Annotated in this window: 105 protein-coding genes and 1 pseudogene (1 of these 106 running past the window's edge); 53 read left to right on the plus strand and 53 right to left on the minus strand. The window is 41.5% G+C overall.

All coding sequences use genetic code 11. From position 1 onward, the window contains the following. Positions 1-598: 598 nt before the first annotated feature. Positions 599-787 carry a hypothetical protein gene (locus M2R47_RS02185; protein WP_249098296.1) on the minus strand — a complete coding sequence of 63 codons (189 nt, stop codon included), beginning with the start codon at positions 785-787 and terminating at the stop codon, positions 599-601. 374 nt (positions 788-1,161) lie between these two features. Between M2R47_RS02185 and M2R47_RS02190 the strand changes: the two genes are divergently transcribed. Next, positions 1,162-1,935, plus strand: a complete 774-nt coding sequence (locus M2R47_RS02190; RefSeq protein ID WP_249098671.1) for a lysophospholipid acyltransferase family protein — start codon at positions 1,162-1,164, stop codon at positions 1,933-1,935. Between the two features lie 41 nt (positions 1,936-1,976). Here the strand turns inward: M2R47_RS02190 and M2R47_RS02195 are convergent, their stop codons facing one another. The 8 genes from M2R47_RS02195 to M2R47_RS02230 form a co-directional block, all read right to left on the minus strand. Next, positions 1,977-2,495, minus strand: a complete 519-nt coding sequence (locus tag M2R47_RS02195; protein ID WP_418001176.1) for an FKBP-type peptidyl-prolyl cis-trans isomerase — start codon at positions 2,493-2,495, stop codon at positions 1,977-1,979. A 165-nt stretch (positions 2,496-2,660) separates the two neighbouring features. Next, the gene (locus M2R47_RS02200) at positions 2,661-4,028 is read right to left on the minus strand and encodes a surface lipoprotein assembly modifier (RefSeq protein ID WP_249098298.1); all 1,368 of its coding nucleotides are present in this window, start codon (positions 4,026-4,028) and stop codon (positions 2,661-2,663) included. Between the two features lie 11 nt (positions 4,029-4,039). Then, on the minus strand, positions 4,040-4,756 hold the full coding sequence (locus M2R47_RS02205; RefSeq protein ID WP_249098301.1) for a transferrin-binding protein-like solute binding protein: 717 nt from the start codon (positions 4,754-4,756) through the stop codon (positions 4,040-4,042). A 359-nt stretch (positions 4,757-5,115) separates the two neighbouring features. Continuing rightward, positions 5,116-5,625, minus strand: coding sequence for a signal peptidase II (gene lspA / locus M2R47_RS02210; RefSeq protein ID WP_249098304.1), 510 nt, complete (start codon positions 5,623-5,625; stop codon positions 5,116-5,118). Then, positions 5,618-8,395 (minus strand): isoleucine--tRNA ligase, encoded by a 2,778-nt coding sequence (ileS, locus tag M2R47_RS02215; RefSeq protein ID WP_249098307.1) that lies wholly within the window; start codon positions 8,393-8,395, stop codon positions 5,618-5,620. The genes lspA and ileS overlap by 8 nt, the downstream gene beginning before the upstream one ends. 109 nt (positions 8,396-8,504) lie before the next feature. Beyond that, the gene (locus tag M2R47_RS02220) at positions 8,505-9,734 is read right to left on the minus strand and encodes an MFS transporter (protein WP_249098310.1); all 1,230 of its coding nucleotides are present in this window, start codon (positions 9,732-9,734) and stop codon (positions 8,505-8,507) included. Continuing rightward, positions 9,724-10,125 (minus strand): carboxymuconolactone decarboxylase family protein, encoded by a 402-nt coding sequence (locus M2R47_RS02225; protein ID WP_249098312.1) that lies wholly within the window; start codon positions 10,123-10,125, stop codon positions 9,724-9,726. The genes M2R47_RS02220 and M2R47_RS02225 overlap by 11 nt, the downstream gene beginning before the upstream one ends. Positions 10,126-10,254: 129 nt before the next feature. Beyond that, positions 10,255-11,049: an aKG-HExxH-type peptide beta-hydroxylase gene (locus M2R47_RS02230; RefSeq protein ID WP_249098315.1), complete on the minus strand. Its 795-nt coding sequence runs from the start codon at positions 11,047-11,049 to the stop codon at positions 10,255-10,257. A 745-nt stretch (positions 11,050-11,794) separates the two neighbouring features. Between M2R47_RS02230 and M2R47_RS02235 the strand changes: the two genes are divergently transcribed. Then, positions 11,795-13,117 carry a solute carrier family 23 protein gene (locus M2R47_RS02235; RefSeq protein ID WP_249098677.1) on the plus strand — a complete coding sequence of 441 codons (1,323 nt, stop codon included), beginning with the start codon at positions 11,795-11,797 and terminating at the stop codon, positions 13,115-13,117. Between the two features lie 239 nt (positions 13,118-13,356). Further along, positions 13,357-14,832: an alanine/glycine:cation symporter family protein gene (locus M2R47_RS02240; RefSeq protein ID WP_249098681.1), complete on the plus strand. Its 1,476-nt coding sequence runs from the start codon at positions 13,357-13,359 to the stop codon at positions 14,830-14,832. 88 nt (positions 14,833-14,920) lie between these two features. On the opposite strand, the gene fdxA is transcribed toward M2R47_RS02240, so the two are convergent. The 4 genes from fdxA to ampD all read right to left on the minus strand — a co-directional run bounded on the left by fdxA (position 14,921) and on the right by ampD (position 18,431). Continuing rightward, entirely contained in the window at positions 14,921-15,244 is a 324-nt protein-coding gene (gene fdxA, locus M2R47_RS02245) for a ferredoxin FdxA (protein WP_249098317.1), read from the minus strand. Between the two features lie 246 nt (positions 15,245-15,490). After that, positions 15,491-15,988: a hypothetical protein gene (locus M2R47_RS02250; RefSeq protein ID WP_249098319.1), complete on the minus strand. Its 498-nt coding sequence runs from the start codon at positions 15,986-15,988 to the stop codon at positions 15,491-15,493. Between the two features lie 155 nt (positions 15,989-16,143). Next, entirely contained in the window at positions 16,144-17,694 is a 1,551-nt protein-coding gene (gene murJ, locus M2R47_RS02255) for a murein biosynthesis integral membrane protein MurJ (RefSeq protein WP_249098321.1), read from the minus strand. 152 nt (positions 17,695-17,846) lie between these two features. Then, the gene (gene ampD, locus M2R47_RS02260) at positions 17,847-18,431 is read right to left on the minus strand and encodes a 1,6-anhydro-N-acetylmuramyl-L-alanine amidase AmpD (RefSeq protein ID WP_249098323.1); all 585 of its coding nucleotides are present in this window, start codon (positions 18,429-18,431) and stop codon (positions 17,847-17,849) included. Between the two features lie 43 nt (positions 18,432-18,474). Here ampD and M2R47_RS02265 point away from each other — a divergent pair, with 43 nt between their 5' ends. The 4 genes from M2R47_RS02265 to rpsU all read left to right on the plus strand — a co-directional run bounded on the left by M2R47_RS02265 (position 18,475) and on the right by rpsU (position 22,296). After that, entirely contained in the window at positions 18,475-20,271 is a 1,797-nt protein-coding gene (locus M2R47_RS02265) for an Lnb N-terminal periplasmic domain-containing protein (RefSeq protein ID WP_249098326.1), read from the plus strand. A 51-nt stretch (positions 20,272-20,322) separates the two neighbouring features. Then, a complete protein-coding gene (locus M2R47_RS02270; RefSeq protein WP_249098328.1) occupies positions 20,323-21,174 on the plus strand; it encodes a Rossmann-fold NAD(P)-binding domain-containing protein in 852 nt (283 codons plus the stop codon). A gap of 184 nt (positions 21,175-21,358) precedes the next feature. Next, positions 21,359-21,634 (plus strand): hypothetical protein, encoded by a 276-nt coding sequence (locus M2R47_RS02275; protein ID WP_249098332.1) that lies wholly within the window; start codon positions 21,359-21,361, stop codon positions 21,632-21,634. Positions 21,635-22,080: 446 nt separating this feature from the next. Further along, positions 22,081-22,296: a 30S ribosomal protein S21 gene (rpsU, locus tag M2R47_RS02280; protein WP_242748412.1), complete on the plus strand. Its 216-nt coding sequence runs from the start codon at positions 22,081-22,083 to the stop codon at positions 22,294-22,296. A gap of 123 nt (positions 22,297-22,419) precedes the next feature. Here rpsU and M2R47_RS02285 read toward each other — a convergent pair whose 3' ends face one another. After that, positions 22,420-22,692: a hypothetical protein gene (locus tag M2R47_RS02285; protein WP_249098334.1), complete on the minus strand. Its 273-nt coding sequence runs from the start codon at positions 22,690-22,692 to the stop codon at positions 22,420-22,422. A gap of 332 nt (positions 22,693-23,024) precedes the next feature. Here M2R47_RS02285 and M2R47_RS02290 point away from each other — a divergent pair, with 332 nt between their 5' ends. Further along, entirely contained in the window at positions 23,025-23,501 is a 477-nt protein-coding gene (locus M2R47_RS02290) for a c-type cytochrome (RefSeq protein ID WP_249098336.1), read from the plus strand. Positions 23,502-23,556: 55 nt separating this feature from the next. On the opposite strand, the gene M2R47_RS02295 is transcribed toward M2R47_RS02290, so the two are convergent. The 3 genes from M2R47_RS02295 to M2R47_RS02305 form a co-directional block, all read right to left on the minus strand. After that, the gene (locus M2R47_RS02295; protein WP_249098339.1) at positions 23,557-24,810 is read right to left on the minus strand and encodes an aminotransferase class V-fold PLP-dependent enzyme; all 1,254 of its coding nucleotides are present in this window, start codon (positions 24,808-24,810) and stop codon (positions 23,557-23,559) included. A 52-nt stretch (positions 24,811-24,862) separates the two neighbouring features. Continuing rightward, complete coding sequence (locus M2R47_RS02300; RefSeq protein ID WP_249098343.1) at positions 24,863-25,501, minus strand: 2OG-Fe dioxygenase family protein; 639 nt, start codon at positions 25,499-25,501, stop codon at positions 24,863-24,865. Positions 25,502-25,678: 177 nt separating this feature from the next. Next, the gene (locus tag M2R47_RS02305; protein ID WP_249098346.1) at positions 25,679-27,349 is read right to left on the minus strand and encodes an electron transfer flavoprotein-ubiquinone oxidoreductase; all 1,671 of its coding nucleotides are present in this window, start codon (positions 27,347-27,349) and stop codon (positions 25,679-25,681) included. 321 nt (positions 27,350-27,670) lie between these two features. Between M2R47_RS02305 and M2R47_RS02310 the strand changes: the two genes are divergently transcribed. From M2R47_RS02310 to M2R47_RS02320, 3 genes are all read left to right on the plus strand, one after another. After that, a complete protein-coding gene (locus tag M2R47_RS02310) occupies positions 27,671-28,303 on the plus strand; it encodes a DUF1285 domain-containing protein (protein WP_249098349.1) in 633 nt (210 codons plus the stop codon). Beyond that, the gene (gene murI, locus M2R47_RS02315; RefSeq protein WP_249098352.1) at positions 28,296-29,141 is read left to right on the plus strand and encodes a glutamate racemase; all 846 of its coding nucleotides are present in this window, start codon (positions 28,296-28,298) and stop codon (positions 29,139-29,141) included. The genes M2R47_RS02310 and murI overlap by 8 nt, the downstream gene beginning before the upstream one ends. Before the next feature lie 129 nt (positions 29,142-29,270). Next, positions 29,271-29,453, plus strand: coding sequence for a hypothetical protein (locus M2R47_RS02320; RefSeq protein WP_249098356.1), 183 nt, complete (start codon positions 29,271-29,273; stop codon positions 29,451-29,453). Positions 29,454-29,527: 74 nt separating this feature from the next. Here M2R47_RS02320 and M2R47_RS02325 read toward each other — a convergent pair whose 3' ends face one another. Further along, complete coding sequence (locus tag M2R47_RS02325) at positions 29,528-30,907, minus strand: lytic murein transglycosylase (protein ID WP_249098357.1); 1,380 nt, start codon at positions 30,905-30,907, stop codon at positions 29,528-29,530. A gap of 138 nt (positions 30,908-31,045) precedes the next feature. Further along, positions 31,046-32,461, minus strand: a complete 1,416-nt coding sequence (locus tag M2R47_RS02330; protein WP_249098360.1) for an MATE family efflux transporter — start codon at positions 32,459-32,461, stop codon at positions 31,046-31,048. A gap of 209 nt (positions 32,462-32,670) precedes the next feature. Between M2R47_RS02330 and M2R47_RS02335 the strand changes: the two genes are divergently transcribed. Next, positions 32,671-33,480, plus strand: a complete 810-nt coding sequence (locus tag M2R47_RS02335) for an HpcH/HpaI aldolase/citrate lyase family protein (RefSeq protein WP_249098361.1) — start codon at positions 32,671-32,673, stop codon at positions 33,478-33,480. Positions 33,481-33,510: 30 nt separating this feature from the next. On the opposite strand, the gene epmA is transcribed toward M2R47_RS02335, so the two are convergent. The 4 genes from epmA to M2R47_RS09620 all read right to left on the minus strand — a co-directional run bounded on the left by epmA (position 33,511) and on the right by M2R47_RS09620 (position 37,159). Next, entirely contained in the window at positions 33,511-34,467 is a 957-nt protein-coding gene (epmA, locus tag M2R47_RS02340) for an EF-P lysine aminoacylase EpmA (protein ID WP_249098364.1), read from the minus strand. A gap of 34 nt (positions 34,468-34,501) precedes the next feature. After that, positions 34,502-35,563, minus strand: a complete 1,062-nt coding sequence (locus M2R47_RS02345; RefSeq protein ID WP_249098367.1) for a 4-phosphoerythronate dehydrogenase — start codon at positions 35,561-35,563, stop codon at positions 34,502-34,504. Between the two features lie 7 nt (positions 35,564-35,570). After that, positions 35,571-36,734 (minus strand): AI-2E family transporter, encoded by a 1,164-nt coding sequence (locus M2R47_RS02350; protein WP_249098370.1) that lies wholly within the window; start codon positions 36,732-36,734, stop codon positions 35,571-35,573. A 242-nt stretch (positions 36,735-36,976) separates the two neighbouring features. Then, complete coding sequence (locus M2R47_RS09620) at positions 36,977-37,159, minus strand: DUF188 domain-containing protein (protein ID WP_418001177.1); 183 nt, start codon at positions 37,157-37,159, stop codon at positions 36,977-36,979. A 248-nt stretch (positions 37,160-37,407) separates the two neighbouring features. On the opposite strand from M2R47_RS09620, the gene M2R47_RS02360 reads away from it, so the two are divergent. Beyond that, positions 37,408-38,310, plus strand: coding sequence for a PHP domain-containing protein (locus M2R47_RS02360; RefSeq protein WP_249098376.1), 903 nt, complete (start codon positions 37,408-37,410; stop codon positions 38,308-38,310). On the opposite strand, the gene M2R47_RS02365 is transcribed toward M2R47_RS02360, so the two are convergent. The 3 genes from M2R47_RS02365 to trmB form a co-directional block, all read right to left on the minus strand. Continuing rightward, positions 38,303-39,097, minus strand: a complete 795-nt coding sequence (locus M2R47_RS02365) for a regulatory protein RecX (RefSeq protein WP_249098379.1) — start codon at positions 39,095-39,097, stop codon at positions 38,303-38,305. The two genes, M2R47_RS02360 and M2R47_RS02365, sit on opposite strands and share 8 nt — an antisense overlap. An 18-nt stretch (positions 39,098-39,115) precedes the next feature. Continuing rightward, the gene (recA, locus tag M2R47_RS02370; protein WP_283162888.1) at positions 39,116-40,216 is read right to left on the minus strand and encodes a recombinase RecA; all 1,101 of its coding nucleotides are present in this window, start codon (positions 40,214-40,216) and stop codon (positions 39,116-39,118) included. A 628-nt stretch (positions 40,217-40,844) separates the two neighbouring features. Further along, positions 40,845-41,675 (minus strand): tRNA (guanosine(46)-N7)-methyltransferase TrmB, encoded by an 831-nt coding sequence (gene trmB / locus M2R47_RS02375; protein ID WP_335341975.1) that lies wholly within the window; start codon positions 41,673-41,675, stop codon positions 40,845-40,847. 99 nt (positions 41,676-41,774) lie between these two features. Here trmB and M2R47_RS02380 point away from each other — a divergent pair, with 99 nt between their 5' ends. Beyond that, positions 41,775-42,710 (plus strand): pilin, encoded by a 936-nt coding sequence (locus M2R47_RS02380; RefSeq protein ID WP_249098382.1) that lies wholly within the window; start codon positions 41,775-41,777, stop codon positions 42,708-42,710. 57 nt (positions 42,711-42,767) lie between these two features. Here M2R47_RS02380 and M2R47_RS02385 read toward each other — a convergent pair whose 3' ends face one another. The 12 genes and pseudogenes from M2R47_RS02385 to lipA all read right to left on the minus strand — a co-directional run bounded on the left by M2R47_RS02385 (position 42,768) and on the right by lipA (position 54,121). Next, positions 42,768-45,032: a primosomal protein N' gene (locus tag M2R47_RS02385; protein ID WP_249098384.1), complete on the minus strand. Its 2,265-nt coding sequence runs from the start codon at positions 45,030-45,032 to the stop codon at positions 42,768-42,770. Between the two features lie 70 nt (positions 45,033-45,102). Then, positions 45,103-45,483: a Rid family detoxifying hydrolase gene (locus M2R47_RS02390; RefSeq protein ID WP_249098387.1), complete on the minus strand. Its 381-nt coding sequence runs from the start codon at positions 45,481-45,483 to the stop codon at positions 45,103-45,105. Positions 45,484-45,555: 72 nt separating this feature from the next. After that, positions 45,556-45,741, minus strand: coding sequence for a hypothetical protein (locus tag M2R47_RS02395; protein WP_249098389.1), 186 nt, complete (start codon positions 45,739-45,741; stop codon positions 45,556-45,558). A gap of 77 nt (positions 45,742-45,818) precedes the next feature. After that, the gene (locus M2R47_RS02400) at positions 45,819-48,014 is read right to left on the minus strand and encodes a RelA/SpoT family protein (RefSeq protein WP_249098392.1); all 2,196 of its coding nucleotides are present in this window, start codon (positions 48,012-48,014) and stop codon (positions 45,819-45,821) included. 197 nt (positions 48,015-48,211) lie between these two features. Next, complete coding sequence (rpoZ, locus tag M2R47_RS02405) at positions 48,212-48,481, minus strand: DNA-directed RNA polymerase subunit omega (RefSeq protein ID WP_249098395.1); 270 nt, start codon at positions 48,479-48,481, stop codon at positions 48,212-48,214. A gap of 85 nt (positions 48,482-48,566) precedes the next feature. Next, positions 48,567-49,301: a 7-carboxy-7-deazaguanine synthase QueE gene (queE, locus tag M2R47_RS02410; protein WP_249098398.1), complete on the minus strand. Its 735-nt coding sequence runs from the start codon at positions 49,299-49,301 to the stop codon at positions 48,567-48,569. 282 nt (positions 49,302-49,583) lie between these two features. After that, a complete protein-coding gene (dapD, locus tag M2R47_RS02415) occupies positions 49,584-50,405 on the minus strand; it encodes a 2,3,4,5-tetrahydropyridine-2,6-dicarboxylate N-succinyltransferase (RefSeq protein WP_249098401.1) in 822 nt (273 codons plus the stop codon). A 66-nt stretch (positions 50,406-50,471) separates the two neighbouring features. After that, positions 50,472-51,401, minus strand: coding sequence for an alpha/beta fold hydrolase (locus M2R47_RS02420; protein ID WP_249098404.1), 930 nt, complete (start codon positions 51,399-51,401; stop codon positions 50,472-50,474). Between the two features lie 73 nt (positions 51,402-51,474). Then, positions 51,475-52,008 (minus strand): SPASM domain-containing protein, encoded by a 534-nt coding sequence (locus tag M2R47_RS09470; RefSeq protein ID WP_335341976.1) that lies wholly within the window; start codon positions 52,006-52,008, stop codon positions 51,475-51,477. Continuing rightward, positions 51,991-52,401 (minus strand): annotated as a pseudogene (locus M2R47_RS09475) (radical SAM protein); the annotation flags it as partial. The gene M2R47_RS09470 and the pseudogene M2R47_RS09475, both read right to left, overlap by 18 nt. Positions 52,402-52,719: 318 nt before the next feature. Then, entirely contained in the window at positions 52,720-52,878 is a 159-nt protein-coding gene (locus M2R47_RS02430) for a hypothetical protein (RefSeq protein ID WP_249098407.1), read from the minus strand. A 178-nt stretch (positions 52,879-53,056) separates the two neighbouring features. After that, entirely contained in the window at positions 53,057-54,121 is a 1,065-nt protein-coding gene (gene lipA, locus M2R47_RS02435) for a lipoyl synthase (RefSeq protein WP_249098409.1), read from the minus strand. 362 nt (positions 54,122-54,483) lie between these two features. On the opposite strand from lipA, the gene M2R47_RS02440 reads away from it, so the two are divergent. The 14 genes from M2R47_RS02440 (at position 54,484) to M2R47_RS02505 (ending at position 74,150) form a co-directional block, all read left to right on the plus strand. After that, entirely contained in the window at positions 54,484-55,521 is a 1,038-nt protein-coding gene (locus tag M2R47_RS02440; RefSeq protein ID WP_249098412.1) for a Bug family tripartite tricarboxylate transporter substrate binding protein, read from the plus strand. Positions 55,522-55,599: 78 nt separating this feature from the next. Further along, positions 55,600-56,061 carry a tripartite tricarboxylate transporter TctB family protein gene (locus tag M2R47_RS02445; RefSeq protein WP_249098417.1) on the plus strand — a complete coding sequence of 154 codons (462 nt, stop codon included), beginning with the start codon at positions 55,600-55,602 and terminating at the stop codon, positions 56,059-56,061. 11 nt (positions 56,062-56,072) lie between these two features. Then, positions 56,073-57,560, plus strand: coding sequence for a tripartite tricarboxylate transporter permease (locus M2R47_RS02450; protein ID WP_249098419.1), 1,488 nt, complete (start codon positions 56,073-56,075; stop codon positions 57,558-57,560). Between the two features lie 386 nt (positions 57,561-57,946). Further along, positions 57,947-60,571 (plus strand): bifunctional aconitate hydratase 2/2-methylisocitrate dehydratase, encoded by a 2,625-nt coding sequence (locus M2R47_RS02455; protein ID WP_249098690.1) that lies wholly within the window; start codon positions 57,947-57,949, stop codon positions 60,569-60,571. 406 nt (positions 60,572-60,977) lie between these two features. Then, on the plus strand, positions 60,978-62,354 hold the full coding sequence (locus tag M2R47_RS02460; RefSeq protein WP_249098422.1) for a diaminobutyrate--2-oxoglutarate transaminase: 1,377 nt from the start codon (positions 60,978-60,980) through the stop codon (positions 62,352-62,354). 107 nt (positions 62,355-62,461) lie between these two features. Beyond that, the gene (locus M2R47_RS02465; protein ID WP_249098424.1) at positions 62,462-64,006 is read left to right on the plus strand and encodes a type I restriction-modification system subunit M; all 1,545 of its coding nucleotides are present in this window, start codon (positions 62,462-62,464) and stop codon (positions 64,004-64,006) included. 1 nt (position 64,007) lies between these two features. Continuing rightward, positions 64,008-65,009 carry a virulence RhuM family protein gene (locus tag M2R47_RS02470; RefSeq protein WP_249098427.1) on the plus strand — a complete coding sequence of 334 codons (1,002 nt, stop codon included), beginning with the start codon at positions 64,008-64,010 and terminating at the stop codon, positions 65,007-65,009. After that, on the plus strand, positions 65,009-66,178 hold the full coding sequence (locus M2R47_RS02475; RefSeq protein ID WP_249098430.1) for a restriction endonuclease subunit S: 1,170 nt from the start codon (positions 65,009-65,011) through the stop codon (positions 66,176-66,178). Before M2R47_RS02470 ends, M2R47_RS02475 begins: the two co-directional genes overlap by 1 nt. A gap of 56 nt (positions 66,179-66,234) precedes the next feature. Further along, the gene (locus M2R47_RS02480) at positions 66,235-67,344 is read left to right on the plus strand and encodes an anticodon nuclease (protein ID WP_249098432.1); all 1,110 of its coding nucleotides are present in this window, start codon (positions 66,235-66,237) and stop codon (positions 67,342-67,344) included. A gap of 3 nt (positions 67,345-67,347) precedes the next feature. Next, positions 67,348-70,482, plus strand: a complete 3,135-nt coding sequence (locus tag M2R47_RS02485) for a type I restriction endonuclease subunit R (protein WP_249098435.1) — start codon at positions 67,348-67,350, stop codon at positions 70,480-70,482. After that, entirely contained in the window at positions 70,479-71,174 is a 696-nt protein-coding gene (locus tag M2R47_RS02490) for a restriction endonuclease subunit S (protein ID WP_249098438.1), read from the plus strand. Before M2R47_RS02485 ends, M2R47_RS02490 begins: the two co-directional genes overlap by 4 nt. Beyond that, positions 71,138-71,692, plus strand: coding sequence for a restriction endonuclease subunit S (locus tag M2R47_RS02495; RefSeq protein ID WP_249098440.1), 555 nt, complete (start codon positions 71,138-71,140; stop codon positions 71,690-71,692). The genes M2R47_RS02490 and M2R47_RS02495 overlap by 37 nt, the downstream gene beginning before the upstream one ends. Before the next feature lie 87 nt (positions 71,693-71,779). Beyond that, positions 71,780-73,324, plus strand: a complete 1,545-nt coding sequence (locus M2R47_RS02500) for a pyridoxal phosphate-dependent decarboxylase family protein (protein WP_249098443.1) — start codon at positions 71,780-71,782, stop codon at positions 73,322-73,324. 4 nt (positions 73,325-73,328) lie between these two features. After that, entirely contained in the window at positions 73,329-74,150 is an 822-nt protein-coding gene (locus tag M2R47_RS02505) for a DUF72 domain-containing protein (RefSeq protein ID WP_249098446.1), read from the plus strand. 46 nt (positions 74,151-74,196) lie between these two features. Here the strand turns inward: M2R47_RS02505 and M2R47_RS02510 are convergent, their stop codons facing one another. The 3 genes from M2R47_RS02510 to metX all read right to left on the minus strand — a co-directional run bounded on the left by M2R47_RS02510 (position 74,197) and on the right by metX (position 76,752). Continuing rightward, positions 74,197-74,781 carry a tetratricopeptide repeat protein gene (locus tag M2R47_RS02510; RefSeq protein WP_249098447.1) on the minus strand — a complete coding sequence of 195 codons (585 nt, stop codon included), beginning with the start codon at positions 74,779-74,781 and terminating at the stop codon, positions 74,197-74,199. Positions 74,782-74,875: 94 nt separating this feature from the next. Next, complete coding sequence (gene metW / locus M2R47_RS02515; RefSeq protein WP_249098449.1) at positions 74,876-75,487, minus strand: methionine biosynthesis protein MetW; 612 nt, start codon at positions 75,485-75,487, stop codon at positions 74,876-74,878. A gap of 68 nt (positions 75,488-75,555) precedes the next feature. Then, the gene (gene metX, locus M2R47_RS02520) at positions 75,556-76,752 is read right to left on the minus strand and encodes a homoserine O-succinyltransferase MetX (RefSeq protein WP_249098453.1); all 1,197 of its coding nucleotides are present in this window, start codon (positions 76,750-76,752) and stop codon (positions 75,556-75,558) included. Positions 76,753-76,983: 231 nt separating this feature from the next. Between metX and hemH the strand changes: the two genes are divergently transcribed. Next, positions 76,984-77,949 (plus strand): ferrochelatase, encoded by a 966-nt coding sequence (hemH, locus tag M2R47_RS02525; protein WP_249098693.1) that lies wholly within the window; start codon positions 76,984-76,986, stop codon positions 77,947-77,949. A 17-nt stretch (positions 77,950-77,966) separates the two neighbouring features. On the opposite strand, the gene M2R47_RS02530 is transcribed toward hemH, so the two are convergent. The 5 genes from M2R47_RS02530 to M2R47_RS02550 all read right to left on the minus strand — a co-directional run bounded on the left by M2R47_RS02530 (position 77,967) and on the right by M2R47_RS02550 (position 83,254). Further along, positions 77,967-78,602 carry a trimeric intracellular cation channel family protein gene (locus tag M2R47_RS02530; protein WP_249098455.1) on the minus strand — a complete coding sequence of 212 codons (636 nt, stop codon included), beginning with the start codon at positions 78,600-78,602 and terminating at the stop codon, positions 77,967-77,969. Positions 78,603-78,627: 25 nt separating this feature from the next. Further along, entirely contained in the window at positions 78,628-79,254 is a 627-nt protein-coding gene (gene gmk, locus M2R47_RS02535) for a guanylate kinase (RefSeq protein WP_249098459.1), read from the minus strand. Between the two features lie 62 nt (positions 79,255-79,316). Then, positions 79,317-79,772, minus strand: a complete 456-nt coding sequence (locus M2R47_RS02540; RefSeq protein WP_249098462.1) for a redoxin family protein — start codon at positions 79,770-79,772, stop codon at positions 79,317-79,319. 113 nt (positions 79,773-79,885) lie between these two features. Next, on the minus strand, positions 79,886-82,108 hold the full coding sequence (locus tag M2R47_RS02545) for an NADP-dependent isocitrate dehydrogenase (RefSeq protein WP_249098465.1): 2,223 nt from the start codon (positions 82,106-82,108) through the stop codon (positions 79,886-79,888). Between the two features lie 258 nt (positions 82,109-82,366). Continuing rightward, a complete protein-coding gene (locus M2R47_RS02550; RefSeq protein WP_249098468.1) occupies positions 82,367-83,254 on the minus strand; it encodes a LysR family transcriptional regulator in 888 nt (295 codons plus the stop codon). A 152-nt stretch (positions 83,255-83,406) separates the two neighbouring features. On the opposite strand from M2R47_RS02550, the gene M2R47_RS02555 reads away from it, so the two are divergent. Together M2R47_RS02555 and M2R47_RS02560 are read left to right on the plus strand one after the other, a co-directional pair. Beyond that, positions 83,407-84,042, plus strand: a complete 636-nt coding sequence (locus tag M2R47_RS02555; RefSeq protein ID WP_249098470.1) for a DedA family protein — start codon at positions 83,407-83,409, stop codon at positions 84,040-84,042. 109 nt (positions 84,043-84,151) lie between these two features. Then, positions 84,152-84,598: a GatB/YqeY domain-containing protein gene (locus M2R47_RS02560; protein ID WP_283162890.1), complete on the plus strand. Its 447-nt coding sequence runs from the start codon at positions 84,152-84,154 to the stop codon at positions 84,596-84,598. Positions 84,599-84,819: 221 nt separating this feature from the next. Here the strand turns inward: M2R47_RS02560 and M2R47_RS02565 are convergent, their stop codons facing one another. After that, entirely contained in the window at positions 84,820-89,373 is a 4,554-nt protein-coding gene (locus M2R47_RS02565; protein WP_249098473.1) for an Ig-like domain-containing protein, read from the minus strand. Positions 89,374-89,664: 291 nt separating this feature from the next. On the opposite strand from M2R47_RS02565, the gene M2R47_RS02570 reads away from it, so the two are divergent. From M2R47_RS02570 to M2R47_RS02590, 5 genes are all read left to right on the plus strand, one after another. Next, entirely contained in the window at positions 89,665-90,015 is a 351-nt protein-coding gene (locus M2R47_RS02570) for a sulfurtransferase TusA family protein (protein ID WP_249098476.1), read from the plus strand. A 274-nt stretch (positions 90,016-90,289) separates the two neighbouring features. Continuing rightward, positions 90,290-91,144 carry an RNA polymerase sigma factor RpoH gene (rpoH, locus tag M2R47_RS02575; RefSeq protein ID WP_249098700.1) on the plus strand — a complete coding sequence of 285 codons (855 nt, stop codon included), beginning with the start codon at positions 90,290-90,292 and terminating at the stop codon, positions 91,142-91,144. Positions 91,145-91,171: 27 nt separating this feature from the next. Beyond that, positions 91,172-91,540: a DUF423 domain-containing protein gene (locus M2R47_RS02580; protein WP_249098479.1), complete on the plus strand. Its 369-nt coding sequence runs from the start codon at positions 91,172-91,174 to the stop codon at positions 91,538-91,540. Between the two features lie 25 nt (positions 91,541-91,565). Continuing rightward, positions 91,566-91,766 (plus strand): sulfur carrier protein ThiS, encoded by a 201-nt coding sequence (thiS, locus tag M2R47_RS02585; RefSeq protein ID WP_249098482.1) that lies wholly within the window; start codon positions 91,566-91,568, stop codon positions 91,764-91,766. 9 nt (positions 91,767-91,775) lie between these two features. After that, positions 91,776-92,624, plus strand: a complete 849-nt coding sequence (locus tag M2R47_RS02590) for a nitrilase-related carbon-nitrogen hydrolase (RefSeq protein WP_249098485.1) — start codon at positions 91,776-91,778, stop codon at positions 92,622-92,624. Here the strand turns inward: M2R47_RS02590 and rsmI are convergent. Continuing rightward, on the minus strand, positions 92,616-93,452 hold the full coding sequence (gene rsmI / locus M2R47_RS02595) for a 16S rRNA (cytidine(1402)-2'-O)-methyltransferase (RefSeq protein WP_249098488.1): 837 nt from the start codon (positions 93,450-93,452) through the stop codon (positions 92,616-92,618). The two genes, M2R47_RS02590 and rsmI, sit on opposite strands and share 9 nt — an antisense overlap. Before the next feature lie 248 nt (positions 93,453-93,700). Between rsmI and M2R47_RS02600 the strand changes: the two genes are divergently transcribed. Next, a complete protein-coding gene (locus M2R47_RS02600) occupies positions 93,701-94,588 on the plus strand; it encodes a 3-hydroxyacyl-CoA dehydrogenase (protein WP_249098491.1) in 888 nt (295 codons plus the stop codon). A gap of 90 nt (positions 94,589-94,678) precedes the next feature. Here the strand turns inward: M2R47_RS02600 and yihA are convergent, their stop codons facing one another. After that, entirely contained in the window at positions 94,679-95,305 is a 627-nt protein-coding gene (gene yihA, locus M2R47_RS02605) for a ribosome biogenesis GTP-binding protein YihA/YsxC (protein WP_249098493.1), read from the minus strand. Between the two features lie 404 nt (positions 95,306-95,709). On the opposite strand from yihA, the gene M2R47_RS02610 reads away from it, so the two are divergent. From M2R47_RS02610 to M2R47_RS02620, 3 genes are all read left to right on the plus strand, one after another. Next, on the plus strand, positions 95,710-96,402 hold the full coding sequence (locus M2R47_RS02610; protein ID WP_249098496.1) for a c-type cytochrome: 693 nt from the start codon (positions 95,710-95,712) through the stop codon (positions 96,400-96,402). A 122-nt stretch (positions 96,403-96,524) separates the two neighbouring features. Continuing rightward, positions 96,525-97,619, plus strand: a complete 1,095-nt coding sequence (locus tag M2R47_RS02615; RefSeq protein ID WP_249098499.1) for a hypothetical protein — start codon at positions 96,525-96,527, stop codon at positions 97,617-97,619. Next, complete coding sequence (locus tag M2R47_RS02620) at positions 97,616-97,942, plus strand: RnfH family protein (protein WP_249098501.1); 327 nt, start codon at positions 97,616-97,618, stop codon at positions 97,940-97,942. The genes M2R47_RS02615 and M2R47_RS02620 overlap by 4 nt, the downstream gene beginning before the upstream one ends. A gap of 70 nt (positions 97,943-98,012) precedes the next feature. On the opposite strand, the gene M2R47_RS02625 is transcribed toward M2R47_RS02620, so the two are convergent. After that, on the minus strand, positions 98,013-98,378 hold the full coding sequence (locus M2R47_RS02625) for an outer membrane protein assembly factor BamE (protein WP_249098504.1): 366 nt from the start codon (positions 98,376-98,378) through the stop codon (positions 98,013-98,015). A gap of 287 nt (positions 98,379-98,665) precedes the next feature. Between M2R47_RS02625 and fur the strand changes: the two genes are divergently transcribed. Further along, complete coding sequence (gene fur / locus M2R47_RS02630) at positions 98,666-99,100, plus strand: ferric iron uptake transcriptional regulator (protein ID WP_249098507.1); 435 nt, start codon at positions 98,666-98,668, stop codon at positions 99,098-99,100. Between the two features lie 37 nt (positions 99,101-99,137). On the opposite strand, the gene M2R47_RS02635 is transcribed toward fur, so the two are convergent. Beyond that, a complete protein-coding gene (locus M2R47_RS02635) occupies positions 99,138-100,172 on the minus strand; it encodes a type IV pilus twitching motility protein PilT (RefSeq protein ID WP_249098510.1) in 1,035 nt (344 codons plus the stop codon). 154 nt (positions 100,173-100,326) lie between these two features. On the opposite strand from M2R47_RS02635, the gene M2R47_RS02640 reads away from it, so the two are divergent. The 3 genes from M2R47_RS02640 (at position 100,327) to M2R47_RS02650 (ending at position 102,571) form a co-directional block, all read left to right on the plus strand. Continuing rightward, the gene (locus tag M2R47_RS02640; RefSeq protein WP_249098513.1) at positions 100,327-101,001 is read left to right on the plus strand and encodes a YggS family pyridoxal phosphate-dependent enzyme; all 675 of its coding nucleotides are present in this window, start codon (positions 100,327-100,329) and stop codon (positions 100,999-101,001) included. Positions 101,002-101,116: 115 nt separating this feature from the next. Next, positions 101,117-101,902 carry a TatD family hydrolase gene (locus M2R47_RS02645; RefSeq protein WP_249098516.1) on the plus strand — a complete coding sequence of 262 codons (786 nt, stop codon included), beginning with the start codon at positions 101,117-101,119 and terminating at the stop codon, positions 101,900-101,902. Positions 101,903-102,133: 231 nt separating this feature from the next. Next, positions 102,134-102,571: an MliC family protein gene (locus M2R47_RS02650; protein ID WP_249098519.1), complete on the plus strand. Its 438-nt coding sequence runs from the start codon at positions 102,134-102,136 to the stop codon at positions 102,569-102,571. A 56-nt stretch (positions 102,572-102,627) separates the two neighbouring features. Here the strand turns inward: M2R47_RS02650 and M2R47_RS02655 are convergent, their stop codons facing one another. Further along, a complete protein-coding gene (locus M2R47_RS02655; protein WP_249098523.1) occupies positions 102,628-104,172 on the minus strand; it encodes a cryptochrome/photolyase family protein in 1,545 nt (514 codons plus the stop codon). A gap of 353 nt (positions 104,173-104,525) precedes the next feature. Between M2R47_RS02655 and dusA the strand changes: the two genes are divergently transcribed. The 9 genes from dusA to nuoC all read left to right on the plus strand — a co-directional run bounded on the left by dusA (position 104,526) and on the right by nuoC (position 114,674). Beyond that, on the plus strand, positions 104,526-105,494 hold the full coding sequence (dusA, locus tag M2R47_RS02660; RefSeq protein WP_249098525.1) for a tRNA dihydrouridine(20/20a) synthase DusA: 969 nt from the start codon (positions 104,526-104,528) through the stop codon (positions 105,492-105,494). Between the two features lie 161 nt (positions 105,495-105,655). Continuing rightward, entirely contained in the window at positions 105,656-107,017 is a 1,362-nt protein-coding gene (gene glmM, locus M2R47_RS02665) for a phosphoglucosamine mutase (protein WP_249098528.1), read from the plus strand. Between the two features lie 264 nt (positions 107,018-107,281). Then, complete coding sequence (lolA, locus tag M2R47_RS02670) at positions 107,282-107,950, plus strand: outer membrane lipoprotein periplasmic chaperone LolA (protein ID WP_249098531.1); 669 nt, start codon at positions 107,282-107,284, stop codon at positions 107,948-107,950. 259 nt (positions 107,951-108,209) lie between these two features. Then, entirely contained in the window at positions 108,210-108,815 is a 606-nt protein-coding gene (gene ndhC, locus M2R47_RS02675; RefSeq protein WP_249098534.1) for an NADH-quinone oxidoreductase subunit A, read from the plus strand. A gap of 225 nt (positions 108,816-109,040) precedes the next feature. After that, positions 109,041-109,700: an NADH-quinone oxidoreductase subunit B gene (locus M2R47_RS02680; protein WP_249098537.1), complete on the plus strand. Its 660-nt coding sequence runs from the start codon at positions 109,041-109,043 to the stop codon at positions 109,698-109,700. A 136-nt stretch (positions 109,701-109,836) separates the two neighbouring features. Beyond that, positions 109,837-110,292 carry a YqcI/YcgG family protein gene (locus tag M2R47_RS02685; RefSeq protein WP_249098540.1) on the plus strand — a complete coding sequence of 152 codons (456 nt, stop codon included), beginning with the start codon at positions 109,837-109,839 and terminating at the stop codon, positions 110,290-110,292. Between the two features lie 157 nt (positions 110,293-110,449). Next, complete coding sequence (locus tag M2R47_RS02690) at positions 110,450-111,544, plus strand: MFS transporter (protein WP_249098544.1); 1,095 nt, start codon at positions 110,450-110,452, stop codon at positions 111,542-111,544. A gap of 13 nt (positions 111,545-111,557) precedes the next feature. After that, positions 111,558-112,796, plus strand: a complete 1,239-nt coding sequence (locus tag M2R47_RS02695; protein WP_249098547.1) for an ATP-grasp domain-containing protein — start codon at positions 111,558-111,560, stop codon at positions 112,794-112,796. 129 nt (positions 112,797-112,925) lie between these two features. Continuing rightward, a complete protein-coding gene (nuoC, locus tag M2R47_RS02700) occupies positions 112,926-114,674 on the plus strand; it encodes an NADH-quinone oxidoreductase subunit C/D (RefSeq protein ID WP_249098551.1) in 1,749 nt (582 codons plus the stop codon). 56 nt (positions 114,675-114,730) lie between these two features. Here nuoC and M2R47_RS02705 read toward each other — a convergent pair whose 3' ends face one another. After that, positions 114,731-115,343 carry the 3' portion of an MFS transporter gene (locus M2R47_RS02705; protein ID WP_283162895.1) on the minus strand. The gene runs 584 nt beyond the window's last position, so the window shows 613 of its 1,197 coding nt (coding positions 585-1,197); its start codon lies off the right edge, out of view; the stop codon is at positions 114,731-114,733.

Here is a 115,343-nt window from a genome sequence, read left to right on the forward strand (position 1 = left end):
AAACAGCTCAATGAGTTTGTTTTGTTTGTACTGACTTAGACGACTTTTTCTCATTGGGTTATTTTAACCTACATGGAGTTTTTAGTCATTATCTAGGACAGTTCCAAATTTTTTCTAGATAATGATAAAGATGGTATGATTTTAGGTGAAGAGTTTAGTTTAATGACCTTTGATGATTTTACAAAATGGTTATGATAAGGGCTTGTCACATCACCTGTTGCACCATACCATTGGGAGTATCAATAACGGAAATAATACCGTCAAATAACCTTGGATTTTTATCTATGGCATTTGCTTTTAAGTTTAGGTGTGTTAGGTAGAGTGGTTATGATTTGCTCAAAAAAGTATGAGATGCTTGTGTCAATCGATAGCCATTATAAAAACAAAACCAAATGGAGAAACTTTCATATCAGTCTGCTCATCTTTTTTTTGTATTTCTCATTCTGGTTATACTGACATATTTTAGATTTATGTTTTTATATAAAGTATTGTTTTTTTTTATAAAATTTTTATCGATGTTGCATTTTTTATAGGGGTCATGTCTTTTATAATCATATGAAAGAAAAAAGACATAAAACCGGTTTGTTTGATATGGATATTATCGAAGACTAAAGAACACTGAACAATAACTGTGAATTTCATCAAGCTCTACAAGAGTTATTGTTCGATTGGTATCTTGTTTGATTTGATGTTGTTCGCCAAGCTGTCTGACCCATTGATGGACTGCACCATAACTGATGTTAAGCAATCTGTCCATGGCACGAAAGCCTAAGTCTTCTAAGTACATATCAATGGCTTGTTTTTTAATGTCATTACTTTTTGGTTGCTTTACAGAAAAGTAATGATGACAATCTTTGTATTTGAGCGTTGTTTGCCACTGTCTTGTCTGGAGAAGTCGTCAACACCCCCCTTTTTTTTGCCCTGATTGCCTTACTCATCTGATAAAATCCCGTTGAGAGAACTTGGGCAACCATTAAGAAATGGCTTGGAAGTCATTTATCAAAGTTTGAGAGTATTGAGCAAGGGTTGGTAGGGTATTTTGGATGGTGTTTTTTTATTAGGCTGGATATTGTGAATATTTGTTTACTAAAATGCTTGCAATTTCATTGATTTTTTTATAGCATTATTGGCGGAAGTTAGTGAACTATTGTAGAGTAAATGATGATCAGTTTTGTAAAAAGACAGTATGTTCGCATTAAGACGGCGTTTGGTATGGGTTTGACCTTATTGGGTGGATATCTCACCGCTCGGCGTATTGGTGCATTTGATACACCGCCTAGAGATATTTTGCCTAAGTATATCCAAAGCTTTTGTCGTAAGATGGCTGGCACATTTGGCATCAAGGTGGTTGAGGTTGAACCTGTGCCAAAAACGCATGGGTTGTGGGCGTCAAATCATGTCAGTTGGCTTGACATTCCTGTGGTTGGTTCTGCTGCTCCTGTGTTCTTTTTATCAAAAGCAGAGATTGGTGAGTGGTTTATTTTTGGCAAGCTTGCCAAAGCTGGCGGCACACTATTTATTAAGCGTGGTTCGGGAGATGTGGGCAGTGTGTCTGATCAAATCGCTGACTTTTTGCGTGGTGGGTCGTCGGTGGTATTTTTCCCAGAGGCAACAACCACAGATGGTAAGCACATCAAAAAGATTTATGGCAAGCTATTACAAGCCAGTATTGATACGGGATTGCCCATTTGTCCCATCGTCATCGCCTATGTGGATAAAGAGGGTAGATTGTCTGATGCTGCTGCTTATTATGGCGAGCGTACGATGGCGGAGAGCATCAAGCGTGTCATGGACAGTGAGAGGATTACTGCTTATGTCTTACCACTTGATCCAATCTTTCCAAAAGAAAAAACCCAAAAAGAGCTGACCGCTGAATTGCAAGTGGCAATGGAGCAAGGGCTGGCGACATTGCATGACAAAGTGCTAAAACACTAAATATAAAAAATCGGATAATCAAATTATCCGATTTCATTTTTTTAAACGAATTTTAAGCTACTTTCACCTTTTGGTGTTACCTTAAAGATTTGTACCTTAAACAACACTTCTTGACCCGCCAAGGGGTGATTAAAATCTACTTTTACTTCATCATCACTCACTTCGCTAATCACACCCACGAGTGAATTTTTGCCTTTATCATTAAATTCCATCATCATGCCGACCACAGGGTTGGGTTCGGAGAGTGAGAATTTGGCACGAGCAAAGGTCTGCACATTTTCTTCATTCCATTCACCAAACGCTTGATTGGGCGGCAGGTGGGCGGTGCGAGTATCGCCTGCCTTTAGATTGATGAGTACTTGCTCAAAGCCTGCCAGTAGGCTTTCATCGCCAATGGTTAGACTGACAGGTTCGGCACGGTCAAAAGTGGAGTCAATCACAGTACCGTTTGGCAAGCTGACTTCAAAATACAGTTCCACATGGCTGCCATGTGTAATGCGAATCTCTTCGTTAGGTAGGATTGGGTTCATGTTTTGAGGTGTATTGGTAAAACTGGTCATAGTTTATCATAAGCTTGGTCGATACTCAATTCACATCAAGGTTGTGCAACAGTCGATCTCTTAAATGATCATGAAAGAAATACCCATGAAGGTAGCATTTGCTGCCACTTTTGATGGCAGGTTTTTATTTTTAAGTTTTGCATCAAGTGTTGGATTGATGAGATGCTAAAACTTTTTATCGATTGATATAAAGACTTGAATATTTTTGCTGTCATGAGCGAAATGATTGCTATCGACTCGTTCAAAGTGTAGATTTAAGCTGGGGTGGTATCCTTGATAATGTAAGTTTCGATGCCAAATGTTCTGCCTAATGTGATAAATCATTTCACTTCTTTTGATGTTAAAAATATCCACATCTTGGTAGCTGCGTTTTCCGATGCCAAACTGATGTGTTACGCTGATATTCCGCCATGTTTGATTAAAGCCAGCAAGTATCATACCTTGTTTATAGCTTTCACTATCATCTTGGGCATCATCTTTTGTCAGATGGATGTTGATGTGGTACTGTGGATTGCTATAATGACTTATGCCAAGCACCATTGCATGGCTTGTACCATCTAAAAAAGGGCGTGTCTTATGTTTCTTTTTTGCAAAGTCAATATTCAAGCTGCCTTGATACTCATTGCTCAAAGGCTGGGTGTATCTTAGTCGAGCACCTTTTGTGTCAGAATAAGCACTGCCGCCAAAATACCGCTTCTGCTGATAAATACTTAAATCCATTCGTTTATCAAGGCTTCTATAAGATAATACAGGAGAGGCTTCACCAATGATGTCATTATACTCTCGATTGTCCCAGTAGTATTTGCCATTGATAGATGTGTGTATGCCAAGACTCAGCTGATCTTGCAAATAGTGATTTTTTGAGAGCCTGATGGCATAGCCCATTCCGTGGGCTGACTGAGGTTTGGGTAGCTGCCAACTTTGGTGTTCGCTGTGCTGTGGAGCATTATTAACATTATCATCATCTAAATAACGCACAGAAAATTGAGTATTAAGCCGTGTGAGTTGTGTAAATTGCTTCTCGATGCTAGCGAGTATGTTTGCAGGTAGAGTGCCGTCTTGCTTGGCGATATCAAGTTGCTTTTGAGCAACATGTACTTGATGATTGGCAAGAAGTGCTAAAATTAGCCGAACTCGTATGGGTGTTAATGTGGGATTTTGTTGCAGTATGCTCTGATAATACAAAATGGCTTGATTGATGTCATGTTTTTCTTGTACGACAGCGTTGGCATATAGATATAAAATGTCATCTTTGTCAGTCAAGGTAGCATATACGGGTAATAAAATTTGCAGCCCTCGCACATCTTGCCTATCAATGGCTTGACTGATCACCTCATTAAAAAGATTTGTGTCTGATAATAATTCTTTTTCCGTAATGAGGTTGATTGATTGAAGGGTCTGCTGGCTGATGCTGGGTGTGGCGACGTCTGCCAAGAGAGATTCTGACAGAGGCAAATCATCTTTGGGGGTGTTGGCAAAGGCAAGGCCTGGCAGTAAAAATACCACCAAGCCTATACTAAATGATCTTGTCATGAATGGAATGCTTATTTTTTAGCACCATAAGCACCTGCAACACTTCCATCAGCATTGCGATAAGTACCACCCAACTCGGCTGCATTTGCACCATAGAATTGACCTTTGGTACTGATACCGCCTTGATTGCCAGCGAAAGTATTACCTGTGATGATGGCTTTTAATGAAACATTGCCTACAGTGCCACTAAGGTTTTTATCGCCATAATTGACTTGAAATGAAGCATTAACATTGCTATTTGCACCATTCGCAAAATGGACACCTTGACCAGTATAGGTTGCTGTGCCTGTGGTTGGCATTTTGGTCGTAGGATTTCCTTGTGCGAACAGGTAAGCTTCACCAGTTTTACCTTCACGCACATAGCCATAACGAGTGTAGGCAAGGTTTGAGCCACCACCAACACGAGCCATATTAGATGCAGTAATATTTAGTGTGCGTGCACTAAAACCGTTTGGAATGAAATCTACGGCTTGTCCATTGACGACCACTTTATTGGTGCTAGGGCTATTGGTAATGGCGGTGCTACCATTGGCTTTGCCATTAACGATATTCATCTTGTTGCCTTGAATTGTGGTAGTCTGCGCAGTTGGTGCTGAGGGTTGGGAATTAACCACATTGGCAGGTTTTGCTACTGGTACACTTGAACCACCGCCACTGCTGCATGCTGTCATGCTAAGGGCAGTTAGACTTGCAAGCACTAATGAATAAGAAGGGTTAAGCTTTTGCATGTATTTTACTCCATTTGATGAGATTATAAATGTTTTAATTTAACATAAATTCATATTATTACTTGACTAAAATTGCTGCCAAGCGGATTATGATAAAAACAATCTTACCATAATGCTACCCATTTGTCTATACATAATTACGCAATAATCAATAATTGTAATTCAAAAACAGCATTAAACTCTTGACGGAATTTTAAAATGGCGGTTTGTGGGTAAGTGTTAGCTTGACAATGGTTCATTAATCAAAATTTAACTGATTGGGGGTGTATTTGGCTGCCCCGTAAGGTGCATATTATGCACCGTTTTTGAATTTTGGTATCTAATGGTGTGTTGTACGCACTTCACCTCTAAAAAATCGCTTATTGGATTGTCCGTTTTTTCTCCAAAAACAGCATGTCATACATGACTAATGACATGCCTATGCAGATGCCAATATCAGCGATATTAAAAATCGGATAATGCCACACATCAGCATAGTGAACATGAATAAAATCAATGACATGACCGTAAAGAATGCGGTCAATCACATTGCCAATCGCACCACCCAACACCAGTGATAAACCGATTGATAATGATCTGGCTTCACGGGGGACTTGTCGTATATAAACGGTGATGAAGATTGCTACCATCAGCCCTAAGCTGGCAAAAAACCATTTTTGCCAGCCAGATTGATCTGCCAAAAAGCTAAACGCTGCCCCATGATTATACGCCAAAGTCCAATTTAATACAGGCGGTATGACATCAACTGTCTCATACAGTTCAAAATTGTGATCAAAGTAGAGTTTGGTGAGTTGATCAAGCACGAGTATGATAAGAGCGATGAAGTAGTATTTCATCGGATTGTTGCTGGGTGGGGTTTTATTAGGCATAACGACGCACCTCTCCGCTTCCTTCAATATTGCTCACACAACGACCACAAAGCGTAGGGTGCGACTGATGCGTACCGACATCGGTACGAATGTGCCAGCAACGAGCACACTTTTGTCCTTCGGCAGGTGTGATGGTGATGCTTGGTTCTGCACCACAAATGATGGTGGCATCGCTGGTGATGAAGACAAAGCGTGCTTCATCGCCCAACTTTTCTAGGGTCTGATAAGTATCTGCATCGATGGTGATGGTGGCTTTGGCGGTCAGGTTTGAGCTGACCAGCTGCTCTGTGCGAGCGTCCTCAATTGCCTTATTGACCAAATCTTTGGCGGTTAATATCACCTGCCAGTCGTTTTGGGTAATGTCATTCATCTTAGGTGTTGGCAACTCATGCCACAGCTGGGTAAAGACATATTTGTCATCGTCTGCATCAGAACGAATCAGCTCCCACGCCTCTTGGGCGGTAAATGGCAAAATAGGTGCAATCCAGCGAATGAGTGCTTGAGCGATGTGATACAGTGCGGTTTGAGCTGATCGTCTTGGCTGACCATCTGCACGCGTGGTATAGGTGCGGTCTTTGATGATGTCTAGGTAAAAACCTCCCAAACTTTGTGAGCAGAACATAGACGCTGCTTGCACCACTTGGTGAAAATCCATCTCTTCATAAGATTTAACAATGGTTTGTTGCGTTTCGTTGGCAAGGTGTAAGATGAATTTATCAACACTCACCAATTCGTCCATCGCCACCGCATCGCTATTGATGTCAAAGTCGCTGGTATTGGCAAGCAAAAATCGCATGGTATTACGAATGCGTCGGTAGCTGTCAACCGCTCCTGCAAAGACTTTTTGACCAGCACTCATCTCATAGCGATAGTCAGCAGAAGCAATCCAAAGGCGAAGTATGTCAGCCCCTGTTTTATCAATCTGTTTTTGTGGTTCGATGATGTTGCCGATGGATTTGCTCATTTTATGACCTTTTTCATCAACTACAAAGCCATGCGTCAAAACCTGCTTGAACGGTGCTTGTCCGTGAATGGCTTCGGAAGTTAATAATGAGGTCTGAAACCAGCCACGGTGCTGATCAGAACCTTCTAGGTACATATCAGCAGGGCTGACCAAATCATCATTTTGATCAAGTACGGTAAAATGTGTCGTACCAGAATCAAACCAAACATCCAGCGTATCAGTTACTTTCTGGTAAGTATCAGCATCATCACCTAAAAATTCATGAGCATCGGCATCGAACCATGCTTCAATACCACCTTTCTCAATCACTTGGGCGACTTTCTCAATCAACTCGCTGGTATTGGGGTGTGGTTCGCCTGTGTCCTTATGAATGAAAAAGGCAATCGGCACGCCCCAAGTGCGTTGGCGAGATATGCACCAGTCAGGACGACTCTCCACCATCGCTTCAATTCGATTTTGACCCCATGAAGGCGTCCAAGTTACTTTTTTAATATCATCTAGGGCTTTTTGACGCAAGCCCTTTTGGTCCATGCTGATGAACCATTGAGGGGTAGCACGAAAGATGATGGGTGTCTTGTGTCGCCAGCAATGTGGATAGCTGTGAGTGATTTTTCTGTGGTTTAATAAATGCCCACTCTCTTTGAGGTTTGCGATGATCTTTGGTTGGGCTTTATAAATATGCTCACCAACGAAAATCTGGGATTCTGGCAGATAGACGCCGTTCGCTCCTACTGGGCTTGTGGTTGGTAGGTTGTTGGTGCGACCAACATGATAATCATCCATGCCGTGAGCGGGGGCAGTGTGTACTAAGCCTGTACCACTGTCAGCCGTCACATGTTCGCCTGTGATGAAGGGGACTTGGCGGTCAGCAATGAGAGGGTGTTTTGCTTTAAGACTGGTCAGTTGCTCGCCTTTGATACTAAATAAGACAGTGTGATTCTCAATACCTACAGAGTTAGCAAAATCATCTTTTAGGCTTTCTGCCACGATGTAGGTGTGATTGCCAGTTGTCAAAAACGCATAATCAAGCTCGCCATTAACAGCAATCGCTTGGTTGGCAGGCAGTGTCCAAGGCGTGGTGGTCCAGATGACTGCTTGGATCGTGCCTGTCAGATTGGCAGTCATTGCCAAATTTTCACGATTCACAACATCAAAGCCGACATGAATGGCATCTGACTGTTTGTCTTGATATTCCACTTCAGCCTCAGCAAGGGCAGAACCACAATCCAAACACCAATTGACAGGCTTCAACCCTCTGATGATATGCCCATTGTCATAAATCTTACCCAAAGCGCGTACAATGCCTGCCTCGGTCTTAAAATTCATTGTCAAGTAAGGGTTGTCCCAGTCAGCTAATACGCCCAACCGTTTAAAGTCTGCCATTTGTAGTTCGACTTGGCTTTTGGCGTAGTCTCGGCAGTGCTGACGAAATTCGGTGGCATTGATTTTTTGACCCACTTTACCGAATTGAGCTTCCACTTTTTGTTCAATGGGCAGTCCATGACAATCCCAACCTGGCACATATACCGCATCAAAACCTGAAAGATTCTTTGATTTGGTGATGATGTCTTTTAATACTTTATTGACCGCATGACCTAGGTGAATTTTGCCATTGGCATATGGTGGGCCATCATGTAAGATGTATTTTGGCAAGCCTTTTTTGGCGGTGCGGACTTTTTTGTGCAGCTCATCTGCTTCCCATTCGTCTAACCACTTTGGTTCTCTTTTGGCAAGGTCGGCACGCATGGGAAATGGCGTATCAGCAAGGTTTAGAGTGTCTTTGTAGTCGGTGGTTTGGTCGGTCATAACTGGCTCTTAAAAATTAAAGAAAGTAGGTGATTATACCTTAAATGCTTGGATTTATAAAATGCTTGGATTTATAAAGAAAAAATTATGACAAAAAATGACCCAATTTCTATTTATAAATATTGGGGTATAAAATTGCATAATAATCTTCTAAGTTATCATCATCTATTTGATAAATATGAGTAATATCTTTGTTATTATAAATTATAAAAGATAATAATAACAATATAAAACAAATTAATCCATAAAAATAACCTAAAAATCCATGATGCAATATCCAAGTTGTCAAAAATACACCAATAGGAATAAATGTAATACAGCAAGCTAAAAATATAAATTCAAGGCTTGAACGAATATTTTTCGGTGTTGCCGTGCAACGAATATGTGTACTATTAATATTAAACATCACAACCCCAATACCAATCATCATTAGTGCAGCACAAAAAATATAAAAATTATCTAAAATAGACAATAAAATACCGACCGCTACCAAAATAATGCTGCATATAATATTATTATGATTGCCAATTTTTTTATTTAATATTTTTAAAAAATAAGCACTGCCAAATATCATACCAACACCAAAAAAACTTTCAGAAATACCTACATAAAATGCAGATAGTTTAAACTTATTTGCTATATTATATGGAATGACATAAGCAATAATTGGTGTAATAATAAAATTAGCAATCAATGATACGAAAACCATCGTTCTTTCAATGGGGTTTTTAAGCAGTATTTTAAAACCATTCTTGGATTTTTTTTCTAAGCTTTTCTGTAATATTATACTTTTTATACCATAAAACAAAAAACCACTTATCAAGGAAAAAATAATACAAAAAATAATAATTTGATTGGTATCAAAATAATGTATGACAAATCCAGAGATGGCAGGAGAAAGTATGGTATTAATAGAATTAACAAAACCACGAATCTTAAATCCATTTGCTTTATCCTTATCATCGTATAAATCGTTAGTTAGGCTCGTTCCCAAAGGATTTAATACAATTGTAAAAATAGAGCTAATAATAAAAACAATACCAAAAATAAAATAATTCTGAATAAAGGACAATACCAAAAAAGAAAATAAACAGAAAAAACAAAAGAGTAGTAATATTTTTTTACTATAAACAACAAATGTCTGTTGGCTACATAACCAAGAAAACAATAATAGTCCCAACACCTGACACACCCAAGAAATGCCAATAAAAACCCCTAAATGTTGGGGATTGTTAAATACAGTAAGCATTAACCAAGCAAACAAAAAACCAATTGTTCTAATACTTGTATTCAGCACCGTTTCTGCAACTTGATAAACATAAAAATCCCTATGCTTCATTATCTTTTCCTTGTGGATATTTCTTGTGCACTTCATCAAGCATAGTAGCCGCATTCATTGCTCTTGTAAACCCACTAAATATTGCATTTTGTATCAATATTTCTTGAATTTTTTCTTTTGTAATACCAAACTTATAAGTAGCCAGCCCCTGAAATGACAATTGCCTTTCTGAACTACCCATAGCAATAAGTGCTGATGATGTTGCTATATGCCGTTCTTTAATGCTCAAAACACCTCTTTGATAAATATTTCCATAAATTGAATTAATAAGCATTTCAACCAAATCTGGTGCTATAGGATATAAATCATCGTTTAGCCTTCTTACTGCATCGTCATTAAATCTTTGCATCAATTCAATGGTTTCTTTGGATAATTTATCTGTTAATTTCATTAGGCATATCCTTTAATTCTTTGTAACAATTCTCAATCATGGCACTTCCCAAATTCGTTAATTTTCCATTCTTGGAAATAACATCATAGCAAGCCAAAAATTGTTTCTTATTTTTCTTGATATGAGAAATCAGGTCATCATAAGAATATTGGGTATTTTTTTGATAATCTGATTAAAAAATCGTGCTATCCTATACAAAACAAAAGCTGCGTGATATATGCCATTCATGGTTCTTAAACCAGTTCTAAGGGGTGATGGATAATGCCCATCATCTGAATTAAGCATAACTTCATCGTGTATCATGACAGATAACAATATTTGATGAGCAGATTCGTGTACGATCTTATCTAAGATAAATAAATCATCTTTATCAACAAAAATATCTTCATTGAAAAAAATACAGCCAAGTTTATCAAAGTCACTGCCAGAATAAACCATGTCTTGACTGTCTTTAAAATCTACACCAAACACATATATATCATCAACCATATTATCAATTTCCATATAAGTTTCAAAATCAATATCCTTAATAAAATTCATCAGATTATTAATTCTTAACTGATATTCATCAATTAAATTAACATTAATGGGTTTGCAGGAAAATTCATAAGCATCATCATTAATTTTATTAAACTGATTTAAGTACAGGTTGCTCACATCTCCTACACCAGAGAAAATTATTTTTTCTCTATTATAAAACGAAATAAATTGATCAAAAGAAATAAATACATCATTTATTTCATTGATATTATTTTTGGTAATTGATTTGACAAGGTGATGAACGAAGTGGAATAAGATACCTCCCAATATTGAGCGAGATTCCACAAACTCTATATTTTTGGCTATATTTTTCTTGAAATCTTTATCTAAAATTTCATCGCAAATATCTAACAAATAGTAAAAAGAATCGACAATCTTTTTCATTATTTGCACCACGCAATACAATTGCCAAAGATTGGTTTGGATTATAAATAGCATTAAAATTCATTAATCGTCCTTAATACTTCATCAATAAAACAAAAAGACACCAGATTTTAACCCAGTGTCTTTTTTTGATTGGTATTACTTCTTATCTTGATCTTTAACACCAATTGTCATGATTGTTTTGCAGTTTGACTGGTTTTTAAGTCCAACAACTTTGCTTAGATCTAATTGCTTTAACATAACACATTCCTTATATCAATGAAAAAGAAAAATAAGCACCATAAACCAAAATACCTCATTAGCCTATGGTTTCTTTATGCTAAATTAAAAAAACAAGATGTCAAGACTTTTATGAAAATTATAATAATTTTCTATTAACATATTGTTTTTTAATATAATTTTCTAACATTTTACTCAAAAATAGGTGTCAGCAAGGCTTGCTTTTGTAATCAATCAGGCTTTCGGTCATAAAGACTGCTCTTAATGCTAAAAAATACTAAAAATAATAGTTTGTTTAAATAAAAAGGAATAATCTGCAAAAGTTCATGAAAAATAATTGTGATTAGAGATGTTGCTGTGATGGCGTTTATGACTGTGATGATTAGGTCAGTGATGCTTTTATGGGGTGTTGGCAGTACTTATGTAAAATTTTAGATAAATTTTTACAAAATGATAAAATCCACGGTATAATAATCCGATTTTGCTTTTAGAAAGTCATTACGACAAACAGATAATAAACGGAGTCATCATGAACTGGTTTCCAAAATACCGCCCTTATACAGGGAATCTTGACACCACGCCTGTAGCAACAAACGAATACCTACCTTTTACCCAAAGTGCGATTCTTGGCATTCAGCATGTGCTGGCGATGTTTGGGGCAACGGTTTTGGCACCGATTTTGATGGGTTTTGATGCCAATCTTGCCATCATGATGAGTGGGATTTGTACGATTTTGTTCTTTTTGATGACAGGTGGGCGTGTGCCAAGCTATTTGGGTTCGTCTTTTGCCTTTATTGGGGTGGTGGCAGCAGCGACCGCTCACGCCACAGGCTCTGGACCCAATCCGAATCTTGGCGTGGCATTGGGCGGCATCATTGCTTGTGGTATTTTGTATGCAGTGATTGGTTTTTTGGTGATGGCGACGGGTACCAGATGGATTGAAAAGCTGATGCCGCCTGTGGTTACCGGTGCGGTGGTGATGATTATTGGGTTAAATCTTGCTCCTGTGACTGTCGCATCTGTTGCTGGTAAGCCATTTGAATTGTGGATGACTTTAATCACGGTGCTTTGCATGGGTATGATTGCGGTGTTTGCAAGAGGGTTCATGCAGCGTTTGTTGTTATTACTTGGTTTGGTGCTTGCCTATGTGATTTATGCGGTCGTCTCGAACGGTTTTGGGTTGGGCACACCCATTGATTTTGCTAAGATTGGTGAGGCCGCTTGGTTTGGCATACCAAATTTTAGCTCGCCCATATTTGATACCAATGCCATGCTCATCATCGCTCCAGTGGCGTTCATTTTGGTGGCAGAAAACTTGGGTCATATCAAGGCGGTCGGTGCGATGACTGGGCAAAATCTGACACCTTATTTAGGGCGTGCGTTCGTTGCTGATGGGATTGCTACCTCCTTATCAGCAGGTGTTGGCGGTACAGGCATGACCACCTATGGGGAAAATATCGGTGTGATGGCGGTAACACGAGTTTATTCAACCATCATCTTTGTCGTGGCAGGCGTGTTTGCCATATTTTTGGGTCTTTCACCAAAGTTTGGTGCGTTGATTCAGACCATACCATCTGCTGTACTGACAGGGGCGTCCATCGTTGTTTTTGGTCTGATTACTGTGGCAGGAGCAAAGATTTGGATTGATAATAAAGTCAATTTTGCTAACAATAAAAACCTCATGGTCGCAGCCGTTACCATCATTTTGGGTACGGGAAATTTTGGGCTGATGATTGGAGAGTTTGACTTGGGTGGTATTGGTACAGCGACTTTTGTAGCGATTGTGCTCAATTGGTTTTTGGGATTAAAACAAGGTGATGAAAATAACACCCAAGAACACACTGTGTAACACTTGATTGCCATTCGGTAAGTTTTGCTTAATAACATGTCAATAGGGTAAAATTGAGTTTGCATACACATTGCAAAGAGTTTATAATAACTTTATGGCCATTACCGACGAATCAAGAAGCTTAAGGGTGATGAGCGACTTCTCCTTTTTGGTGGGTCGCTTTTTTATTGCTTGATTGGGTAGTGGTGTTTGATGATAACTATTTTGGAATGATCATGTACGATAATCCTTTTTCTTGTATGTCGCAGCCGAGTTTTACTGAGGGTTTGCACTGTACCATTAATACATTCAGCACCCCTTTATGGGATGTGCTTCTTTGGTTGCTTATTTTGGTAGGTTTGTTTTTTACGATTTTTTCAGGCTTTGCACAATTTCGCCTGTTTGGGCGTAGTGTGAAAACCATGTTGTCAAGTCGATCTGATCATGATGACCAGGGCATTTCAGCATTTCAGGCGTTTGCTACAGGTTTGGCAAGCCGTGTTGGTGTGGGTAATATTGCAGGTGTCGCACTTGCGATTGGCATTGGTGGGGCTGGTGCGGTTTTTTGGATGTGGTTGATTGCATTGATTGGTATGTGTTCGGCATTGGCAGAATCAAGCCTTGCACAGCTGTTTAAAATTAAAGATGCTCATACAGGGCGTTTTCGTGGTGGTCCTGCTTATTATATTGAGCGAGGCTTGGGACAAAAATGGCTGGGTTTGGTGTTTGCGTTGGCACTCATTGTCTGTTTTGGCTTTGTGTATCAGTCGATTCAGTCAAATACGATAACTTTATCCATTCAGTCAGCGATGGGCTGTGTGGGTGAGAATGATGCTTGTCAAAGTGATTGGTTGATTTACAAGCACATCGTAGGGGCAGGCTTGGTTATTTTGGCAGCACCAATCATCTTTGGTGGTATTGCACGAGTATCAAAGATTGCTGAGATTGTTGTGCCAATCATGGCTGGCGTCTATTTGCTTGTGTCGCTTTTTATCATCGTCGCACATCTTGGTGAGATTCCGAGTGTGATTGGGCTGATCTTTAATGAAGCTTTCACCTTTGAGGCAGCTGGTGGTGGATTCTTTGGTGGCATGGTGTCAATCGCAATGATGCAAGGTATTAAGCGTGGTCTTTATTCTAACGAAGCAGGACAAGGTTCAGCACCAAATGCAGCGGCAGCGGCAAGCGTGAAACACCCTGTAGAACAGGGTACCATTCAAATGTTGGGTGTGTTCGTTGATACTTTAATTGTGTGTTCTTGTACTGCATTCGTCATTTTGCTTGCTCAACTACCGAATAATGCGGCCGATTTGTCAGGCGTGCAACTTACCCAAGCGGCATTGGAAAGTCATGTGGGTGGCTGGGGTCAGGGCTTCTTGGCATTCATCTTATTCATGTTTGCATTTTCAACCATCATTGGCAACTATGCTTATGCTGAATCTAACATGCAATTCTTGAAAAATAATGCGGTTGTTTTGACAGTATTTAGAATTATTGTGTTAGGATTTGTGTATTTTGGTGCGGTCACAAAAGTGGCGGTCGTATGGGACATGGGCGACCTAACAATGGGAATCATGGCGTTCATCAATTTGTTGGCCATTGTGCTTTTATCAAAATATGTGTTTGTTTTGGTCAAGGATTATGATAGACAGATTAAGGCAGGTATGACCAAGCCAGAATTTAAGCTTGATGATCACCCAGAACTCAAAGCCAAGATTAAATCTGATGTTTGGTGAGTGATGCCATAAAAAACCTGCTTTAATGCAGTTTTTATGGTTTAAGGACGCTAAACACTCTGTATTGGACAAGATGTACTAAAATGTATCAACGCTCTAAATATTGTATCTTGCCAGACACGCCATCCCATTTTTCATAGTCAGGCATAGGGTCTTTTTTCTCAGTAATGTTTGTCCAAACTTGTGACAGCTCTTCATTAATGGCAAGATACTCTTCTTGACCTGCTGGAATTTCATCTTCGCTAAAAATCGCATTGGCAGGACATTCTGGTTCGCACAGAGCACAGTCGATGCACTCATCAGGATTGATGACAAGAAAATTTGGACCTTCGTAAAAACAGTCCACGGGGCAGACTTCTACGCAGTCAGTATATTTGCACAAAACACAGTTATCAGTTACAACAAAAGTCATGAGAATACCTTTGGCTAAAATTGGCTAAGTGGCGAGATAAAACTTAAAAAGTCTAAAAACATGATGATGAATTCATGGCGTATATTTTAGCTTGTTTGATGAATTTTCTCAAATGAAACTATGACGTTTGGTATGCTAAAATGGAAAATCATTTAAAAAATAAAGAAGACCATCTTAAGGACGGTCTTCTTTATCATGACACAGACTGATACTTGTCAAAGAATGCTAAAAGATGGCATTGAGATGTTAGCGAGTTTTAAGCTGTGCTTCTTTGGCAATGCGGTAACATTCTTCAATGTGATCAAAAGCGATTTTCTTAAAAATCATGTAACCGATACTGGCTGCGACCATTTGCCCTCCAAGAGGTATGTACTTGGCGACTTGTTTGCCAATGATGCGACCACCAAAACCCTGTACGGTCTTATTCACCACGCCACGAGTTGCCACTAGGCTACCGATGGCGATGATGCGGTCTTGGATGCTTTTTCTACGCAATGATTCACTCACATCACTGTTAGGGTCGGTCAGCTCTTGCAGACCAAATTTTTTGGTAATTTCTGGTAATAATTTAGACAGCATGCCAACATCAATCGCCACATCTAAAAATGGTATAGGAATGATGGCCACGCCAGCTGAGATTTTGGCACGAGATTTGGCAAGTGCTTGACATTCCAAGCGGATTTTTTCTAGGTTTTGAGCTGGATTAAAGTCTTTGGCGACGGGTTGGCTGATTGGCTTTAACATGGATAATCCTTATTTTATGTGTGATGATGCACCACCAAGATATTCATGACAGTGCCTAAAATGTGTGTAGATTATAACAAGTTATTTGTCTTTATGTGTAGTGATTTGTAAATGATTTGTGTCATGTCATGCGACTCTTGGCTTGGATAAAGCGATCAGTGATGTTTTAGCTGGCGTGGTCGAAATCCTGTGGCGAGCAAGGCGATGGCATATACTGTTGCACCAAATACGCAGATGCCAATGAGTGCGATGAGCCGTAGCCATTGAGTGCTGTCGGCTGGGTAGTATGGTAGTATTAGATATAAAGACATCACCATCACAAGGCTGGATATGCCAAACTGCACGCCCATTTTTTTCCAATGACTGCCCAAACGAAAGATTTTTCTTTTGTGTAAAAAATAGTACAGCAATCCAGCATTGACAAAACTGGCAGCAGTCGTTGCCAATGCCAGGCCGCCATGTAAGGGCAGTTGCAACAAATGAAACGCACCAATGAATACAACGCTAAAAATCATGTTGGCAAAGACGGCCACAATGCCGATCTTGACAGGGGTTTTGGTGTCTTGTTCGGCAAAGAATGCAGGGGCGAATATCTTGATTAGCATGAATCCTAAAATGCCGCCGCACAAAGCTTTTAAAGCCAGTCCACTCATCAAGGCATCGTGTTGCGTGAATTCTCCACGCACAAATAAAGCGTTCATCAACACATCTGACAGCATGAACATCGCCAAAGATGCTGGCAGTCCCACCAAAATAATGAGTTTCATGGCCCAATCTAGGGTTTTTTTGAATGCTTCTTCATCTGCCTTAGCACGGCTTGATGATAAGCTTGGTAGAATGACCGTGCCAATTGCTACGCCTATCAAGCCTAATGGCAACTCACTCAAACGCTCTGCTGCATATAACCATGATACCGAACCACCAATCATCAGTGAGGCAAATACGGTATTTAAGAGCAAATTGATTTGGGTAACTGACACGCCGAAGATGGCAGGCAGCATGAGTGTTAAAATGCGTTTTACGCCTTCATGTTTGATGTCAAATTTGGGGGCGATCAGCAGTTTTTGTTGCCAAAGTTGTGGCATTTGAATGATCATTTGTAACACACCAGAGATGGCAACGGCATAACCAAGCACCATGATTGGTGTGTTAAACATCGGAGCGAATAATAACGCACCTATGATCATGCAGGCATTTAAAAGTACTGGTGCGAAAGCAGGTGCGGCAAATCGTCCATAACTTTGTAAAATGCTCCCAAAAAAGGCCGTCATTGAGATGAATAGCAGGTAAGGGAAAGTGAGACGAAGCAGATCGGTTGCTATGACGAATTTGGCTTCATCGCCATAAAATCCAGGGGCGAATATCCTGATGACCCAAGGGGATGCAATGATGATGGCGACAGTCAAGAGGAGTAGTATGCCACTAAGTACGCCTGAGACTCGACTGATGAGTAACTGCACTTCATCAAGAGTACGCTTTTCTTTGTATTCAGATAAAATGGGTACGAATGCTTGGCTAAATGCACCTTCTGCAAATAATCTTCTTAAAAAATTCGGGATTTTGAACGCCACTAAAAAAGCGTCCATTAAGCCACCTGCACCGAATACACTCATCAAGACCATGTCTCGTACTAAGCCTAAAATACGAGACAGCATCGTCATGGAGCTGACGATCATTGTGGAGCGAAAAAGACGAGATTTTGCCATAATATCTTTAACATTCTATTTGATGTCTTTAAAAGTGATTATTTTACTTGTTTTTGGTATTTTTTGCTAAGTAAATTGCTGACTGGCTGATTGCTTTTAAGGCACTTTTAATCACCTCAATGAGATTTTATAAAGATAATTGCGACAAAAACCTAATCAAGCTCATCGATCATTGCCCTTAATCTAACCCAGTCAAAGAAGTTGCCAGGGTCGGTTTTGCGTTGTGGGGCGATGTCGCTATGCCCCATCAGATGTCGTTTGGTGTTGGGATAGGCTTGGTAGATGGCTTGAATGACTTGGGCAAGGGTCATATACTGGCTGTCTGTAAAGGGCGAAAAATCATCACCTTCAAGCTCAATGCCGATGGTAAAGTCGTTACAGTTGGTGCGTCCTAAATAGGTGGATGTGCCTGCATGCCATGCTCGCTCATTAAAATTGACGAATTGCGTTACCAATCCATCTCTTTCAATGAATAAATGTGCTGAAACTTGCATGGTGTGAATGGTGGAAAAATACGGATGGTCATATGCGTTTAACTGATTTTGAAAAAAAGCCTTGACAAAGTGCGTGCCATGTTGATCGGTCTGACCAAACTGAGATGGTGGTAGGCTGATGTTATGAATGACGATGCCATGAATGGTTGGTTGATCATGCTTAATGGGTCGTGCGTTAAAGTTGGGTGATGGTAAAAAGGCTGCACCTTGTAAAATACCATCTTTAATGTGAAAATCACTCATGCTAATGATATACTAAAAAATAACACTTCATTTTAGCAAAATTATGATGAATTCCAAACGATTTTCTTGGGTTTTGTACCCATTTTTGGCATTGTCAGCCACCCCTGTGATTACCAATGCTGATGTCCGTGATGATGATCATCTGCAAGCATCATATCCGACCATGCCTTTTTTGCTGGGTAATGAGCAAGTAGCGGAATTAAGTCGGCATGTGCTTTGGCGACGACTGTTACTGTTGTCAGATGATGGCAAATCCAACAACAAAACACAAGGCTTGATTGAGAGTGGGTTTTTTCTATCCAATACTAAGAATATCAATCCAAAAAATGAATTGATCGCCATGCTTTCTGCCATTGAAAGTCGTGATGAGGCAGTGCTGTGTCGATTTCCTGCACGCGTGCATTTTTTGAAAGATGAGCTAAAAAAGTATGGCGTTTTGCTTGATGTGTCTGATGATGATTGTGCGGATTTTCGTGCATGGGCAAGCAATATCAATGCCAAAAGCTTATCTTTAGTATTTGCTGAGGAGCATGGTAATAATTTGGCGGCGGCGTTTGCACATACTTTCATGCGTATTGACAGTCGTGATGATGATGCGTCGGGGCGATTTGCCACAGCGATGAACTATACTGTCGATATCAACCGAGATGATGGCGTGCTGTCTGCGGCGATCAAACCCCTTGTGGGTGGGTATGCGGGAGTCATGGAGATTTTGCCTTATCAGCATAAGGCGAATGACTATCTGATTAAAGATGAGCGAGACCTTTGGGAATATCGCCTGGATTTGACAAAGGTGCAGATTGATCAAATCATGCGACATATTTGGGAAGTGCGTCACTTGGTGCGTCCTTATTATTTGACAAAAGATAACTGTGCAACAGAAATCGTGCGTTTGGTTGATGTGGTGCGTGCGGATAAGGCTTTGTTTAAAAGGCTTGGGGCGATCACGACGCCAGCACAGGTTGCCCAGTTGCTTGATGACGAGCATGTCATCACTCAAACTCACTATCATCCGTCTAACTCTACCAAGCGTCAGTTCATCATCAATAACGGCAATGCGTTTGATGTGGCGAATATTAAACCAAACGACAACAATCCCATCATGGCCAGCCCAATGCGTCGCTTTGGTGTGGCAATATCTTATGATGGTCATCATGGGATTGCTCATCACGCCAGCTTTCGCATGGGTTATCAAGGCTGGCTGGATAATCCTGCGGGGGTGCGTAAGTTTCATGAAATCATCTTGCCATCTTTTGACATCAAGTATCAAGACGGAATACTTAAACTGCATGACTTGATCGTTTTTAAAGCCACCGCCCTAAACCCTGCAAACACTGCCAAGGCTTACCCAGATGGTAAGAGTCATAAAAAAGCCCCAGCGATACAAGCATACTTGGGGGTGAATGAGGTAAGTGATGCGTCAGATGCCAATAACCATCAGCATACTGTGCTAAATGCTCATATGCAAAAAGGCAGGTCGTGGGCGATTGGGAAGGGTCGGATACAAACAGGGGATATGCCAGACACTGTATGTTATGTGCTTGGTGGACCAAGTATCCAGCTTGGTAAGTTAAATCAGGGATATCGAGCAGGTGTGAGAACAGCCCTGGGATGCGTCCATCACCATACCGACAGGTTGCGTATCATGGGTGAGTTGGTCGTGCCATATTGGTATCATAAAGATGATGTTGGACGCTCAGCCTATGTGCAACCAAGTCTTGATGTGGGGGTGCAATACGACTTTGATCGTCATCATGCAGTCAGATTTAAAGGCGTGGTTCAAAAAAACTACGGTATGACAGATCATCAAGCTCGACTTGAATGGCTTGAGTATTTTTAGTGTTTTTTGAAGTTTTGATGACCTGAAATGAATGATGCCTTAGGAGAAATTATGGTTAACTATCTCATCATCGGTCAAGGTAGCATTGGCAAGGAGGTTACCAAACAAATATCACGCCATCATCATGTGGTGGGGCTATCTCGTACGACCAAGTGCTATGATGGCGTGATGAATGCGGTGCATTGGCAGATGGATGCACTTGATTTAAAACCGACGGATTTGCAGGACTTTACACATATTGCGGTGATTGTTACTCCAAGTGCCATCACAGATAGGGTTAAGGCGTATCAAGACAGCTATTTGGCAATTTGTCAGCATCTGGCTGGCATGTCTGGGGCATTGGTTAATTTGCGACGCATTTTGTTCGTTTCATCAACTTCGGTCTACTCTGAGCAAAGTGGAGAGTTGGTTGATGAACATACCATGCCCAATCCCCTATCACCCACTGCCAAAGTGTTGCTAGAAGCGGAAAATGCCATCGTACACGCTTTTACTGATCAAGCTGTCATCGTTCGCCCAAGTGGCATTTATGGGATTGATCGTCTGCGAATGATTCGCTCCGCACAGTCTGCCCATGATGAGGGTGTGCCTAGATGTCATCATACCAATCGCATCATGGATACAGATTTGGTGGCGGTTTTGGTGCATATCTTGCTCTGTGATGTGCCAAAGCCTTTGTATTTGGCGACGGACCATTGTCCTGCTAGCAGTTATGATGTGCTTAGATATCTTTGTGGTAAAATGCAAATTTTACCGCCAAAAGTGATTGATGAGCCAGTGTCTGGAAAGCAAATCATTTCGAACCTACCAAAAGATTGGTTGGAATTTGATGATTATCAAAAAGGTTATGCGTTTATCTTGCAAAAGCTTAATTTGATCGGATTTGACGATGTTCATGGGTGATTTTTATTCATTGAATCAAGAGTTTTGGCTGGAGTTGTTTTTTAGATGTCTATTCTTAACAGCTTTTTGTTCAGTTTTGCCAAATCTCATGAAAATTAAGAGAAATTATGGCATAATAAACAATCTAAAAAACAATGGTGGTTATCTTACCACGGTGCCAAATTGGCTAATATTAGGAGAGATTATGAAAATTAAGTTTGTAGCAACAATCATGGTAATGGCGGTATTGTCGGCATGTGGTAAACATGAAGGAGTGCATGCGGTAGATAAGCTTAAAGAAGCAGAAGAAGCTGCCTTGGCAAAAGCACCTAAAGCTGAGGAGGTGATATTTGATGATCATGGTCAGCCGACTTTCGCTGAGACATCAGGTGCTGGGGCAAACACATCGGCGACTAATGACGCCCCAAAGACTGATGCTGATGCGACCGCCACAGAAGATAAAGAAGCTAAAGCAAAATAGTTCACACAGCTCGGTGCTTTATTCTTTATTGCCTCATATCTACCGCTGAAATTTGGTGGGTATGAGGTCATTAAATAACCATCTTGGATGTAGATGCCATTTGCTATGGTGTGTTTTGCCACACCATGATTCCATGAGTGATAAGCGTATCTTCTCAACCGCTCAACAATGAAATTTTATCCATGACTTGGCATGCAAGTTGAGAAAAATTTTTAAAAGTTTTTGTATTTTTATGCCTACTTGCTAATGGGTGGATTGAATTATGTTTTTATATCATGTATAATAGACCACTTACTTTAGGTTGATTGTTGAGATTTTCTAAGGTAAGTAGCCGCAATGCGGATTTTTGTTTCCGATTTGAGCTGATGCCCACGCCCAAGACCGTGATGCTATATAATATAATACAGCCTAATCGATGCCGACTTGTCTTGTATTTAGGAGTGATTATGCCTTCTGTTAAGGTAAAAGAAAATGAACCGGTAGACATCGCAATTCGCCGCTTTAAGCGTGCGTGTGAGAAAGCTGGTGTTTTGGCCGATGTTCGTAAAAAAGAATTTTTTGAAAAACCAACACAAGAGCGTAAGCGTAAAAAAGCTGCCGCTGTCAAGCGCTATAAGAAAAAAGTATGGCGTGAGCAAGTGCGTACTGTACGCAAGTACTGATCCATAGTGGCTCTAAAAAGATCTCAAATTCTTTTATTTGGGATCTTTTTTATGGGTTTTTGATTTTAATAAATAAAAAACTGCCATAAGGCAGTTTTTTATCGGCTGTGCAATTCATCGCTTTTATTTTTGAGCCTTATTCAGTTCGTCATGTTTGGTGATTGATGTATTGCTTGGACGCTGTGCACCCTCTGCTTGGGTTTTTTTCATATCAACAAGTGCGGCATCAGCCTTGACTTGTGCATCATATTCCAAGCCTTCGCCAGCTGGATATTCAGTGCTTTGTGATAAAGAAAAATTGCTTTGCTTGTAGAAGATTTTGTCTGATGCTTTGGTCATGGCGTTACAGCCAGTCAGAGCAATGGCAGCGATGACGATTGGAGCGATGATTTTCATGAGGGTTTTCCTAATAAACAAGTCAATGATGAAAAAAAACTGTGATTTGAACTAATTATAGCAAATAATTAAGCTATGGAGAATTATTAAGATACACTTTTAATACAAAAATGACAAAAAGATGTATCCGTCGAGAGTCTTTGGGGTTGAGAAGTGTGCTGCGTCGGTCTTGATGGTGCTTTTGAGATTGGCTAAGATCGGGGGTGATATTGACCTGTTGATGGGTAAAATTTCACTACAAATCCTTAAAAAAATTAGGTATATTATACTTACCCATCTAGGAATTTTTAGTGCGGTTGATGCCAACCGCTTGTTTAAAAGACGAGGTAATCATGAAATACCCAGTTAGGCAATTTTTTCTGTCATTCATTGCGGCATCATCTGTGGGGATCACTGCTTGCGGTACTGACGAACAGTCGGTCAAGCAAAGTGAGCCTGCATCTTACCCAAAGCAATCTGCTGATGAGAAAGCAAAAGTAGTTCAGCCACCAGTGCATGCAGACACCAGTGCTAATGTCAGTAATCCTGATAGCGAACCAACCATTAAGGTTGCGTCTGGATCATTGTCTGTTCAAGAAGGTAAAAAGCGTTATGAACAAACTTGCAAAGTTTGTCATGATCAAGGTCTGCTAGATGCCCCCAAACTCAGTGATAAAGCAGCATGGGCAAGACGCTTAGATAAGGGCGTTGAGGTTTTATATCAGCATGCAGCTAAGGGATTTAATAAGATGCCCGCCCAAGCCGTTGGCACCGTATCAGAAGAAGAGGTGCATGCGGCAGTGGATTATATGATTGAACAAATCAAATGATGGGCATCAAAAAAAGCTAACAATTTAGGTATGTTAAATCAGGTTGAATATGCGTTTATAAGGCATCAGCACATTCAACCTGCATGATGTACTCGTCTAACAGCTCAAACAATCGCTTAATTTCATGCTCATTGGTATAATGCAAAAATCCCACACGCAAAAATCCGCATTCCAACAAACCCAAATGGCGAACGACATCTAAAGCGTAGAAATTTCCTGATGGTAGGGCGATATTTTTTTCACCAAGCCATTGAGAAATCTTAGTGGGTGAGAGGATTTGTTGATCTTTGACTAGGTTGAAAGCGAATGTTGGTGTTCGGTTGGTGCTGTCATTTTTTCCATAAAGCTTGATATAATCACGCGCATTGGCGTCAGATAAAAATATTTCGCTAAGTGAGCGTTCGTGATTTTGAACTTTATCATACGCCTGTGCCAATCGTGTTGACAAACAGTCGCCTTCATCTGCAAGACTTGCCCAATATTCCATCAAGGCAATGAATGCTGCTTGACCTTCAAAAGACTGTGTGCCTTGTTCAAAGGCGAATGGGCGTACTTGTGTGGCAGGTTCGACTTTATAAGCGGGCAGTTCAAGCACGCGTTTTGAGGCATATGCCATGCCAAGATGAGCACCACCCAGTTTATAGCTTGAGGCGAATAGCAAGTCGCAATTTAGCTGTGTTGCGTCAATTTTTTCATGCACGATGGCATGCACAGCATCAATGGCAACATGGGCGTTCACGGAATTAGCTCGCTCAATGATGGGCTTGATGTCGGTGCGTGTGCCAAGCACATTTGATGCCAAAGAAACCGCCACCAAGCGAGTGCGTTCGTCAACGAGTTGTTCTAGGCAGCTTAAATCCAAGGCATCGCCACAAGCATTCAATGGAATGTGTCTGACTTCTACGCCTTTATCTTGAGCGGCAGTTTGCCATGATGACACATTGGAAAAATGGTCAATCTGACTGACGACGATGTTATCACCTACCTGCCAGGTCTGTGCCAATACTCGTGAGAATTGAAACATAAGGCTTGTGGCGTTCAGTCCAAAGACAACTTGTTCTGCTTCACACCCAAGCCATAGACCTGCCATTTCACGCGCTTTCGTATTGATGGCGGTGGTGTACCTGCCTGCATGGGCAAAGCCACCCATGTTACTGTGGTGCTTGCCTAAATAATCACTCATGGCATCAGTAACCATTTTGGGTACTTGACTGCCACCAGGACCATCAAAAAAAATGGGTAATTGACCTGAATCATCTGGGCAGTCAAAAGCCAAAAAATGCTGGCGAATACGGTGTGTGTCGTACATGAGATGTCCTTAAGTTGGTAAAAAGGGGGTTGTCATTGATGGTAAGGAATGATTAGGACGATAAGCTTGCTGTAAGCACAAACAAATCCCAATGCCCTGATTGCTTGTCGGCGATTAAATCGGTACCATAATGCCAAAGTTTGTCATCATCCATGACGCAATACGCACCCATCTTACTCGGTATTGTGGTGATGAGTGTTTTTTTGTCATTGGCTTTGTAAACACATAAATCACCACCTTGTGCATCGGCAAGATTGATGGTAAACATACCAATGCGATCATAGCCGTCTTGATGTATGCCCTCTGGTGTGGTAACGGTCGGTGTGGTGGGGTCTTTGGCGACGACACGGATTTGGTGTATTTCAATGGTGGCAGAGTCTGGGAGTTCGCCTTTTTTGGCGAAAGTATCTACGATGGTTAAAAACCCTTTACTTTGTAGCAGCTCATCACTAAGATCATCGTACTGACGGACAACGCCTCCTTGGAACTTATTGAATTCTTCACTTTGTACGAACTGACTGCCTCGTAATAAAGCGATTTCTTTGGTGTGTTTGTCATAGATGATTTTGGAATAGCGACGCAAACGATAACTGCCATCTTTATATAGATTGGGCGTTAAGGTGTCAAAGTCTTTACATAAAGGGGAGATGATTTCGGTAGGTAAATTGCCTACTTGCAGTAGAGCGGTCATATGATTTCCTTGTCAGTTGTATTGGTTGCATTCAACAATCAACTTAATGAATTTGATGAATGGATTGTTAATATATCAAAAAATTTTTTTTCCTACAAATAAAATTTATTTATCAATTGATGAATAATAAAAGCCAAGCGAATTGCCTGGCTTTTCATCAAATGACATCACAGATGTTTACATATTGGGATAATTTGGACCGCCACCACCTTCTGGGGTGATCCAAGTGATGTTTTGGGCTGGGTCTTTGATGTCGCAAGTTTTACAATGCACGCAATTTTGACTATTGATGACGAATTTTGCACCTTTGGGTTCATTGTCATCAAGCACTACTTCATAGACGCCAGCAGGGCAATAGCGTTGTGCAGGTTCAGCATAAATTGGTAAATTGCGACTGATCGGCACACTAGAATCTGTCAGGCGAAGATGACAGGGCTGGTCTTCTGCGTGATTGGTATTGGAGATGAACACTGATGAGAGTTTGTCAAAAGTCAGTTTGCCATCAGGTTTTGGATAGTCAGGCTTAAAAGCATGATCGGCTTTATCAAGTTGTTTATGATCTGGTGTGTTATCGGTAATGGTGAGTGGAAGTTTGCCTTGAAACCAGTTGTGCTCAACAAAAGTAAAAGCACCGCCCATCAGCGTACCCATGCGATGAATGGCAGGGGAAAAATTACGAGCGGTGTATGCCTCTTCAAACAGCCACGATTTTTCAAAATTCGCTTGATACTCACTCACCTCATCGTGCGATCTACCTGCCTTGATGGCAGCAAAAACACTTTCAGCGGCAAGCATGCCAGATTTCATGGAAGTGTGCGTGCCTTTTAGTTTGGCAGGGTTGAGTAATCCTGCATCATCGCCAATCAGTACGCCACCTGCAAAGCTTAGCTTAGGCAAGCTATTAAGACCGCCTTTAACCAAAGCTCTAGCACCGTAGGACAAACGCTTACCTCCTTCTAAAATGGTGCGTATGGTTGGGTGTAGTTTTAGGCGTTGTAGTTCATCAAATGGAGAAAAGTAAGGATTCTTGTAAGACAAATCGCAGATCAGACCAAAACTGACTTGGTGATTTTCAGCAAAATACAAGAACCAACCACCTGTGGTGCCAGTTTCAGACAGTGGCCACCCTGTGCCGTGCATGATGACGCCTTCTTCATGTTTTTGTGGGTCAATCTCCCAAAGTTCTTTTAGACCGATTCCATAATGTTGGGGGTCTTTATCCTTATCCAAATGAAAACGACTGATTAAGCGTTTTCCTAAATGACCTCGACAGCCTTCTGCAAAGATGGTGTATTTGGCAAGTAGGTCATAACCTGGCTCAAAAGATGGCTTGGCTTCGCCTTTGGCATTGATGCCCATGTCTCCAGTGCGAATGCCTTTGACTGAACCGTCGTCATTATATAAGATGTCACTGGCAGCAAATCCTGGAAACAGCATGATTTCCATCTCTTCAGCACGAGCGGCAAGCCAACGGACCACATTCCCCAAAGAGACAATGTAGTTGCCTTCATTATGCAATGGTTTTGGCACAGCCCAATCAGGTGTTTGAATGGCCTTTTGACCATTTAACATCATATAAACACGGTCTTCTTTGGTAGCAACGCTGATGGGGGCATCCATGTCTTTCCAGCTGGGCAGTAACTCATCAAGTGCTTTGGTCTCCATGATGGCACCTGATAAGATATGAGCACCAAACTCAGAACCTTTCTCTACCACACAGATCATGAATTCATCCATGCCAGCTTCATTAGCAAGTTGTTTTAGGCGAATTGCTGCTGACAGACCAGATGGTCCACCACCGACAATCACCACATCAAATTCCATCGATTCTCGTTCGATATGTTGCATATTGTGTCCTATTGGCTAAGGTTTTTTGGCAATAAATACATTTTTATAAGCGAAAAAAACACATTGATTTGGCTGATAGAAATGCATGATTAAATGGTTCAAGCGAATGCTTAAAGTGTTGCTATATTTTACCAATCTTAATGAATTAGGCAAGTTAATAATCATCACGGATTGTTTTCTTGCGTAACAAGATGATTGATTGGTGGATAAATTGTTTGGAGGCATTGCTTTTGTGAATGGGTTTGGGCTACAATTATTGGCAAGATAAAACGCTGATGAAGTCATCTGTCATCATCAAACACTGTCAAATCAGAGCATGCCATGACCCAAAAAAATGATGAAATAACAGACAATCAATCAAAAAATATCAATAAAAACAATACCATAGATAAATTGCTATCAGAGATTGGCAATCAAAGCAGCCAGCGAAAAACCCCACCGCTTGACGCTTGGTATCCTAGCAGGGTGCATGACTTTGATGTGGTGATTAAAGACAATGGCGAGTGGCATCACGCAGGGTCAAAAATGACTCGCCAGTCACTGATTGATTTGTTTGCAAGTGTGCTGTGGGGGCAAGTGGAGAATGGTCAGGCACAATATTTTCTAAAAACCCCAAGCGATTTGTATCGCATTCAGGTTGATGACGCACCGTTATTGATTAATACTGTGGATGAGATTGAGCAAGATGGCGAGAAATGGATTGTCTTTGGTACAACCACTGGTGATCAGATCATGCTTGGTGATGATTCTTTATATTTTAAGGAATTTGATAAAGATGGCAGAAAAGAGCAGCGTTTGTACATTGATGCCAGATTTGGACTTGTCGCACGCATCAGCAATAATGTGCTGTATCATTTGGTTGAGATGGGCGAATTGTGTGAGCTGGGTGATAAAACAGCATTGATTCTAAAAAGTGGTGGTCGCACGCATCATGTGGAGGTGCCTAATGATTAACCAAAATCCCACCTTCATCAATGATGTTCAAAACGCACCAATTGGCGTGTTTGATTCTGGCGTGGGCGGGCTTTCTGTGTATCAGCACTTAAAGCAAGGCTTGCCAAATGAGCGATTTATTTACTATGCCGATACAGCTAATGTGCCCTATGGGAACAAATCTGGTGATGAAATTCTACTGCCGACATTACAGGCGGTGTCACATCTGTGCCAGCTTGGTTGCAAGCTCATCGTCATTGCATGTAATAGTGCCTCTGCCCATGCCTTGCCTGCCGTCAGGCAACAATGTGGCGTGCCAGTCGTAGGATTGGTACCTGCAGTCAAGCCTGCTTGTGCCATCACAAAACGCAAAAAAATCGGCGTGTTAGCCACCCAAGCCACCCTACAAGGGGAGTTACTTAATGAGGTCATTGAGAGTGTTTGTGTGCCTGCTGGCATTGAGGTATTTAAGCACTTTGAGCCATGTCTGGTGCCTTGGGTAGAGTCTGGCATGTCAATTCACTCACCAGTAGCCACGCTGCTTACTGATCAAGTTAAGCGATGGGCAGATGAGGGCGTGGATGTGATTGTTTTGGGTTGTACGCATTACCCGTTTTTTAAGCAGTTTTTACAAGACCATATTCATAAAAACAACCTTGATGTACGCTTGTTGGATTCTGGCGTGGCGATTGCTGAGCGAGTTAAATCTTTGCTGTTAGCATATCAAATTGAAGCGACCACACCCAACGATGCTGCTCTGGTATTTTATGCCAGTCGTTTCAACGAACAGCTGACGACACTGGTAACAACCCTAATTCATGAATCCCCTTGCTTTACCGTACCTAACTTTCTTGATTGATGAGACATTGGCAAACTGGTGATGAATGGGGATTAAATGTAGCGAAAATGTAAATTTTACGGTAATGGCTTGTATTTGGTGATAAAATTTGCTCTAATGAGAGGACAGTTAATTGATTAGGGGGTAATCATGTCGCATGATGCTGTAACTCACACATTCACCAAAGAGATTAAAAAATTAGATGAGCTGGAAGATGACATGCGTGATGCTGAAAAATCACGCACCTTAGAAGAGCAGGTCGCTTATCTAAAATCAAAAGGCATTGACCCATCAAAAACCTATGCAAAATGGGACGATGATGAAGCGGAATGACAGTCTTAACCTTATGATGACAAACCCCTAAGTCTGCTTAGGGGTTTGTCATTTTTGTCATTGATGGTAAAAGTTCATTCTTTTGGAATGAGTGAGATGGTGCCATCAGCATTTATGACCTTCTGATAGGTTTTTGGGACGACGCTTTTGATGGGTGTGGCAATCTGCTGGCTGGTTGGTACATGGCTTATGGGCATTTGGTATGGTCTTGAATTGTGTGTAGGTAGGGTGGCAGGCGTGCTGCTGGTTTGGGTAATTAAGCGATAAAACTTTTGGCCAGCACGACCATTGGGGGTAACGCCAACCTTGCGTTGATAGTCCATGATGGCACGGCGAGTGTTGTCACCAATGATGCCATCTATTTGACCGATGTCGTAGCCTGCATTGGCCAGTGCCTGCTGAATTTCTTTAGCTTCACGGCGACTGATGCCAGCATCGTCTGTCGGCCAAGCGGTAGTAAACTGCGTGTTCGTACTGGCATTTTCTATCAAGGTTGACAGATGAGCAATCGCAAGTGCGTAGCTTTCTGAATTATTGTAGCGATAGAAAGTATCAAAATTTCTACCAACCAAGAAAGCGGGACCATCAAAACCTGCTGGCAATAGCAGACCTGCTGACGCCATGTTGTTTGGTATTGGGCGACCATCTGGTAAGGTAATGCCTTGATTTTGCCAATGTGTGATGGTGTGCTTATTGGTGCGTCCGCTTGGTCCTGTGTAGCCATTAAGTCCGACCTCATACCCCCAAGGCTCTCCTGTACGATAGCCACGCTTGGAAAGAAAATTGGCAGTACTGGCAAGTGCATCGGCTTTACTATTGACCAAGTCCTTATGTCCATCATTATCAAAATCTACCGCCAACTCTAAAAAGGTGCTGGGCATGAATTGAGTCTGACCAAAAGCACCCGCCCAAGAGCCTATCATGTCCTTTGGCTGAATGTCTCCATTTTGAACAATTCTAAGTGCGTTGGCAAATTCTTTGCGAAAATAGTTTTGACGACGATCAAAGCAAGAAAGTGTGGCAAGGCTGCGAAATAGATTTTTGCCCCCTAGAGTTTGTCCAAAGTTACTTTCCACACCCCACACCCCAAGCACATGTTCAGGCTGTACGCCGTATCGTGCTTGTATTTTTTGTAAGACATCGGCTTGTTCGGCCTTGGCTTGCAAACCATCAATCACTCGCTCAACATCAACCAATGATGCGTGATAATCCCAAACATCTTTTTTAAACTCTGGTTGATGATTGAGTGAGCGAATGACCGATGGGTCAGGTTCGCTTGGGCGATGAGTTTCAAAAGTTGTTTCGGAAATCCCCTTAAAAGTAGCTGAGTTTTTTAGGGTGGTTAAACACTGATGAAATTCATTGGTAGATAATTTTGGTAATTCACTTGCCAGAACTGGTGTGGATACTGCACAACAGACTAGAGCAAAAAGCAACTTGGTGTTTTTTTTCATAAAAAATCCTAAGGTGTTCATGTGTTTTGATGTAGGGTACAAGATTTTGGTTGATTGATAAAGCAAATTTGATAAAAAATCACCATATGGCAATGTTGTAGAAATAATGCCAATTCAAACTGATCAGATGCCAAAGTGTCATTTTGCAAGCCTTGCCATGGAGAGTTTTTGGTGGCGAATCACTTTTTTGCTGTGATGCTCAAGATGCCAAGTGAGCAAAATTGCCGCCACCAATAAAGAGATGACCAGTGCCATCCAAAAGCCATAGATTCCAAAATCATAATAAAAAGCCAGCACATAGCCTGGAATGAGTCCACAGCCCCAAAAAGCGACTAAGTGGATAATCATGGGAGTATTGGTTACTTTATAGCCTCGTAATGCACTGCTTGCTACGCACTGAACGGCATCGCCCAGCTGAAAGGCGGCGGCAAACAGCAGTACTGTCGTTGCGATGCTAATGACTGTCAAATCATCGGTGTAGAGTTGAGCGATGGGGTGTCGCAGTGCGATTAAAGTGGTTGCTGTCATACAAGACATGATGATGGCACTGACGATGGCCACGCCACAGACATAGCGAGCCCTATGAGGTCTGCCTTGCCCCAGATAAAACCCTGTACGCACCGTCGCTGCAATCCCAAGGCTTTGTGGCAGCATGAAAATCAGACTGGTTAGGCTGATGGCAATCTGTTGGGCGGCGACATAGTCTTCGGTCGTGCCGAAAGCATCGCCTTTTAAGCGTGCCACAAAAAACATGATGCAAGTAAATAGGCTGACTTCAATAAAAAAAGACAGACCGATTGGCAACCCTAAACGCGTGATTTCGCCGACTGTCTTCATGTTTGGTGGGCTGAACTTTTCTAACAAGCCAAAGGGCTTAAAATGACTGTCTTTGGCAATATAAACGGCCAAAATGATGGCATTAAGCCAAAAGACAATCGCTGTTGCCAGTCCACACCCTGCACCACCCAAAGCTGGCATGCCAAATTTGCCATGCACAAAAATCCAATTTAATGGAATGTTAATCAAAAAACACACCCAACTGACAATCATGATGACTCGTGGTCGATTCAGGCTGGAGGCATAAGCGTGCAATCCACGGTGAATCATGGCAGCAGGCATGGCAAGACCTACGAACCATAGATAATTTTCAGTGATGTGGAGTGTGTGAGTACCCAAATCAAAAAAAGTCTTAAAGGGTGTGATGGCGGCCCACATAAAAAACATGCCAAAGATGCCTGTGAATAAACCATACCACAAGCCTTGTCGACCCATCTCGCCAATTTGACTGGTCTGTTTGGCACCATGTTGTTGAGCGATCATTGGATTGAGTGCAATCATGATGCCAAGTAAAGTAACATATACGGTCGTGAACAGACTGCTACCAAGTGCTACTGCTGCCAAATCGCTTTTGCCTGCACCGCCTGCCATGATTGTATCTACAAACCCTGTGCCTACCTGCCCCAGTTGTGCAATGAGCATGGGCATGGCAAGACTAACTAAAGATGTTAGCTCTTTTTTGTAAGTGTTAATGGGGTATTTGGCAATGTCTAGCATGGCAATTTTTTGAATGGTAAGTCAAGTAGGGTAGGCTTTATGGTAATGGGTGATTATAGCACATTTATTAAGTGCGTAAGGAGTAATGTCAATCTTGCTGTATCAGTGTTCCTATGTTTAAGACTGTCTTGATTGGCTTTACTTACTTTACAATTTCCCCAAAACAATGCTATCTTGTGTGCTTTAAACATGTATTTTGGACAATCAACATGCAAAGCAATTTCACAACTTACCTATTTGTGCCAGCAACTCGTTTGGATAGGGTGGCTAAGGCGTTTGATAGCGGTGCTGATGCCATCATCATTGACTTAGAAGATGCGGTGGAAGGGGTGGGTAAGTCTGAAGCTCGCCAAGCACTGATAGAAGCTGATAAGATCTTTAAGCAATCTTATTGGTTACGCATCAATTCGGCAAGCACGCCAGACTATGGGCATGATGTTGCAATGGTTCAAGGCTTGTGTCATGTACAGGGGTTACTGTTACCAAAAGCAGAATCTGCCTTGTCTGTAACAGCCTTGCATCAAGCAACTTCACTGCCCATTATCGCTGCCATTGAAACTGCTAAGGGTGTGTTAAGCATTGCTGATATTGCCACGGCGAATGGATTGTTTGCTATGACCTATGGATGTTTGGATTTGGCAAAATCACTGGGCATGACCATCGGCACGCCATCAGCACAAGTGGTGCTAGATAAGATACGCACCGATTTGCTATTGCATTCATCGGTTTGCAATTTATCAGCACCGATTGAGACGATTTTTGCAGATTTTCATGATGATTTGGGTGTGGCAACCTTTGCCAAATACGCCCAAAACTTCGGTTTTGGCGGTCAGTTGCTCATTCACCCAAAGCAAGTCATGCCCATCAAGCAAGCAACAAGACCTGATGAGAAGATGCTTGATTTTGCCAAAAAAGTCATCGATTTGCATCAGCGAACAGGTCAAGCTGTGTTTTGCGTGGAAGGAAAAATGGTTGACAAGCCAGTGATTGAATGGGCAAGGCGAATGCTTGATGATTGATGAGTGTTGCAGTGCCTGATTTCAATCTTTTTAGGCATTTTCTGTGGTGATGGCAATGGCGTGTTTGATGTCATTGAGATGTTGAGACACCATAAATAGTCTATCCACCCCTAGGGCAATACCGCTACAAGGCGGCAGCTGATTGCAGGCGTGAACAAGATTCATGTCAATTGGTATGGAGGGTCGCCCAAGTGCCACTCTTTTGACATTATCTGCTTGAAATCTTGCCAATAATTCATCGCCATCAGCCAGCTCGTCATAAGCGTTGGCTATCTCAATACCATCAATATAAAGCTCAAATCGTCTAGCAACCAAATACCCATCTTTATCATGTGTCGTCTTGGCAAGTGCGGCGGTGTCAGGTGGGTAGTCTATGATGAGGGTGGGTACTTGCTTACCCAAATTCGGCTCAATCAGATGACTAAATAGTAAATCCAACCAGCCTTGTCGATCATCTTCCATATCCAGTGTGATGCCGTATGAAGATGCACATCGCCTCATTTCATTGATGCTACTGACAAAAGGGTGGATGCCAAGTGGTAAAAAACTGTCTGCGTAGCTCAGCTTTTCAAAACAGATGTGCTTTCCCATGACGATGCCGATCAGTTGGTATAGCTCATCAGCCAGTTCATCAAGGCTAAAATGCGGACGATACCATTCAAGCATGGTAAACTCAATGTTGTGCCGACTGCCACATTCATGATCTCGAAAGACTTGGCAAATCTGATAAATGGGGGTTTGCCAAGCAGCAAGCAGACGCTTCATGGCGAATTCTGGGGAGGTGTGCAGATGACCAGTACGCAGTTTGCCAGCTTGATGAAAATTGGCTGTTATTGAGTCAATAAAAACATCGGTATTGCCAGCATTTGATAGAATGGGTGTGGTTACCTCTAAAACCCCACGATTCAAAAAAAACTGGCGAATTTGCGACAGCATGTTGGCACGCTGTCGAGCCAATAACAGGCTTTGGCTTGGTTGTTGATTCATGATGATGCTCACAATTGGTATGGCGGAATGTTAGTCAATAAAGCCATTCATGGCGTAGGGCGTAGTTTTTGCGAAGCTGATCAAAGCTTGCACCCTCCACGCCATGCTGACCTAATGCACGCAAATTGACATCATCTTGAACGATGTCATAAAAGCGTGCCAATGAGATTGGCGTAAGCTGTTTGATACTTGCCTTAAAATCAGCCCAGCTTAAAGGATTTGGAGGGAGTAAAGCAGACAGATGTTGCATGATTGGCAAATGAAAATGGCGGCAAAATGCTTGATAAATCATGTCTGTACCACGCAATTTACCCTCTAATGTGTAGCCTGCAATGTGTGGCGTGGCAATGGCAAGGCGATTTAATAATGCGGCATCAATATTTGGTTCGTGTGGAAAGACATCTAATACAACTTTCAAGTTTTGTTGGTTGATTGCTGTCATCAAGTCATCATGATGAATGATTTTACCACGAGCGGTGTTGATGATGAGCGTGTTATTTTTGATTTTAGATAGGTTGTTTTTATTGAGCAGATGGTAGGTTGGGTGGTTACCATCTTGGGTTAGGGGGGTGTGAATGCTGATGACATCGCTATTTTTTAATAGCTTGTCAAGACTGCTGTTGTTGATATTACTGGTCGCTAATAAGGGGTCATGTCCTAAAATATGCCAGCCCAGCTGTTGGGCATAGCCAGCCAGTGTGCTACCAATATTGCCAAGTCCGATGATGCCGATGGTGATGTGCTTGTCGTAATATTCTGGGTATAGGTAAGAGATGGCAACAAGAACATACTGAGCGACCGAATGCTTGCTACATCCACCAGCATTACTGAATGAAATGCCATGCTTGTTCAGGTGAGTGATATTCACATGGTCAGTGCCGATGGTGGCAGAGCCAACGAAGCTGACTTTGCCGAAATCGGTGATGGTGTCGGAGTTGATGGGTGTGACTGATCTGATGAATAGAGCATCTGGATTGTATTTTTTGATGGCATGTTGATTGATATCTCGACCTTTAACTTTGATGAGGTGGATATCATGGTGTGCCATGTATTCATCAAGATTGATGATATTTTCGTCGGCTAAGATGGTAAGCATGATCGATTTATGTGTCTGATTTGTCTTGATTTAAGATGGGTGTTGGTGTGGTGTGAATTGGCAAGCTTGTTTGACCATCAATGGCAAAGGCACCGTCTTTTTTGGCAAATATTTCATCTTTATGCTGGCTGATCCATTCTCGCCATACCGCAAGTCCAATTGCCAATACCACAGGGCCAATGAATAAGCCAACAAAGCCAAATGCTGTCAATCCCCCAAGCACACCGATGAAAATGATGATGAATGGAATCTTGGTTGCACCGCTGATGACGATGGGGCGAATCAGATTGTCCACCCAGCTGATGACTAAAATGCCCCACAATCCTAGTCCAATGCCTTCTGTGGTATGACCTTGTGATACCAACCATAATGCCACCGCTCCCCAAGCAAAGGGTGTGCCGAATGGTATGAGTGCTGCCACAAAAGTCAATAAGGTGAGTAAAATGGGGTTTGGTGTGCCTGCCACGGCATATCCAAGACCTGCCAGCAACGCTTGTGCCAAAGCGGTCAAGCCAATGCCATAGATGACCGCTTGCGTGGTCGCACCGACTGAGGTGATGTAATCATCAATGCGATCGCCGATGATGTTGCACAGTGCTTGGCGAATTTGACGCATGAGGCTTTCGCCATCACGATAAAAGAAAAACAAAGTCATGAGTGCCATGCCAAGCTTTGCCAAATTTTTAAACGCAACATCAAAAGCGACTTTGCCATAATACAAATGTGATTGCACCCAGCCACGCACTGCCGCCATGGATGCTTCAGGGTCTTGATTGATTTCCCATAACACACTTTGAATCTGCTGACCGATGACTGGCAGGCTTTTGATATTGTTGGGCAAATCAATATAACCTGCTTGCAAGCGTTCAATCGCCATGCCATAAAAAGCAATCACCTCTTGTTGTAAGAAAAAGATGCCAACGACCAATGGCACGCCGATCATTAAAGACACGCCCATCGTCATGACAAGCGCACTAAGTGTAGGACCTAACAGCACTTTTTGATGAAAAAATCGGTACAATGGAAAGGTGATGTAGGCTAAAATCGCCCCCCAAATCGCAGGGGTAATAAAAAATCTGACGACTTTAAAGCATAAGATGATTAAGATGGTGAGTAGGGTAAGTGCAAGCAGTCTTTGAATGACGACTTCTTTTGACCAAGTTTCTAGCATGATGATGAGCTTTGTGTGTCAAGTGGTAAGAATTTGGCCTATTTGACCGTTGTTAGGCATTATTATGCCAAATTTTTACCAAAATCGCTTGGTTTTTTTGGGGTTTTATGTGTACTCACCTTGCTTGATTTTGATGAGATGAGTTGGGGTGTTGCTTGAGTGGTTTGGTGGTGATGAGGTGAGATTGATTGCATTTTGGCTTGATGTCATAGTGCGTCAACTTCTCTCTTTAGCACGACTGCTTAATGCCTAGTATCTTTTATAAGCACATCATTTACCAATGGAGTGTCGCTGGTGATGACAAGACCCCTAGCACTCACATGCTGCTTGATGTGATCGTTTGTCATATCAAATCCTTGTGGAATAATTTTCATGGCAGGATGCAGCGATGGCGGCAGTTTGATGAAGGTATTGGTGATGAGCATTGCTGGTGCATTTGTTCGGTTGATTGTTTTGATGAGAAAGTTTTTGGCGATGATGAGAAGGGTGCTTGCATCAATGAGGAGTCTTATGGTTAACCCTAAAAATAGATGGCGTTGCCATCAAGTCTTAACTTGAAAAAAGTCGGAGAGTGGGTAAAATATGCCATGTTGATGATAAAAATGCAACCCCACATGATGCCATCAGAATGAGTCTGTTGGTATTGCGAATATGAATTAAGATGGAAAAATGAATGATAGATTTGCACAGCCATAGCACTGCTTCTGATGGTACTGACACGCCTGTAGCACTACTCAAAAAAGCTCACTTGGCAGGCATTAAAACATTTGCCATAACCGATCACGACACGGTCTTAGGCGTGATGGAAGCTAGATCGTCTGCGAAAGAAGTTGGCATTCATCTGGTGAATGGTGTGGAAATCAGCTGTTCACACACGGTGGTTGGTGGCTATGGTAAGAATAAAGAACTGAATAAAATCATTCATATCGTCGCCCTTGATTTTTGTGATGTTCAAAAAATGCACCATGCTTTGCAATCATTGCAAGACAGTCGCCACCATCGTGGCAGACGCATGATTGAGAAGTTGGCTGGTTTGTTAGCAGAAGATCATCAAGAAGATTTTATTGAGAAGATTTGGCGTGCCACACTATATAAGGCTGGTCATAACCCTCGTGCGATTGGGCGTGCACACATCGCTCAAGTGTTGCGTGATTTTGGCTTGGTGGGGAGTGTTCAGGCAGCTTTTGATAAATATTTGGCAGACAACAAAGCTGCGTATGTGGCGATTGAGACTCTGGATATGGCGGAGACGATTCGTTTGATTCATGATTGTGGTGGTTTGGCAGTATTGGCTCACCCAACTCGTTATGGATTGTCAGCGACACGCACTCGAAAGCTGATTGCTGACTTTGCTCATTTGGGTGGCGATGGGTGTGAATTGCCCAATGCAGAGCCACAAAGTCTTAGAGCGATGATTGATAGAAGCATTGCCCAACACGATCTTTTGGTATCGGTTGGTAGCGATTTTCATGGAGACAGCATGCCATGGAGAAAACTTGGGTCTGTCGCCAAATTGAAAGTGGGACAAGTGGGCGTGTGGGAAAAATTTCGCTTAACAAAAGAGAGCTTTAAATAAAATCTAGCTCGTCCATATCATCAAGCGTGTAATTAAGTGCAGCAAAGCACACTGACATTTCAAAGCCACGATACTGCAAAAATCTTAATTGACGAGCTTTTTGTTTTTGGTCATCAGGCAGATGATTGCCGTATTTTTTGCATCGAGCTTCTACGGCAAGCTTCAGCCAATTGATGCCGTCCTTTGGAGTGTCATCATCTGCCAAAATTGTACCATCGCTTAGACTGGGTATGTCAGCCATGCCAATCAATTCATCAATTGAATAAGGTAGATTGATGCCAGCATTTTTAAAGCTTTGGGCAATGTGATGTTTGCCACGCCCACGACGCACGCTTTCACGAATGATCATCAAGGCACACCGTTCATCAGATTGGTATTTTTTTTGGTCAAATTCCACCAGCAACTCTTCGACCATCTGTGGATTGCAGTGCTTATCTAGCAGTTTTTGGCGTAATTGCTTTTGAGACAGCTCACGACGAGACAAATAATAAAACGCCAACCAGCGAAGTCGATTCACATCTTTATCATTTTGATAAATTGGCTCACTGGCAACATGCTTTAAGACATCGGCGGTTGACGCATCTAAAGGGGTTGTGTTTGCCATCGTTAGGGTGTTGATGCCATTAATTGATGGGTTGGTTTTGTGTGATTGCTTGGGGCGAGTGGATGGGTAATGAGTCTTTTGGGCTGGTGTATCAAGGGGTGCTTGTGATGATTGGCATGGCTTAGCGGATACAGAATTGTCCATATCCGCTAAGATTTCTGCCAAAGTTTTAATGGTAGTCATGCTGTGATTGAGAGGTTGTTAGTTTGGCATGCCTTCAACGAAACTTGATGATTCGTCATAAAACGCTTCATCTCCATCATCAGCAGGGATGTTTGATGTTTTGGTCAGTTTTTCAGCACGGATTTTGGCTTCAATCTCTTGGGCGATGTGTGGATTTTCGGCAAGATATTTGACGGTATTAGCTTTGCCTTGTCCGATTTTATTATCGCCATAGCTGTACCATGCCCCAGATTTACCGACGGCACCGATATCTACGCCAAGATCAATGATTTCACCCAAATGGTTGATGCCTTCGCCATACATGATTTGGAAGAGAGCTTCACGGAATGGAGGGGCCATTTTATTTTTAATGACTTTCACTTTGGTTTCGTTACCGACAATCTCTTCGCCTTCTTTGATTTGACCAATGCGGCGAATGTCCAAGCGTACCGACGCATAGAATTTTAAAGCATTACCGCCAGTGGTGGTCTCAGGCGAACCGAACATGACACCGATTTTCATGCGAATTTGATTGATGAAAATAACCATGCAGTTTGAGCGTTTGGCATTACCTGTGATCTTACGCAAAGCTTGACTCATCAAACGAGCTTGCAAACCCATGTGGCTGTCGCCCATTTCGCCTTCAATCTCAGCTTTGGGTGTTAATGCAGCCACCGAATCCACCACGATCAAATCTACCGCTCCAGAACGCACCAGCATGTCGGCGATTTCAAGGGCTTGTTCACCATTATCAGGTTGGGATACCATGAGTTTGTCGATATCTACGCCCAGCTTTTTGGCATAAATCGGATCTAAGGCGTGTTCAGCATCGATAAAGGCACAGGTACCGCCTTGTTTTTGACATTCGGCGATGGCTTGAAGTGTTAAGGTGGTTTTACCAGAACTTTCAGGGCCAAAAATCTCAATGATGCGACCTTTTGGTAGGCCGCCAATACCAAGAGCAATGTCTAGCGTCAAAGATCCTGTTGAAATCACATCGACATCAATTTTGGCTGCCTCATCGCCTAAGCACATGATGGTATTTTTACCAAAGCTTTTTTCAATTTGAGCCAGTGCTGCCTTGAGTGCTTTTTCTTTATTTTCATCGACGCTTGTGGTCATGTCCTTTGTTTTACTCATAAGTTTTACCTAAATAAATTTGTTGATGAAGCTTTTTGAATCGCCCAGTCATTATAGCATGACTCGCTTGTTTTTACCTAAAGTATTTTGGCTAAAAAAACGCCTGCTTAGAGAGGTTGGTTTTTTGGATTGTTGATGGTGGAGTTGCTTGTGGTCATGTGTCAAAAAGGTGAATTACCCACAAGTTACACAAGAAAATCGCATGAATGACTGTGAAACATAAAGGGGTTTGTCGTGATGATTGGGGGTTTTTGGTTGTTTTTATAAGTGATTGATTTTATTTATGATTTAAATTTATCCCAAGATAGTTGCGCATACATCTCGTCACGGCTTAGGTATTGATAATGCTAAGCTTGATTGAAAAATTTACAGGTTATCCACAAAGTTATCCACATATTTTGTGGATAAACAAATACTGTCTTAGAAAGCTTAGGTGTATCAAGGTCTGGAGACGATGATTGGTGAGTGTTACTGTCATGAGGTGATATACAAAGTGTGCATGATGAACCATGTTTCACGATGAATGTTTGATCGCATGGTGTGAAACAGTCAATTGAATATACCGAAAAATACATGCCCAAAAAAAGACGGTACCAGACCGTCATAGAAATAACCGACTGACAAAAAATCAGCCAATCTTGCGATACATCAAGTCCCAAGAAGTGCGACCATAGTCAAAGCCTCGTTTTTCAAATTTTGTTTGGGGGCGAAAATCTGGGCGTGGTGTGAAATTTCCTTTGCCAGACATATTATCAAAAATCGCCATGTGATCAAGAACTTCCAGCATCCATAACGCATAATGCTCCCAGTCAGTCGCCGCATGAAAAATGCCATCTTTTTTTAGGGTGCGAGCGACGATTTGCATGCGATGTTCAGTGACGAATCGGCGTTTGTAGTGGCGTTTTTTTTGCCAAGGGTCGGGAAAATACAGCTGTACGGCATCAAGATGTTCATCAGGTAGGTTGGTGAGTAGGGCAATCGCATCACCACTTAGCACTTTAAGATTTGTCAATCCAAGCTCATGACACAGATAGGCTGTTCGCCCAATGCCAGGCTCATGCACTTCAATCCCTACAAAGTTGCGATTTGGGGCATTTTTTGCCATTTCAATCAGGCTGTCGCCCATGCCAAAGCCGATTTCTAGTATTAAAGGAGCTTGACTGCCATTGGGCGTTTGTTCAAAACATGTTCGCAAATCACGAATATCATCGACTTTGCCCAATTTACCAAGTTCAAAACCATGATTAATGACATAGGGTGCGTACATGTCGTCCGTCAACGCAAGTTCACTCGTCTGACTCATGTGCGTGCGTCGCTTCATGAATGTGTCTATTTGGCGAAATTGTTCAGGTGTCTTTGCTAGGCGTGCGATCTGTTCGCTGATGACTTCACGGTCGGTGTCTGGAGTTTGGCGATCACCACCTACAGGGGCTAAAAACTGGTCTTTTGTCTCAATCATGGCTTTATTTGCATCAAAAAAAGGCGTAAAATGTGTGTCATTATAAGTCAAGCTGTCCTTAACCGCAAATCAATTTTATCATTTTGCCCATCAGTCCCCATGTTTCGTTTGCCTTTTTTAGAAGATACCACGCCACCACCTTTTTATCGTGCCGATTTGAGTGCCAGTCAACGCATCAAGCTTGATCGGTGGTTCATTGGTTTGCGTTCTCAGCCGTATTATTTAAAGCGTTTTAATGAGTTTGATCAAGCAGGGAAAATGTATCCACGCTGGCATTGGGCTGCGTTCTTCTGTACTTTTGGCTGGTTGCTTTATCGCAAAAGGTATTTGGATTGTGTGGTGTATTGTGTTGCTGGCTGGTCTTTTATTAAAGTAACGATCGTTATTGCATTGGCGATATTAGAGTTTACGGCAATTTCATTTTTACCAGAGCAGTATCAGATGGGGGTGCGCATGTCAGTTGCTGTGTTGATATGGGTCTTTTGGGCCAGTCAAGTGGCTCGTTGGGCAGATGCGTATTACTATCGCATGGCACGCCGTGAGATTGCTGATGTGTTGGATCATCACCCTCATGATGAGCAAGCTCAAAGAGCGTGCTTAAAACAAGAGGGTGGTACCAGCTTGTTTGGTATGTCTGTGGCTTTTGGCATGTTTGGTTTGATTCTGTCAATCCCGACCATGCAGTTTTTGCCAATCATTGCGATGCAACAAGAGCAGACAGTCATCTTCGAAAGCCATCGATCTGCCATCGCTGTTCAAAAACGCATGGCAATCATTTATCAAGACACGGGTGCCTGTCCGACACACCTACCTGTCTCAACGGACAGCCAGCGAGTCTCTATGAAAGTGGTGTCTCATGTGGCTGGTGTACAGACGGATTGTGCGGTGGTGGCGACTGTCTCTGGGGCAGGTTATCCTGTGCGTTATCTTAATGGTGAGACGCTGATTATTTATCATACCAATGATCAAGGGAATGATGTTTGGCGTTGTCAGACTTCTTTGAACAAAAAACGCAAACCAAAGCGTTGTGTGTAAGATAAAAAGTTGATCAACCAGTGATAAGTTTGTATGTGTGCATTGTAGCTTTTGGTCCTACCAGCTCATCGGATCGATATCCAAAGAAAGCTTGACACCTTTGGAGGTAGGTAACTCAAGCAGGCTTTGCCAGTATTCAGACAGCACGCCGTGCAGGGTCTTTCGGTCTTTGGCAAGCAGTAATAACTGCGTGTGATAGCGATTGTTTTTTTTGTTCATGGGTGCGTCTAGCGCGCCACTTTTTGCCAAACCATTAGGGCTTGGTAATGCTTGGGTAAGATGACTGATGGCTGCTCTGGCTCGTTGCTGATCATGACTTTCAGCACTGATCAGAGCGGCATGGGCATGGGGGGGTAGCCCTAGCAGTCGTCTTTCTTTTAATAAAGTATCAGCAAAAGCCAGATAACCATGCTTGATGAGTGTGAGAAATAGAGGGTTGTCTGGTTGACGAGTTTGAATGAGTACATGACCAGATTTTTTGGCACGCCCAGCACGCCCAGCCACTTGTATGATACGCTGGGCGGTATGTTCAGGTGATCGAAAGTTGGGTGATAAGAATCCTAAGTCTGCATCCGCAATCACCACGAGCGTTACATTCGGAAAGTGATGCCCTTTGGCAATCATCTGCGTTCCCACCAAAATCCCTGCATGTCCTTGGAGAATCTGTTCGTACATGCTTTCCCAAGCACCTTGCTTACGCATTGTGTCTCGGTCGATCTGCCAGATGGGGTAGAGTTGTTTGGTCATTTGTGGATTGGCAAATATGGCATGGAGTTGTTCGCTCAGCTTACTGGTACCAAGCCCTAAGTGTTGTAAATTGCTGCTGTTGCACTTAGGGCAATGGCATGGGATGTGATTTTGAAAACCGCAATGATGGCATTTTAGTTGCTCAGTAGGATATTTGTGCAATGTCAGATGGGCATCGCAATAAGGACAATCGGCTTGCCAACCACATGCACTGCACATCAGTATCGGTGCGTAGCCACGCCGATTTAAAAAAATGAGTACTTGCTCGCCATTACCAAGACGCTGTTTGATGTGATGAATGCTTAATTCTGATAGTAAGCTGGTCTGCTGTTCACCGCTTGATAATAGAATTTGTCTGCTGCCTTGACGAATGTCAACCATTTGAAATGTCGGAGTTTTGGCATCGCCAGCACGCTTGGTCAGTCGATATTCAATAAGCTTGCCATCATGGCTTAGCTTGATTTGTTCTAAGCTTGGGGTGGCTGTACCTAGTACCACAGGTATGCTTAGTCGATGACCACGCCACATCGCCACATCGCACGCATGATATCGTAAATGATCTTGTTGCTTATAGGAAGTGTCGTGAGCTTCGTCAATGATGATGAGTCCTAGGTTGTTAAAAGGATATAGCACGCTTGAACGAGTGCCGATGATGATTTGCGTTTGTCCTGTACGGCAATCTTGCCAGCCTTGCAGTCGCTCCTTATCGTTCATGCCTGAATGTAGTACACAGATGCGAGCGTTAAAGCGTGAGGTAAAGCGAGCTTTGGTCTGTGGAGTGAGTCCAATTTCAGGCACCAAAATCAGCACTTGTCTGCCAGCGGATAGAGCATGCCATATGGCATGTAGATAGACCTCTGTTTTTCCTGATCCAGTGATGCCGTTTAATAAAATGCCTTGATAAATGCCCGCATCAATCGCTTGCTTGATGGCATTAAAAGCAACACATTGTTCATCATTGAGTGATGGTGGTGTGTCTTTTAGCTTGGGGGGTGTTAATGAGTTTTTGGAAGCGTCTGCGACAAATGAGCAGATCAATCCTTTGTCCGATAGGGCGGATAATTGAGCTTTGGTAACACCCAGTTCCTTTAATTGAGACTTGTTAAGACTTGATGCTTGCTTGATGGCGTTAAAGATTTGCCACTGCTTTTTGGCGACTTGACTGATTTGTTTTTGGGCAAAATCATCGGTAACACTCTCTGCCACTTTCCATAATACCAGCTGCTGCACGGGTTGGTTGCCTTGATTGATTAAGCTTGGCAGCATGACCGAAAATGTCTCTCCTAGTGGGTGGTGATAGTAAGAAGCTAGCCAATATGCCAAGCCAAACAAGTCATCTGTGATGATGGCAGTATCATCAAAGCACTGCTTAATTGATTTGAGCTTGTGTTGCGGAATGTCGCTACCTGCCTGATCAATATGACCAGTAACGATGCCAATGAGCGTTCGGTGTCCAAAGGGAACTTGTACACGACCACCCACCACAGGCAAATTTGGCATTGATGGAGGGCAAAGGTAGTCAAACAGTCGATATAGCGGTACGGGCAAGGCGACACGAACTAGGGGTCTTGACATAAAGGTAATGCAGTCATGAGAGAAAAAAGAAAGGCTTGAAACAAGCCTTTGGGAGTGAGTAATTATCCAATCACCCTAGATGCAAGATGGCCTCAATCTCCACCACACCACCTTTTGGCAAAGCGGCGACTTGTACAGCAGCACGAGCAGGATAAGGTGCGGACAGTCGATTGTTAAAGATGTCATTGAGTGCGGCAAAGTCATTCAAATCGGTCAAAGAGACATTGAATTTTACAGTATCGTTCAGTGTACCGCCAGCAGCTTGTGCAATGGCTGCTAAGTTATCCAGTGCTTGCTCTGCTTGGGCGATGAATCCTTCTTGGAGTGTCATTGTCTTGGGATCTAGTCCCAGCTGACCAGAGATGTACACCGTCTTATCAATCTTAACGGCTTGTGAATAAGTGCCAACCGCAGCAGGTGCATCATCGGTATGAATGATTTGTTTTGTCATGACAGTTCCTTGTGGTTGATTGTTGATATTGGGTGAATTAAGTCTTATGCTGTTTAAAACAGTAGTCAGGCATCAGACTCTTGCTTTTCGTTTTTGCAGATGAGCAATGATCTTATCAAACAAACTCATTGCGGGTGTGTCTGCATAGATGATGTTGACCGAGATATTATCAGCGGTCTTGGGCAGAATGCTTGGCTCTGTTTTTCCCAAAAAGTGTGCCGCTTCTTCTTTGGAGTTTAAGTCAATATTGCAACACATGGCATGCTCCTTGTGATCGTCTGTCTATTATGATATTAAAGCAAGTTTTACTTGGATATTCAAGTGTTTTTTGATTGCTATTGATACAGTCGCATGATGTTTGGGTATCCAAGAATTTGTCGAAGTTTTTGAATGCCATTTTCTAGATGTGTTCGTGAACGCACGACGACATCAAGAGTGGTTGTTCCAAGTTTGCTGTCTTTATCATTGACCTTAATGGCGGTATCTTCAACACCGATATTGATGGCTCGCAACTCATAGATGGCTTGACTGATTTGCTCTTCATTGAGCATGGCAAAAATGCGTAGCTTTGCTGAAAAATGTAACTGATGTGCCGTGTGATCAATCTTGATATCATCTTTCCAATGAGTCTGAATGATTTGATATGGGTTGGCAGTGCGAATGCTGTTGAGTGAATAACATTTATGGCGATGAATGACCAATCCTTGGCGAGCAGACGAATGTCCGACGATATGATCGCCATAGATGGGATTGCAGCATTTGGCAAAAGTAACCTCAATGCCTTTAACACCAGCCAGCAAATGCCTAGATTGGGTGATTTCATGATCATCAGCAATATCTACCTCATCGCTAAATAAGCGTGAGACCACCAGTTGAGCCAGTAGTGTGCCTGTGGATATTTGCATGAAAATCTCTTCTCGGCTGTCCACGCCACGCCATGCTAAGATGTCAGTCCATTCATCATCAGTGATGTCTGCGATGTTTTTGTCATAAGCTTGTAAAGCTCGCATGAGCGCTTCTTTACCAGCATGTTCTTTTTGGTCGTCTGGCAAATGTTTTAAAAATTTTAGAATCTCGCTTCTGGCCTTGTTGGTGGCCACAAAGCCAAGCCAATCGGCTTTTGGTGTGGTGTTTTTATCTGTGTCGATGTTGACTGAATCGCCGTCTGCCAATACCATGCCAAGCTTGCCATGTTCGCCATTGATGTCAGCACCGATAGCGATGTTGCCAATGGCAGGGCCTACTGCATAAGCAAAATCCAATGCAGTCGAGCCACGAGGCAATTCATAAGCTCGTCCTTTTGGACTGTAACAGACGATTTTGCGTTCATGCAGATAGTTGAGCAGTTCATTGATGATGGTGATGGAGTGTTCGGTGTTGTCGTTGATGTTGCCTTCTGACTCACCGTTGGCAAGATCTTTCATGTTGCGTAGACTTGCTTGTATGACCGAATGACTGACATCACCTTTGTCGCTGCTGATGACACCAAGTCGTGCCGCTTCTTGCATTCGCTTGGTTAGTAGCGTGATTTTAATGTGATTGTAATCACGCTCATAGATGAGGGTGAGTGATTGATTGCCACCTGCTTGGGGTTTTCTGATGTTGTCTTTGATTTGATTGTTGCCAATTTCATATCTTTGCACCAAATAAGAAGCAACTTTATCACAAGATTCGATGTCGTTGAGTACCACCTCAAAATCGTATTGACGAATTAGGCGATTGATTTGCCCACGATTTTTAAAAAATTGTCGATACATGGAGGTTCGATTGTCTAGGACTTGCACATGACCATGTAAGTTGAGGTGATTGAGTAGGTTTTGTAGGTAGGTGCTGATTTCTATCTTTTGAAAATTACGACCAAGCCCATGTTGTAGCAGCTTGTCGGTGAATTTATTGTACATCTCGGGATTTAAGTTGCGATAGCACAACAGTTCAATGTAATCAGCGATGTCATTAAGCCCCATGACACGAGCAAAAGGAATGTAAAAATTTAATGTCTCTGTTGCGGTGCGTTTTCTTTTCTCTTCACTGACCGCATCAAGCGTAGACATGTTATGTAGACGGTCTGAAAGCTTGATGATGAGTACGCGTGGATCGATGAGTGTGGCGGTAAGAATCTTGTGAAAAGTGGCTGCTTGGCTTTGCTGTTTGTTCATGCTTGATGACTTTAGTTTGGTAACACCGTCGACCAAGCGTGAAACAGTTTCTCCAAATTCTGCACAAATCATCTCATCTGTCACATCAGTATCTTCAACCGTATCATGCAAAATCGCTGCGATGATGGTGTCTCGATCCAGTCGAAAGCCCGCCAAAATCTCTGCCACCGCCATTGGATGAGTGATATAAGGTTCCCCTGATTTGCGTTTATCCAAAATATGTGCCACATCACCAAAATGGCAAGCACGCAATACATCTTGTCGCTCTGCATGGCTAAGATAGCTGATGGCACGCATCAAACTGTCACGAGATTCATCAACCAAAGGGTGGCTAAGATGATGTGGGATATCGTGCGGACAATAAGTGGTTGACATAGGGACCTTAATCACTTAAAAAATATTATAAATATCAAGGAATGATGGGATTGTCAATAAGTTAATTAATTGATTTTACCAATAATATCATATTTATTTGATATAAAGACAATAAAAATGTTTCAATTCATTATTTTTTAGCATGATAAATAAAAAGCCGCAGGATAATCATGCGGCATCTGTAAGCAGGAATTGGCTTAAAAATTATCAGGTGTCAGTTTTGAAAGATCTATGTATTCTGGAACTTTAATGACGATTTCTTCATCTGGTTCATCTAAGATGGCACGAGTTACATTGCCAGCAGCGATTTCACGCAGGGCAAGAACGGTTGGTTTGTCATTTTCAACAATAACAGTGGGCTCTGCACTGCCTTTGGCAAGCTGGCGAGCGCGTTTGCTTGCCACCAAAATCAGCTCAAAGCGATTATCGACATTATCCAGACAATCTTCAATCGTAACTCGTGCCATAATTTCTCTCTATTTGGTGAATCATATGGAATAATCTTACTATTTTAACAAATTCATCAAGTTTTTAAAAGAATTTTTTGTTGGCTTATTTGCCTCGTGCGTCTGCCCAAATGATTTTGTGTAATTGCAGTTGCAAGCGTACAGGCAGACCGTCTGCCAAGATCCATTCGGCAAGTTGCATGGCGATGTTTGGCACATCAGATTTGCGTGCGTCAATCTCAAACATGGGGGAGAACCATACCACGCCACATTTTTTGTGCAAATCGTATCGCCAAAGTTTTTCCACCGCCCATTCATAGTCCATACGATTGGCAATCACGATTTTAAGCTGGTCATTGGGTGTTAGCCATTGCAGATTTTCCCATAGGTTTTTACCATCTTCGCCTGAACTTGGTGTTTTTAAATCCATCACTTTTGACACCGCCACAGGCACATCTTTGACTGACAATGCACCTGCCGTCTCCAAGGAGATTTCATAACCATTCGTCAACAAAAGCTGCATGAGTGCGATGGCATTGGGCTGGGCGAGTGGCTCCCCACCCGTGATGCAGACTCTTTTACAGGGAAATTGGGTCAGTTTTGCCATGATGTCATCAAGCGCCCAACGCTCACCACCTGAAAAAGAATAAGTAGTGTCGCAATAAGTGCAGCGAAGTGGACAGCCAGTCAATCGGATAAAAATCGTTGGCATGCCTGAGCTGAGTGCTTCACCTTGTAAGGAATAAAAAATCTCAGTCAGCTTCAACCCTGCAGAGGGGTCGGTTGTAGGGATTGTGGCGTTGCGTAGGGGCTGAACATCAGGCGGATTTTGGGTTGACATAAGGCAGAGTTTGAATGTGATGACATGTTAAAAAATTTAGTATTCTAACAGATTTTGGAATGAATGGGTGATTTTCTGATGTTTTAGCAAAAATTGGGTGTGTTAATCAATGGTCAAACCTCATTTGAATGATGGTAAATGCCTAACTGACCATGTGTGCGGAAGGGGGTGTGCGTCTAACCACATGACACGACATTAAAAGTTAAGCTTTTATGGTGTTGCCATCTCAACTAAAAAGCGACCATAAAAAACATGGCCGCTTTGATGATCGCTGATTGACAATCAATCCGCTCTTAATAAGTCATTGATTGAGGTTTTAGCACGGGTCTGTGCGTCTACTTTTTTGACGATGACGGCACAATAAAGTGAATGTGAGCCATCGTTGCTTGGTAGGCTGCCAGGTACGACCACAGAACCTGCTGGAATGCGACCGTAGGTAATCTCTCCTGTCTCACGATCATAAATTTTTGTGGATTGACCGATATAGACACCCATAGAAATCACAGATCCCTCTTCAACCACCACGCCTTCTACAATTTCAGATCGTGCACCGATAAAGCAATTATCCTCAATGATGGTTGGGTTGGCTTGTAAAGGCTCTAAGACACCTCCAATGCCCACACCGCCTGACAGATGAACATTTTTGCCAATCTGAGCGCAAGAGCCTACCGTTGCCCAAGTATCAACCATCGTGCCTTCATCTACGAATGCACCAATATTGACATAACTTGGCATCAAAATCACATTATTGGCGATGTAGGCACCCTTGCGAGCGACAGCAGGAGGTACAACACGCATGCCACCTTTAGCAAAATCATCTGCTGACCAGCCTGCAAATTTACTATCCACTTTATCAAAAAATTGCAAATCGCCAGACCCCATTGGGCGATTATCGTTGATTTTAAAGGATAAAAGCACGGCTTTTTTTAGCCACTGATGTACCACCCAATTCCCATCAATCTTTTCAGCAACTCGCAACTCACCTGAGTCTAGTTTGCCCAATGCTTCATTCACAGCATTGCGAATGTCAATGGGGCAGTCGGACGCACTAAAGCTGGCACGATTTTCAAAGGCTTGTTCGATGATGCTTGCTAAATTTGACATATTTTTTTCCTAGTAACAAGAACGAGATTGGAGGCATTTTACCATAAAATGACAAAGCTTTTTTGATCAATTTTGCTTAAGATGCTGTCTAAGCCAATGCAAAATATCTTGGCATACTTTTTCTCGATCAACTTCGTGTAAGATGTCATGCCGCATGTTTGGATATAGTCTGACACTCACGGTATGGTTGGCATCAACCAGCGTTTGATGGAGTGTCTCAATATCCTGCCCCATATTTCCCACAGGATCATCTTTACCACTGATGAGCAAAATGGGATATTGCTTTGGCATATTCATGTACCAGTCGGCATGGGTGGCATGATCAATTAGTGATATTAGAGTCATGAAGCCATTATTGGTAAAAACAAACCCTGAAAGCTCATCTGCTTCAAAATCATCGATGGCGGACGCATTTTCCGCAAGCCAAGCTAAGGGTGATGTGGAGATGGGTGAGCGGATTTGATTGAGTAGGTGTTGATTGAGTAAGGTTGCCAGTGCCAGATTGATTTGTTTTGGGCGATATTGATTTAATAAATTGAGTAGGGGGAGGCTGATTTTCCCCATTAAAGATAGGCCATTGCTTGTACCCATGAGTATGACACCACTAAAATTGATGGCGTGATGGGTCAGTACGGTGCGTACAATGAATGACCCCATGGAGTGCCCCATGATGAAATGCGGCACGCTTGGGGCAAGCTCTTTAAGCTTGTCTGCCATAATGATGACATCTTTACACAGTATTTGCACAGGATATTTTTCATCAAAAAATCCAAGTTCGTATTTGTCCTTGACCGTCTGCCCATGTCCAAGCTGGTCGTAAGTCGCCACAAGCACGCCATTATCCGCAAGAAACTGGGCAAAATCAGCATATCGTCCGCCATGCTCGCTCATACCGTGAACAATAAGCAAGCTAGCAATCGGCCTGCTTTTAGGGGTGAAAAAGGTGTGGTGTAGGCGGTGAATGCCGTTGGAGGAGAGGATGGTTTTTTGGGTCATAAAGCTATGTAAAAATAAAATATCCACTATTTTAGTGGATATTTTACCAAAAATCTACCATTACATGTATTGACTATATTTGATAAGCCAGAGACACATATTTTGCCCATTTTTTTCTTTCGGAACAATCAGGAATAAAATAAGACCCTGTTTTTTGTAGATTTTTTGCCTTGCAACCACCCAAGCAAATATACTTTAAATCACATTTTTGACAATAGGGCATATTATTAATTTGTGTCTCTTTATTGATTTCAACAGATTTTTGTAGTGCTGATGATAAATTTAAGTGTAAAATATTGCCCATTTTATTAACAAATTCATCACAGGGATAAATATCCCCATTTGAATCAATGCCAATAGACAAACCGATTCCACAATTTAGTTTATTAATGCAATTGTTATTGCTATCATTTGGATTGATTGATTTGATGAATTCGGCAATTTCAATGGTTCGATCGTAATAGAAGTTTTTGTACTCATTAGGCAGGTTTTCAGCACGACCAAAATCTTCCAATTGAGCATTTAATCTGATATTAGAATTTGTCAAATTGTGAACACGCATAAAATTATGCAGATTTTCTCTAACATCATCAAAGTTATGAGCCATTAAGGTAATGGCAACAGTCAGCTTGGTTTTGTCAGGGAAATTTTTGATAAACTTGCTAATTTTTACAAAAGACCCTAAACCCCTTATTTTATCATTGGTTTCTTGCGAAATTCCATCAAGGGATACTTGAACTTCTGAAACATAAGGAATTAACAAATCAATATTTCTTTTTCCATTGGTAAAAATGGTAATAGTGCAATTATTATCAGCCAAAAACTTAACTAGGTCTCCCAAGTAAGGTTTTTGGGTTGGTTCACCACCTGAAATGGTAATTTTTGGGTTTTTGATGTATTCAAATAATGCCCTAAAGCCAATTTTCCATTGTTCTAAGGAAAGTTCATTAGGTTGTTCTTTATCGGCACTGATGTAACAATGCGTGCATCTTAAATTACATCCACGAGTAAGGCATCAATGTATGTCTGTTGGATATACTTCATTGCAGGAATGGCTTAACTGTGTTTTTGTTAAGGGGCATATTTGAGCACTTTTTAGCTTTTCCAATAAGCTGTTTATGGTTACTTTTGTTTGCTCTGGACTGACGCCATTTGAGAGTAGAAACTGTTCGGAAATCTCAATATTTTGTTCTTTGGCGAAAGCGTGGAAAGTAATGGATTCTAAATCATTTAATACCACCGAATTAGGTAGTGAAGGTAGGATAAATAAATTCTTCTCTCCAATTCGATGGTAAGTTAAGTACTTATAAAGCATAAATTAGCAGTCCTTGCGTTTATGCGTAGTTCGACACTGACTTCTTTGAACATAAGTAATCTTATCTTCACCGTCTTCTTGGAAAATGGGTTCGTCAATCATAATCTGACGAGTTTGGAACTCTTCAAGTGTGGTTTTGTCTGACCAAAGTTTTTGGGTCATTTGTTTGGTTGTTGGGTTCGTAAGAAGCTTCTTAAACGGTTGGCAAAAAATATTGTCAGTATTATATGCTATTATATATCAAGAATAATTTTAAAAATTTTTTTAAGTAAGTATATCAATCCATAAAATAAGCGAGCCTAGAAAGCTCGCTTATTTTATACTGGGCGTAAATCAATGTTTAAAAACACCCAACCTTCTCACCTTTCTTCGCCTTTGCCAGTTTCTCTTCGGCTAGGGCTTTTGAGCTACGCACAGGCGGTGGGCAAGGCTCGCCATAATATTGACGGTCAGCAAAATAGCTTGAGCGTACCATTGGGTTTGCCCAGATATTAAAAAACCCAAGTTTTTTGCCATATTCGGTATAGCGAGCGAACTCGTCTGGGTGCACATATCTGTCCACGGGTGCGTGGTTTTTGCTTGGGGCTAGGTATTGCCCGATGGTGATGATGTCCACATCGTGAGCTTTTAGGTCATCAAGTAAGGCGTATACTTCTTCTTCTGTTTCGCCGAGTCCTACCATGAAGCCACATTTGGTGGCGACATCTGGGCGGCTTGCTTTATATTGCTTGAGCAGGTTTAAAGAATGCTGATAGTCTGAACCTGGACGAAAAGCTTTATATAGGCGTGGTACGGTTTCAATGTTGTGGTTAAAGACATCTGGGGCAGTTTGGGATAGCAAGTCTATGGCGATTTGTTCACGACCGCGAAAATCAGGCACTAAAATCTCAATCAAGCAGTTAGGACTTAATGCCTTAGATTCATTGATGACTTCCACAAAATGCCCAGCACCACCATCCTTAAGATCATCTCTATCAACGCTGGTGATGACGGCGTACTTCAAGCCCAAGCCAAGAATGGTCTCAGCGGTATGGCGTGGTTCATCTTTATCTAGGGGGTTGGGTCTGCCGTGAGCAACTTCACAAAAAGGACAGCGACGCGTACAAATATCCCCCATGATCATGAAAGTTGCCGTACCATCACCAAAGCACTGGGGTAGGTTGGGACAGGCCGCCTCTTCACAGACGGTATAGAGTTTTTGCTGACGCAAAGTGGACTTAATGCGTTCTACTTCAGCAGGGCTTGATAGCTTGACACGAATCCAATCTGGTTTTTTGGGTGCGTCGGTCGTTGGTATGACTTTAATGGGAATGCGAGCGACTTTATCATAGCCACGCAGTTTTTCGCCTTGTACGGCTTTTTTTGGTGCGGGACGAGCTTCTGGAGTGAAGGTTTGCACGGACATGACAGTTCCAGTAATTGTTCAAAAAGTGGTTAAAAAGTAATGATGAATTCAGACATGATGATTCTATTATACGCTAATTTTTTGTGAATTTGAGATTTTTTTTATTGACAACACCCCCTATGGTCTTGCTAATATATTAAAAGATTTGTTCATTTTGTAAATATTTTTTACTGATAGTAAATAAACTATTCATCAGACATGGCATTCATTGTGATGTTCAAGGTGTATCACAACTTTTTATTTCATTGTAATTTGAGTGATGATTGATGCTGATGAATTCACCCACTTTGGTCTTTTTTACAAAATACCAAATCATGAAAAAAAGCGGTCTATGCTCTTAATTTTTTAGAAGGATTTTGTTTATGAAGTTATCAACCTTAGCACTAGTCATTGGTGGCACCATACTACTTGTTGCTTGTGGTAAAGACAAGCCGACTGAGGGTGTTCAAAAAGGTACTGATGCAGCAGCGACAGTTGCTGAGCCTAAGCATCCTGAATGTATCGCGCCTGCCAAGCCTGGCGGAGGATTTGATTTGACCTGTAAGTTGATTCAATCAGGTTTGCAGGATACTAATTTGCTAAGCAAGCCAATGCGTGTTACTTATATGCCAGGCGGCGTGGGAGCGGTGGCATATAATAAAATTGTCTCTAATGATCGTGCCAACGGCGATGCCATCATTGCTTTTTCTACAGGGTCACTGCTGAATTTATCACAAGGAAAGTTTGGAAAATTTACAGAAAAAGATGTCAAATGGCTTGCGGCGATAGGTGCTGATTATGGTGCGGTATCAGTCAGTGCTGACTCACCTTATCAAAATCTTACTGATCTTGTTGAAGCACTAAAAGCCGATCCTAAGAAGGTAACTTTTGCTGCTGGGGGCAGTGTCGGTGGTCAGGACTGGCTACAAACTGCACTATTAGCAAAACAAGCTGGTGTCAACCCAATCAATATGTCCTATGTGGCGATGGAAGGGGGTGGTGAGGCGGTAACGGCACTGCTAGGTCATCATATCCAAGTGGTGAGCTCAGGTCTTGCAGAGGTCATGCCGCAGGTAACATCGGGTAAGATTCGAGTGCTTGCGGTATTTGCTCCAGAGCGTTTGGAGGGGGCTGCTAAAGACATTCCAACTGCCAAAGAGCAAGGTTTTGATATTCAATGGCCAGTCATCCGTGGTTACTACATGGGTCCTGATGTCTCGGAAGAAAGCTATGCGTGGTGGAAGCTGAATATTGATAAGATGCTTGATGATCCAAAATTTGCCGAGATTCGTGCAAATCGTGAACTGTTTCCTTTTGCCATGACTGGTGATGAGTTGACGCAATATATTTATAAAGAAAAAGAAAGACTGGCACAATTGTCAGCTGAGATGAATTTGATTGATCAAGCCACGACCAAATAAATTTGATGGTCATAACGCCTTAGTGAAGCTTGTTTTGTAAACCCTGTTAAGTCTGATGGTTGTTTTATTGGAGTGTGTATGAATACCAAAGTAGAGCGAATATTTGCGTTTGTATTGCTCGGTATCTCTGTTGTTATGATAATAATGGCATGGGGCTACACTGCACCCATCGCCTATGATCCCATAGGTCCACGACCTTATCCGATACTGTTACTGTCCTTGATGGCGATAGGTTCGGCACTGCTTGCTTTTCAACCTGCTAAGTTCATGAAGCAGATTGATTATGGATGGAGTAAGCCTGTGGTTAAAAATCTTATATTATGCATGCTTGCCCTGTTGTTATATGGTGCCTTATTTGAGATTTTGGGCTATGTCATTAGTACAAGCTTGATGGCATTTGCAGTTGGCTTGTTATTTCATGGCAAAACAATTCCGACAGCGATATCATCTGTCATGATGGCGTTATTAACTTACTTATTATTTGAACAGGTGCTGGATGTGAGTTTGCCATCTGGTTTGTTATCGGTCATTGGTTTTTAGGTTTTTTTTAAATGGAAGTTTTTGAGTTTTTGATGCATGGCTTTGCGATTGCCACAACCCCAAAAAATCTCATCATTGCATTTATTGGAGCGTTGATTGGAACAATCGTTGGTATGCTTCCTGGACTTGGTCCGATTAATGGCGTGGCAATTTTACTGCCAATCGCTTATGCGCTTGGACTGCCACCTGAATCTGCTTTAATTCTACTTGCAGCGGTATATTTAGGCTGTGAATACGGTGGAAGAATTTCAGCGATTTTGATTAATGTGCCAGGAGATGCTGCTGCCATCATGTCAACATTGGATGGCTATCCACTTGCCAAACAAGGTAAGGCAGGAATCGCTTTATCACTTTCGGCAGTGAGTTCTTTTATTGGTGCTATTTTGGCGACGGTTGGTGTGGTTTTATTCGCTCCATTATTGGCAAGGTGGGCGATTTCATTCGGTCCCGCCGAGTATTTCGTACTCATGGTATTTGCATTAACTTGTTTAAGTGGTCTGGCAAGTGACGCACCAATCAAGACTGCAGTGGCTGCACTGATTGGCTTGATTTTGGCAACCGTTGGCATGGATGCGGTTACTGGGGTTTACCGCTTCACTTTTGACTCTGTTGGCTTGTCTGATGGCATTGCTTTTACAACGATTGTCATTGGTTTTTTCAGCATCAGTGAAATTCTCATCATGTTGGAGCAGACTAACATCGGTCAAAAGGCTTTAGAGCAGGGAAAAAGAAATCTGGTAAATTTTAAAGAATTGATGTTTGCACTTGGAGCAATTGTTCGTAGTGGTTTGACTGGTTTTGTGGTAGGGATTTTGCCGGGTGCGGGAGCTACGATTGCCTCCGCCATCACCTACTCAAATGAGCGTAAAATTGCAGGCAAGGCATCTAAATTTGGTGATGGTGATTTGCGTGGTATAGCAGCACCAGAAGCAGCGAACAACGCTTCAGCTTGTGGCTCGTTTATTCCCATGCTGACTTTGGGGGTGCCAGGTTCTGGCACGACAGCAGTGATGATGGGTGCGTTGACTTTGTACAATATCACGCCAGGTCCGCAGCTATTTACTGAACAACCTGATATTGTTTGGGGTTTGATTGCCAGTTTATTTGTGGGCAATGTCATTTTGCTTGCTTTAAATCTTCCTTTGGTGGGTTTTTTTGCAAAAATGCTTAACACGCCAAATTATATTTTAATTCCAGCGATTGCTGCGGCAAGTTTTGTGGGTGTGTATTCCATTCATAGTACGACTTTTGATTTGATATTAATGGTGGCCTTTGGATTGTTTGGTTATCTATTACGAAAATTGCATTTTCCATTATCAGCATTGATTTTAGGCTATGTGCTTGGTCATCTTATGGAGTCCAATCTTCGCCGAGCTTTATCTATTTCAAGCGGAGATCTTGGCATATTATGGGGAAGTCCAATCACGATCATGCTTTGGATATTGGCAATATTTATGATATTGTTGCCGATCTATCGCACCATAAAATCTAGGGTTTAAATCGCATGTTTGAGAGCTGCACTTGCTCATGACAAGTGTGGCTTTTTTAATTTTTAAAATTTTCAATCAATTTTTTGTCAAAGTTGGGCTTTTTTGATTGTATTTGATGAACATGATTAATGAAAGTCATGATGATTTGTTGACCAAATCAATTGGATATTTAAAGAAGTAGTTGCCCATTTTAATTCAGTGGCATTTTTTAAATAAATGTTGGTTATGACAAATATTTTTTTGAATTGATGATGATTTTACGCTATGATATGTGGAGTTTTAAAGTAGGGTAGTTGACTACACACTGTCTAGGCACTTGGTCGTCATGCTGGCGTGTATGAGTGATCAAGCACTTATGAATCAAATTTTTAAATAAGGAAAATGTCATGTCTCAAATGTTAGCTGAATATCGCAAGCATGTCGCCGAGCGTGAAGCGTTGGGCGTACCACCACAGCCACTGACTGATGCACAAACTGCTGATTTGGTAGAGTTATTAAAAAATCCACCAGCAGGCGAGGAAGCTTATTTGGTTGATTTGCTTGAAAATCGTGTGCCAGCAGGCGTTGACCAAGCTGCCTATGTCAAAGCTGCCTTTTTGAACGCTGTTGCCAAAGGTGAGACAAGCTCTCCTCTGGTCAGTAAAGAGCGTGCGGTGTATCTGCTAGGTACGATGTTAGGGGGGTATAATGTCGCCCCACTTGTTGACTTGCTTGATGACAGTGAGCTTGGTGGACTGGCAACCGAAGCCTTAAAAAAGACATTGTTGGTGTTTGACGCATTTCACGATGTTGAGGATAAAGCCAGAGCGGGCAATGAAAATGCTAAAGCGGTGTTGCAGTCTTGGGCGCAAGCGGAGTGGTTCACCAGCCGCCCAGATGTGCCATCTGAGATGACCATCACGGTCTTTAAGGTAACAGGAGAGACTAACACTGATGATTTGTCGCCTGCACAAGACGCTTGGAGTCGCCCTGACATTCCATTGCATGCCAACGCAATGTTAAAGAATGAGCGTGATGGTATCTACCCTGAAAAAAATGGTGAAATCGGCCCTTTAAGTCAAATCAAAGAGCTGATCTCGCGTGGCAAGCAAGTCGCTTATGTTGGTGATGTGGTGGGTACTGGATCATCTCGTAAATCGGCGACCAACTCTGTGCTTTGGTTCTTTGGTAACCCGATTGCCCACATTCCAAATAAAAAAGACGGTGGCGTTTGCCTGGGCGGTAAGATTGCACCAATCTTTTTTAATACCATGGAAGATGCAGGTGCATTGCCTGTAGAGATTGATGTCGCAGACATGAACATGGGTGATGAAATTACCCTAAAAATCGACCATGACACAGCGACTGTTACAGCATTTAAAGACGGCACACAAATCGCCCAAAGCAAACTAAAAACCCCTGTATTGCTAGATGAGGTGCGTGCTGGTGGTCGTATTAACTTAATCATCGGTCGCAACCTGACGGGCAAAGCTCGTGAGTCTTTAGGTCTTGAACCATCAACATTATTCCGCACGCCAGAACAGCCCAGCGATACTGGCAAAGGCTTTACTTTGGCACAAAAAATGGTTGGTCGTGCTTGTGGTTTGCCAGAAGGTCAAGGCATTCGACCAGGCACTTATTGCGAACCTAAAATGACTACCGTTGGCTCTCAAGACACCACAGGTCCAATGACTCGTGATGAATTGAAAGATTTGGCATGTTTGGGTTTTTCGGCTGACTTGGTGATGCAGTCATTCTGTCATACTGCTGCCTATCCCAAGCCTATTGATGTGGTAACGCACCACACGCTACCTGACTTCATCATGAATCGTGGCGGTGTGTCGCTACGCCCAGGAGACGGCATCATTCACTCATGGTTAAACCGCATGTTACTGCCTGATACGGTCGGTACTGGTGGCGACTCACACACTCGTTTTCCAATTGGCATCTCGTTTCCAGCAGGCTCTGGCCTGGTGGCGTTTGCAGCAGCGACGGGTGTCATGCCATTGGACATGCCTGAGTCGGTGCTTGTGAAGTTTAAAGGTAAAATGCAGCCTGGCATTACCCTGCGTGATTTGGTTCATGCCATTCCTTACTATGCCATTCAAGAGGGTGATTTGACGGTTGAGAAAAAAGGTAAGAAAAACATATTCTCTGGCCGTATCTTGGAGATTGATTTGACGGAGATGGAGAATTCATTGACAGTTGAGCAGGCTTTTGAGTTGTCTGATGCATCTGCTGAACGCTCGGCGGCAGGCTGTGCCATTACTGTATCAGAGGAGAAGGTTGCTGAATACTTACGCTCAAATATTGTGATGCTCAAATGGATGATTAGCGAAGGTTATGGTGATGCCCGTACTCTGGCTCGCCGTGCTGAGAATATGCAAAAATGGCTGGATAATCCAAGCTTATTAAAAGCCGATGCGGACGCTGAATACGCCAAAGTGTATGAAATTGACTTGGCGGACATTAAAGAGCCGATTTTATGTTGTCCAAATGACCCAGATGATGCCAAGCTGCTTTCAGAGGTGGCTGGCGATAAGATTGATGAAGTATTCATCGGTTCATGTATGACGAATATTGGTCACTTCCGTGCTGCAGGCAAACTGCTTTCAGAGGTACCAGCAGGCAGTTTGACTACTCGCCTATGGATTGCACCGCCGACCAAAATGGACGAAAAGCAGCTGATGGATGAAGGTTATTATAATGCCTATGCCCAAGCAGGTGCGCGTACCGAAATGCCTGGCTGCTCACTGTGCATGGGTAACCAAGCACGCATCGCACCCAATTCCACTGCGGTATCGACATCCACTCGTAACTTCCCAAATCGATTGGGTCAAGGGGCGAATGTGTATCTGGCATCTGCTGAGCTTGCAGCTGTGGCTTCGGTACTTGGTAAGCTGCCAACCGTTGACGAATACATGTCATATGCAGGCAAGCTGTCATCAATGGAGGCGGAAGTTTATAATTATCTCAACTTTGATCAAATGAGTGAATACACTGACAAATCCGACAAAATTAGCGTGGCACAGTTGGTGTGATTTGACATCATTTAGAATCTAAAACATGAAATAAGCACTCAAATCACTGGGTGCTTATTTTATATCTGTCTAAGGTCTTGCCAAATTTCTCTGATGTGCTATAATCTACTACTTTTTAAATTTCTATTTGGCATGAGAGTCGATAGATAAAAAAGTATTTATTGCCGTACAAGCGGTGGGATGGCATGTGTTTTTGCCATCTACTCTTGTTAAATTTAGGTGTGCAATGTGGCTATTTGATATAATCGCCAGTTGAACCACACGCCGAATGTCGCGAACCTGATTAAACCCAAATCAAATTGGGTTTGGGTTTAAGAATGGATATTCATAAAACTGTCAAATTGCTTTGTTATGGTGTCTGTTCATAGGTTTTTCTTTCAACCCTTATCTGAGATGGTAATCCGATATGAGCGTTCATTCTGTCAATCAAGCCCCTGTTACCGCCAAAGACGGTGCTACCAACGAATATTATTTAACTCGTCAAAACCAAATGGAGTCTAATGTTCGTAGCTATCCTCGTAAACTTCCATTAGCAATCGCCAAAGCACAAGGGTGCTGGGTAACTGATGTGGAAGGTAATGAATACCTCGACTGTCTGGCAGGAGCTGGTACTTTGGCGTTAGGTCATAACCACCCCGCAACCATCAAAGCCATCAAAGATGTGCTTGAGAGTGGCTTGCCTTTACACACGCTAGACATCACCACGCCGATTAAAGATGCCTTTACTGAAAAACTGCTGTCTTTTTTCCCAAAAGATTTTATTTTGCAGTTTTGTGGTCCAACGGGTGCAGATGGCACAGAAGCTGCCATCAAGCTTGCTAAAACCCATACAGGGCGTGATAATGTCATTGCCTTTAGTGGTGGTTATCATGGCATGACGCATGGTTCTCTTGCCATGACAGGCAATCTTTCCGCCAAAGAAAAGGTTGGTAACTTAATGGCAGGCGTGCAGTTTATGCCATATCCGCACGAATACCGTTGCCCGCTTGGGCTTGGCGGTGAGGCAGGTGTAGATGCCTTGACTTACTATTTTGAGAATTTCATTGAAGATGTGGAAAGTGGCGTGGTTAAGCCTGCTGCTGTCATCTTGGAAGCCATTCAAGGCGAGGGAGGCGTTGTCCCTGCACCCAAAAAATGGCTACAAAAAATTCGTGAGGTTACTGCCAAACACGACATCGTGCTTATCCTAGATGAGGTGCAAGCAGGCTTTGCTCGCTCTGGCAAGATGTTCGCCTTTGAACACGCAGAGATTATCCCTGATGTGGTGGTGATGAGTAAAGCGGTGGGTGGTGGTTTGCCTTTGTGCGTGCTTGCCATCAATAAGAAATTTGATGCGTGGTCGCCAGCAGGTCATACAGGTACTTTCCGTGGTAATCAGCTGGCAATGGCGGCAGGGTTTAATGTCCTAGAAGAAATTATCAACAATAATCTGGCTGAAAATTCACGCATCCAAGGTGAATTTTTGCGTGAAGAGCTTGATAAACTTACCCAAGATTACCCTTGCATTGGTAATGTGCGTGGTCGTGGCTTAATGACGGGTATTGAGATCGTCGATGAGCGTAAGCCTGCCGATCATATGGGGTCTTATCCTGCCGATAGCGAGCTTGCTGCTGCCATCCAAAAAGCGTGCTTTGATAATAAACTACTGCTAGAGCGTGGTGGTCGTGGCGGTACGGTGGTGCGTTTGCTGTGTCCAATCACCATCACTCGCGAAGAATGTCAGATGGTCATTGATCGCTTTAAAAAGGCGGTGTGTGAAGCGTTAAAGGTGGTGCGCAGTTAACCAAACTACCTCAAAAAAACGGTAAGGCGACTGCTTTGCCGTTTTTTATTTTTTAGATAAAACTGAGATATGCTATAATTTAATAAGTTTTTTATTAGGATAGTCCGATGACTTATGCACAACAACGAGATGAACTCCACCGCCGTATCTGGCAGATTGCTAACGAAGTTCGAGGGGCGGTAGATGGTTGGGATTTTAAGCAATATGTTTTAGGGGCGTTGTTTTACCGCTTTATCAGCGAGCATTTTAGCGATTATATTGAAGGGGGCGATGACAGCGTCAGCTATGCCGATTTTGATGACAATGACCCAAGTTTGGAGCAAATCAAAGACGATACCATCAAAACCAAAGGCTATTTTATCTATCCAAGCCAGCTTTTTGTCAATGTTGCCAAAAATGCCCACACCAATGAAAACCTCAACGCCGATTTAAAAGCCATTTTTGATGCCATTGAATCATCGGCAATGGGCTATGGTTCAGAAGACGACATCAAAGGCTTGTTTGCTGATTTTGATACGACTTCTAGCCGTTTAGGCAGCACCGTCAAGGATAAAAATGACCGCCTTGCCAAAGTATTAAAGGGTGTGGCACAGCTTGAGCTTGGCAATTTTCACGACAGTCAAATTGATTTGTTTGGCGATGCGTATGAGTTTTTGATTTCTAACTATGCCGCCAATGCGGGTAAATCAGGCGGTGAATTTTTCACGCCGCAAACCGTTTCCAAGCTTATTGCTCAGCTTGCTATGCATGGAAAAACTTCGATCAATAAAGTCTATGATCCAGCGTGTGGCTCTGGCTCGCTGTTATTGCAGGCCAAAAAGCAATTTGATGAGGGGTTTGTTGAGGATGGTTTTTTTGGGCAGGAGATTAACCATACCACTTACAACCTTGCTCGTATGAATATGTTTTTGCACAACATTAATTACGACAAATTTGACATTGCTCTTGGCGATACGCTGACCGCCCCTAAGTTGGGCGATGAAAAGCCTTTTGATGCGATTGTGTCTAATCCACCGTATTCGGTCAAATGGATTGGCGATGATGACCCCACCTTAATCAATGACGACCGTTTTGCCCCTGCGGGTGTCCTTGCCCCCAAATCAAAAGCCGATTTTGCGTTTATTTTGCACGCATTGAGCTATTTATCCGCTAAAGGTCGTGCGGCAATTGTGTCATTTCCTGGTATTTTTTATCGCGGTGGGGCAGAAGGTAAAATCCGTAAATATCTGATTGATAATAACTATGTAGAAACCGTTATTCAATTGCCTAATAATTTATTTTTTGGGACAAGTATTGCCACTTGTATTTTGGTATTGGCTAAAAATAAAAGTGATAATAAAACCCAATTTATAGATGCAAGTGAGTTTTATAAAAAAGAAACGAATAATAATGTGCTGACTGATGCGCGTATTGCGGAAATTGTCAAACTCTTTGCGGATAAACAAGATGTCGCTCATATTTGTAAAATGGTGGAAAACAGCGATATTGAGGCGAATGATTATAATTTGGCGGTGTCCAGTTATGTAGAAGCGAAAGATGATAAAGAAGTGATTGATATTGTGCTTTTAAATGATGAAATTAACCAAACAGTTAGTAAAATCAGCCAGTTAAGAGATAAAATTGACAGTATTGTAGCACAAATTGAGGTGTAAGATGAGCAATAATCAAATTGTCATTTTTAATCGTGATGATGGTTGTATTGGCATCAATGTTAAGATTGAGGGCGATACCGTATGGCTAACGCAAAAAGCAATGGCAGAACTATTTGATGTTAATACGCCAGCCATCAGTAAGCACTTGAACAATATTTTTGATGAGGGGGAATTGCAACGAGAGGCAACTGTTTCCAAAATGGAAATAGTTCAGACGGAGGGTGTAAGGCAAGTTACAAGATTGGTGGATCTTTACAATCTTGATGCGATTATTTCGGTCGGTTATCGTATCAACTCCGCTAAGGCAACCCAGTTTCGTATTTGGGCGACCCAAATCATAAAAGAATATCTCATCAAAGGCTTTGCGATGGACGATGAGCGCCTAAAAAATGTAGGGGGCGGTTCATATTTTAAAGAGTTGCTAGACCGCATTAGAGATATTCGCTCTAGTGAAAAAGTGATGTATCGGCAGGTATTGGACCTATATGCCACAGCAATAGACTATACAGCAAATAGTGATGAAAGTATTTTGTTTTTCAAGACTGTACAAAATAAATTGCATTACGCCGCTCACGGTCATACAGCCAGTGAAGTTATTTATTTGCGTGTAGATAGTGATAAGCCTTTTGCTGGATTACAAAATTTTAAGGGTACTCAACCTACGCAGGCTGAATCAATGATAGCCAAAAATTATCTAACCGAACAAGAATTAAAGGTTTTAAATAATTTGGTATCGGCTTATTTTGATTTTGCTGAACTAAACGCCATAGAAGAAAAACCGATGACGATGCAAGATTATATAGATGGGCTAGATAGATTATTGAATGCCACAGGACGAGAAGTCTTGCAAGGAGCTGGCAATATATCGCACGCACAAGCAGAGAAAAAAGCCAAAGGCGAATACAAAAAATACAAGGCAAAAACACTGTCCGATGTAGAAAAATCCTACCTTGAAGTGATTAAGGATTTAAACAAAATGGCCAAAAAAGTGAGTAAAAAATAATGCACGCTTTTATTAAAAAATTGCTAGATGGGCAAAAAGTAGAGTGGAAAACTCTGGGGGAGATTGCTAATTTAAAGCGTGGAAGAGTAATTTCAAAAGAATATTTAACTAATAACAAAGGGATTTATCCTGTTTATAGCTCTCAAACAGTTGATGACGGCAAAATAGGCAGTATTAACACCTTTGATTTTGATGGTGAGTTTGTAACTTGGACAACCGACGGAGCAAATGCAGGCACGGTATTTTACCGTAATGGAAAATTTTCTATTACCAATGTCTGTGGTTTGGTTATTTTAAATGATTTAAACCAGTTGAATTACAAATTTATTTATTATTGGCTTTGTATTGAAGCTAAAAAATATGTGTATTCAGGAATGGGAAACCCAAAGTTGATGAGTAATCAAATGGAAAAAATCAAAATCCCAATCCCACCCTTATCCGTCCAAACCGAAATCGTACGGATTTTGGACGCATTTACCGCCATGACCGCCGAGCTGACCGCCGAGCTGACCGCCGAGCTTAATTTAAGAAAAAAGCAATATCAATATTATCGGGATTATTTATTAGATGTAGATAACCCTAATAATCCGATAATGAATGGTGAAAAAGTAGAGTGGAGAACATTGGGGGAGGTTGCTCAATATTCGAAAAGTCGTATCAATGCCAATGAACTTGATAAAGATAGCTACATTGGCGTTGATAACTTGCTACAGAACCGTGCAGGTAAAATACCATCAAATCATGTGCCAACCGATGGCAGAGTAGCCACTTATCAAAAAAACGATATTCTAATTGGTAATATTCGCCCTTATCTAAAAAAGATTTGGCAAGCCAATAATAATGGTGGTGCTAGTGGAGATGTTTTAGTTATTCACTTAACGGATAATTCTGTTAATCCAAGATATTTATATCAAGTCTTATCTGATGATAAGTTTTTTGAATATAATATGAAATACGCCAAAGGTGCAAAAATGCCACGAGGCGACAAAGAAAGTATCTTGAAATATAAAATCCCCATTCCACCCCTATCGGTTCAGCAAAAGATTGTGGATGTTTTGGATAAGTTTGACACACTCACCAATTCAATTAGTGAGGGATTACCCAAAGAAATTGAGCTCAGACAAAAGCAGTATGAATATTATCGGCAGGTTTTGTTGGGGTTTGATTAATTTTTTTAAAGGTAAATTTAAATTTATATATCAACCAAAAATGTAGAGAAGTTGTTATGGGTAAAAACTTAATAGAAATTGCACAACAGTTGATTGATTTGAATAAAAAAGCTCAATTAATCTATGCTTTTAATGGCACAGGAAAAACTCGTCTATCTCGTGAATTGAAAGAGCTTGTGCAACCAAAGGTTGATAGTAGCGGTAGTGATTTAAAAGATAAGAAAATTTTATATTATTCTTCTTTTACGGAAGATTTGTTTTATTGGCATAATGATTTGGATAATGATAAAGATGTCAAATTGAAAATTCACCCCAATACTTTTACAAAGTGGGTTTTTGAAGAGCAGGGGTTGGAAGAAACAGTTAGTAAAAATTTTCAGCATTATACTAATGAGAAATTAACACCAAGATTTAGCTCAGATTTTTCAGAAGTAACTTTCTCTTATACAACAAGCGACACCATTGATGATAATATTAAAATATCAAAAGGTGAAGAAAGTAATTTTATTTGGAGCATTTTTTATACATTAATAGAACAAGTTGTTGAAGAATTGAATATTGAAGAGTCAGATCGCTCTACCGATAAATTTAATAATATTAAGTATGTTTTTATTGATGACCCTGTCAGTTCATTGGATGAAAATCATTTAATTGAAATGGCAGTGAATTTGGCAAGGTTAATTAAAAACAGTAATTTTGATATGAATAGTATTAAATTCATTATTACCACACACAATTCTATATTTTACAATATTTTATATAGAGAATTGGGTGTAAATCAAGGATTTTTGTTAGAAAAAAATTCAAATGGATTGTTTTTATTGAGCGAAAAAAAAGGCGATTCAAACACATCTTTTTCATACCATCTTCATTTAAGGTCTATTTTAAAAAAAGCAATTAATGATAACGCTATTGAAAAATATCATTTTATGTTATTGAGAAATCTGTATGAAAAAACAGCTGGTTTTTTGGGCTATAAAGAATGGTCGGTTTTACTTCCTGCCGATGGTAAAGATGCGTATTATAGCCGTATCATTAATTTTTCTAGCCATTCCTCATTGGCAAATGAAACATCAATTTATTTAACTGATGCTGAAAAAAATATTGTTAGTTATTTGCTAAATGATTTAACAACCAGATACAGTTTTTATCAATTGGAGCAATAAACAATGGCCACCCAAACCACCCCCATCGCCCAAACCAATCAATTTATTGTTTTAGATAAATATGAAAAACTGCCCCAAACAGGCGGTTATCAGACCGAAAGCGACTTAGAAAAAGAGCTGATTGCCGATTTAAAAGCACAAGGCTACGAACACCGTACCGATTTAAAAAATCAAAAAAATTTACTTGATAACATAAGACAGCAACTACAAACGCTGAATAATACGGTTTTTAATGATAATGAATGGCAACGCTTTATCAATGATTATTTAGACAAACCCAGCGAAAGCGTGATTGATAAAACGCGTAAATTACACGACAATCACATCTATGACTTTGTCTTTGATAATGGGCGTATTCAAAACATTTATTTAATTGATAAAACCAATGTGTCAAGAAATAAATTGCAAATTATTAGCCAATTTGAACAAACGGGTACGCAAGCCAATCGCTATGATGTAACCATTTTGGTCAATGGCTTGCCAATGGTGCAAATAGAGCTTAAAAAACGAGGTGTTGCTATTCGTGAAGCCTTTAATCAAATTCATCGTTATAGTAAAGAAAGTTTTAATAGCGAACATTCTTTATTTAAATATTTGCAAATTTTTGTAATTAGTAACGGTACTGATACCCGCTACTTTGCCAATACCACTAAGCGAAACAAAAACAGCTTTGATTTTACGATGAATTGGGCAAGGTCGGATAATACCATTATTAAAGACCTTAAAGATTTTACTGCCACCTTTTTGCAAAAGAATACTTTGTTAAATGTTTTGCTTAATTATTCGGTTTTTGATGTATCAGATACCTTATTGATTATGCGTCCATATCAAATTGCTGCAACAGAGAGAGTTTTATGGAAAATCCAAAGCTCTTATAACGCTAAAAATTGGTCTACTACCGAAAGCGGGGGCTATATTTGGCATACCACAGGTTCTGGAAAAACATTAACCAGCTTTAAATCTGCTCGCCTTGCTACCCAATTACCTTTTATTGATAAAGTCTTTTTTGTCGTGGATAGAAAAGATTTAGATTATCAGACAATGAAAGAATATCAGCGATTTAGTCCTGATAGCGTTAATGGTTCAAGCAGTACAAAGGGTTTAAAGCAAAATATTGAAAAAAATGATAATAAAATTATTGTTACTACCATTCAAAAACTCAATAATTTAATGAAATCAGAAAATGATTTGCCGATATATAACAAGCAAGTGGTATTTATTTTTGATGAATGTCATCGCTCGCAGTTTGGCGAAGCCCAAAAAAACTTACAAAAAAAATTCAAAAAATACTACCAGTTTGGCTTTACAGGGACGCCGATTTTTCCTACAAACGCCTTAGGAGCAGAAACCACCGCCAGCGTCTTTGGTCGAGAATTACATTCTTATGTGATTACTGATGCCATTCGTGATGAAAAAGTATTAAAATTCAAAGTAGATTATCATAATGTTTCCCCAAAATTTAAAGAACAAGAAAACGAAACCGACTTAAATAAACTATCTGCTTTTGAAAATAAACAAGCATTATTGCACCCAGAACGCATTCGTGAAGTTAGTGAATATATTTTAACTAATTTTCGCCATAAAACACACCGCTTAAATGCACAAGGTAAAGGGTTTAATGCAATGTTTGCGGTCAGTTCGGTAGAGTGTGCCAAACTGTATTATGAAAGTTTGAAAAACTTGCAAAAAAATCACGCCAAACCATTAAAGATCGTCACTATTTTTTCATTTTCTGCCAATGAAGAGCAAGACGGAGCGGGCGATATCCCTGATGAAACTTTTGAACCAACCGCTATGAACAGCACAGCAAAAGAATTTTTGCAAATGGCGATGAATGATTATAATCAACTCTTCGCTACTAATTATGGAATGGACAGTCAATCATTTCAAAATTATTATCGTGACTTAGCAAGGCGTGTTAAAAATCAAGAAATAGATTTATTAATTGTAGTGGGAATGTTTTTAACCGGTTTTGATGCACCGCAATTAAATACGCTGTTTGTCGATAAAAACTTACGTTATCACGGTTTAATTCAATCCTATTCACGCACTAACCGCATTTATGATGCGACTAAAGTTTTTGGTAATATCGTTTCTTTTCGCAATTTAGAAAATGACACCATAGAAGCAATTGAGTTATTTGGTGATAAAAACACCAAAAACATCATTATTGAAAAAAGCTTTGATGAATATATGGGCGGTTATACCAGTAGCGATGGCGAAGCACAGCGTGGCTATTTGCAGGTTGTTACTGAATTACAGCAACGCTTTGCCAACCCTGATGAGATTGTTACAGAAAAAGATAAAAAAGATTTTGTCAAACTGTTTGGCGACTACTTAAAAGCTGAAAACATTTTACGAAACTATGATGAATTTACGGCCTTATACGCCCTAAAAAGCATTGATAAAAACGATCAAGAAGCGATTGACAACATCAAGCAAAAATACGACCTAAGCGATGACGACATAGAAAAACTGCAAGCCATCACACCGCCAAGCGAAAGACTTTTGCAAGATTATCGCTCTACTTATAACGACATCAGAGAATGGTTGCGTCAAGAAAAAACCAACGAACAAAAAGAACAATCCAAAATTGATTGGTCTGATGTGGTGTTTGAAGTGGAACTCCTAAAATCGCAAGAGATAAATTTGGATTATATCCTTGAGCTGATTTTTGAAAAAAACAAAAGAAATGGCGATAAAGTCGCTTTGGTGGACGAAATTCGCCATATTATTAGGGGTAGTATTGACCACCGTGCCAAAGAAAGCTTGATGGTCGATTTTATCAATCAAACTGACCTTAGTGCGGTTGCGGATAAGTCGCACATCATGGAAATGTTTATTCGCTTTGCCCGTGAGGAACAACAAAAACAAGCGATTGAGTTAATTGAAAGTGAAAAGCTAAATACAGATGCTGCCATTCGCTATCTCAATGCTTCTTTAAGACGAGAATACGCCACCGATCATGGCACAGAATTAAACGCCATTTTGCCCAAAATGAGTCCGCTTAACCCAAAATACCTAACTGCCAAACAAAGCATTTTTCAAAAAGTGAGTGCTTTTGTAGAAACTTTTAAAGGTATTGGTGGAATGATTTTAGACAAGGTTTTGGCAGATGATTTGGGAGATAGGCAATGAGTATTTTAAAATTGATTGAAAGCTGTGAAGTGGAGTGGAAAATAGTTGAGCAGGTATTTGATTTAAAAAACGGCTATACACCATCAAAATCAAATCCTGAATACTGGGAAAATGGTGTTGTGGATTGGTTTAGAATGGAGGATATTAGAGAAAATGGTCGTATATTGAATTCAGCATTCCAAAAAGTTTCACTTAATGCAGTTAAGGGCGGAAAATTATTTCCTGCCAATTCAATTATTATAGCTACATCGGCTACGATAGGCGAACACGCTTTAATAACCACACCTTTTTTAGCAAACCAGAGATTTACAAACTTAGCACTCAAATCCAGCTTTAAAGATAAATTGGATATGAAATTCGTTTATTATTACTGCTTTAAACTTTGTGAGTGGTGCAAAAATAACACCACAATGTCAAGTTTTGCATCTGTTGATATGGTTGGTTTTAAAAAAATTCCCTTTCCGATCCCACCCTTATCCGTCCAAACCGAAATCGTGCGGATTTTGGACGCATTTACCGCTTTAACCGCCGAGCTAACCGCCGAGCTTAATTTAAGGCAAAAGCAATATCAATACTATCGGAATAAGTTATTATCATTTGATAACTTCTCTCAATTAAATCCGTCTCTCTCTCTCTCTCTCTCTCTCTGCAGACAGTGGTTTGGAAAACTCTGGGGGAGATTGCTAATTTAAAGCGTGGAAGAGTAATTTCAAAAGAATATTTAACTAATAACAAAGGGATTTATCCTGTTTATAGCTCTCAAACAGTTGATGACGGCAAAATAGGCAGTATTAACACCTTTGATTTTGATGGTGAGTTTGTAACTTGGACAACCGACGGAGCAAATGCAGGCACGGTATTTTACCGTAATGGAAAATTTTCTATTACCAATGTCTGTGGTTTGGTTATTTTAAATGATTTAAACCAGTTGAATTACAAATTTATTTATTATTGGCTTTGTATTGAAGCTAAAAAATATGTGTATTCAGGAATGGGAAACCCAAAGTTGATGAGTAATCAAATGGAAAAAATCAAAATCCCCATTCCTCCTCTATCGGTTCAGCAAAAGATTGTGGATGTTTTGGATAAGTTTGACACACTCACCAATTCAATTAGTGAGGGATTGCCCAAAGAAATTGAGCTCAGACAAAAGCAGTATGAATATTACCGTGAGCAATTACTTGATTTTCCAGCTGAAATAAAAGCTTGATCGGCTGATACAGATGAAAGACATCAGTATTAACCATAATTATGCTATAATGAGATCAAGTTTATTTTTTCTATTTGGGAAAGCATTATGGTAGATATTGCACAACACCGCCAAGCCTTACTTTGTAATGATAGCCAGTCCATAGCAGACTATGAACAAGCGATGAATACCGCTGTCAAAGCCGTATCCGACTGGCTACAAAACGACAAAATGTACACAGGCGGCAGCATTAAAGAGTTACGCTCTCAAATCAGTTTTAATCCACAAAAACATGGTTTGGGTGTGGATAAGGCATTGGAGCGGCTGGTGGAGCTGTTTTTAAACAAAAGTTTGAAAGTTCATCACCCACATTCGCTCGCTCATTTGCATTGCCCAACCATGGTAACTTCACAAATCGCCGAAGTACTGATCAATGCCACCAACCAATCCATGGACTCGTGGGACCAGTCGCCAGCAGGCTCGCTGATGGAAGTACAGCTCATTGACTGGCTACGCCAAAAGGTCGGCTATGGGGCAGGGCAGGCAGGCGTGTTCACATCAGGCGGTACGCAGTCCAATTTGATGGGCGTGCTATTAGCAAGAGACTGGGCAATTGCGAAGCACTGGAAAAATGCAGACGGCAAAGAATGGTTGGTACAAAAAGACGGCATTCCAGCAGACGCCATGCAAGCAGTCAAAGTGATTTGCTCAGAGAATGCTCATTTTAGCGTGCAAAAAAACATGGCAATGATGGGCATGGGTTTTCAATCTGTCGTTACCGTGCCTGTGGACGATAATGCCAAGATGGATACAGATGCCCTTGCCAAAACCATGGCGGATTTAAAAGCAGATGGCAAAATCGTGGCGTGCGTGGTGGCAACAGCAGGGACAACGGACGCAGGGGCGATTGATGACATCAAGGCCATTCGCAAGCTGTGTGATGACTTTGGGGCGTGGCTGCATATTGATGCGGCATGGGGCGGGGCATTGATTTTGTCCAATGAATACCGTGATATGCTTGACGGCATTGAGTTATCCGACTCGATCACGCTTGATTTTCATAAGCATTTTTTCCAAAGCATTTCGTGCGGCGCGTTTTTATTAAAAGACGAACAAAATTACCGCTTTATGCATTATGAGGCAGAATATCTAAACTCAGCTTATGATGAAGAACACGGCGTGCCAAACTTGGTGTCCAAGTCTTTGCAAACCACTCGCCGATTTGATGCGTTAAAGCTGTGGATGACCATTGAAGCTCTGGGTGAAGAGTTGTATGGCTCAATGATTGACCATGGCGTGAAATTAACTCGTCAAGTGGCGGATTATATTAAAGCAACGGACGGTTTGGAGTTGCTTATTGAACCACAATTTGCCAGCGTGCTGTTTCGTGTTGTGCCAAAAGAGTATCCAACGCATTTGATTGATAGTCTTAATCAAAATGTCGCAGATGAACTGTTTGCTCGTGGTGAGGCAAATATTGGGGTAACTCGTGTGATTGACAAAAACCGTGATGTACAATCTTTAAAAATGACCACGCTTAGCCCAATTGCCACGCTTGACAATGTCAAAGCCTTGCTATCACAAGTCTTACAAGAAGCAGAACGCATCAAAGACGACATCAAAAACGGCACTTACACGCCACCGATTGATTAAGTTGGTGAAGCGTATTCATATTGGCACAGGCGGATATGGCGACAATGATTTGATTGGAACGCTGTATCCACACGGCACACGACCCAGTCAATTTTTGCACTATTATGCCAATCACTACGACTGTGTGGAGATAAACAGCAGTTTTCACGCACCTATTGGTCAAAAGACTGTGCAAGGTATGTTTGCCAAAGCTGATAAACGGCTAAAATTTTCGTTCAAACTGCACCAAGATTTTAGCCATGCTCGTACTGCTACCGCCCAATCCGCCAAAAATTTTTTACACATTTTAACGCCTTTTAGCAAGCAGTTGGCTCCGCTGTTATTGCAATTCCCCCACAGCTTTGAACGAACCATCACCAATCGCCAGTATTTGGGCGAGATGGTAACATGGTTTGATGGACATCTGCTTGCCATAGAGTTTCGCCACCCCAGTTGGCATGTTGACCCTGTATTTGCCCATTTTGCCAAATCGCCCAATTTGATTTGGGTCAATGCTGATTATCCAAAAAATATCGGACTGCCAGACACGCCTTTTTGGGCGAATGCTCGCACCGCCTATTATCGGTTGCACGGACGGCGTAGCGATTGGTGGGAAAAAGAGAGTGCCAAAGAGCGACACGATCATCGTTATAGCGATGATGAACTTAGTAAAATCGCTGATAAGATTTTTGCCAATAGGCAATACTTTGATGAATTGTTCATTTATTTTCAAAATACGACCAACGCCCATTCTTTTTATAATATCGTGATGTTAAAAGAAAAATTGGCACGGTTAGGTTTTGAAACAAAGCTGCCTTGTCTGATGGGTCAGGGCAGCTTGTTTTAATCATTGGTCAGGTGTGGGTATTAGGTGTCATTTTACCACCATAAAATCATTGATTTTGAAACCAATGATTGGCGTTGTTTTTGGCTTTTTCGATGTCTTGTGATGATAGGTTTAGGGCGAGTTGCCCAATTTTTGTTTGGGCTTTGTTTTTGATGTTTTGGTCAAGCATGCCATCACGACTGGATAGCTCATACCATTTATAAGCATCAACGAAGCGTTTTTCACGCTCATCAAGTATTGCCAGGGCGTAGCTGGCACGATTGTCTCCCAGATGAGCTGCTTTTTCTAGCCATTGACGAGCTTCATTCATGTCAGCCTTGACGCCTTCGCCACGCAGATACATCAGCCCAAGATTGAGCTGTGCAGGCGAGGCATTTTGTAAGGCGGCACGAGTGTACCAATAAGCGGCCAAACTTGGGTCTTTTGCCACACCTTCACCTTTTTGTAGTCGCTTCGCCAAGAAAAATTGAGCGTGATGATTGCCTTGCGAGGCTTTGGCGTTTAATCTGTTGATGTCCATGTGTTCAAAATCGCTCCCATGAAAGCTGTCAATGGTGGTTGTGATCTGTGCGTGGGTAGCGACAGACAGTCCCAATAAGGCTGAACATAAGGCGATTTTAAGCGTTTTCACATGAACTCCAAAGATAAGAAAAGTTGTCATCTATGTTAGCACTTTGGCGACAAAAATTCAACGAGCGAGATGTTACAAATGATGGCCGCCTGTGTTAATTTTTTGCTATGCGGTAAATGGCCACATCAGCCAGAAGATTTGGTATGTGTTTGACAAGTTTACGCATCAGCTTATTTGGCAAGTTGGCATCATCATTAATGGCGACGGTCTCTAAGATGGTGATGCCATTATCATGGCAAAGTCGCTCAAAATCCTTAAAGGTACACAGATGAATGTTGGGCGTGTCATACCATTGATGGGGTAGGGTCTCACTGATGGGCATCATGCCTTTAATGCCCAAGTGCACACGGTTCTGCCAATAGGCAAAATTCGGAAAGGTAACAATGCCTTCTTTTGCCACTCGAAGCATGTCATTGAGAAGGTCTTGTGGGTTTTTTACCGCTTGCAAGGCACGAGTCATCACGACCGTATCAAAGCTATTGTCGGCAAAGCGTGCCAAGCCATCATTTAAGTCTTGTTCAATGATGTTTAAGCCTTTGAGAATGGCTTGATTGATTTTCTTTTCATCAATTTCCAAGCCATAGCCAAACACCCCCAAGTGTTCTTGCAAATGAGCAAGCAAAGTGCCATCGCCACAGCCTAGGTCCAACACCTTGGTATTTGGCTGTATCCATTTTTCAGCAAGTTGATGATCGATGTTATTCATGAGTTTCCCTATTGCAACTGTCGCAAGATATCAAGATATTAAGTCAGGCTGATTCATTAAGTAGAGGTTTATGCTGATGATGTTTTGGAGGAATGCCGTATGGGTGCCGACAAAAAACCTTTCACTGCATTGGCATAGCGAGGAATGTCAAATAAAAACGAATCATGACCATGTGGTGCATCCACATTGATGAAACTGACATCTTTGCCATTGGCAATCAGAGCGTCGACGATTTCTATTGAGCGTTCTGGAGAGAAACGCCAGTCCGTTGTGAATGAAACGATCAAAAACTGGCATTGGGTGCGAGCAAGTGTCTGTTCTAGGGCAGTTTTTTCGTCCAGATTGTCAGTGGTGTAGTCTCGTGTGGGATCAAAGTAATCGAGTGCTTTAGTCATGAGTAAATAGGTGTTGGCATCAAAATTTTTGCTGAATCGTTCTCCTTGATAGCGAAGATAGCTTTCGACTTGAAATTCAACATCATAACCATACATGAACTTCCCTGATTTTAAATCGCGACCAAATTTCGCTTTCATGGCATCTTCGGTAATGTAGGTGATATGACCGACCATGCGTGCTAAGACCAGTCCTCTTCTAGGATAAGTGCCATGCTTGACATACCAACCTTCATGAAAATCAGGATCAGATAAAATGGATTGGCGCGCCACTTCATTAAAGGCGATATTTTGGGCAGACAGTTTTGGTGTGCTGGCGATGATGACGGCTTTACTTAGGCGTTCTGGGTAATCCACCGACCACTGTAATGCCTGCATGCCACCCATTGAGCCACCTATGATGGCATGCCATTTGGTGATGCCCAAGCGGTCAGAGAGTATGACTTGTGTCTTTACCCAATCTTTTATCGTGATGAGTGGAAAGTCTGCCCCCCACGGTTCTCCTGTATCAGGATTGATGGTCGTAGGGCCTGTGGAGCCATGGCATGAGCCAATATTATTCAGACAGACGACAAAAAATTCATTGGTGTCAATCGCTTTATCCTTACCAATCAGTGCGTCCCACCAGCCTGCCTTTTCATCGGTCGCACTGTGATAACCTGCGGCATGATGTGAGCCTGATAAAGCATGGCAGATGAGAATGGCGTTTGACCGTTCAGCGTTAAGCTGTCCATAGGTCTCAATCACCAAGTCAAATGATGGTAGAATGCGTTGACATTCTAATTGTAATGGCTCATCAAAGTGTAGTATTTGTGGCGTAACGATGCCAACTGAATTGGGATCGAGGTAGGGGGGTGTTGTTAAATTTTCCACGAACTGTTCCGATTGATCTGTGTTATCTTATGTTGAATTGATTTGGGTTATTGTAACATTTTGGGCGACTTTTAAGCAATTTTTCATGAGATTTTATGATTGCACTAAGCGTCTTGCTGAATTTTGTTGTTGAATTAAGCTTCATGTGATTGGTTATGAAAAATACTGATATTTTTATCAAAAAATGCTACACTAAGATGAAATCAAAATCAGTTTTAAAAGCGACAAAGCATCATGAAAACCGCCATCATTCTTGTTAATCTGGGTACTCCTGACGAGCCCACGCCATCAGGGGTGCGTCGTTATTTGCGTGAGTTTTTATCTGACACACGAGTGATTGAGATTCCTCCGTTTATTTGGCAGATCATTTTAAATCTATTCGTACTAACCACTCGCCCCAAGCGTGTTGCTCATGCTTATCAAAGTATTTGGACTCCTGACGGTTCACCATTATTGGCGATTTTAAAGTCTCAAGCCAGATTGTTACAAGATAAGCTTGTATCAGAGGGTAAAAACACGCCTGTTTTTGCAGCAACTACCTATGGCAATCCAAACATCAAAACTGTCATGCAGGATCTCCAAGATAGGGGCTATGATGATTTTATTGTTTTTTCCTTATATCCGCAATACTCAGCAACGACAACGGGTGCGGTGTTTGATAAAGTGGCAGGGTATTGTCAAAAAAAGAGAAATATGCCAGCCATTCAGTTCATCAAGGAATACTATGACCACCCTCTGTACATACAGGCATTGGCTCAAAGTATTCGCAGGCATTGGCAGGAACATGGGCGAGCTGACCGACTATTGATGAGCTTTCATGGCATTCCCAAGCCTTATGCAGACAAGGGGGATCCTTATGCTGAGCAATGCAGAAAAACAGCTGTTTTGGTTGCCAGCGAACTTGGGCTTGGCATGAACGAATGGGCGATAAGCTTTCAGTCTCGCTTTGGAGCACAAGAGTGGTTAAAGCCCTATACTGATGAGTTGCTTGCAGAATGGGGGGCTGGCGGCATGTCGGTACAGGTGTTAAGTCCTGCTTTTAGCGCTGACTGTCTTGAAACCTTAGAAGAGCTGGCAGTAGAAAATCGTGATAATTTTCTCCAAGCGGGTGGAAAGTCTTATGAGTACATTCCTGCACTCAATACAGATGAGATGCACATCGCAATGATGGCAGAGGTGGTAGGGCGTTATATTTAAAGTTTGAAAGCGGTTATTTAGTTTTTAAAATTTAAGCGAAGTGATGGCAGATGCCAGTCAAACATGACCGCAAGCATTCTGACGCCAAAAATTGTGGCGAGCGTCAATGTGTCGTGCAGACTGGTCGCCACACCAATCTTGGCAAGTAAAAAATACAACAATGAGCCTGCCAAACTGGCACTGATATAGATTTCTTTTTGTAAGACGAGAGGGATTTCGTTACAAATCATATCACGCATGATGCCGCCTGCAATGCTGGTCAGTACCGCCATCATCACGGCGATCATGGGGTGAGTACCAAAAGCTAAGCCGACTTTTAAGCCTATGACGCTAAATGCCGCCAGTCCAATGGCATCAAAAAATTTCAGTGTCCAGTCAATTTTTTGATAAAGTGTGAAAAATATTTGACAAATCAATGAAGTAGTAGTGATGACGATGACATAATTTAAATCAGTCATCCAAAATAAAGGATGGCGATCAAGCATGACATCACGAATGGTACCGCCACCGATGGCATTGACCATGGATACTAAGATGCAGCCAAAAAAATCAAAACGCTTGTGCAAAGCCAATGTTGTTCCAGCAAAAGCACATGCGATGATTCCCACCATGTCAAGCAGATAGATCATCATGTCAGGGCTAAATGGCTGCATATATTACCTATTACTTATGACCTTTTTATGACTCGTCTGATAGAAGAGAGTTGATGGTATGGGCATGACGCACTTGCTGTTTTGCAAGTGTCAGGCGTTGTGCCTTAATGATGCACTGCAAATCCTTCAAGGCTTCGTTAAAATCGTCATTGATGACGATATAATCAAAATGATGGTAGTTTTTCATTTCGGTAACAGCGCCAGATAGGCGGGTTTGAATGACTTCCAAAGAGTCTTGTCCTCGTGCAGATAGGCGATTGTGTAGAGCATCACGACTTGGCGGTAAAATAAAAATCATCACCACATCGGGGCGTTGTTGCTTAATCTGTAATGCACCTTGCCAATCAATCTCTAAGATGACATCAATTCCTTGATTAAGTAGATTTTCTACCGCTTGCTGACTGGTGCCATAATAATTACCAAAAACTTCTGCATATTCAAAAAAAGCACCATCGGCGATGAGTTGTTCAAAGCTTGCCTTGTCAGTGAAATGATAATGCATGCCTTCGATTTCGGCAGGTCTGGGCAATCTGGTGGTGTGAGAGATGCTTACTTGTAATTGTTGCGTGGTGGCAAGCAACTCTTTGACTAAGCTGGTCTTTCCTGTGCCTGATGCGGCAGTGATGATGTATAGTGTGCCTTGTGCGTTCATAAGATTTCCAAATATGCCTTGATATTTGATGGATATTATAACATAGGATGATGGATTTTCATTCATACAAGACTGGCGGCCCACAGTCTTAATTTTAATGACCATAAGGGAGCAATGCCTGTGAAGCTTTGATGAATTTTACCATCTTTTAAAATCACGAATGATGGAGTTACTTTGCCTTGCCAAGCGTGAAAAATCTCACCGCCCAAATCATTGATTGCGATGAAATCATAACCGTGCATCGTCATGTACCGTCCCAACGCTTCGGTGCTGTCTGATTTGACCGCTACGCTGACGACTGGCTGACCATTGGCATGTAAGGCTTGAATGTTGGGTGAGGTTAGACTGCAGATTGAGCACCAAGTGCCCCAAAAATATACCAAGATGGGCTGCTGATGACTGACTGCAATGACATCGATGAGCTGATTGTGTTCATTGGCATAAGTGAGGTTGGCTGTGTTGGGTAGAGTTGGTGCACGATACCAATTAACAGCACCATAAATCACAACAAACATCATCAGGTAAACCAAGGTGGAGAATATCTTTTTCTTCATGATGATTGGTATTGCATTTGTTGGTAAAATAATAAAAATGCCACCTATGGCAAGATGGCATTTTATGATGAAAAAAATTATAGTTGATCAATGATTTGGTTGAAGGTGGCACTTGGACGCATTGCTTGGGTCAGTAACTTGCGATCAGCTGAGTAGTAGCCATTGGTATGAACCTGATTGCCTTGTACGCTGTTTAGTTCATTAATGATGATTTCTTCATTATCCGCTAAGGCTTGGGCAATCGGTTTGAATTCTTCCGCCAGGCTTGCATCTTCTGTTTGCGTTGCTAATGCTTGTGCCCAATATTTTGCCAGATAATAATGACTGCCACGGTTATCCAGCTGACCGACTTTGCGTTTTGGTGATTTGTCATTAAGTAGAAGTTTTTCGGTGGCGGCATCTAGAGCATTTGCCAAAACTTGTGCTTTATGATTGCCTGTCGTCTGTGCGGTGTGTTCAAGCGATACCGCCAATGCTAAGAATTCGCCCAAACTGTCCCAACGCAGATGGTTCTCTTCGTTAAATTGCTGAACATGCTTTGGTGCCGAACCACCTGCACCTGTTTCAAACATGCCACCGCCATTCATGAGTGGGACGATGGATAGCATCTTGGCAGAAGTGCCAAGCTCTAAAATTGGGAATAGGTCGGTCAAATAATCACGCAACACATTGCCAGTAACGCTGATGGTGTCTTCTCCATTTTTTAGGCGTTCAAGTGTCAATTGAGCTGCTTTTGCGATGGGTAAAATGCGAATGTCCAAATCGGTGATGTCAAGCTGACCGATATAATTTAGTACTTTCTTGATGAGTTGGGCGTCATGCGCACGATTTTCATCGAGCCAAAAAACAGCAGGCGTGTTAGATAGGCGAGCACGATTGACGGCAAGTTGCACCCAGTCTTTGATTGGGGCGTCTTTGGTTTGGCAGGCACGCCAAATATCACCAGCTTGTACATTGTGTGATAGCAGTACATTGCCAGCTTCGTCAATCACCTCAACCTTGCCATCAGCTTTCATTTCAAAGGTTTTGTCATGAGAGCCGTATTCTTCGGCTTTTTGAGCCATTAGACCAACATTTGGCACAGTACCCATGGTTGTTGGGTCAAATGCACCGTGTTCTTTACAGAATTTGACAACAGTGTCATACAGCGGTGCGTAGGTACTGTCTGGAATGGTGATTTTGGTGTCTTGTAATTCACCTTGGGCATTCCACATGCGACCAGAAGAGCGAATCATTGCAGGTACGGAAGCGTCAATGATGATGTCGCTTGGAACATGTAAGTTGGTAATGCCTTTGTCAGAATCCACCATGGCGATTGCAGGGCCTTCATAGTATGACTTGGCAATCAATGTTTCAACATCAATGCGTGTGTTGGTTTCTAGTTTTTCTAGGTTGGAGAATAAATTACCCAAGCCATTATTAACATTCACACCAACATCGCTTAACTCGTTGCCAAATTTTTCAAAGACTGGTGCTAAGAAGGCTTGTACAGCATGGCCAAAGATGATTGGGTCAGAGACTTTCATCATGGTTGCTTTCATGTGCAGGCTAAACAGCACGCCCTGATCTTTGGCGTCTTTGATTTGTTGTTTTAAGAATGTCACCAAAGCATTTTTATTCATGACGGTGGCGTCGAATACCTCTCCAGCTTGTAGCGTGATTGGCTTGCGAAGTTCGGAGCGATTGCCAGCATTGTCGGTGAATACCAAGCTTACGGTCATTGCTTGTTCGGCGGTGAATGATAATTCGTTATGGAAAAAATCATTGTCTGTCATGGTGGCGACATGGGTTTTTGAATCGCTATTCCATGCACCCATGGCGTGTGGAAATTTCTTGGCAAAGTTTTTTACAGCTTTTGGTGCACGGCGGTCAGAGTTGCCTTCACGCAACACAGGGTTGACTGCCGAACCTTTGACACGGTCATAACGAGCTTGAATGTCTTTTAATTCATCGGTATTGGCATCATCTGGATAGTCTGGTACGGCATAGCCGCTATTTTGTAGCTCTTTAATGGCGGCTGTCAGCTGAGGCATTGATGCTGAGATGTTTGGTAATTTGATGACATTGGCGCTGGGCTGTTTTACCAATTCACCAAGCTTGGTCAATGCGTCTTCTTGACGCTGATCTTCACTAAGATATTCAGGAAATTGAGAGAGAATGCGTGCTGCCAAAGAGATGTCGCTGGTCACAAAATCGATGTCAGAACTTTTGGTAAAGGCTTGAACGATGGGCAGTAAGGAATGAGTTGCCAGTGCAGGGGCTTCATCTGTATAGGTGTAGATGATGGTAGATTTGCTCATAAAAAAAACTCCAATGTATCGTATCATAAAATTCGGTCGGTATGATGATTGATTAATGAAGTCAACACCAAACCGCAATCACAAATGCTAAAAAGTAGGTGCATTTGTAATAAATCCATTTGTTGCATGCTTATTATAGTATAGTATGCAAAGGGTGTAAATCGCTATTTTGTTACATCATCAGACGCACTTTTATGTTAAAAACATTGCTAAAATTGCTAAAGATGTTTGATGAGATGATGCCTGACCGACTTGTCATCAAGGTTTGATGATGTCGTCTAATAATGCTAAAAAACCTTTCATGTATGCCATGTCTAGGCTGTTGGTACGCACAGCGGCATACAGTTGGCAATACACACCTGTACCCAAAGGGCGACTAACTATCCAGCCTTTTTTCTCATATTCAGCTGCCACCCAGTCAGGTAGGGCGGCAACACCACGCTCTGACGCCACAAGCTGAATGAGCATTGCCGTCAGTTCGGTGGTGCGTAGTTGCTTGGGGGTGATGCCAGCAGGAGTTAGAAATTTGGCCATGATGTCAAGGCGTTCTTGTTCAACAGGATAGACGATGAGTGTCTCATCTGTTAGATTTGCAGGCTGGATGCGTTCTTGACTGGCCAGCTGATGTGCAGGTGAGAGTATTAAACGGCTTTCATAGGTAAAAAGCGACTGATAGGTGATGCCATCAATCGGTAGGTTGCTGGTGGTGATGAGTAAATCAATGTCGCCATCAATGAGCATTTGATGAGGTTCAGGCTCAAAACCTGTGGCAAAATCCAGCTCTACATCGCTGTATTCATGTCGATAGATGTTTAAGATTGGCATGAGCCAATCAAAACAACTGTGGCATTCGCTTGCCAGCCTTAGCTGTCCTGATTGACCATGTGCCAGTCGTCTAAGATCTGATGTGGTGCGTGCAACTTGTGGTAGGGTATGATTGGCAAGCTGTAATAGCAGCTTGCCTGCTGGGGTGAAAGTGACGGGTCTGGTTTTACGATTGACCAATGTAATGTCATAATAACTTTCAAGCTCTTTGAGCTGATGAGAGATGGCGGAGGCGGTGAGGTTGAGTTCGTCAGCGGTAGTGGCAAGAGAGCCATGGCGAGATAAAGTGGCTAACATGTGCAAATGGCGAATTTCTAGCATGAATTTTCTAACTGTGTGATAATTTGTTTGATGGGATTGTTGGTATTTTATCACATAATTTGGCAATCTTTGGAGATCTGTCGTGCTTGTGATGGCCCCTTAATTTTGATAAAATGCGTTGATTGCCCCCATAATCCATCTGGACAAAAGACATGGACACCATCTTACAGCTGATTGATTTCATCATACATATTGACGCGCATTTGGCGGTTTTTCTATCAGATTATGGCATGTGGATTTATGGCATCTTATTTTTAATCATCTTTATTGAAACGGGTTTTGTGGTCATGCCATTTTTGCCAGGTGATAGCTTGCTGTTTGCAGTGGGGGCATTGGCGGCAGTAACGGGCGAACTAAACCCTGCCTTGCTGATTGGCTTGCTTTTTTTAGCAGCTGTGCTTGGCGATACACTCAATTATCATATTGGTCAATATGTTGGTCCAAAAGTTTTTCAAAAAAATCATCGCTTGATCAATCAGCATCACCTACTAAAAACCCAAGAATTTTTTGATAGACATGGTGGAAAAACAATCATTTTTGCCAGATTTTTACCTTTTGCTCGTACTTTTGCTCCCTTTGTGGCAGGTGCGGGAGGTATGAACTATCAGAGGTTTTTGGCATATAATGTGATTGGTGGCTTTTGCTGGATTGCGTCATTTATTTCATTGGGTTTTTTCTTTGGTAATCAGCCAGTCATTAAAGATAACTTCACCTATGTGATTTTTGGGATTGTTGCATTCACAACTTTACCAATATTCATCGGATTCATCAAAAATAAGTTGAGCTAAGCTGAAAGATTTCGACAGTTGACCAATCACGGTCAAAAATATAAGATTTATTTTATTGACCAAAAGCGATATAATGATGGATAAATCTATCATATAATTGGAGTTGATCATGACCTTAAAAAACACATTAGCTGATGCCATTAAGAATGCCATGAAAGCCAAAGAGATGGAGCGGGTTAAGGTTTTGCGTAATGTGCAAGCAGCAATCAAGCAAATCGAGATTGACGGTCAAGTTGAGCTTGATGATAAAGAAGTGCTGGCACTCTTACAAAAACAAATCAAGCAACGCCAAGAATCTTTGACCATCTACATCACCAATGGTCGTGAAGACCTGGCTCAAAAGGAACAATTTGAGATTGATGTCATTAGTGAATTTTTACCAGAGCAACTGTCTGATGAAGAACTGACTCAAATCATCTCTACCATCATCACACAGCTGGATGCACAGGGCATGAAAGACATGGGTCGTGTGATGAATGCGGTAAAAGATAAGACGACAGGGCGGGCTGATCCTGCTGTGATCTCAGGTCTGGTTAAAAAAGCATTGACTGCATGAATGGCATCAAATCTGTCCATAGATGAGTCATTGATAACTCTTATCATCAATAGTTGCTCTGTCAATAGTGATTTTTTTGGTAATGCTGAAAAAATCGCTTTTAAGCTAAGAATTCCATGCCACAATATGATTGATGGCATCTTTGATAAAGCCTGAACAGATGAAAAACCATTCTTCATACCATGAGGCATAAAGAACGGTTTTTTTTGTAATGAATTTAATCAAATCAAAATGAAATGTATTTCTTCAACGGTTAAGTTGGGTTTGTTTTGTAATGTTGCAAAATGCACGCCATCTGCTTCACCATTTCCATCTTTATCATAGGATATTGCCCCAGTTTCTTGATCGTATTTAATATGATCTTTGATGGTGTCTTTGGTTAAACCCTCAAACACGCTTGATGACAAGGCAATGCTATCTTCACTCACATTAAAGTCGGTGATGGTATCTACCGAACCATTTAGCAGGTTGCTAAACACAAAAGTATCTTTGCCAGCACCGCCTGTTAATGTATTGGATAATTCATTGCCTGTAATGCGGTTATCAAGCTCGTTACCAATCGCAATCTTTGCAACACCTAGCAAGCTGATATTTTCCACATTTGGTGACAGCTTGTAACTTTGGGCATGACTGTAAACCGTGTCTGTGCCTTCAAGGTAATTTTCTACCACCACATCATTAACATTATCCACAATAAACACATCATCACCCCTGCCACCGTGCATGGTATCCACGCCTTGACCACCGTCCAGGTAATCATGGCCATCTCGTCCTTCAATGAAGTCATCACCTGCGCCACCAAAAATCTCATTATCGGCAATATTGCCTTTTAAGCGATCATTGAAATCTGAACCGATTAAGCGTTCCAATTGAGTGCCATAACCGATAAACGCTTGACCTTCGGTAAAGGTGTATTTACCCTTGCCTTGCGACAAATAGCGTTGTGGATCATTGATATAACCGTTCGTACCCAAAAATTGTTGTGCGGATAGATCTTCGTGTTTTTCAAGTATGAAATTGGCTGTTTTTTCACCACGATAAATCCATGAACCAGGGTTTAAGTCCACGGTAACTCGTTCTTTTTCTTTGGAAGCATCAAAGGTATCTACGCCTGCTCCGTCCCAAATGTACACATTACCGTCTGCTACTTGTGTATTAAATGCCTTAAATGTGTATGTGTCGTTGCCAGTTCTTTGTGTTTTATTGACGCCATAACGGTATTGAGCAAAGGCAATATCAAATAGGCGAAGATCCCAACGATCAACATCCATTTGTGTACCTCGATATGACATGACGCTCAAACCTGTGTTATCCTCAATGTGGTTTAAGGCGTTTGGGGTTTCGTGGGTGTGTTTCATACCTAAAGAATGCCCAATTTCATGCATGAGTAAATGAAAGCCGTTGCGATTATTCATGTAATGATGGCTGGTGCTGATATGCACATTTCCACCAAAATCGGCGACGCCAGCTGATTTATATAATGGACGATGATGAAATTCAATATCAGCACGGCCAACACCATTTGGCACATTCACGCCAGAATTATCAGGTAATTCCACAAATTTAATATCGGCATATTTGGCGTAGTTTGCAAGAGCATCACGCACAGCTTTACGGTTGGTATAAGTCCAATCTCGTGCTTGATGATATTCTTTGTTGAAAGAATAAGTAATTTCTGCCCCTTGACCGTATTTAAAGCGTTTTAGGTAACCAAACTCTTTATGATCGGTCTCTGTCGCTTTAATAAAATATGGTAACTCATTGTCACTTGGGGTGATGAATTTGCTGATAAACTCTCCTTTTGCTTTACCTGCACCTGTTTGATAGGTGTATTCGGTGTTGATGGTGATGGCCTGCCCTTGATGATTTTTCGTACTCAAAGTTGCAGACAATTTATCTGCTTGTTTTAACACATCATTGTTCACCATGGCAACAAAGCTCAAATCGTTTTGTACTTTTGTAAGTACAATTTCTTTTCCAATAGTGATTGCTACCGTATCGCCTGCTTTTGCAGATCCTGACACCTGCCCGTTGATTTTGGTGTGAGTTAATTCAAAACCACGCTTAACCAAACCATTTGCAACATAAGGGTTGGCATCAAATTGATAGTTACTCGTGGCAAGTTGTGGCGTGCTTTGGAATACGACTTTGTCATTTTGGTAATCATAAATGCTGACACCGCCTTTATTGACAAAGCTGATCTCTTTGCCTTGTGCGTTGTGTAAATCGGCAACATCAATATCCCAAGAGAAAGTTTGTGTTTTGGTATTGACTGCCACCGCATATTCTTTATCATTTAATTTGGCAACGAAAGACTGTAATTGAATGGGGTTTTGGTATTTGGCAAACAGACCATCTAACTGAATTTTCCCCGTTAAACGCACCATAGTACTTGGCATGATATCTGTCATTTCGTTGATTTTGATTTGTGCAGACACAAAATTGTCCACTTTATAGGTTCGTTCACTGATTTGACCGTTAAGGCTGGCTAGAATTTTACCGTCCTTGTTTTCCACCAAAGTTTTTGTATCCACATCAAGACTGAATGTGCCTTTTTTCACTTCGACATGGTGTGTGCTGTTACCAATTGTAATCGCTACCGTTTGACCTTCAGCGTTTTCTGCCGTGCCTGTGATTTTGGTTTTGGCGATTTTACTTTCCGTCACATTAATGACATCATCGTTGGCTAAACTGTCTAATTCAACCCCAGTTTGTTTTGGGCTGTTTGGTGATGAAATGACCGTGTAATTTTGTTCAGTTGTCGCTATGCCAATATTGCCTGCGTCATCGGTATTGTCAAGGCTGGCTGAAATTTTCTTGCTGGCGTTTTGGATTAAGGTAGTTCGTGGCACTTCCACGCTAAATGCCCCACCTTTGGTGATGTTTGCCACAAATTCCGTACCATTTACTGACACTTTGACGGCATTGCTTGGTTTAAATTCGCCTGTAACAGTACCTGATAAAGTGACTTTTTCGGTACCTATTTGTGTGATTTGACCAATGTCATTGAGCGTAACTGTGATTTGTGGAGCAGCTGTATCGACGACAAAATGGCCGATCGATTGGTTTTCCGCCACATTACCTGCGGCATCTGCCACACTTACTTTGACAATAAAATCATTATTTCCTTGATTTTGTTTGGCGAGTTTTTCAGATAAATTCAGCGACCATGTTTTGGTGTCGGTATTGACCGTTGCTGAATGGGTTTTGCCATTTAATACAATGTCCACTTTAGCGGAGGATTTGAGTACATCATCATCAAAATTTAGGGTGCCTGAAAGGGTCAAGCCTCTGGTTGTCATGTTGACAATTTGATTGTTTGTGTCAATTTCTATCGTTGGCTGATTTAGGGTAATGTCGTAAGCATAAGACTGGTATTGTTCAATGATTTTTTCATTGCCCGCCTTGTCTTTAGCAGTCAGATGCCATTTCACCACTTGATCATTTGCAAAATCGATGCTTGGGACAGATATTTGATAATATTCACCATTTTTTGTGGCGAAATGATCCTTACCATTCACTGTTACTTTGACCATGATCGTTTCATTTTCACCCAAATTCACGACCTTTCCACGCAAAATGATGTCATTTTCAGCAACTTTGGCATTAATGATATTTTTCTCACCAATTTTGTCATAGACAAAACTTGGGTCGGGTGGTGTGATGTCCACAGAGTAAGTTTTTTCGGCAGTTCCTGTGGCGGTGTTTTTGGCATCGTCTGTGGTCGTTACGCTTGCCTTGACCGTTGTACGGCCTCTGGCAACCATGTCTACCCCTTTGAAATCCACACTAAAACCACCATTTTGTACGGTTGTCTTAATGTCCACCCATTCTACGCCTGTGCAAGCTGGACAACCGCAGGAAATGATGATTTCATCACCATCTTTGGCATTGTCAACCGTACCTGAAACGATGATTTTACCGTTGCTTTCATTCAGATTGATGACATTGTCATCGGTGATGTTATTAAATTTGATGGTTGGTGCGTCTATTTGTGTATCTACTTGATATTGGTGTGTTTTTGTACCAATTTCTCTGCCGTTTCTAGTTAAGGTTGCTGAAATTTCATCATGCACAATGAGGGTTTTGCCATCTAGTTTTAAGCTGAATTTACCATTCACAACCACAACATTTTGACTTGCCATGCCAATCGTTACGGTCAAAATATCACCAGTTTTACTATTTTCTACAAAACCAGTTACCATCAAAGTTGCTTGACTTTCATTTTGGTTGATGATGTTGTCTTCGGTGATATGATCAAAGGTGATTTTAGGTGGGTTTTTAGCAAAATCATCTGCTTCAACCTCTGCTTTTTTCTTGGTAACTTGCTTCGGCTCCGCTTTGGGTGTTGGGGTGTTCTTTTTACCACCAGAATTACCACCAAAAGCAGCCGCACCCATTCCGACTGCCCCCAAACCCATTGCGATGGCACCCAAGCCTAGCTTGCTTTTTGTTGATGTTATGGCGACTGGGCTGGTGTTAGAATCCATCAGCTCGGTAAGATTGATGGTATTGGCTGTGTTATCCATAGTACCCAATGCGACATAGTGCTGATAGTTTTCTAGTACTAAGGCAATCTCTTGTTGATTTGGCAGAGTAATGTACGCATCATTTCCTACAATCTCAATACGCACATCTTGGGTAATTTCATCACCATTGTAGATCTGATATTTTGTGTTAGCTTTTGCCTTTACCTTGACAGGCTTTTTGCCATCTAACTGCACATACTGTGTTTTGCCATCATGTGAAATGACCAGGCGGTAGGTCTTTTGCATGGTATCAACCTTGTGAAAATGGTGTAAGATTAATGCTATTTTGTTTCTATGAAGGTTATTATAGCATAAAATATGGTGTGGCAAGTCGTGATGAGTAAAAAGATGATATGATGCTAAAGTCATTGATTGTTAAAAAAAGCTGAATGGAGAGTTTTGTGGGCTTGCGTGATTTTAAACTTAATACTCTTGTAAAACTTGGCTTAAGCCCAGATATTAAGTGATATTTTTATGTTAAAGATTGTCGCTTATTGGCTTTATTGATTATTTTGATTCATGTACTAAGATGATACCATGTCAAATCTCACCATTTCCCCAAAATTGACCAATCAGCTCAGTGGTACTGAACTGTCTTTTATCCAATCTCATCTTCATGAGTGTAAAATTGATGGCGTGCTATGTGCTTATCTTGACGCACGCACGCTGCCTTGTCCGATGCCATTATTAAAAGCAAAAATAGCTTTGCGTACGATGAATGATGGTGAAAGCTTGTATTTAATAGCCAGTGATAAAAATTCCCAAACAGATTTGGTGGCTTTTTGCCAAAAGCAGGGGCATGGAATTACCGACTGGCGAAGCGATGTGAAAACAAACAATACAGAAAACTATTTTCACTTTATCATCACAAAAAATACTGGCGTTTAGCATTATTAGGGCTTACAATAGGGTTAAGATTTTTTGACAAAGTATGATGATGACAAAAAAGCACAACAGTTTTGATGAGTATGATGACTTTCAAAATGATTTTGATGATTTTGAACATGAATACATAGACGACTATGATCTTGATGATGTTGTATTTGACAGCATTGATGAGGATGTTGATGCTAAAAGTGCTGAAAAATCCGCACAAGGCGTCATTAAATATGATGAGCGTGCATCTGGTCATGAGGTGGCGACCCAAGATTTGGTGCCTGCAATGCCGACGCACTTGGCAGCACCTGGTGTTAATTTGGGTGCGTATATTAATACCGTGCATCAAATCCCCATTCTTACGCCTGATGAGGAAAAGCAGCTGGCCGAACGCTATTATCATGAAGGAGATGTTGAGGCGGCGCGTCTGCTTGTCATGAGTCATTTGCGTTTTGTGATTCATATCGCACGCAGCTATTCTGGTTATGGATTGTCGCAGGCTGATCTGATTCAAGAAGGTAACTTGGGTCTGATGAAAGCTGTTAAACGCTTTGATCCTAATAAAGGCGTGCGTTTGGTGAGTTTTGCCGTGCATTGGATTAAGGCAGAAATTCATGAATTCGTCATCAAAAATTGGCGAATTGTCAAAGTTGCCACCACCAAAGCACATCGCAAGCTATTTTTTAATCTAAGAAGCCTAAAAAAATCTTCCAACCAGCTCACCTTAGAAGAGGCACAAGCAATCGCTAAGGACTTGAATGTAACTGTTGATCAAGTGCTTGAAATGGAAAGTCGTCTGACCAGTTATGATGCGTCTTTTGAAATGCAAGACTCTGATGATGACGATGGTCGCTATGCACCACAACTGTTTTTGGAGGACGCCATTAATCCTGCTGATGTGGTTGAGGAGGCTGACTGGGAGGAAAATACGACAAATGCCCTAAAAGAAGCCATGGGTGAGCTTGATGAGCGTTCAAGAGACATCATCACGCAACGATGGTTGGCTGATCAAAAATCCACCCTGCATGATTTGGCTGCTGTGTATAACATTTCTGCTGAGCGTGTTCGACAAATTGAAAAAAATGCCATGGATAAGATTCGTGAGGCCATGACTTTGGATGGTTCCATGCTAGATGAATGAAAAATTGAATGATTCGGAAACATATTGATGAACTGGCTAAAAATTGCGGCGTTAAACTTGGCAGTCGGAGTGATGCTTGGTGCATTTGGTGCACATGGCTTAAAAAACATGGTAGGCGAGTATCAGCTTGAAATTTGGCAGACTGCAACACTATATTTGTTCATACATGCACTGGGCTTATTGTCGATTGGTGTGTTAAACGCCACCAAAGCATACCGCATCACCGTATCCGCCTATCTATTACAAGCTGGCGTGATGATTTTTAGTGGTACATTATATGCCATGGCATTGGGCGCACCTAAATGGCTGGGGGCGATGACACCGATTGGGGGCATGCTTTTGGTGGCTGGTTGGCTGACGCTTGCTTTTGGGCTGTCATCACGATTGACTGATTGAATTGATGGGTTGAATTGGATTGTTTATGAAAAATGTCATTTTAAATGGTGAGACTCACACCACTGACAAAACATGCGTTCTTGACTTGTTGACGGAAGTTGGGGCGACTCAAGGCAGATTTGCTGTCGAAATTGATGGCATGCTTATTCCAAAATCTCGATTGGGAGACATCGTCATATCAGATGGTATGAGCATAGAAGTTGTGCAAGCGGTTGGCGGTGGTTAGGGCGAAGATATGATTTGTATTGCCAGTATTCAACTAAATAGCCAAACAGATATTGATCAAAATCTACACATCATTAGCCGTGCCATCGCTGATGCCTCGACTCGTGCAGACATCATCGTATTGCCTGAAAATATGTGCGTCATGGGCAGGCAAGGAGAGCTTGCTTGTCGTTTTGATGAGATTGTCAATGTGTTGTCAAGCTTGGCAAAAGATCACGGTGTTTATTTGGTGGCTGGCACTCTACCATGTGCGGTGCGTCCAGATGGCATGCCGACCGTTCAGGATAAATACCGCCAAAGTAGCTTGGTCTTTGACCCGCAAGGTGTTCAGATTGCTCGTTATGACAAAATCCATCTGTTTCGTGCGACAGTCAAGGATGATACAGGTACTTATGATGAAAGTAGGACCTTTGAGATGGGTGATGAGTTGGTAATGGTTCCTATGTATATCAAAGGTAAAATGATCAATCTTGGCATGATGATTTGTTTTGACATTAGGTTTCCTAAGATGGCTCAGCGATTGCGTCAAATGGGTGCGGACATCATCAGCGTTCCTGCCGCTTTTACCTATCAGACAGGACGGATGCATTGGCAGCTTTTACTGCAAGCTCGTGCACTAGATAGCCAGTGTCTGATGGTGGGTAGCACACAAGGTGGCGTGCATCATATTGGTGATAAGACTCGCAAGACTTGGGGTCATGCGATGATGGTTGATGCAAATGGTGTTGTCATCGCCAGCAGTGAACAGACGCAAGTTATTGATGAGGATTATCTGATCGTGTATGGTGAATTTGATCAATCAAAACAGCAGCAAGTGCGTCAAAACATGCCGATTTTTGAATGCCATCGACTAAGATGATGGCTTGGTCAATGTTAAAAGCCGATCGTATACCGTGCTTTTTTTAAGATTAAGTACCTCTGCTACGATGCCACTGGCTTTTTTTGGTGGTACTTCTTTGGCAATCGCAAGCAGCCAATCATCATAATCGGTGGCGACTGTTTGGTTGGTGTTGCCAGCAACCACAAGCACAATCTCGCCACGCTGTTGATTGTTGTCATTTTTGACAAAGTTTAATAAATCTGCAAGCGATGCTTTTTTTATCGTCTCAAAAGTCTTACTGATTTCACGACAAAGTGTTGCCTCTCGTTTCTCGCCGAATATTTTTACCATATCCTCAAGACAGTCAATAATGCGATGGGGTGCTTCATAAAAAATCAAGGTCTCGCCATGCTTTTGGTATGCCTTTAAGGTCTCTATCCGCCCATGTTGTTTGGCAGGTAAAAACCCCATGAAGCTAAATTTGTCAGATGCCATGCCTGATGCGGACAAGGCACCAATGACCGCACATGCCCCAACGACTGGCACGACCGTAATGCTTTCATCATGACACATCTTGACCAGACGATAGCCAGGGTCTGAGATGAGTGGTGTGCCAGCGTCTGATATTAAAGCGATCGACTTTCCATGTTGTAAATGTGTTATAAGTTTGGCCGTTTGGCTGTCGGCATTATGCTCATGATAGGCGATGGTTGGTGTGGAGATGTTAAAAAAGTTTAATAATTTGGCACTTGTGCGAGTATCTTCACAAGCGATGATATCCACGGATTTTAAAGTGTCAATCGCTCTTTGAGTCATGTCGCCTAAATTGCCAATGGGGGTGGCGACGATGTATAAAATTCCTGTCATGCTTTTTTGTTCTTAAGGTTTGGTTGAATAACTGCTTATTTTTAAGGTGAAAGTAAAAAAAATTTGGCGATGAAATTTTTTTAAATTGAAAAAAAATTAATAAAGCAATCCATTATACCGAAGTTTTTTACTTTGAAAAAGCAAAAAATTGAACGGGTGGGTTCATATTTGTGCTTTTAAATGAATTGAGTTGGTCATATTTTTTTGTTACTATTTCATTCAACCTATTTTTTTAAGTGGAGTTTTTTATGAGTTTGACTCGTTTGACAGTTTTGGGTGCTGGTGTATTGGGTTCTCAAATCGCCTTCCAAGCCAGTTTTTACGGCATTCAAGTAATCAGCTATGATATTAGTGAAGATGCTTTAAAGCAGGCTAAAGGTCGTTATGATGCACTGGTGAATGACTATAAAAAAGATTTGGGTGCAACTGATGAGCAAATTAATCAAGCTTTTGCCAATTTGACTTTATCATCTGATCTTGCTGAAGCTGTTAAAAATGCGGACATTATCATCGAGGCCGTACCAGAAAATCTGGAGCTTAAGAAGAAAATTTGGTCAGAGGTTGGGCAGCTTGCACCTACTCACACCATATTCGCCACCAACACCTCAACGCTTTTACCAAGCTCATTTAATGATGCGTGTGGCGACAAATCTCGATTTTTGGCATTGCATTTTGCCAATCGTATTTGGGTACAAAATATCGTGGAAGTGATGGGTACATCTGATACCAATCCTGATGTTGTCAAAGCAACTGAGGATTTTGCTAAGCAAATGGGCATGGTGCCGATTGTTTTGCATAAAGAGCAGGCGGGCTATATCATTAATAGTTTGCTTGTGCCATTTTTGCATGCGGCAAGTCATTTGCTTGCCAAAGATGTCGCCAATCCCAAAGATATTGACAAAGTTTGGAGAATGGCTTCAGGATCTCCTAAAGGACCTTTTGAGGCAATGGACACGATTGGTCTGCGCACTGTGTACACCATTCATTCTGCCAAGGCGGAAGCGACAGGCGACCCTTTAGCCGCGCGTTTTGTTGAAATACTCAAGAATGACTATTTGGACAAGGGTAGAATGGGTCGAGAAAGTCGTGCAGGTTTTTATGACTATGATGAAAATGGCGAGGTGATTTTGGATTGATGACTGTCATTAACTGTCATTGTGTTCATGAATATAAAATCCGTAAGTGATTAACTCTTACGGATTTTAACAGTGTTTTGCCAATCGTTTTTATTGGATGCTTGCCAAATCAAGCCAGTCTCCCATTACCTGACTCAACTCATCAATGCCGATTTTATTTAATGCGGAAAATAGCTGTATGCTAAACGGCAAGCCCAATTTTTTAAGCTGTTTTTCGGTGTTTAATAAGGCGGTTTTGCTTGCACCAAACTTAAGCTTGTCCGATTTCGTCAAAAGAATATGAACGGGCAATTTGCCATCTTTTGCCCAATGTAGCATTTGCTCATCAAAATATTTTAAAGGATGCCTGATGTCGGTAAGCAAAATCAGACCTGTTAGGCTTTGTCGATTAACCAAATAATCTTCAAGTTCTTTTTGCCATTTGATTTTCATCCCTTCTGGCACTTGGGCATAGCCATAACCAGGCAAATCAACCATGCGTCTGCTTGGGTCACCAACATGAAAAAAATTAATCATTTGTGTTCGGCCGGGCGTCTTAGAAGAGCGAGCAAGCTGTTTTTGATGCGTGATGGTGTTGATGGCGGAAGATTTGCCAGCATTAGAACGCCCTGCAAATGCAACTTCAAACCCTGTGTCATCAGGACAGAGCTTTAAGGTGGGGGCAGATAGGGCAAATGTGGTTTGGCGAATGATTTTTTGGTAGTCGGTGGTGTTCATGAGTCTGTATGGTACGAATTGATGAAGTAGTGTATCATGAAAGGTAAAAAATAGCGATCATAAATCATTTGGGAGATTGGTTTATTTGGATTGGCTGAATATGGTGGTTGGAGAATTGGATTTCATGTTACCATGCATGTTTGTTAAAATGACGATGAAATTGCAGTTGATTTTTAATTGATTGAGGTGATGTTTATGGCATTTTTAATGAAATAGTAAAAAAAACTTTAAAAAAATGTTACCAAAACCACAATTTTTGTAGGAAAATTTGGTGAAGTCTTGCTATAATAGTGTTTATTTGGTGTGCTTGTTGCATGACCAAATAAACAAATTTTTTTTTATTAAAGTTATTTTCAACAAAACCCAAGACTTGGGATTGTCCCAGTAGTTAGTAGGAAATTGTTATGAAACCTGCAAATAAAGCCATTCTTGCCAAACTTGTCCTTGCCACGGGTTTTGGTATTGCCAGCATGAGTGCCAGCGCTGCCGTTACTGTACCTAGCTATGACATAGAGGCGGGTAAGGCGATTGTTGATGCCAACTGTGCGGCTTGTCATGGTGCTGATGGCGTAAGCATTGCACCTGCACAGCCAAATCTTGGCGGTCAAAATGTCAAATATCTTTATAAGCAACTGGTCAATTTCAAGACTAAAGCGCGCCGTAACGGGGTGATGGAGGCTCAGCTTGTGGGCTTGACACAGCAAGATTTGGCAAATGTGGCAGGGTACTATGCCAGCCAAGCACCTTGGACACCAGGCTATGGTAACAAGGCAACTTATGCACAAGCACAAAAGCTGTACTTGGGTGGAGATAAGACTCGTGGCATCATTCCATGTGCAGGTTGCCATGATCCTAAGGGCTTGGGCAATGAGTGGGCAGCGTTTCCACGCTTGGGCGGTCAACATGCCACTTATTTGGCTAACCAGCTAAGAATGTTCCGTGCTGCAGGTCGTGAAGATGAAGGCTTGATGCCAGATCAAATGCGTACCAATGATTCTGCCAAAAAGGGTGAAAAAGGCATGATGCAAATGGTCGCATCCAAGCTTTCTGATAAAGACATTAAGATATTGTCTGAATTTCTATCAGCCGTTCACTGATGTGTTGATCATCATCTGATAACAAAAAACCCCTTTTTCTGGGGTTTTTGTTATCTGCTATTGTCTGCATGTTGCAATTATTTTTGTGATACAATGACATGTCTTTTTAAATAGGTGGGAATATGTTTCATAGACAGACTGTATTTTTTGTGGCATGTGCCTTGCCATTGCTGTTTGCACATCAACTTGCTCCTAATATGGCAAGAGAGTTGGACTTTTGGTTAATTTGGCTGATGGCAATGGTGCTGATTGGTTTGCCAGTCTTGTTTGCTGAGTTTGCTTTATCGGCACGCAGTGCTCAAGCACCTTGGCTAGGCATGCAGAAGCTGACTCGTGAAGCCGATGCGTCTGTTCTGTGGCGTATCTTTGCCGTCTTATCGGTGGTGCTGTGTGTGATGGTTGCTGCCAACATCACTGCGCGCATCTCATCTGGGTTTTATGTACATTTTTCCGACTTCGCTCAAAGTACTCATATTCCCAACTTTGCCATCAGTGCAGGGCTGATGCTTGTTGTGCTGATTTTAAGTGTATTAAAATCAAGATTATTGCCGATTGGTTTGCTGCTGATCGCAGTAGGGGCGCTCTTTTCGCTGTTCGATGGCGGCTTTGGTAATATGATTAGCATTCCTGTGATGACTAAAATCAGTCTTAGTGAGTGGAGTAGGGCGGTTGTGCTTGCATTGGTATCTGTGGGTATTGGTATGGGTCTATACTGGTTCGGTAGCACCACGACTGCACCGCAGCTTGTACAGTCAAAAAAATCTTTAACAGGCATGATCTTACCCATATGGTTGACGCAGCTGATTTTTGGTTCTCTGGCACTGTTATTGGGCAGTGCGATGGTAACGCCAGTCTCTTTTGCTGTTAGCAGTATTGGTGCAATTTTTATGGCATCGTTTTTGCTTTCTTATGCAGGTGGTCAGCTCATCTCACGATTTGGCATGGTGATGGGCGGTTTGATTTTATTGGTGCTAAGTTTGGTGTTTGGCTTACTGCCATTGAGTGTGATCGTGATGGCTCTGTCGGTGTTTGGCTTAGTAAGTGTTTTGGTGCTGGCGATATTCGTAGGTTTTGTAATGAAAATCAGTCATCTAAGAAAGACGCTGAATTTTCACAGTGAAGCTCGCTATAATCTGTGGCGAATGCTTATCCGTATCGTCGTGCCAGCATCACTCATATTCGCTTTCATCGGTCTGGTGATGCAATGGTTGGCATGATTGATATTGCGTTGAGTTATGTGAGTTTGGATAAAGAGCAGCTGTATCATGAGATGACTGTTCCTGTGGGTACGACCATTCATCAAGCACTCATGATGAGTGGTTGGCTTGATTTGGCAGTGTTACAGGAATTTGCAGCATGGTGCCAGCATCATGCCCAAGCAGACCCTAACCACAAAGCATGGTATGTGGGCATTTATAGCCAAAAAAAGCGTCTAGATACCATACTTTGTGCTGGAGATCGCATTGAGATTTATCGCTCCTTGACACACGACCCCATGTCAAGACGCAAGCAAAAATCTAAGTCTCGCCAATCCAAATAAGCATGTTGACACTCAATGACTAATGAAAAAAGCACGCTGAGCGTGCTTTTTAGTAGATTTTTTGTGTGGCTTACTGTTGTTTTTTTGAGGGCAAGCTGTCTCGTCCTTCAATGCGAACCACACGACCATTTTCAAAGTACACACTCATGTGTTGACTGGCGTTTTTGATGTTTTTCATGCCTTTGCGTCGACCATCAGTACCTGCAGTATAGTCATAAAGATAATCCCATCGATTTGGATTGAGTGTGTCTCGAATGGCGGGACTGCCAACCAAATACAGTACTTGGTTGGCAGTCATGCCAACTTTTAACTCAGATGCCATTTGGGCATCAATCGGTGTGCCTTGCGGTAAGTCAATGTTATACACACGGAATACTTGACAGCCAGATAACGCAGTGATGGACGCTAGGAGGGTGGTTGCTAAGAGTTTTTTCATGATGAAATCCAAAGTCAAGAATGACATTAAAATTAATGACATATTAAACGCAAGCCATAAAATATGCAAGTTTTTTATGTTTCTTGTTAAGTAAGTTTGGCTTAGCTCTGCATCGGAGATTGGTTGGGTTGATTGTGCGGAGGTGTGTTATGTTAGAATTATGTATTTTTTTACTGTTATTTTCACAAAAATGTGATAAAGTATGGCGAAAATTGTAATTGATTATCAGATGATAATCTTAAAAGCGATGATGTTTGATAAAATCAATCATAAAATGGGTGGACACTATGGCATTTACCAATAAAGATTTACGCAAAGCAGGGCTGAAAGTTACACTACCTAGGATTAAAATTTTAGAATTGCTTGAAACTGCTGAGCATCATCATATGAGTGCAGAAGATGTGTATCGTGCCTTGGCATCACAGGGTGAAGATGTGGGCTTGGCAACGGTCTATCGTGTTTTGACTCAGTTTGAGCAGGCTGGCATCGTTGAGCGACATAATTTTGAAAATAATTTGTCGGTATTTGAGATTGTTCAAGAAGACCATCATGACCATCTGGTGTGTGATGTGTGTGGAAAGATTGTCGAATTTAACAATCAAGCCATTGAAGAAGAGCAAATGCGAGTGGCACAAGAGCATGGCTTTAAATTATCGGCACATTCTTTGGTGTTGCATGGCGTGTGTAGCAATGATGAATGTCAGAAGACTTTAGAAAGTTGATGAATTTAAAGGCTAAGACGCATTTTTAAAAAGTATGTTAAAAGCTGTCTGGGTTTTTGGCGATCATTTTGGCAGTCTGTACCGTGATAAGACCTTCTTTGAGCAGCTGTTGCAAGCTAGCATCTAGGCTGATCATAGACTCACTGGCACCCATCTGAATGGCTGAGTAAATTTGGGCGACTTTATTTTCACGAATCAGATGGCGAATGGCAGTGGTGGCAACCATGATTTCAAAAGCGGCAACTCTTCCGCCACCTACTTTAGGCATCAGTGTCTGACTGATGACCGCTTGCAGTGATTCTGATAGCATGGTGCGAATCATGCTTTTTTCGTGTGAATCAAACACATCAATGATTCGGTCGATGGCTTTGGCGGCACTATTTGTGTGCAGTGTTGCTAATACCAAATGCCCAGTTTCTGCAGCGCGAAGTGCCAATCGAATGCTTTGTAAATCTCGCAACTCACCGATTAAAATCACATCTGGATCTTCACGCATGGCAGCACGCAACGCACCATGAAAATCATGGGTGTCGCGATGTATCTCACGCTGATTAATGAGTGCAAGCTTGGGGGTGTGTATGAACTCAATGGGATCTTCTAGAGTGAGAATGTGTACGGCACGAGTGGTGTTAATGTGATCGATCATTGCTGATAGTGTGGTGGATTTTCCTGAGCCAGTTGCACCAGTAACTAACACCAGACCCTGATTCAGCTGGCAAAATTTTTTGAACGCATCGCCAGCTCTTAATTCATTCAAATCAAAAATGCGGTCATTAATCAGTCGAAAAGTTGCTGATGCGCCACGGTGTTGCTGAAAAACATTAGCGCGAAAGCGGCATAATCCATCAATTTCAAAGGAAAAATCCAAGTCTTTATCAGCCAAAAACTGATCATATTGCTCATCACTCATCACGCTTTTAATGAGGTTTTTAACACCATCATCACCAATCGGTGTGCCAATCGGAGTGATTTCTCCATCAATACGCAGACGCACGACATCGCCTGCTGATAGGTGAATGTCAGAAGCATTCTTCTGTTTGGCGTAGGCAAATAGGGCGTGTAGAGTATTCATGACTTAAGTAATGGGTTGGTGTTTGGTATATTAAAGCATGTTTTAGATGGTTTGCCAAAAGATTTTTTTTGGGGTTGGGGGGATTGAGATGTCTTACATGCCTTTTGATAATTTATGGTAAAATTAATCAATTTAATCAATTTGGTAAATTTTCATGAATGACAATCAGCTTATCCAAAATTACCGACAAGTTACCAGCCAGTTAAAGCTTGCCAACCAGCAGTCAAATGCCAAGTCAGTAGCTACGCTATTAGCGGTTTCTAAAACCAAGCCAGATACAGACATTCGCACGCTATTCATGCTTGGGCAGAGAGATTTTGGCGAAAATTATCTGCAAGAAGCATTGGAAAAGCAAGCCAAGCTCACTGATTTACCAATCATTTGGCATTATATTGGTAGTATTCAAAGAAACAAAACCAAGGACATTGCAAAGAATTTTGACTGGGTGCATACCATTGAGCGTGAACTCGTCGCCAAGAGATTGAATGATCAGCGTGGGGATTTGCCGCCACTTAATGTCTTGATTCAAATCAATATTGATGGAGAGGCGACCAAATCTGGCGTGAGACCTAATGAGCTTTTGGGATTGGTGCATGCCATCAAGGATTTGCCAAATCTTCGCCTGCGTGGCATCATGGTCATTCCAAATCAAGATGGCAGTGATGCTTTTTTGCGTACCAAATTGCTATTTGATGAGGTTGGGGCAACATGTCAACTTGCTGATTGGAATGTGTTATCAATGGGCATGAGTGGCGATATGGTTGAGGCTGTGGCTTGCGGTTCCACGATTGTTCGTGTGGGAACGGCTTTATTTGGGGCAAGAGAGTAGATGTATGGAAAATTTTGCAAGAAAAGACTATAATACGCCCTTGAATGGTTTTTTTATCATGCCCCACCCAGCAAAATCATATTTTTATGAGCTATCCCAAAAATAGGGTTTATCCATGTTCTTTACTGACACGCATTGTCATCTAACCTATCTAAAACTAGACAGCCATGATCATAATCCCAGTAATCTTCTAAATGCGATGAAGCAGGCAAATGTTCACCGTGCCATGGCAATCATGTGCAGCTTTGATGAATTTGAGGACATTAAAGCGTGGGTTGATCAATCGGACGATGAGCTTGATATTGGCATGAGTGTGGGACTGCATCCTTGCCAAGATGCAAGCGTACTATCCTCGGTAACAGTGGAAAAACTATTATCCTATCATCATGATAAGATTTGGGCGTTCGGTGAAACGGGTCTTGATTATCATTGGGACGACACCAAAAAAACAGCCCAAAAGCACAGCTTTGCTACGCACATTCATGCCAGCCAAAGTGTCAAAAAGCCTGTCATTGTACATACTCGATGTGCGCGTCAAGATACACTGGATGTCTTGTTGGCAGAGCGTTGTGAGCATGGCATCATTCACTGCTTTACCGAAGATGATGATTTTGCTAAATGCGTGCTTGATTTGGGCATGTACATTTCTTTTTCAGGCATTGTCAGCTTTAATAAGTCTGATGAGCTTAGACAGATCGCCAAAAAAATCCCCCTAGATCGCATCTTGATTGAGACGGACAGTCCGTATCTTAGCCCAGTTCCAAAGCGTGGGCAGGTCAATGAGCCAACCTATGTGCCTTATGTGGCCGCAGCACTGGCTAAAGTGTACGGTAAAACTTGTGAGGAAATTGGTCAAATCACCAGTCAGAATTTTAGCAATCTTCTCAATCAGTACTGTTAGGTAATCATGAGTGGCTGGCATGTAAAAAAACAATCATTAATTCAACACGACCAACCATCATAAAACATGCCAAGCGGAGTGAAACTAATTAAATCAATAAGTGAACAAAGCTGACATATCCAGGCATAATGTGCGAAAACAACAATAAAAAATAACAATATTTTACTTGCAATAGACTTGATATTATTACATGATAGTTATTGTCAATATTTGATCGTTAGGAGAGTAATCATGAAAAAAACACCATTAATCATCACTGCTGTTGTTTCGGCTGCCTTATTGGGTGGTTGTGCCGCTGGTACCAATAAAAGCATGTCTCAACATGATAACATGACAGCCATGACGCATCATAAGGGTGTTCATCACGGTCATCATCAACATAATGCCACCATGAAGCTGACCTCTAGCAACAATGCTCGTGAGTTCAGCTGTGATAATGGTTTGGTCGTTTCTACCAGCTATTTAAGTGATGAAAAAATCATGCTCAAGACCAGAGAATTCCAAGGAATTCTAACAATCGCTCCATCAGGTTCTGGCTCTCGCTATGTATCTAACCAAGGTCTTTTTGGTTATGGTGGTGAATGGCATGAAAAAGGCAATATTGGCATTTTATCTGCCAAAAATGTTCACGGTCAGCCAATACAGACGACCTGTCAAGCTGGGCGTTAATATTTAATCATCCATGCTTAAAAAAATCCACCTTATTGGTGGATTTTTTGTCAAGCTTACTGTTGTTTTGCATGTTTGAACATTTCGATTGCTGATGCACGCATGTTTTTAGTAGGCATGCTTAACTTCGGATATTTGATGGATAGATTTTGTGCCAGATATTTTTGCAGTTTGACTTCGTCATTAATGATGGCAGTGGGTACGAATTTTAATTCATCTACCCAGCATTTGATGAATGATGCTTCGCTATCATGTGTGGCTGCTTGGCTAAATGGGTTCATGACTCGAAAATAAGGCTGTGCGTCCGTACCAATAGATGCTGACCATTGCCAGCCACCATTATTACTGGCAAAATCTCCGTCGGCTAGGTGTTGCATGAAATAACGCTCACCCCATCGCCAGTCGATGAGTAGGTTTTTGGTCAGGTACATTGCCACAACCATTCGTAAGCGGTTGTGTAAAAAACCAGTGGCGTTCAAACTACGCATGGCGGCATCCACAAGTGGCACGCCAGTCTTTCCTTGACACCAAGCTAAAAAATCTGTGTCATCATACCGCCATTTGACTGCTTGATCCAAAGTGCTTAAAAAAGCGACGCCTTTGACAATGTCTGGGCGATGACTGATCACATCAAGATAAAAATCTCGCCAACAAAGCTCGCTGATGAAGCAGTCGATCGCTCTGTGATGGGCTTGGGTGGCGTCATTAGCATGGGCTTGCAAGGCTTTAAGATGGCAGGTGCGTGCTGAAATGATGCCTGTGGCAAGATAGGGTGACAGACGACTGGTTGCTCCTTGATTGCTGTTTAAAGAGGGTATGTCTCGGGCGACATCATAGTTAAGCACATCAGTTGCTAAAAAATCGTGTAGTCGTTGTTGTGCTGCTGTTTCGCCTGCAGGATATAGCTTTTCGCCCAGTAAAACTACTTGTGTTAATTGTTGATTAAAAACCGCCTCTGAACGATGATACTTTTGGTAGTACTCGCTAATACTCAGCCCATCAGCACCATCACTACTGAGTGTGTTTGCCATATCAATCGTGTTTACCAAACTTGATAGAATCGCATTGTGTGGGTTTGTTGGGTTGTTTTGCAAATGTTTGAGCCAGCGTTTATAAAATGGTGTGAATACTTTATATGGCTGTTGCTTATCTGTCTTGATGGTTTTTGGTGGTATGATGGCACCATCATCATACCAATGTGTTTGTAGGGTGATGTTTTGACCATGATTTCTGATGGCATCGTCTCGGTGAAGCTCATTGATCAAGCATTCTTTATTGGCGAATAAATGACGAATGTTATTATCTCGACAGATGCGTAATAAATCTTGTTGCTGACTTTTAAAATCATTACTAATTCTGACGATCAGTCCGATATTAAGCTTTGACAAATCTGATTTTAATTCGGTTAATTGTCGCAAAATCAAATCAATTTGCCATAGCGATTTGTGATGTTGCTGCCACTGCTTGGGTGTGATGTATGCAATCGCTAATACACCGCTGCCATCATGATGAGCGGCTTTGCAGCAGGCGTAAAATGCGGTGTTGTCAAACAGTCGCAAATCTTGGCGGAACCACATCAAATATTTTGTTTGTGTCATCATTGCTCGCTTTATAAGAGGGATGTTTGTTGGTTAGGGTGAATCGCTGGATATTTGAGGTGCTTGCCATTTGATGGTGCGTGCCATACTACCCAGTTTTTCTTTAGATCTGTATGGTGGGCTATTTTATACCATTTTTTGGGACTGTTGGCGATTGAATTGAATAATTAACCCAAAATGATTGGCAGTCAATGGTTTTTAACACTTGGTTGAGTGATGTTTCAATGTTATTTTTTATGGTAAAATAAAATCTGAATCATGCTGGTATGGGCTTGGTTGTTGATGTGTCTCGTGTTTGGCTGGTTGTTGTGTTAAAAGTGTTTTTAGTTGTTTATTTTTGAGTGGAAATTTTATCAATGATTGATTTTAAAGACAAAAAAGTCATCTCTGTTGCACCCATGATAGACTTTACAACAAGTCATTATCGCATTTTTGCTCGACTATTTAACCCTCGTATTCACCTTTATACCGAAATGATTAGTACGGGGGCGATTTTAAAGGGCGATGCGGATCATCATTTGCGATTTTTTGATCGTGAGCCACCACTGGTATTACAATTGGGTGGCAGCAATCCCAAGGAGCTTGCAGAATGTGCTAAGATTGCCCAAGGCTATGGATATGATGAGGTCAACTTAAATGTCGGCTGTCCTTCTGATCGTGTGCAATATAACAAAATCGGAGCTTGCCTGATGGCAGAACCTGCTTTGGTAGCACAGTGTGTTCGTGCGATGAAAGATGCTTGTGATTTACCGATTACGGTCAAACATCGCATTGGGATTGATGATTTTGATGACTATGAGTTCATGAAAAACTTTGTGCAAACGGTGGCGGATGCGGGCTGCCAGCATTTCATTGTTCATGCCAGAATCGCCTTACTCAATGGTTTGTCTCCCAAAGAAAACCGTGAGGTTCCTCCATTGCGTTATGAAGAGGTGTATCGCTTAAAATCAGAATTTCCAGAATTGTTCATACAAATTAACGGTGGCATTAAAACACTTGATGAGATCAAAGCACACCTAAAAGTGGTTGATGGCGTGATGGTAGGAAGGGAATTTTACCACAATCCAATGTTGCTTGGTCAATGCAATGAGCTTTGGGGAGATCCAGTTCCTACTCATGCGGAGATTTTTTATCAATTGCTGAGGTTGTTGGAGCATTTTGAAAGTCTGGGCGTGCCTTTAACGGTGGTCATGCGACATTATTTAGGATTGTTTCAAGGCTTGGTGGGTAGTAGAAAGTGGCGACAGGATTTGAGTGGTAAGCGACATCTAAGTCTTGATGATGTGCGTAGAAGTGGTGAGATGGTGCTGGCTCTTAATGCATGATACGAACTTAAAAAGGGCAGTCTGAAAATTGCATCAAAATACCGTAGGCGTGTATAATACCGACTTAAAGACGATAAAGATGCCAGTTTGACAGGGCGACATGATTAAAAAATGACTTGATGTCAGCATTGATGATTTAATGACTTTTTTGGAGTAAGGTGATGAGTTATTTTGGTACTGATGGCATTCGTGGTGAATTTGGCGTATTTCCAATCACGCCTGATTTTTTGTTGCGTCTGGGTTTTGGGGCGGGCAGAGTGCTGGTGCGTCAAGCAAACAACCCAAAAAAACGCCCTAGTGTCGTCATTGGTAAAGATACTCGTCTGTCAGGCTATGTCATTGAAGCAGCACTGCAAGCGGGCTTTAACGCAGCAGGTGTTGATGTATACCTGCTTGGTCCGTTACCCACGCCTGCAATTGCCCACTTGGTTAAAAGTTTCCATGCTGACATGGGGGCGGTGATATCAGCATCGCACAATCCTTATCATGATAATGGCGTGAAGCTCTTTTCTCATGAAGGAAAAAAAATCTCTGACGAGCTCCAAGAAATGATTAACGAAGAGCTGAATGATCTGGTAGGGGAGATGGACATGCGTCTGTCTCGTTTGACGGGCATTAAGGCTGACAGTATTGGTAAAAGCTATCGTGTGGACGATGCGAAAGGTCGCTACATTGAATATTGCAAAGGAAGCTTTCCTTATCACCTAAACCTAAATGCCTTAAAAATCGTCATAGATTGTGCTAACGGTGCGGGATATAGCGTTGCACCTAGGGTGCTGCGAGAACTGGGAGCTCATGTCATTGCCATTCATCATGACCCAAATGGCGTCAATATCAATGACCAATGTGGCTCTACCCATCCCCAATCGCTACAACAAGCTGTATTAGAGCATGAGGCTGATTTGGGCATTGCCTTAGATGGCGATGGGGATCGCATCATCATGGTAGATGAGCAAGGCAATCTGGTTGATGGCGATGCGATTTTGTATGTTTTGGCAAATCATCACAAACCCAATGGGATTGTGGGTACGCTGATGAGTAATGTGGCACTAGAGCTTGCCATGCGTGAGCGTGGTATTGATTTCCACCGTGCTAAGGTGGGTGATCGCTATGTCATGCAAGAATTAGAAACGCATGAACTATCCATCGGTGGTGAGCCTTCTGGGCACATTCTTTATCTTGACAAATCACGCACTGGCGACGCCATTGTCGCAGGGTTGCAGGTGTTGATGTGTATGATAGAACAAAACACCACCCTAAGTCAGCTTACTCAAGAATATGTGCCTTTTCCGCAAACACTCATCAATGTTCGCTTAGCCCAAATGTCCGACCCTTATGATAATGATGAACTGGTCAAAGTATTTGACACTGCCAAGCAGCAACTGATCGGTCAAGGTCGCCTGTTGATTCGTCAATCTGGCACAGAACCTGTGATTCGTGTGATGGTTGAATGTCAAGATGAGCAACTGTGCCAAAGCTTAGCTTGTGATATTGCCAAACAGATACAAAAAGTACTCGGTTGATTCATCCGTTTTTTTTTGAGATGGCAGGTGTATTTGAGTGTGATGGCGGCTGGTCATTGTTAACAGTTTTGTTAAGGGTGATGAAAGTTATTTAAACTGTGAGATGATTTGCAACAATTGCTTGGAGTTGGTTGCAATTTTCTAGTAGATTGCAACACTAAAAAATGGCAAAATCACGCATCAGTACATCATTTGGGCTTTAATGTTGGTTGTGTTTTGTCAATTCGCCCATCATTTGATCTTATTGCCATAAAGGAGATAATCATGTCAAAATCGAACATCATTAATGCTTTGACTTTAAAAGCGTGTTTGACCGCTGTTTTGGGAATGGGTGTGGGTGCGGTGGCACTACCAGCGGTTGCCATTGCCGAACCAGCCAGCCAACAAATGGCAGTCAGTAATCTTAATAAACTGCTGTCTGCCACCAACTCAATGACTGCTCATTTCACTCAAACCACCAATGCAGGTAAAAAAACAACCAATTACAGTGGTACGATGGCGGTGCAGCGTCAAAATCAATTTCGCTGGGAAACCAAATCGCCAGCCCATCAGTTGATTGTTGCCAATGGGTCGACCATGTGGGTGTATGACCCTGATTTAAATCAAGTGCTCAAACAGTCTACTGCCAATCAAGTAGGTGATTCACCAGCGATTTTACTTTCAGGCGACCCTAAAAAAATCGCCAGCAGTTTTCATGTCAATCAACCAAACATCAATAAAAATTATTTTAAACTCACGCCAAAATCTGGTAATGCAGGATTTAATGAGCTTTACATCAGCTTTAATGGAGGTAAGCCAGTTCAAATCATTGTCATGGACATGGCAGGTCAGCAGACCATCATCCGATTTAGCAAGATTAGCGTCAATAAGCGGATTGATGGTGGTCAGTTTAATTTTACCGTACCTAAGGGTGTTGAAATCATCAATCAATAAGTTGGTTCATCTTATTTGATATTAAAATGCCTTGCAGGATTCATTCAATCATATTCTTTGGTCAAAACTCCGAGCGTGTCAATGCCTGGGGTTTTTTATTGACATTCTGTGTTGATTGATAAAAAAATGATAAAATAATTGAGATCTTTCATAGGTATTGTGCCAAATTGTGATATAATGCCTCCAAAAATCTGGGTGTGTCAGAAGGTCTTGACCATCCTTGAATTCATCATTCAAAAAAATCACGCAGGGGTGATTCATGCCAGCCGAATGGTCAGCCATTATCTACTTGCTAGCTGCACTGGGGCTAGTAATCTTTATGCTTGTCGTACCACGCTTGTTGGGTGGTTTTTCAAGCGGTTCTCAAAAACAAGAAAGCTTTGAAGCTGGGGTGGTATCTGCTGGTACTGCCCGCATTCGTTTGTCTGCCAAGTTCTACTTGGTGGCGATTTTCTTTGTGATTTTTGATTTGGAAGCTTTGTATTTGTATGCCTATTCGGTGAGTGTGCGTGAAGTGGGCTGGGTGGGTTTTGCCACCGCCACCGCCTTTATTGGCATTTTATTCGTAGGCTTGGTGTATGAGATGAGACTGGGTGCCATGAATTGGGCGCCTGCTGATAAGCGAGGTAAAAAACCACGCATTTTGTCTCGACCAGCTGATTTTGATTTGGCAAGCATTACTGCTTTTACCACAATCGATGACTTACATACCGATCCTACCGGTAAGGTGCCCGCTCAATCGTCTGGCAAAATTTTTGCAGGGCGTAAGGATTTGCAGACCATACTTGAAAAAGACAAACAAGATATGGAAAATATTGACCACATCAATGACACAGGACGAGTTATGACGCAGAAGTTTGATTGATGGAATTGATCAGTAATGAAATTTGGCAATTATCAATTCAATTCTTTTTTTCTGATGTGAGCTGTTGTTTTTTTATCATAGCAATGGCATTCCAAATTCCTGCCTTTATCACTTCAGTGGTTATTTGTTTTATTTTTAGTATCAAAAAGATAAAGAATTCGCCAAATAAAGATTAACCAACTCGTCATCTTAGTTTATTTAATACTTAACTTGCGAAACACTACTATGAAATATACCTTTACTCGCCCCAATCTAGATAAAGAAATTTATCCCAAAATCAACCGTGACATTGTTGATGAAAAAGAAATCGAAAACTCGATCTTTATGGGTAATTTGTCCAATCTCGTCCACGCTGCTGCCAACTGGGGGCGTAAGAATTCATTATGGCCGTTTAACTTCGGCACAAGCTGTTGCTATGTGGAATACGCCACGACTTTGACGGGCGTACATGATTTATCTCGCTTTGGGGCAGAGGTCATTCGAGCATCGCCTCGCCAAGCCGATGTGATGATTGTGGCAGGGACTTGTTTTGTTAAAATGGCACCCGTTATCCTGCGACTGTATGAGCAAATGCTAGAACCTAAATGGGTCATTTCAATGGGAGCGTGTGCCAACTCTGGTGGTATGTACGACATTTATTCGGTGGTGCAGGGCGTGGATAAGATTATCCCTGTAGATGTGTATATCCCTGGCTGTCCACCCCGTCCAGAAGCCTTGATTCAAGCGATCATGCTTTTGCAAGACTCTATCCAAAAAGAGCGCCGTCCTTTGGGCATTCATCTTGACCAAGGTGTATATCAGCCTGTCATGATGCCTGAAAGGGATAGAAAAAACGCCGAACGCATTCTTGTAAAAAATTTAAGAAGTCCTGATGGCGTAGAGTGAGTTTTATCTGCTGGCTTAAGTGTGGGCAATGATCATGTCATGATATTTTTACTTTCATGATAATTTTTTTATTGTTAAGAGTTGTGTTATGATTTTATTTTAAAATTAATCGTGTGGTAGAAAGGAGTATTTACCCATGAATAAGATGATGTATTCTCAATCTGAAATTGCCAAGATGCAAGGTTGGCTGGGCGATATGGGAAGGCAAATTTTAGGAAGATTTGATTGCAATGATGCAAAACAAAAAGCATTATTTCCGCGTCTATTTGCTCGTAAGGCATTTGCACAAGGTATGGTAAAATTTTTACCGATAGCTTATGTGCGAGATAAGGCTCAATATGATTTAGAGTGTTTTGCACAGGGTTTAAAAAATTACCTAGAATTAGCAATGTCAGCAAGGTTAAGTAGAAGTTTGTGTGATACTTTGGTTTTGGTTATTAATCCAAGAGAGCGTTTTGATGTTTTTGCAGGAGATGATGAAGCAGGTTATGCTATTAGAGAACGGATAAGAAAAAATATAGATCATTACGATTTAATTTCCAGAAGTCCTTTACTTGGTCATTATCAGCTTGGAGAGCTGGAATGGGTTTAATATATTGTTGCCCATCACCAATGATGAAGAGCCTATGCAATGCCTACTTTCTTTTGAAAAGTACCGTAAGATTACATAAGGAGTCAGGATAGTGGACTTAAAGAAATTCTATGGTGCTTTGGTTGTCTTTTATTTTAGTGACATGGCACTACTGATTATGGTCATTTGGCTGTCTTATCAAACAACCAAAAACCCTTTCATGCTTGGCTTAATGCTATTTGTTAGTACAATCATTCCATTTGTATTAAAGAAACTTTCCAAAATTAATTTGCTGTCTTTACCTCCTCATCACCTCATGCTATCACGCATTTTATTTTATCTTATTGTTTTTATTCTGTCGGCACTCAACCCATCTGTTTATAGCTTTATCGGTCTTGCAATAGTATCTGGAATGCTTGGAGTGAGCATATTAAGTAATTATGAGACTTATAATAACTATCTTGTCATGAATGGCAGTGTTTCTGCTAATAAAGCATCAAGATATATGCAAACTGTCATACAAATTGGTGCTTTTGGTGGGGCGATGATAGGAGGAATGTTATTAAATCATTTGTCATTTTTTTATTCCATGGCAAGCATCGTCTTGGTAGACATTGCTTTTGCCATTATTTTTATGATTTGGGCAAAAAATGGAGAATTTTCCCAAATTAATAATCAAGCAGTTGATAATAACAAAAAAATTGTCAATCGAGCTGTTTTTTTGGATAAAAAGCACATTTATTTATTATGCGTCATGTTGGGGTTTGTTGGTGTTCATATCATCAGCTTTAATCTGACCACACCGATTATATTTCAAGAAATCAAACAGTGGACTGCCCAAGATTTTGGTTTATCCAGTGCTTTTGCTGGTATAGGTGCTTTTTGTGCAGTTTTTCTAAAAAGCAATACAAAAAATTGCTTGGTAATGGCAATGTGCTTAATTTTTGCCGATTTAATATTTGTTATGTCAAGTATGAAAATATTATCACTAGCAATATGTTTTTTTATTGGATTTTTTATCAATAGTATTAGGATATTAATAAGGGAAAAATTATCTTTATTGGCAAAAGATATAGAGCAAGCTAATTTTATTGGTCAAAGTAGTGCTGTTTTTTATACCATTTTTCAAGCAATTGCCAGCTTGGTATTTGGGTACATATTAGCCAGTGTGCAAAATGTGAATACTGCTCAAATATTTTTACCATTAATGGCAGTGATTATTACTGTGTTTTATGTGGGCATGCTTTTTATGAACAAAACGCCCACCAATTAGGAGTGTCATTTTTATGGTCAAAGGCAAGGTTGTTATTGTAGACCCATTTTCTACTGGCGCATTGTACGCACAAAAATTTCATGAGTTAGGTCATCAGTGCTATGCCGTTCTTGCCAACTCTAAGATGAACGCAAGTTATTTTAGTTTTGACAATACTTATTTTGTCAATAAGACAATGTATTCGGTACAAGAGTGTCAAGAAGAGCTGCATAAAGATGAGGTTTTGGCAGTTGTTATTGGTTCGGAGACTGGTGTTATCATTGGTGAGCAGCTGGCAGATTATTTTGGGGTGGCGGGAAATTCTATAACAAGCAGTCTAAAACGCCGAGACAAATTTGTCATGCAAAATTCGTTAAAAGAGCATGGATTGAAGCATATCAGAAGTCAACTCATCACGACTAATGACGGACATGTGTTTGACAGTGAAAATGGTTACATTCTTAAGCCTGTTAATTCAGCAGGCAGTGATGGCGTCATGTTTTTTGCAAATAAAACAGCACTGTATGAACACATTAAAGGCATTGACTACACAGCGATTAATGCATTGGGAATAAAGAATGACAGTTACATTGTGCAATCATTTGAGCGTGGTGATGAATTCGTTGTGGATATGGTTGTGCAAGATGATGACATTTTTATTTGTAGTTTGTGCATTTATAAGAAAAGTTGTTATAATGGCAGTCGGTTTGTTTATGAAAATATGCAAATGTTGGATATTGCAGACAAAAAATACGAAGCCATCATTCAGTACGCAACACAATGCGTTAAAGCACTGGATGTTAGATTTGGACCAGTACATATGGAGTTGCTGGCACAATCAAGTACTGATGGCTACATCAATCCTATCATGATTGAAATTGGTGCAAGGTTGCATGGAGGGGTCGCACCCATCATTTTTGAAAAATGTTATCGGCCAAATTTACTTGAATTGAGTGTTGCAAATTATTTAAATCAAGATTTAACACGGTTTTATAAAAAAGTAGAAGATCAGATATTTTATTCAGAAATGTTCAATAAAGCCAAAGTAGTGTTTTTAATCAATAGTCAAAAGAACGGCAAACTGGATGAGCGGTTATTTTTATCAAAAATTCAAAGCTTGCCTAGTTTCTATCAGGTTAAGATCATCGCTAATGGCATAATGCCCATAACGGTAGATTTGCTTACTTGTCCTGTTTTGGTGTGTTTGGTTGGTAAGACATCTGATGTTGATGAAAATAAGTTGAGAACAATGTTTAATGAGAGTATTTATTGAGTTATGTTGTCATTCTCCTACCCAATCATCTTTTAAAAAATAGACATTTGCGGTAAAATTTACCACTTTGTTAAGATTTTTGGCGATTGCAAGCTCCGCGCAAGCATCCACAACCTCACAAGGATCATTATGAGTGTCAATCACATTCACGATTTTGAGATTTTAAACGAACTTCAAGCGAAGTTTGATGATTTAACCATCCAAGAAGCACAAGATGGCATTCCGACTGTGTGGGTGGATAGGGGACAAGTGCTTGATGTCTTACTGTATCTGCGTAAATTACCCAAGCCCTTTGTGATGCTCGTGGATTTATCCGCCATTGATGAGCGCTTACGCACGCATCGACATGGACAGCCTGCGTCTGATTTTACCGTGTTTTATCATCTGATGAGTCTAGAACGCAACTCAGACATTCGTATCAAGGTTGCCTTAAAAGAGGGTGAGTCTACCCCAAGTGCCACACAAATCTACCCCAATGCCAACTGGTATGAGCGAGAGGTGTGGGATATGTTTGGCGTGGTGTTTGACGGACATCCGCACCTGACACGCATTTTATTGCCCAAATACTGGGAAGGACATCCTTTGCGTAAGGAATACCACGCAAGAGCGACCGAGTTTACGCCCTACTTTCTAAATACCGCCAAACAGCAGTTTGAACAAGAAAACCTACGATTCGTCCCCGAAGAATGGGGAATGAAACGCTCAGGGCGAGACGAAGACTTTATGTTCCTAAATATCGGTCCAAACCACCCGTCCGCACACGGAGCTTTTCGTCTGGTGTTACAGCTTGATGGCGAAGAGATTGTGGACTGTATCCCTGATATTGGCTATCATCATCGTGGGGCAGAGAAAATGGCGGAGCGTCAGACTTGGCATTCGTTCATTCCCTACACCGACCGCATTGACTATTTGGGTGGGGTGATGAATGAACTTCCGTACATTATGGCGGTGGAAAAACTTGCTGGTATCACGGTACCTGACCGAGCCAACACCATTCGCATTATGATGAGTGAATTATTTAGGATTACCAATAATTTATTGTATTGGGGAACATTTATCCAAGATGCGGGCGGTATGACCCCTGTGTTTTATATGTTTGCCGACCGTCAAAAGGCGTACGACATCATTGAGGCGGTAACGGGCTATCGGATGCACCCTGCGTGGTTTCGGATTGGTGGGACGGCAATGGATTTGCCAAATGGCTGGGATAGGCTTGTGCGTGAGTTTTTGGAGTGGATGCCAAAACGCATTGACGAATATTATAAGGCGACAATGACCAACACCGTGCTAAAAGGGCGTACCCAAGCCGTTGCCCAGTACGATGCCAAGCACGCTTTGGCGTGGGGCGTAACAGGGGCGGGATTGCGGGCGACTGGCGTGGAGTTTGATTTGCGTAAAGCTCGTCCGTATTTGGGCTATGAAAATTTTGAATTTGATGTGCCTGTCTTTTATAACGGCGATGCCTATGACCGCTGCTTGGTCAAAATTGAAGAAATTCGCCAAAGTTTAAGAATTATCAAGCAATGCCTTGACAATATGCCATCAGGTGCCTACAAAGCCGACCACCCACTGGCTGTGCCACCACCCAAAGACAAAACTTTAAAAGACATTGAAACACTTATTAATCATTTTATCTCGGTATCGTGGGGTCCTGTGATGCCAGCAGGCGAGTCGGCGTGTATGGTTGAAGGGGTCAAAGGGCTAAATAGCTATTATGTGGTGTCGGACAACTCAACGATGAGCTACCGTACACGCATTCGCACGCCCACTTTTGCTCATTTGCAACAAATGCCGTCTGTGATTAACGGCTCTTTGGTATCAGATGCCATTATTTATCTCGCTAGTATTGATATTGTAATGGCAGATTGTGATAGGTAGATGCAGATGACAGATTGGATTTTTGATTGCGATCATTAAAAATCCAATCTTTGCCATTATTGTTTTTTAAAGTAATAATTTGTTGGCAAGTAAAGAGATATTAATAAAAAAAGTATTATGGAAAGGGAGATGAAACCAATTTTATCTGTTAAAAATGTAATTATTGGAAATATGATTAGCAACATGATGCGACTGATAAAAAATCCCATATTATCAAGAAATGATCGATGGTTATCTGGTATAACATCATGAAATCTTGCTGATGTTTCTATTATGAGAAATTTAACACCAAAAAACATTGTAAACAGAGAAATTAGTATCAGTGTAGTTCCTTTTATGGATTGATTGAATAATAATATTGCCAATAACATTAATATTAGAGAGCCAAACATACAAATAAGAATATATGTATGTTTGTTTTTTATCTTACTGTTAACAGCATAGCTAGAAAATAGTTGAGCTAGGGAGACAATAGAAAAAAACACTCCATAAATCCATCCTAAATCACTTGGGCTGAAATTTTTTATAATTGGTTGCCATAGCTGTAAAATAGTTTGAAAGTATATAAGTAATATGGATGTTACTAATAGTCCATAAAAAATTTCTTTTTTGTGGTTTATTATTTCTAATAACTCTCTAATATCTTTCTTGATATTTGATGTATTTTTT

Source organism: Moraxella oculi (assembly GCF_023336735.1).
In the GTDB taxonomy this organism is placed as follows: Bacteria; Pseudomonadota; Gammaproteobacteria; order Pseudomonadales; family Moraxellaceae; genus Moraxella; species Moraxella oculi.

Excerpts from the sequence above, each read along its gene's own strand:
- M2R47_RS02185 (WP_249098296.1), bottom strand. The coding sequence starts at position 787 with ATGTACTTAGAAGACTTAGGCTTTCGTGCCATGGACAGATTGCTTAAC.
- M2R47_RS02190 (WP_249098671.1), top strand. The coding sequence starts at position 1,162 with ATGATCAGTTTTGTAAAAAGACAGTATGTTCGCATTAAGACGGCGTTT.
- M2R47_RS02195 (WP_418001176.1), bottom strand. The coding sequence starts at position 2,495 with ATGACCAGTTTTACCAATACACCTCAAAACATGAACCCAATCCTACCT.
- M2R47_RS02200 (WP_249098298.1), bottom strand. The coding sequence starts at position 4,028 with ATGACAAGATCATTTAGTATAGGCTTGGTGGTATTTTTACTGCCAGGC.
- M2R47_RS02205 (WP_249098301.1), bottom strand. The coding sequence starts at position 4,756 with ATGCAAAAGCTTAACCCTTCTTATTCATTAGTGCTTGCAAGTCTAACT.
- lspA (WP_249098304.1), bottom strand. The coding sequence starts at position 5,625 with ATGCCTAATAAAACCCCACCCAGCAACAATCCGATGAAATACTACTTC.
- ileS (WP_249098307.1), bottom strand. The coding sequence starts at position 8,395 with ATGACCGACCAAACCACCGACTACAAAGACACTCTAAACCTTGCTGAT.
- M2R47_RS02220 (WP_249098310.1), bottom strand. The coding sequence starts at position 9,734 with ATGAAGCATAGGGATTTTTATGTTTATCAAGTTGCAGAAACGGTGCTG.
- M2R47_RS02225 (WP_249098312.1), bottom strand. The coding sequence starts at position 10,125 with ATGAAATTAACAGATAAATTATCCAAAGAAACCATTGAATTGATGCAA.
- M2R47_RS02230 (WP_249098315.1), bottom strand. The coding sequence starts at position 11,049 with ATGAAAAAGATTGTCGATTCTTTTTACTATTTGTTAGATATTTGCGAT.
- M2R47_RS02240 (WP_249098681.1), top strand. The coding sequence starts at position 13,357 with ATGTCGCAGCCGAGTTTTACTGAGGGTTTGCACTGTACCATTAATACA.
- fdxA (WP_249098317.1), bottom strand. The coding sequence starts at position 15,244 with ATGACTTTTGTTGTAACTGATAACTGTGTTTTGTGCAAATATACTGAC.
- M2R47_RS02250 (WP_249098319.1), bottom strand. The coding sequence starts at position 15,988 with ATGTTAAAGCCAATCAGCCAACCCGTCGCCAAAGACTTTAATCCAGCT.
- murJ (WP_249098321.1), bottom strand. The coding sequence starts at position 17,694 with ATGGCAAAATCTCGTCTTTTTCGCTCCACAATGATCGTCAGCTCCATG.
- ampD (WP_249098323.1), bottom strand. The coding sequence starts at position 18,431 with ATGAGTGATTTTCACATTAAAGATGGTATTTTACAAGGTGCAGCCTTT.
- M2R47_RS02265 (WP_249098326.1), top strand. The coding sequence starts at position 18,475 with ATGATGAATTCCAAACGATTTTCTTGGGTTTTGTACCCATTTTTGGCA.
- M2R47_RS02270 (WP_249098328.1), top strand. The coding sequence starts at position 20,323 with ATGGTTAACTATCTCATCATCGGTCAAGGTAGCATTGGCAAGGAGGTT.
- M2R47_RS02275 (WP_249098332.1), top strand. The coding sequence starts at position 21,359 with ATGAAAATTAAGTTTGTAGCAACAATCATGGTAATGGCGGTATTGTCG.
- rpsU (WP_242748412.1), top strand. The coding sequence starts at position 22,081 with ATGCCTTCTGTTAAGGTAAAAGAAAATGAACCGGTAGACATCGCAATT.
- M2R47_RS02285 (WP_249098334.1), bottom strand. The coding sequence starts at position 22,692 with ATGAAAATCATCGCTCCAATCGTCATCGCTGCCATTGCTCTGACTGGC.
- M2R47_RS02290 (WP_249098336.1), top strand. The coding sequence starts at position 23,025 with ATGAAATACCCAGTTAGGCAATTTTTTCTGTCATTCATTGCGGCATCA.
- M2R47_RS02295 (WP_249098339.1), bottom strand. The coding sequence starts at position 24,810 with ATGTACGACACACACCGTATTCGCCAGCATTTTTTGGCTTTTGACTGC.
- M2R47_RS02300 (WP_249098343.1), bottom strand. The coding sequence starts at position 25,501 with ATGACCGCTCTACTGCAAGTAGGCAATTTACCTACCGAAATCATCTCC.
- M2R47_RS02305 (WP_249098346.1), bottom strand. The coding sequence starts at position 27,349 with ATGCAACATATCGAACGAGAATCGATGGAATTTGATGTGGTGATTGTC.
- M2R47_RS02310 (WP_249098349.1), top strand. The coding sequence starts at position 27,671 with ATGACCCAAAAAAATGATGAAATAACAGACAATCAATCAAAAAATATC.
- murI (WP_249098352.1), top strand. The coding sequence starts at position 28,296 with ATGATTAACCAAAATCCCACCTTCATCAATGATGTTCAAAACGCACCA.
- M2R47_RS02320 (WP_249098356.1), top strand. The coding sequence starts at position 29,271 with ATGTCGCATGATGCTGTAACTCACACATTCACCAAAGAGATTAAAAAA.
- M2R47_RS02325 (WP_249098357.1), bottom strand. The coding sequence starts at position 30,907 with ATGAAAAAAAACACCAAGTTGCTTTTTGCTCTAGTCTGTTGTGCAGTA.
- M2R47_RS02330 (WP_249098360.1), bottom strand. The coding sequence starts at position 32,461 with ATGCTAGACATTGCCAAATACCCCATTAACACTTACAAAAAAGAGCTA.
- M2R47_RS02335 (WP_249098361.1), top strand. The coding sequence starts at position 32,671 with ATGCAAAGCAATTTCACAACTTACCTATTTGTGCCAGCAACTCGTTTG.
- epmA (WP_249098364.1), bottom strand. The coding sequence starts at position 34,467 with ATGAATCAACAACCAAGCCAAAGCCTGTTATTGGCTCGACAGCGTGCC.
- M2R47_RS02345 (WP_249098367.1), bottom strand. The coding sequence starts at position 35,563 with ATGCTTACCATCTTAGCCGACGAAAATATCATCAATCTTGATGAATAC.
- M2R47_RS02350 (WP_249098370.1), bottom strand. The coding sequence starts at position 36,734 with ATGCTAGAAACTTGGTCAAAAGAAGTCGTCATTCAAAGACTGCTTGCA.
- M2R47_RS09620 (WP_418001177.1), bottom strand. The coding sequence starts at position 37,159 with ATGCTCATCACCAATACCTTCATCAAACTGCCGCCATCGCTGCATCCT.
- M2R47_RS02360 (WP_249098376.1), top strand. The coding sequence starts at position 37,408 with ATGATAGATTTGCACAGCCATAGCACTGCTTCTGATGGTACTGACACG.
- M2R47_RS02365 (WP_249098379.1), bottom strand. The coding sequence starts at position 39,097 with ATGACTACCATTAAAACTTTGGCAGAAATCTTAGCGGATATGGACAAT.
- recA (WP_283162888.1), bottom strand. The coding sequence starts at position 40,216 with ATGAGTAAAACAAAGGACATGACCACAAGCGTCGATGAAAATAAAGAA.
- trmB (WP_335341975.1), bottom strand. The coding sequence starts at position 41,675 with ATGATTGAGACAAAAGACCAGTTTTTAGCCCCTGTAGGTGGTGATCGC.
- M2R47_RS02380 (WP_249098382.1), top strand. The coding sequence starts at position 41,775 with ATGTTTCGTTTGCCTTTTTTAGAAGATACCACGCCACCACCTTTTTAT.
- M2R47_RS02385 (WP_249098384.1), bottom strand. The coding sequence starts at position 45,032 with ATGTCAAGACCCCTAGTTCGTGTCGCCTTGCCCGTACCGCTATATCGA.
- M2R47_RS02390 (WP_249098387.1), bottom strand. The coding sequence starts at position 45,483 with ATGACAAAACAAATCATTCATACCGATGATGCACCTGCTGCGGTTGGC.
- M2R47_RS02395 (WP_249098389.1), bottom strand. The coding sequence starts at position 45,741 with ATGTGTTGCAATATTGACTTAAACTCCAAAGAAGAAGCGGCACACTTT.
- M2R47_RS02400 (WP_249098392.1), bottom strand. The coding sequence starts at position 48,014 with ATGTCAACCACTTATTGTCCGCACGATATCCCACATCATCTTAGCCAC.
- rpoZ (WP_249098395.1), bottom strand. The coding sequence starts at position 48,481 with ATGGCACGAGTTACGATTGAAGATTGTCTGGATAATGTCGATAATCGC.
- queE (WP_249098398.1), bottom strand. The coding sequence starts at position 49,301 with ATGTCAACCCAAAATCCGCCTGATGTTCAGCCCCTACGCAACGCCACA.
- dapD (WP_249098401.1), bottom strand. The coding sequence starts at position 50,405 with ATGTCAAATTTAGCAAGCATCATCGAACAAGCCTTTGAAAATCGTGCC.
- M2R47_RS02420 (WP_249098404.1), bottom strand. The coding sequence starts at position 51,401 with ATGACCCAAAAAACCATCCTCTCCTCCAACGGCATTCACCGCCTACAC.
- M2R47_RS09470 (WP_335341976.1), bottom strand. The coding sequence starts at position 52,008 with ATGGCTCATAACTTTGATGATGTTAGAGAAAATCTGCATAATTTTATG.
- M2R47_RS02430 (WP_249098407.1), bottom strand. The coding sequence starts at position 52,878 with ATGACCCAAAAACTTTGGTCAGACAAAACCACACTTGAAGAGTTCCAA.
- lipA (WP_249098409.1), bottom strand. The coding sequence starts at position 54,121 with ATGTCCGTGCAAACCTTCACTCCAGAAGCTCGTCCCGCACCAAAAAAA.
- M2R47_RS02440 (WP_249098412.1), top strand. The coding sequence starts at position 54,484 with ATGAAGTTATCAACCTTAGCACTAGTCATTGGTGGCACCATACTACTT.
- M2R47_RS02445 (WP_249098417.1), top strand. The coding sequence starts at position 55,600 with ATGAATACCAAAGTAGAGCGAATATTTGCGTTTGTATTGCTCGGTATC.
- M2R47_RS02450 (WP_249098419.1), top strand. The coding sequence starts at position 56,073 with ATGGAAGTTTTTGAGTTTTTGATGCATGGCTTTGCGATTGCCACAACC.
- M2R47_RS02455 (WP_249098690.1), top strand. The coding sequence starts at position 57,947 with ATGTTAGCTGAATATCGCAAGCATGTCGCCGAGCGTGAAGCGTTGGGC.
- M2R47_RS02460 (WP_249098422.1), top strand. The coding sequence starts at position 60,978 with ATGAGCGTTCATTCTGTCAATCAAGCCCCTGTTACCGCCAAAGACGGT.
- M2R47_RS02465 (WP_249098424.1), top strand. The coding sequence starts at position 62,462 with ATGACTTATGCACAACAACGAGATGAACTCCACCGCCGTATCTGGCAG.
- M2R47_RS02470 (WP_249098427.1), top strand. The coding sequence starts at position 64,008 with ATGAGCAATAATCAAATTGTCATTTTTAATCGTGATGATGGTTGTATT.
- M2R47_RS02475 (WP_249098430.1), top strand. The coding sequence starts at position 65,009 with ATGCACGCTTTTATTAAAAAATTGCTAGATGGGCAAAAAGTAGAGTGG.
- M2R47_RS02480 (WP_249098432.1), top strand. The coding sequence starts at position 66,235 with ATGGGTAAAAACTTAATAGAAATTGCACAACAGTTGATTGATTTGAAT.
- M2R47_RS02485 (WP_249098435.1), top strand. The coding sequence starts at position 67,348 with ATGGCCACCCAAACCACCCCCATCGCCCAAACCAATCAATTTATTGTT.
- M2R47_RS02490 (WP_249098438.1), top strand. The coding sequence starts at position 70,479 with ATGAGTATTTTAAAATTGATTGAAAGCTGTGAAGTGGAGTGGAAAATA.
- M2R47_RS02500 (WP_249098443.1), top strand. The coding sequence starts at position 71,780 with ATGGTAGATATTGCACAACACCGCCAAGCCTTACTTTGTAATGATAGC.
- metW (WP_249098449.1), bottom strand. The coding sequence starts at position 75,487 with ATGAATAACATCGATCATCAACTTGCTGAAAAATGGATACAGCCAAAT.
- M2R47_RS02530 (WP_249098455.1), bottom strand. The coding sequence starts at position 78,602 with ATGCAGCCATTTAGCCCTGACATGATGATCTATCTGCTTGACATGGTG.
- gmk (WP_249098459.1), bottom strand. The coding sequence starts at position 79,254 with ATGAACGCACAAGGCACACTATACATCATCACTGCCGCATCAGGCACA.
- M2R47_RS02540 (WP_249098462.1), bottom strand. The coding sequence starts at position 79,772 with ATGATGTTTGTTGTGATTTATGGTGCTGTTAATTGGTATCGTGCACCA.
- M2R47_RS02545 (WP_249098465.1), bottom strand. The coding sequence starts at position 82,108 with ATGAGCAAATCTACCATCATCTACACCTATACAGATGAAGCCCCTGCA.
- M2R47_RS02550 (WP_249098468.1), bottom strand. The coding sequence starts at position 83,254 with ATGCTAGAAATTCGCCATTTGCACATGTTAGCCACTTTATCTCGCCAT.
- M2R47_RS02555 (WP_249098470.1), top strand. The coding sequence starts at position 83,407 with ATGGACACCATCTTACAGCTGATTGATTTCATCATACATATTGACGCG.
- M2R47_RS02560 (WP_283162890.1), top strand. The coding sequence starts at position 84,152 with ATGACCTTAAAAAACACATTAGCTGATGCCATTAAGAATGCCATGAAA.
- M2R47_RS02565 (WP_249098473.1), bottom strand. The coding sequence starts at position 89,373 with ATGCAAAAGACCTACCGCCTGGTCATTTCACATGATGGCAAAACACAG.
- M2R47_RS02570 (WP_249098476.1), top strand. The coding sequence starts at position 89,665 with ATGTCAAATCTCACCATTTCCCCAAAATTGACCAATCAGCTCAGTGGT.
- rpoH (WP_249098700.1), top strand. The coding sequence starts at position 90,290 with ATGCCGACGCACTTGGCAGCACCTGGTGTTAATTTGGGTGCGTATATT.
- M2R47_RS02580 (WP_249098479.1), top strand. The coding sequence starts at position 91,172 with ATGAACTGGCTAAAAATTGCGGCGTTAAACTTGGCAGTCGGAGTGATG.
- thiS (WP_249098482.1), top strand. The coding sequence starts at position 91,566 with ATGAAAAATGTCATTTTAAATGGTGAGACTCACACCACTGACAAAACA.
- M2R47_RS02590 (WP_249098485.1), top strand. The coding sequence starts at position 91,776 with ATGATTTGTATTGCCAGTATTCAACTAAATAGCCAAACAGATATTGAT.
- rsmI (WP_249098488.1), bottom strand. The coding sequence starts at position 93,452 with ATGACAGGAATTTTATACATCGTCGCCACCCCCATTGGCAATTTAGGC.
- M2R47_RS02600 (WP_249098491.1), top strand. The coding sequence starts at position 93,701 with ATGAGTTTGACTCGTTTGACAGTTTTGGGTGCTGGTGTATTGGGTTCT.
- yihA (WP_249098493.1), bottom strand. The coding sequence starts at position 95,305 with ATGAACACCACCGACTACCAAAAAATCATTCGCCAAACCACATTTGCC.
- M2R47_RS02610 (WP_249098496.1), top strand. The coding sequence starts at position 95,710 with ATGAAACCTGCAAATAAAGCCATTCTTGCCAAACTTGTCCTTGCCACG.
- M2R47_RS02615 (WP_249098499.1), top strand. The coding sequence starts at position 96,525 with ATGTTTCATAGACAGACTGTATTTTTTGTGGCATGTGCCTTGCCATTG.
- M2R47_RS02620 (WP_249098501.1), top strand. The coding sequence starts at position 97,616 with ATGATTGATATTGCGTTGAGTTATGTGAGTTTGGATAAAGAGCAGCTG.
- M2R47_RS02625 (WP_249098504.1), bottom strand. The coding sequence starts at position 98,378 with ATGAAAAAACTCTTAGCAACCACCCTCCTAGCGTCCATCACTGCGTTA.
- fur (WP_249098507.1), top strand. The coding sequence starts at position 98,666 with ATGGCATTTACCAATAAAGATTTACGCAAAGCAGGGCTGAAAGTTACA.
- M2R47_RS02635 (WP_249098510.1), bottom strand. The coding sequence starts at position 100,172 with ATGAATACTCTACACGCCCTATTTGCCTACGCCAAACAGAAGAATGCT.
- M2R47_RS02640 (WP_249098513.1), top strand. The coding sequence starts at position 100,327 with ATGAATGACAATCAGCTTATCCAAAATTACCGACAAGTTACCAGCCAG.
- M2R47_RS02645 (WP_249098516.1), top strand. The coding sequence starts at position 101,117 with ATGTTCTTTACTGACACGCATTGTCATCTAACCTATCTAAAACTAGAC.
- M2R47_RS02650 (WP_249098519.1), top strand. The coding sequence starts at position 102,134 with ATGAAAAAAACACCATTAATCATCACTGCTGTTGTTTCGGCTGCCTTA.
- M2R47_RS02655 (WP_249098523.1), bottom strand. The coding sequence starts at position 104,172 with ATGATGACACAAACAAAATATTTGATGTGGTTCCGCCAAGATTTGCGA.
- dusA (WP_249098525.1), top strand. The coding sequence starts at position 104,526 with ATGATTGATTTTAAAGACAAAAAAGTCATCTCTGTTGCACCCATGATA.
- glmM (WP_249098528.1), top strand. The coding sequence starts at position 105,656 with ATGAGTTATTTTGGTACTGATGGCATTCGTGGTGAATTTGGCGTATTT.
- lolA (WP_249098531.1), top strand. The coding sequence starts at position 107,282 with ATGTCAAAATCGAACATCATTAATGCTTTGACTTTAAAAGCGTGTTTG.
- ndhC (WP_249098534.1), top strand. The coding sequence starts at position 108,210 with ATGCCAGCCGAATGGTCAGCCATTATCTACTTGCTAGCTGCACTGGGG.
- M2R47_RS02680 (WP_249098537.1), top strand. The coding sequence starts at position 109,041 with ATGAAATATACCTTTACTCGCCCCAATCTAGATAAAGAAATTTATCCC.
- M2R47_RS02685 (WP_249098540.1), top strand. The coding sequence starts at position 109,837 with ATGAATAAGATGATGTATTCTCAATCTGAAATTGCCAAGATGCAAGGT.
- M2R47_RS02690 (WP_249098544.1), top strand. The coding sequence starts at position 110,450 with ATGGTCATTTGGCTGTCTTATCAAACAACCAAAAACCCTTTCATGCTT.
- M2R47_RS02695 (WP_249098547.1), top strand. The coding sequence starts at position 111,558 with ATGGTCAAAGGCAAGGTTGTTATTGTAGACCCATTTTCTACTGGCGCA.
- nuoC (WP_249098551.1), top strand. The coding sequence starts at position 112,926 with ATGAGTGTCAATCACATTCACGATTTTGAGATTTTAAACGAACTTCAA.